Below are 95,421 nucleotides of genomic sequence, written 5' to 3'. Positions count from 1 at the left end.
ACATCGACAGCTCTACTCTTGAAGGTGCTATCTTTAAAATCGTTGATCAAAGCGGCAATGATGTTCGTACTGATTTAACTACTAATAAAGATGGGAAAATTAGCGTTTCTGATTTACGTCCAGGAGACTATCAGTTCGTTGAAACGAAAGCTCCTACTGGCTATGATTTAAGTGCTAAGCCAATTCCTTTCACAATTACGAAGGGACAATCTGGGGTTACCTCTGTTAAAGCTTTAAATAGCTTAACAACAGGTTCAATTGAGTTAACTAAAGTTGATATTGATCACCGTGGAACACTTGAAGGTGCCATTTTCAATATCTTAGACCACGATGGAAAAATAATCCGAGAAGGCCTAAAAACAGACCAACACGGTAAATTAATCGTAAATGATTTGAAACCTGGTAATTATCAATTAGTGGAAACAAAGGCTCCTGAAGGCTATCAATTAGATGCTTCACCGATAAGCTTTACAATTGAAAAAGCTCAAGCTACACCACTACAAATTACAGTTTCAAATAAGAAGATCGAATCTTCACCAGGTGGAGATGATAAACCAATTACTCCTCCAAATAAAGAGGAGAAACCAGGAAAAGAAACTTCCGAGGAACTAGAAAAAGGAAATCCTGAAACACAGACAAACAAACAGCAAGATGATCGAAATATAGATAAAAAACTTCCAAATACAGGTCATAAAGAAGATCATACACAAGCAGCAGGTATCGTTCTTCTACTAGCTGGATTGTTAAGTATTTTAGCCACAAAACGTAAAAAACATTATAAATAATATGTTTTACAGCCAATCAATTTATTAGTTGATTGGCTGTTTTTTTTGTGCAAAAAAGACGATACACAAAGTATCGTCGTTTTAACGGGGTGAGGCTGTCCAAAAGTACGGAAAACTCTTGAACAGCCTCGTATTTTCATATGGATGCCTTACATATATCACTGATGACAATTATGAAATGCGGAAACATAGTTACCATCACGTGATTGAAACAAAACAAAAGAAAAGAAACCCTATAACGGATCCCTTTTCCCTACATAATCTAAAGTTTGGGTACACTAGATTCATGCAATGTAGGAGCCTTCAGAACAGAAAGCGAACCTTCATTTAAAATGATAGCATACATATATCCGCTGAAAATATGCAAATGTGCATATAGCGTTTTTTATTTCTCAACATATATTTATTGAAAATTCAGATATATAAAGGTAAGATAAAGTGAAACTTTAATCAGTGAGGGTTTTGTCCATCCCTCATTGATTATTAGCCCACACCAATCGGGCTTTTACGGGCAGCCCGACTCCCATCTAACTTCTTTGCTTTACAGCTGAATTTTGAGATTGGGGTTTTACTGCCCAAAAATAGCGGGATATAGTCGTTATCCGTCTTCTTTTGTCAGTCAGAGAGAATAGAAGAATGGGAGAGGAAAAAATGAGAAAATCACTGAAACAAAAAATAGTAAGCTCCTTGCTTGCTGTATCACTCGCCGTTAGCTTAGCTCCAATCGGGCGCAAAAGCTGATTCCACGTCAGAAATTACACAGACTCCACCTATTACAAAACAAGTTGATGCAAACCGCGCCATCAAGCATATCCGTTTCTTATCCGAAACAATCGGTCCCCGTCCAGGTGGTACAAAATCAGAAGAATGGGCTTCTCGCTATGTTGGTATGAAGCTTAAATCAATGGGATATGAAGTAGAGTATCAGCCCTTCCAAGTGCCGGATCAATACGTTGGATTTATCGAATCACCATTAGGGACAAAGCGTAATTGGCAAGCTGGTGCTGCTCCAAATGCACTAATTTCTACAGAAGCTGTTACAGCTCCGCTTATCTTTGTTCAAGGTGGTACAAAATTAGACGATATTCCAAATGAGGTAAACGGCAAAATTGTTTTATTCGAAAGAGGTGCAACAGTAGCAGATTATAATAAACAGGTTGAAAATGCTGTTAGTAAAGGGGCAAAAGGTGTTCTGTTATACAGCTTAATTGGCGGACGCGGGAACTATGGACAAACTTTCAATCCTCGCTTAACTAAAAAACAGGCTATCCCTGTCTTCGGTCTTGCTTATGCTCAAGGAAATGCATTTAAAGAAGAAATCGCTAAAAAAGAGACAACAATTCTTTCCCTAAAAGCGAGACATGAATCTAATTTAACATCCTTAAATGTCATCGCTAAAAAGAAACCAAAAAATAGTACAGGTAATGAAAAGGCCGTCGTTGTAAGTTCACACTACGATAGTGTCGTTGGAGCACCTGGGGCAAATGATAATGCTTCTGGTACAGGATTAGTATTAGAACTGGCTCGTGCTTTTCAAAATGTAGAAACTGATAAAGAAATTCGTTTTATTGCTTTTGGTTCTGAGGAAACTGGCTTACTTGGCTCTGATTATTATGTTAATAGTCTGTCCCAAAAGGAACGTGATCGAATTTTAGGTGTCTTTAACGCAGACATGGTTGCAACAAATTATGATAAAGCAAAAAATTTATATGCAATGACTCCTGATGGCTCAACAAACCTTGTAACAGATGCTGCCTTACAAGCAGGTAAACAATTAAATAATAATCTCGTTCTCCAAGGTAAATTTGGCTCTAGTGATCACGTACCATTTGCTGAAGTGGGTATTCCTTCTGCACTATTTATTTGGATGGGCGTCGATAGTTGGAATCCATTAATCTATCATATCGAAAAGGTATATCACACGCCTCAAGATAATGTATTAGAAAACATTTCGCCTGAACGTATGAAAATGGCATTGGAAGTTATCGGAACTGGTGTTTATAACACTCTTCAAAAACCTGTTACTCAAACAGGTCAAAAAGCAGCTTAATACAGATCAAAAAAGGCAACCACATGTTATTGTGATTGCCTTTTTATAAACTTCTGCTTTTCTTTATTGTCCAGCTCCAGCGGCTAGAATATTCGGTGGTTTCGCGCCTTCCTCTGAGGCAAAATACGCCTCTCTGTCAGGAGCTCCATCCACCTCCTATTCTGAACGAGCCGCTTCCGCTTTTCTTTATTACATTTTTTCTGGTGCAGATACTCCTACGATTGCTAATGCATTTTGAAGTGTCGTGCGTACTGCTTTCATTAATTCGTAACGAGCTTTACTTAATTCTAAGTTATCTTGGTTTAATACTTTTTCTGCATTGTAGAAGCTGTGTAATGCTGCTGCTAATTCAAATGCATAGCTTGTAATGCGGTGTGGCAGACGCTTTTGCGCTGCATCCGCAACTACAGCTGGGAATTCACCCAGTTTTTTCAGTAACTCTACTTCTTTCTCAGAAGTAACAAGTTTGTAATTCACGTCTCCGCCTGTAGCTAATCCTAGCTCTTCACCTTGACGAAGGATACTGCATACACGAGCATGTGCATATTGTGCATAGTATACTGGGTTTTCATTAGATTTTGATACAGCTAAGTCCATATCGAAGTCTAAATGAGAATCACCGCTACGCATTGCGAAGAAGTAACGCATTGCGTCCACGCCTACTTCTTCCATAAGCTCACGAAGTGTAACTGCTTTACCTGTACGCTTACTCATTTTCATTTTTTCACCATTTTGGTACAGTTGTACCATTTGGATGATTTCTACTTCAAGTGTTTCTTTATCGTAGCCTAGTGCTTGAATAGCAGCTTTCATACGAGGAATGTAACCGTGGTGGTCAGCACCCCAAATGTTGATTAGCTTATCGAAACCACGCTCTAATTTATCACGGTGATAAGCGATATCTGGCGTTAAGTATGTGTAAGAACCGTCATTTTTAATTAATACACGGTTTTTGTCGTCACCGTAAGTCATCGAACGGAACCAAGTTGCTCCGCCTTCTTCAAAGATTTCGTCACGCTCTTTTAATACAGCAAGAGCCTGATCAATTTTTCCGTTTTTGTATAATGATGTTTCTGAGAACCACACATCGAAGTTAACACGGAAGCTTGCTAAGTCTTTTTGAAGTTTTGCTAACTCATATTTTAAACCATATGAACGATAGAATTCATAGCTTTCTTCTGCATCAGCTTTTGCATAACGATCGCCAAACTCTTCAGCTAAACGTTTACCGATTCCAATGATGTCCGCACCATGGTAACCGTCTTCTGGCATTTCTTTCTCTAAACCTAAAGCTTGCATGTAACGAGCTTCAACAGAAAGAGCTAAGTTATGAATTTGATTACCAGCATCATTAATGTAGTACTCACGAGATACATCATATCCTGCTTTTGCTAATACGTTACATAAAGTGTCACCTACTGCCGCACCACGTGCATGTCCTAAGTGAAGATCGCCTGTTGGATTCGCAGATACGAACTCAATTTGTACTTTTTCACCTTTACCAGTATTCGTTTCACCGTATGCTTCACCAGCGTTGACGATTGTTGGGATTAAGTCTGTTAAGTAGCTATTATCCATGTAGAAGTTAATGAAACCAGGACCAGCGATTTCAATTTTTTCAATAGAAGCTTTTGCTTTATCGAAGTTTGCAACTAATTCTTCTGCAATCATACGAGGTGCTTTTTTCGCAACGCGTGCAAGTTGCATTGCCATATTTGTAGAGAAGTCACCATTTGTTTTATCTTTTGGAGATTCTAATACAACGTTTGGAATTTGTTCTTCTGTCGCTAGTTCTGCCTTTAATACAGCAGCTTGAATTTCTTCTTTAATCAATCCTTTTACTTGTTCTAAAGAATTCATTATTTTGCCTCCTTCAAATTAAGTGTAATTGTATATCTGCCAGCTTCTTGTTCACTTAGAAGCAATGCGTACGTTAAGAAGAGTTGTCCTTTTTTCTTTTCATCCGACCATTTAAAAAGAACGTTATCAGTTTTCGTTTGCAATGCAAACGTACCAAGTTCACTCGTATACGTACCAGTTGTCCATTCACCTTTCACATGCGTCTGACGCATAGAAATAGCACCTGAACGCATAATGAGAACTTGTTCATCTTGAATTTTAATAATTGTTTTCACTTCGCCTTGTTCGTTCGGCTCTTGGAATGTTATATATGTACCTTGACCTTTTACATAGTATTGACCATTTGCTTCAAAAGCAACGGTTTCCTTCCTCGCCCCTTCACGGATTTCTGTTACGAAATGAACGTGTACCGGCAAGCCTGCAAGTTGTTTCTTCACGTCTTGCACACCCTTCAAATGTTATAGATATTAAATACTACTTATAATAAATCACTTTTCCTATCATATCAAAAAAAGACTCTGTCTGTCTGCTGAAAAATCAGGAAAACTCCTTTTCAAAAAATAATTCACCTTCACTTTATTTCATATGTTAAAATATTTTTTAAATCTAAATATTCTTTTATTTTAAGGGGTGAATTTGGTGCTACCAACAAAATTTAAAAAAGGTGATGAAATAAGGGTTATTTCACCATCTTGTAGTTTAAGTATTGTCTCAAATGAAAACAGAGACCTTGCTATAAAAAGATTAACCGACATAGGCTTTCAAGTTACATTCTCAAAATATGCTGATGAGATAGATCGATTCGCTTCCTCTTCTATTTCTTCACGAGTTCAAGACCTCCACGAAGCATTTAGAGATCCTAATGTAAAAGCCATTTTGACGACACTTGGCGGATACAACTCTAACGGTTTATTGAAACATCTCGATTATGATTTAATTCGAGAAAATCCGAAAATTTTCTGCGGTTATTCTGATATTACCGCTTTAACTAACGCGATTTATGCTAAAACAGGCTTAGTTACATATTCAGGTCCTCACTTCTCTTCATTTGGAATGGAGAAAGGGCTCGATTATACGACCGATTACTTTTTAAAGTGCTTAACTTCTCATGAACCTATTGAAATACTACCAGCTGAAACTTGGAGCGATGACTCTTGGTATATGGATCAAGAAAATCGAAAATTTATTAAAAATGAAGGATATGTTTCGATTCAAGAAGGAGAAGCTACAGGGGATATTATCGGCGGCAATATGAGCACATTTAATTTACTGCAAGGTACACCATATATGCCAAGCTTACAGGGCAAAATTTTATTTCTTGAAGAGGATAGTTTAACAGGAAAATCTACCCTAAAAACTTTTGATCGATATTTACATTCTCTTATGCAGCAACCTGACTTTGAACATGTAAAAGGCATTGTTATAGGACGAATGCAAAAAGGAGCAGAATGTACGATAGAAGACATTCAAGAAATGATTGCTTCAAAGCCTGAACTTACACATATACCTATCATTGCAAATACAAGTTTCGGACATACAACTCCTATTTTTACTTTCCCAATTGGCGGAAGGGCAAAAATCATTTCTAATAAAGAAAGTTCAGCTATCACCATTTTAACTCACTAAAAAAGGAGCGAACGATTCGCTCCTTTTATGGTTTTTCTATTTTTTGCAACGCTTTTTGCGGGATTGATTCTTTCGAGATTTCAGCCCATCCTTTTCCCTGCATACCTTTTGCATAAATTTTTATAAAAGCACCCGTATGCAATTCACGGTTCACCATTCTTTTAATAACTTGTAGCTTTCCATCTTCTGTATACCCTTTAAATGTATACAAATATTCATCGTCTTTTTTTTCACTTTTATCTATAACAGCATAATAATCTTGTATTTCTTTATTTGAAAAGAAGTTGTCTACAAAAGCATGCACACCTTCTGTTTTCGTGTTTAAATAATATGCTGTTCCTCCTAAAATAATGGCGAACACAGCTAAAACTTTAATTACCAATTTCATAAATGCGCCTCCTGTTTGCACTTCTTTCTCACTAACTGTCTGTCTATACCTGTATTATACGAAAAAAGGCATACTATACTCTATCGAAATGCCTTACACTTTCCTTACATTATTGTAAGAGTTTTTCACCTTACAGCAATTTCCCAATAAAAATTTTTTCCGTTTAACAAACTTTTATATTATTATTGAATGATACAAATTTTTATTACAAAAATCAAAGGAGACAGTTTTCAAATGGCTATCTTGCAAGGTTTAGCACTATTACTTGTTGTACTTTGTCTATTTACACTTTTCAGTTACCGTGCGCCTTACGGAATGAAAGCAATGGGCGCTTTAGCTAATGCAGCAATCGCAAGTTTTCTTATTGAAGCATTTCACCGTTATATTGGTGGAGAAATGTTTCATAATGACTTTTTACAATCAGTAGGAGAAGCTTCTGGTAGTATGAGCGGTGTCGCAGCGGCAATTTTAGTCGCATTGGCAATCGGTGTCTCACCCGTATACGCTGTTTTAATCGGTATCGCTACTAGCGGATTCGGTATTTTACCAGGATTTTTCGCTGGATACGTTTGTGCTTTCGTCGTAAAATTTCTCGAAAAGAAATTACCAGCTGGTGTAGAATTTTTAGCAATCCTATGTATTGCCGCACCAATTTCACGCGGAATGGCCATGCTTATGGATCCACTCGTTAACGCAACGCTTGGTAAAATCGGTTCTATGATTTCAGTTGCGACTACAGAAAGTCCTATCATTATGGGTATTATGCTTGGTGGATTAATAACAGTTATTTCTACATCTCCATTAAGTTCTATGGCACTAACTGCAATGCTTGGATTAACTGGTTTACCAATGGCAATTGGTAGTCTTGCCGTAGCAGCTTCTGCCCCAATGAACTTCATTTTCTTTAAGCGACTAAAAATCTGTTCAAAGAAAGATACAATCGCCGTGGCAATCGAGCCGTTAACACAGGCCGATGTTGTCTCAGCAAATCCAATTCCTATCTATATGACAAACTTTGTTGGCGGTGCGCTTGCCGGTATTATTACGTCGCTATTCCAGCTCGTTAATAATGCACCAGGGACAGCATCACCAATTCCAGGACTTCTCGTACTGTTCGGATTTAATGATGTAATAAAAGTAACGATTGCTGCCGTATTATGTGGAATCGTTACCACTATTGTTGGATACGTCGGTTCCATTGTGTTCCGCAAATATCCAATCCGTTCTGCTGATGAAATTCGCGGAATTACTTCGGAAGAGAAAGTTGCGTAAAGAAAGGGAGCTATTCTCATCGTTTGAGAATAGCTCTTTTTTATGTCGCATGACGGTAAGTGAAATTATATTGAACACAACTCCGCATATATCGACGTTTCGACAAAGGATATCGACTTAACTACTAAATAAGACAATAATAACCTACCTATTAATAAAAGAAGCCGGCTCAAAACACTTTTTGAGTCGGCTTCACTTTTACTTTATCTAGCTACAGCGGCTAGAATGTTCGGTGGCTTCACTTCTTCCTTCGAGGCAAAAAACGCCTCTACGTCTGAAGCTCCATCCCCCTCACATTCTGAGCAAGCTGCCTCCGCTTTTACTTCACCCAACCGAGCAGCATTTCCCGCACGAATTTGCTTGCTGCGATTGGTGTTTGATCACTATGATCGTAGACTGGAGCTACTTCTACTAAGTCTGCTCCGACTACTTTTATATTTGAATTTGCAATTGCTACGATGGACTCTAATAGTTCTTTAGATGTGATGCCTCCAGCTTCTAATGTTCCTGTTCCAGGAGCGTGAGCTGGGTCTAATACATCTATGTCAATTGTGACATAGACTGGGCGTCCTGCAAGTTTCGGTAATACTTCCTTTAACGGTTCTAATACGTCAAATTTATATAAATTCATACCTACTTCTTTTGCCCATTCGAATTCTTCCTTCATTCCAGAACGAATACCGAAAGAATATACGTTTTCCGGACCAATTAAATCGCACACTTTACGAATTGGTGTAGAGTGAGATAAAGGCTCTCCCTCATATGACTCACGTAAGTCAGTATGAGCATCCATATGGATGATTGCTAAATCCGGATATTTTTTTGCCATTGCCTTAAAAATTGGCCAAGACACTAAGTGCTCTCCGCCGAGACCTAGTGGAAACTTACCGGCACCTAATAGTTTTGTTACATATTCTTCAATCATGTCTATGCTGCGCTGTGGATTCCCAAATGGTAATGGGATATCACCCGCATCAAAATATTTTACCTCTTCTAGTTCACGATCTAAATACGGACTATATTCCTCAAGACCGATTGATACTTCACGAATACGTGCAGGGCCAAAGCGAGATCCTGGACGGAAACTTACTGTCCAATCCATAGGCATCCCGTAAATAACTGCCTCTGACTCTTCAAAACTTGGATGACTTTTAATAAATACTTTACCTGAATAAGCTTCATCAAAACGCATATTCTTTTCCTCCTTATGTGGAACTTAAGGTATCCCAACCTTTCACTATTTCTCAAATTTGGAGCGCATTGCTCCTCTTTCTCGATTTACCTGGGCCTTCTTGTTATCACAAGAAGACTACTTCATTTGTAGCAGTGTAAGTAACTAGCATGTTCAAGCCTTCTAGACAAACACCTTAAATGAGTTACTTACACTTTATTTATTTCAATTTAACGCTCTTACTTAATTAAATCGCCAACAAATTTCGGTAATGCGAATGCTGCATTGTGTAATTCTTTTGTGTAATATTTCGTTTCGATTTCATGGAAACGCTCTTCACTTACTTCTAATGGATCATGTTTTTTAGATCCGATTGTGAACGTCCAAAGTCCACTTGGATACGTCGGAATGTTTGCTGTGTATAGACGAGTAATTGGGAAAATCTCTTTTACGTCTTTAAACACAGTTGTAATTAGTTCTGGTGTAAACCAAGGGTTGTCCGTTTGGGCAACGAAAATACCATCTTCTTTTAACGCTTTTGAAATTCCAGCGTAGAAGCCTTTTGTAAATAAGTTTACTGCTGGACCTACTGGCTCAGTAGAATCTACCATAATTACGTCATATTCGTTTTCGCTTTCTGCGATGTGTAGGAAACCGTCTCCTACTTTTACTTCTACACGCTCATCATCTAATGCACCTGCAATTGATGGTAAGTACTGCTTAGAGTACTCAATTACTTTTCCATCGATTTCAACAAGAGTTGCTTTCTTCACGCTTGGGTGTTTTAACACTTCACGAATAACACCACCATCGCCACCACCAACAACTAATACGTTCTCAGGGTTTGGATGTGTAAATAAAGGTACGTGCGCTACCATTTCATGATAAACGAACTCGTCCTTTTCTGTCGTCATAACCATGCCGTCTAAAATAAGCATGTTTCCGAACTCTTCCGTTTCAACCATATCAAGCTTTTGAAATTCTGTTTGCTCCGTATGTAATGTGCGGTTAATACGCGCCGTAATTCCAAAATGCTTTGTTTGTTTTTCAGTGAACCATAGTTCCATCGTACAATCACGCCTTTCGCTGCAAATTTATAATGGGGACATCATTAATGTCCCCTACCAAAAATAAAACAAAACATCCAAAAAGTATAGTTAAAAGTAAAAAAATACCGAAAATATATTTTAGTCAGAGGGTTCTAACATATATGTAAAAAGGGTTTGCTCTGTAATAGGAAAGAAAACCCTTTCTTAAGAAAGGGCTTCTGTCTCTATTTCTACCGGTTTACGAATCGGAATTAAGATCATTACGCAACCAACTAACACAACAATTCCACCGACTAAAAACGGACTTTGTGGTGAAACTGTATGACCGATGACTCCTGATAAAATTGGAGCAATCGCGCCCCCTAACCAACGAACGAAGTTATAAACACCTGATGTAACAGATCTTTCATAAGGTGAAATATCCATTACATAACTTGTAAATAACGCGTTATTTAAGCCTGATGCTAATCCTGATAGAACGATTAATACGATTTGTAACCACATAATTTTAACGAAGAATAGTGCAATTAAGAAAATCGCAAATACGAGTAAACTACCTTTTAACAATGTTTTCGGTTCATATTTACCTTCTAGCTTATGCGCTAAAATTGCTGATCCGTAAGCTAATGCTAATCCCCATCCGCAAAATACAAATCCTAATTGAATAGCAGATAAATGCATAATAAGTGGTGAATATGCTAACACGACGAAAAATCCGTAGTAATATAACATCCCGGAAATGGCACCTTGCATAAAAGGTTTATACTTCACCAGGTTAAGTAATTCACCTACGCCTGCTGCTTTACGCTTCACTTTTCGCTCCGGTTCTTTTACAAAAAAGAAAACTAAAATAAATGCTAAAAAAATTAAAATACTCGTCGCAAAAAATGGGTAACGCCAAGAATGTCCACCTAATATACCACCTAACAATGGGCCACCTGCCATCCCTAAACCGATAGCTGCTTCATATAATCCTACTGCTTCATGAACTTCTTTACTTAATGCAATTAGTAATGTCATCGCCGTTGCGAAGAACATCGCATTTCCTAATCCCCACCCCGCGCGGAAAAGAGATAATTGAGCAATCGTTTGCGATATACCACATATAAATGCAAATACAGTTACAATCGCAAGACCGATTGTCATCATTCGTTTATCACCAAATCTTGATGCAAATATTCCAGCTGGTAACATCATAATTGCCATCGTTAAAATATAAGCTGTAAATAACATCTCGACTTGCCAATGCGAAGCACCAATTTGTTCAGCAATACTTGGTAAAATTGGGTCGACTACTCCTATACCTGAAAAGGCAAGGAAGGTAGCCACCACTGTAATCAATCTCCCTAATTTTTGTTTGCTCTCCATTTTGATTACTCTCCTTTTGTATTCTCTAAAAATGTAACTGCACGGCTTAAACTATCCTCTAGCTCTGCCTTAACACGCTGCATTTGCTCCATTTTTTCGTCTAACGTTTGCACTTGTTTTTCAAGCATCTCTTTAATTTCTTGAATCACTTCACGGTCACGCGGATTCTCACTATTTCTTCTTTGTTCCATTCTTTCTTTTAACGATAAGAAATGTTGCATTTCTTGAAGCGTAATTCCTAGTACTTCTTTCGCTTCCACAATCCTTTTAATTCTCGCAATGTCCTCGTCTGTATACAGGCGAATGTTCCCCTCACTTCGTTCTGGGGGATGAATTAAACCAATTTCCTCATAATAACGAAGTGTACGCTTTGTTAAACCAACTTGCTTTGTTACTTCATCGATTTTATACATGTTTATTCCTCCCTTCACTTGATTATTACATTTTACGTTAACGTTAACTTTTATGCAACTGTTAGACTTTTGTAAATGTTTGTCCTATTCAATTGTATTTTTTCCAAGGCAGTTTCATAATGAAGAAAAAGAGATGATAAGGAGATTTTCACATGAATAAACCACTTATTTTCGCTCACCGCGGGGTAAAAGGGACACATCCAGAGAATACGATGATTGCCTTTCAAGAAGCCGAACGCATTGGTGCTCATGGAATTGAACTTGATGTCCATTTATCAAAAGATGGTGAACTTGTCGTAATTCACGACGAAACCGTCGATCGTACAACAAATGGCATAGGACTTGTTTCTGAAAAAACTGTAGAGGAATTACAAGCTTTAGATGCTGGTAGCCATAAAGATCCTTCTTTCCATGAGGCGAAAATCCCAACATTACGAGAAGTATTTATTTGGCTCTCTACAACAAATTTACAACTTAACATTGAATTAAAAACAGATGTTCTTCATTATCCAGATATTGAAGAACAAGTTGTTGCTCTTGTTCGTGAATACCATCTATCCAATCAAATTGCATTTTCATCATTTAACCACGATTCCGTTTCATTATTAGCAGAAATTGCTCCAGAAATTCCAAGAGCGATTTTGTACGATACACCACTTGCAGATCCTATTGCTGAAGCAAAAAGGCGCGAGGCGACTGGATTACATCCAAACTTTCAATTATTAACGAAAGAGTTTGTCCAATTAGCACAGGGGCAAGGATACGTTTTTCGTCCTTACACCATTAATGAATATAAAGATTTACAAACTATGATTGACTATGGTGTAGATGTCATCATTACCGATTGGCCAGCACGTGCCTTTGAGCTCCTTTCTTAATTGAAGGGGCTTTTTTGTTTTCAAAATTTCATTGTTTAAAATAAACGAAAACCCTCAATACTAATACAATAATGCTTGTATTAATGAGGGGCTGAAAAAGATGGATCAAACTATGAATCCAAAACTTAAAAAATATAAACGTCTTTTCTTCACCGTAATGTTTTCTTGTGTTCTTTTTTTCGTTTTTTCCTTTTTTATTATCATTATAGCTGCAAAAATTATGGGGCCTCCCCCTGTTGCAGTGCCGCAAACGAGTGTCTTTTACGCTAATGATGACACTGTTATAGGACAAAGTAACGAAACACAAAAGCGCTATAATGTATCTCTTGATGAAATTTCTCCTTATGTAAAAGAGGCAACACTATCTATTGAAGATCAACGATTCTACAAACATCATGGATTTGATATAAAGCGCATTGTTGGTGCCATTGTTGCCGATTTAAAAGCAATGGCAAAAGTACAAGGTGCTAGTACTATTACACAACAGTATGCTCGTAACCTATACTTAGATCATGATAAAACGTGGAAGCGTAAACTATTAGAGGCAATGTATACCGTTCGCCTTGAAGTGAACTATAATAAAAATCATATTTTAGAAGGATATTTAAATACAATTTATTACGGGCATGGTGCTTACGGAATCGAAGCTGCTTCTCGCCTTTATTTCGATAAAACTGCAAAAGAATTAACATTAGCAGAAGCTAGTATGCTCGCAGGCATTCCGAAAGGACCTAGCTTCTACTCTCCCTTTTTAAAAGAAAAGCGTGCTAAAGGGCGTCAATCTCTCATATTAGATGAAATGGTAGAACAAGGTTATATTACAAAACAGCAAGCTACCTCAGCGAAAAAGGAAACACTTACTTTTGCTTCATTGGATACGAAAAAAGTTGCAGAAATTGCACCTTACTTCCAAGATGCTGTACAAGCTTCTCTTCTTCGTGATATCGGATTAGATGAGCAAGCCTTACAGCGAGGTGGCTTACGTATTTATACAACGCTAGACCCTAAATTACAATCTGTAGCAGAGCAAGCTGTAAAAAATCATATACCTGAAACAACAAACATCCAAACTGCCCTCGTCTCTATGAATCCAAAAACGGGTGAAGTGGCTGCCCTTGTTGGTGGAACTGATTATAATACGAGTCAATTTAACAGAGCTACACAAGCCGCTCGTCAGCCCGGCTCTACATTTAAGCCATTCCTATATTACGCAGCCTTAGAACGAGGATTCACCCCTGCTACGCGCTTAAAAAGCGAATACACTGTATTCACTTTAGGTGACGGTGTTTCCAAATATAAACCGAAAAATTATAAAAACTATTATGCAGACGACTTTGTGACAATGGCACAAGCACTCGCTGTTTCTGATAACGTATATGCTGTGAAGACAAATCTATTTTTAGGCGAAGACATTCTTACAAAAACAGCGAAGCAATTCGGTATTACTAGCGCATTAAAAGATGTTCCGTCTCTTGCTCTCGGCACATCTCCTGTAAAACCAATTGAAATGGTCAATGCTTATAGCATGTTTGCAAACGGCGGGAAAGAAGTAAAACCAATCTTTATAAGGCGCATCGTTGATCACGAAGGAAATATGCTATACGACGCTCATTTAGAAAGTAAACAAGTTCTAGATAAAAGCAAAGCCTTTGTGATGGAAGAAATGATGGCAGGTATGTTTAATAAAAAACTAAGCAGTTATGCCGCTGTGACCGGTCAATCGATGTTATCAAAATTATCAAGAACATATGCTGGAAAGTCTGGTTCTACAGAAACTGATAGTTGGATGATTGGATTTACCCCGCAGCTCGTAACAGGGGTTTGGATTGGATACGATCAACCTAAATCCATTTCAAACGTAGCAGAACAAGGATACGCAAAAAAAATATGGACCGATACAATGGAAAAAGGATTAGATGGACAGCCTAAACAAGAATTCAAACAACCAGCAGATGTTGTTGCAGTCGATGTTAATCCTGAAAACGGTAAGATTGCTACAAAAAACTGTCCCATTTCTGTGAAAATGTATTTCGCAAAAGGTACAGAGCCAACAGAGTATTGTATGGATCACGTTGATGATAAGGAAGAGTTCGAAAAGGTTAGTGAAGAGAAGAAAAAGGCGGGTTGGTGGAAAAAATATCTCCCGTGGTAAAAAAATAGCTGACGGAAATCCGTCAGCTATTTTTATTCGCCTAATAATGCGTGGCGCAATTCTTCACTAGATTCGTTCCAAATTGCTTCATTATGCTCTTTTAAGAATGTACCAAGTACTTTTTTAGATGATTCATCCATATGATCAATCATGATGTGACGCTTTAGTGATTTATCCATTTTGTTTACATGCTCTGGAAGTGATTTATATCCGCGGCGAATTTCACGATCAACTGTCATTTCACAGGCTGTTGCACCTGCGTAATAAGCACCGTTTGGTGTTCTTTCAATTGTTACCCAAACGAGCCAAAACGGTTTTCCGTTTGGAACTTCATCTTTATTTGTTAAAAACTTAATTCCTTTTTCTACTGTACTACGCGCATGCATCGCACCGATATCAACGAACGCAGTTTTCTCTAATACATCAACAAATACAGGAGAAATATTTTCTAAACTTAATGCCCCAACGCCAAAACCACCATGTCCATCTGTTGAATCATTTTTCACGATATTAAAACCGATTTTTTTCTTTTTCTCTGTCATATGTAAACTCCTCCTCACTTAATGATTAAAAAAGCCTGAAAATAGGCGCAATGATATTTTGTAAAAATACTAATACATATGGAATAACAACATTGAAAATAGGTTGAATTGTGTAATTGCTAAGCGGTGTAATAACAAGAATTAATAACGCAATTGATCCATACTTTTCATACTGTGTCATTTTCGCACGAATATTTGCTGGTGCTAAATCTTCCACAACGCGATACCCATCAAGTGGCGGGATTGGTAATAAGTTAAATACAAGTAAAACAATATTAAGCATAATAAAAATTTGGAAAAATTGATCCAGCGTATCTGCTACTGCAAGTGGCATCGCATTTAACACACCAAATGTTATTAAGCTATACCAAATAATTAAACCAATTGCACTTAAAATAAGATTACTTATCGGTCCCGCAATAGAAACTAATATTCCTGCAAGACGCGGTCTTTTAAAGTTATATGGGTTAACAGGCACGGGTCTTGCCCAACCGAATCCAAGAATTAATACAGCAATCATCCCGATAGGATCTAAATGAGCCATCGGTGATAACGTTAACCGTCCTTGTTTTTTCGCTGTATCGTCTCCAAATTTATATGCAACATACGCATGTGCAAATTCATGCACAGATAGCGCAATAATAATCGCCATTGCTACCAATGGAATTTGTTGCAACGGGTATCTAAATAACTGATCCATAACTCATCTCCTCTTCAATATGTCAAAAAAAGAAATTATTTGTTTTTCCGATTGTTCTTCTTCATAATCCGCTATAATAAGAGTGTAACTTACATAAAAGGAGCGATTGTACATGCCATACGTAACAGTGAAAATGCTAGAAGGACGCACAGAAGAACAAAAGAAAGCTCTTGCTGAGAAAGTAACCGCAGCAGTAAGCGAAACAACTGGTGCTCCTGAAGAAAACATCGTTGTTTTCATCGAAGAAATGTCTAAAAACCATTATGCAGTTGGCGGAAAACGCTTAAGCGACAAATAATTTCAAGTTTTTTCATAAGAAGCAGCTCTTAGCTGCTTCTTATTTCTTTCCTTCTAACAACTCGATAATTCTCTCTTTATATTTTCCTTTTCTTCCATCTTCATAGATTAAATCATGCGGATAGAATAACTTTTGATCCGTTCTCTTCTTACCCGTAATCGCCTCAACAATATCCGATTCACGCGAAAGCTCTCTAAGTTCCCCATTCGGCATAAGGAGTAAGATTGGCAGACGCTCTTCTTCTTCTCCTGCACGGTAAAAGTCATACGGTAAGTCTGATGTTGAATCAACAACTAAATAATACTCTGGATCTAGTCCAATCTTCTTAAATAAGCTACTTAATTCCATCCAATTATCTAAACCGTGCTTATCTGTAAACTCTACATATTTAAATAGATTTCGATTCATAAAACGACGGCATAAGTCACTTAAAATTGGATCTTCTTCCTCTTGCCATACTTGGAAGTAATAATACATTACGTTCTCGTCTAACTTTAAATAATCCTCTACTGTCACTTCTTCTTCAAATAAAGAATAGAAATGAACAGGATGATATTTAAACGCATAATACTTCTCATGCAACGATTTAGCTCGGTGTAAAATCTTCGTTAAAATAACTTCTGCACTACGTGTTACCGGATGAAAATATACTTGCCAATACATTTGATAACGGCTCATAATATAATGCTCTACAGCATGCATACCACTATTTTTAATGACAACTTGATTACCGTACGGGCGCATGACACGCAGTATACGTTCCATATCAAAATTCCCATACTTTACGCCAGTAAAATATGCATCTCTTAATAAATAATCCATACGATCAGCATCAATTTGGCTTGAAATCATACTAATCGCTAATTTATTAGTAGATGTTTTCGCAATTACATCTGCTACCTTTTGCGGAAACTCCTTATCAACACGGCTTAACACATCGTTAATTTCCGTATTGCCAACGATAATCTTTTGCGTAAATTTCTCATGATCTAACAAAAATACTTTTTCAAACGAGTGAGAAAACGGGCCGTGACCGACATCATGAAGTAATGCCGCACATAAACATAATAATCTATCTTCAGCATTCCAATTTGGTCTGCCATCAAACACATCATCAATCATACGACGAATAATTTCATATACACCTAACGAATGAGTAAAGCGACTATGCTCTGCACCGTGAAATGTAAAAAATGTCGTTCCAAGCTGCTTAATACGGCGCAAGCGTTGAAATTCTTTCGTTCCGATTAAATCCCAAATAACACGATCACGCACGTGCACATATTTATGTACTGGGTCTTTAAACACTTTTGTTTCGCTGAGTTTGTCGTTTAAATATACCACCTTCCGACATCCCCCTTTCTTTACTGCATTCTTACTATATATTATAAACGATATAGGAAACAGAAAGAAATGAAAGACTGTATTAATTCCTTGTATATAAAGAAAAATCACTTTTACCGAAGTAAAAGTGATTTTTCTTTATATATTATTTTCCTAAAACAAACTCAGCAACTTCGTCTAAGATCATTTCTTTACCTAGTGGGAAGTATCCTTTATTTAGGTCTTCATTGCTAATTGTAAATACGTGGTTGTTTTTAACAGCGTTCATGTTTTTCCAAATTGATTCTTCTTGGAATTCTTTTAAGCGCTGAGAACCATCACCCGTTGTAAATACGAATAAGTAATCTGGGTTGTAATCAATTAAAGCTTCTTTTTGTACTTGTACTAGCGGTTTATCAGTTGGTGTACCTTTAACTGCTGGTAATTTTAAGTCATTAAAGATTACGCTACCGTAACCGTAGTCACCGTATACGCGGAATGCGTTTGGATATGCAGCCATTTTCATGAATGTTGCATCACCAGTTTTAGCGATGATTTTGTCATGTAATTTGCTTGCTTTTTCATCATACTGTTTGAACCATTCTTTTGTTTCTTTCTCTTTACCTAAGATTTGACCTACTTCTTCGAATTTTGGACGCCATTGGTCTAATGGAGTCTTTAACATAACTGTTGGTGCAATTTTAGATAATTGATCATAAATTTTTTCTTGACGATTGTTTACAATAATTAAGTCTGGTTTTGCAGCAGCCACTGCTTCGATGTTAATTTTATCGCCCCAAGCAGAACCAACTGGTTTAACGTCTTTTAATTTATTTGCAATATGTGCATCAATTTTTTCTTGAGATGTATTAGCAGTAATAATTGGTTTCATACCAAAGATTAATAATTCTTCTGTTGAACCACTAAGGTCAGCAATTTTCTTTGGATTTGCAGGAATTTTAATTTCCCCTTTTGCGTGTTGTACAGTGCGCTCTTCAGTCTTCGCATCTGCTTTCTTTTCTTCTTCTTTGTTAGAACAAGCTGCAAATAGTACAGAAGTAACAACTAGTACCATTGCTAATAGTGCCATTTTAAAATTCTTCATATTCCGACTCCTTCTAGCTGTATTTCTCTTATAATTTGCATGTAACTATAAGAAACGAAAAAAACATTTAATTAATATATTTTTATTAATTGTTGTTTATAACCCGTTCTAACGGGCGTTCAACTTCCCATCCGTGGGTAAGAAGCTCAACGTCCATTAGAACTCCCCCTCTCACCTCTTTAAGAGGGGGAAATTCTATTAATTATGCTTTTTTACGCAATTGATTATTAATCATCGCTAAATCGTATGTTAAACAAATTGGTTTACAGTTTACTGGACATGGAACGATTTGAGCTTCGATTTCAAATACGTCACGAAGCGTTTCACTTGTCATAACTTCATCTGGCGTTCCTTGTTTCATTAACTTCCCAGCTTTTAATGCAATCATATGATCAGAGAAACGAGAAGCATGATTTAAATCGTGAATAACCATAACAATCGTTCTGCCTTCTTCTTTGTTTAACTTCTTCAGTAAGTTTAATACCTCAAGTTGATGAGCCATATCTAAGTATGTTGTTGGTTCATCTAACACGAGTAAATCTGTTCCTTGTGCAAGAGCCATCGCAATCCATACACGTTGACGTTGACCACCTGATAAAGCTTCTGCTGGACGATTTGCAAATTCTGTCATCCCCGTCACTTCAAGTGCCCAATGAATGTAGCGATAATCCTCTTCTTTCAATGTTCCAAATCCTTTTTGATGAGGAAAACGTCCATATGAAACAAGTTCAAACACAGTAAGGCCTGTTGGCACTTCTGCAGTTTGTGGTAAAATCGCCATTTTCTTTGCGATTTCTTTCGTTGGCTGTTTCTCAATTGCTTTTCCATCAAGATAAACAGTACCTCGTTTTGCTTTCAAAATACGAGAAGCCGTTTTTAATAATGTGGATTTCCCACAACCATTTGGTCCAATAATCGTTGTAATTTGTCCTTCCGGAATTTCAACCGTTAATCCATCTATAATTAACCCTTCATTATACCCAACAGATACCGCATCAACTGCTAAAGTTGCCATACAAAAAGCCTCCCTTTATTTTGTCCTCATAAGTAGATATATGAAATATGGTGCGCCAATTACAGAAATAACAAGACCGACCGGTATTTCTGAAGTTGGTAACACACTTCTGGAAATTACATCTGCAAATAAAAGTAAAAACGTTCCTATTAATGCAGCCGTTGGTAACATAATTTGATGTTTACCACCAACGAGGCTTCTCGCTAAATGCGGAGCCATTAAACCGATAAAACCAATACCGCCCGCAACAGCGACAGATGCACCAGCTAAACAAACTGCAATAAATAATAATTTACGTCTTTCCTTTTCTACGTTTACACCAAGACCAACTGCTGTAGAGTCGCCTAAATTCATTACATTTAATATGTGCGCTTTACTAATGGCCAGTGGTAAGAAAATAACCATCCATGGGAGTACACTTAGTACGAACTTCCAATCTGTTCCCCATAAACTTCCTGCCAACCAAATCGTTGCAAAACGGAAGTCGTTCGATGTCATCTTCATAGAAAAAATTAAACTAACAGCACCAAATCCGGCTGCAACAGCGATACCAACAAGAATTAATCGAGTGGATGAAACACCGTCTTTCCATGCTAGTAAATAAATAATAACCGCTGCTAATATCGCACCAACTAGCGCGAAGAATGGAAGAATAAATACAGATAAAAATGTACCAGTTCCAACTTTTCCAAAGAAAAAGTAGACGAATACTACAACTGTTAATCCCGCTCCGGCGTTAATACCGATAATACCTGGATCAGCAAGTGGATTTCGTGACAGCCCTTGCAAAATTGCACCTGACATAGCTAATGCAGAACCGACTAATATAGCAATAACCATACGTGGCATACGAAATTCAAATAAAATAACAGATTGATCTTCTGCACCTAATCCAACCAATGACTTTAATACATCCATTGGAGGTATTTTAAATGTTCCTGTATTTAAGCTTACTAAAAATACAGCAACGATTAATCCTACTAAAATCGTTAAAATAGAAACGTTCTTTTTTGTTAAGACGCTCGTCCTCACATTTTTCCTCTCCCTTCGTTACGTGCTAAGTAGAGGAAGAATGGAACTCCAATTAGCGCTGTAATTGCTCCAATTGGAGTTTCAAATGGCGGATTAATAACGCGAGATAACATATCTGCACATTCAATTAACAATCCACCTAAGACCGCAGAACATGGAATAACCCATCTATAATCTGAGCCTACAAGGAAACGAGTCATATGTGGAATTACAAGACCAACAAATCCAACTGATCCTGCCATAGAAACCGCAGAACCCGTTAATACAAGAACAAGTACTGTTCCAATGAATTTAATTAATGTCGTATTTTGACCTAGCCCAATCGCGATCTCTTCACCAAAGCTTAAAATGGTAATATATCTCGACATCATAATTGCTATAATGAGACAAACAATACCAATCGGTACTAGCATATTAATACTTTGCCATTTCACTCCGGCAACGCCGCCTGCATTCCACATACTCACCTCTTGGGCAAGATTGAAGTACAATGCGATTCCAGATGAAATTGCTCCTAATAAAGCACTAATTGCAGCTCCAGCTAAAGCTAATTTCACAGGCGTTAATCCACCTGGTGAAGAAGTCCCAATACCATATACAATGCTCGCTCCAAACGCAGCTCCAATAAAAGATGCGATAACAAACATTAAATAAGGTGAATTAGGGAAGAATGCATACATAATTGCAATCCCGAATACAGCACCATCTGTAATCCCCATTAATGATGGTGATGCAAGTGGATTCCGTGTCATCCCTTGCATAATTGCTCCCGACACTGCTAAAAAGGCACCTGCAACTACGCCCCCTATTGCTCTTGGCATGCGAAGTTCTTGAATTACGTTATGATGCGTTATAGACCCATCAAACTGAAATACAGCTTGCCAAACGGTCTTTAAACTAATATCTGCAGCACCAAACGAAATAGAAACTGCCATGCTTAAAGCTAACAAAATTGTGCCTGCTATTAAAATAATAGAGGCAACGAGCGGTCTGCTCTTAATCTCTTTAACATTCACATCTTGCTGTTCTATACTCCTTGCGCTCGCTTCCATCCCTCAACCATCCTAACCAACAACATATATTTAATAAAATGAAATTTATTCTCAAATAGTAATAAAAAAATTAGATGAATTGTTTTTTTCCTGATAATGATTCTCAGAATCAGACACTTTCTATTCTACCTACCACGTCAAAAGACTGTCAACCATTATTTTGAAATACGAATTCATACAAAACGCTATCTTATGGACATAAAAAAAGAAGAGTAATCTGTTCACTCTTCTTTTTCTTACTTATTTAACTTTGCTTCAATTTTTATAATTAATTCGTCTTCTGTTGGAGCCGCAACTGGACGATTATTTACAAACGCGAATGATTTTTTACGACCAGGGCCACAGTAAGACTGACATGCAACCTCGATCGTTGCACATGAATCTACTTTTTTCAACTTCGGAATCAACGTTTTAACGTTCGTTGCCTGACAATCATCACACACACGAAATTCGTTTCCCATTATATATAACACTTCCTCTATTTTAAACTTTTCACAAGTACATTTAAAAATAAACACTAAATGGTATTTTACCGCTCTTTGAAGCTTGTTGCAAGTCTCCGGGCGTAGCTCTATTCCTATATAAAGCTACCTATTTTTTATATTTTCTCCTTCAAAAGCTTTCATCATTCATAGCCACATTTCTTCTCTTCATTGAAATCTACCATATTTTTAAAAGCTTTGTATAAAAGCTCATTTTTTTGCCCATTATAAAAATAGGAAGTTCATAAAAAGAAAGGGAGTTGAATCTATGAAAGTAAGACAAGATGCTTGGACAGACGAGGACGATTTATTACTTGCTGAAACGGTGCTTCGCCATGTTCGAGAAGGAAGTACTCAATTAAATGCTTTTGAAGAAGTAGGAGATCAGTTAAATCGCACATCTGCTGCTTGTGGTTTCCGCTGGAATGCTGTTGTTCGCTATAGCTATGAACAAGCTCTTCAACTAGCAAAAAAACATCGTAAAGATAAAATGCGTGCTGCGGGCGGTGAACAGACAAAAAAACGTTTGCTTTACACACCACCAGCTTCAGCGGCGGCGATAACTGATTATGAAGAATACGTACCGTATGAAACAGCTGTTCAATATACAGAAGCTACTCCATATCAAGAGCCGACTGTCCCTGCTCCAAAAAGCTCAATAACAATGCAAGATGTTATTTACTTTTTACAAACAGTTGGATCTTCAAATATAAAAGTAACAGCTCTTGAAAACGAGAATACGAGATTGAAACAAGAAATTAAAACGCAAATTCTGCGAAATGAAGAGCTAGAAAAGAAACTAGAAAAATTAGAACAACAATCTCATACTGTACAAGAGGATTACGAAACGCTTATGAATATTATGAACCGTGCTCGTAAATTAGCAGTAATGGATGATGAGGAACGCTCGCAAACATCTTTCCGCATGGATCGAAACGGTAATTTAGAAAAAATTGCAGAATAAGAAGGATGCATGCAATGCATCCTTTTTTATTATTTCACTTCAACCATATGTGCTTCTTCTACTTTAGAATCTCTTTTTATATCTGGGAAAATTTTTTCCTTTGGATTCTCTTTAAAAGCTGCTAATCCAATCGTTTTTACCGGTTCATTTATCTTTGTATATTCGGCATCGCTAACAACTGCATACATATCTGCATATTTACGCGCATCACCGATTACTACATTACCCTCATACTTCATTTTCTTTCCATCAATTACTACATCATTTTGTGTATCTTTAGCAAACACTATTCCCACTTCACCTGAAACAGACGGTAATGCTTTAATTGGTTCTACATCTTCTTTCACTACTTTTTTCAGCATTTTTTCTTTCACCATTTTTTCAGCTGTCGTTTTACTCATAATTAAAACTTTTTTCTCATTAACAGCTCCTAGTTTTGCTTCAAATGTATTTTGGGATTCAATTTTATCTTTATATTGATCCATTGTTTTTTGAACTCCCGTCTCATCTCCGTACATAACAACTCCAGTTGCTTGTGGTGCGATTATATCCATAATAGAACAACCGCTAAATACAGCAGCGGACATAATTGCTACGATTCCTAATTTAACTTTTTTCATTTGTATTCCTCCTAAAAGCATAATTGCATCTCCTAGTTTAACCACCGCAGCTAGTTTAACCAATTCACTTTCCTTACAACAACATTACAATTTAGTAAGATTTCTCCCTAAAACTACTTTCTATATTTTTGCTATAATAGAGATTGTCATTTTAAAAATAAGGGGTTAGTTATATGAGCAATTCCCGTTCGATTTTATCTCAGCCAGAGTGGCGTATTGTGGATCAGTCTAGTTTAGGACCAACATTTCATGCACTTCAGTCATTCGCAATGGATGACACGTTATGCACAAGTATCGGAAAAGGCCAATCCGCTGCAACAATGCGTTCTTGGGTTCATCACAATACAATTGTTCTTGGCATTCAAGATTCACGTCTACCACATTTAGAAGAAGGTATTTCCTTTTTAAAAGAAAACGACTTCAATGTTATCGTTCGTAATTCTGGTGGACTTGCTGTTGTACTTGATGAAGGTGTTTTAAACGTATCACTTTTATTCCAAGAAACAGAAAAGGGTATCGATATCGACCTTGGATACGATACGATGTGGCATTTAATTAAGGAAATGTTAAAAGATTACGATGTTACTATCGAGGCAAAAGAAATTGTTGGTTCTTATTGTCCTGGTAGCTACGATTTGAGCATTCGCGATCAAAAATTTGCTGGTATTTCTCAGCGTCGTATTCGCGGAGGCGTTGCTGTACAAATTTACTTATGTGCGACAGGAAGCGGATCTGAGCGTGCCGCACTCGTTCGTGATTTTTACAACGTAGCAATTCAAGGCGAAGAAACAAGATTTACGTATCCTGAAATTGTACCGAGTACGATGGCTTCACTATCTGAATTACTTGGCGAAACAATTACAGTGCGAGATTTAATGATGCGTCTTTTAAAAACGTTGCAAAAATTCACTCCAAAGTTAACACCATCTCAGCTGACAGTAGATGAAGTTCCTTTATATGAGACGAATTTACAACGTATTATTGACCGTAATAATAAGGCACTTGGTTTAGAAAAATAGAAACCAAAAAGACCACCCTCATTTCAAAAGAAATAGGATGGTCTTTTTTCATATTAATTCGTTATAGAATTAAAGTGCTTGAGCTGCTGTAATTAAAGCTAACTTGTACACTTCTTCTTCGTTACATCCACGAGATAGATCATTTACAGGCATATTTAAACCTTGTAAGATTGGTCCTACTGCTTCGAAGTTACCTAAGCGTTGAGCGATTTTGTAGCCGATATTACCAGCTTCTAAGCTTGGGAATACGAATACGTTAGCATCACCTTTAATTGTAGAACCTGGAGCTTTCTTCTCAGCTACAGATGGTACGAATGCAGCATCGAATTGGAATTCTCCATCTAAAGTTAATTCAGGAGCCATTTCTTTTGCAATGCGAGTTGCTTCTACAACTTTTTCTGTTTCTGGAGATTTCGCAGAACCTTTTGTAGAGAAGCTTAACATAGCAATGCGTGGGTCAATGCCGAATAGTTCAGCAGTTTTCGCACTTTCGATACCAATTTCAGCTAAATCTTGGCTGTTTGGTGCAATGTTAATTGCGCAATCAGCGAATACATACTTCTCTTCTTCACGTACCATGATGAATACGCCTGAAGTTTTTGTAACGCCTGGTTTTGTTTTAATAATTTGAAGTGCTGGACGAACTGTATCAGCTGTAGAGTGAGCTGCACCACTTACTAAACCTTGTGCTTTGCCCATGTATACAAGCATTGTACCGAAGTAGTTTTCGTCTTTAAGAATTTTACGAGCATCTTCTTCTGTTGCTTTACCTTTACGGCGTTCAACGAAAGATGCTACCATTGCATCCATTTCTTCGTATGTAGCTGGGTCATAAATATCAACGCCTGCTAATGTTAAATTCATGCTAGCAGCTTTTGCGCTAATTTCTTCTTTATTACCAACTAAAATTGGTTTTACTAACTCTTCTTTTGCTAAACGCTCTGCAGCGCCTAAAATTCTTTCATCAGTTCCTTCAGGAAGTACGATAGAAATGCCTTTTCCTTGAACTTGTTCTTTTACTGTTGTAAATAAGTTGCTCACGAATAAACCCTCCTACATATGTTAAAAAACTCTATCTTTAAGAATACTGCTTTTCCTCTATATTTTAAACTTATAGCTCCCAAAAAATAGATAAAATAAAAATGATTATATTTTCATAAAATTCAGCATAGAAATAAAGCCCCTTTAAGCCTTATCTCCTCCTATTTTCAAGTAAATTTAAATGTGACAATTTTATGCGCTGAAACTTTATGTAGATGTTTTTAATCCTATATATGCTATAGTTAACGTGTAAAATATCATTAACTGAGGTGAATAGAATGAGTGAAGCAACAACAACGTTAGATGGCTGGTATTGTTTACATGATTTACGTTCTATTGATTGGGCAGCATGGAAAACATTATCTAGTGACGAACGCGGACAAGCAGTGTCTGAATTTTTAAATGTCGTTGAAAAATGGAACGAAGTAGCTACTGCAAAAAAAGGCAGTCATGCAATGTATACAGTTGTTGGTCAAAAAGCAGATATTATGCTTATGATCTTACGTCCAACAATGGAAGAGTTAAATGAAATCGAAACAGAATTAAATAAAACAACATTAGCTGAATATTTAGTTCCTGCATATTCTTACGTATCTGTTGTTGAACTAAGCAACTACCTTCCAGCTGATGAAGATCCATACCAAAACCAACAAATCTTAGCTCGCTTATATCCTGAGTTACCAAAAGCAAATCATATTTGCTTCTATCCAATGGACAAGCGTCGCCAAGGTGATGACAACTGGTACATGCTTCCTATGGAAGAACGTAAAAAAATGATGTACAGTCACAGTAAAATCGGTCGCCAATACGCAGGGAAAGTACGCCAAGTAATTTCAGGATCAGTCGGATTCGACGATTTCGAGTGGGGCGTAACATTATTCGCTGACGATGTTCTTCAATTTAAGAAGCTTATATATGAAATGCGCTTCGATGAAGTAAGTGCCCGTTACGGTGAATTCGGTACATTCTTCGTTGGGAACATTTTACCAGACGAAAAAGTAGAGAAATTTTTACACATATAATAATGAAAAAGGAACGAATTTCGTTCCTTTTTTTATTACCCTCTATATTTCTCCTCAAAAAACTTCTTTTCTCTGCAAATTTGAACAAAAATCGACAAATTCTTTTCAATTTCCTTACAAAATTGTAACCTTTCTATATCCAAATTTATGCTAAAATGGTACGAGCTATATGCTAATAACGATGCGAAGGTGATAATGTATATGAAGAAAATCTTGTCTATTTTACTAGTGTCTCTATTGTCATTTTCTTCCTTAGGAGTAACAACATCCCATGTGGAAGAAAAAATACATATAGAGGCAGCTGCTGCACTTCTATTTGATGCGGATACAGGAAAAATACTGCATGAACAAAATCCAGATGAATTACTAGCTATCGCTAGTATGTCAAAATTAATTGTTATTTATGCCGTATTAGAAGCAATTAAAGAAGGAAAAATCACTTGGGATACGAAAGTAACTATTTCTGATTACGCTTATGAAGTTTCACGTAATAATGAATTCTCTAACGTGCCGTTCGAAAAAGGACGTCAATATACTGTAAGAGAATTATACCATTCTATCGTTATCTTCTCTGCAAATGGATCTAGTATTGCTTTAGCAGAATTACTTGCAGGCAGTGAAAAGAACTTCTTAAATCTCGCAAATGAACATGCGAAAAAACTAGGGTTAAAGAAATATAAATTTGTAAACGCTACGGGGTTAAATAACGCTGATTTAAAAGGAAAACATCCTGAAGGAACTGATCCGAATGGAGAAAACTCCATGTCAGCTCGCGATATGGGTATTCTTTCAAAAACAATTATTACAAAGTATCCAGAAATGCTAGAGGATACAAAACAAAGATTTAGAAACTTCCCAGATAATCATCCAAAACCAATTCGTATGGAAAATTGGAACTGGATGTTACCAGGTGCTGCTTTCTCTTATGAAGGAGCAGATGGTTTAAAAACAGGAAGCTCTGATACCGCTGGGTATGGTTTTACCATTACAGCAAAACGCGGTGATTTACGTCTTATTTCTGTTATTATTAAAACGAAATCAATGGACGAACGTTTCACAGAATCTCGCGCATTAATTGAGTATGGATTTAATAACTTCGAAAAACAGAAATTAAAAATAGATAAAAACAACAAAATTTCTGTAGTAAAAGGAAAAGAAGACTACGTAACAGTTGCACCAGAAAAAGAAGTGACAGTAGTTACTGCAAAAGGTAGCAAATCACCTTACAAAATTTCTACTGAAGCAGATAAATCACTTGCTGAAGATGGGCATTTAGTTGCTCCTATTAAGAAAGATGCAAAGGTAGGTTCAATCGTCTTAGAACCATCTGATAAATATGGTTTCTTAGACGGAAATAAAAGTATAAAAGTTACTGCAAAAACGACTGCAGAAGTAGAAAAAGCAAATTGGTTCGTATTAACAATGCGTTCAATTGGCGATTTCTTCTCAAATTTATGGTCTAAAGTATTTTAATGATGAAAAGCTAGCTCACGCTAGCTTTTTTTATTTTCCCCTCTAGATGTAAAACTTCGTTTGGTTGTCATATCTGCGTCCTTTTTCTCATACGTATGAACTAGTAATTGTTCCACACTTCATCTAAGAAAAACCTCTTTCCAAAGGGTATTCCAAAAAGAGAGGTGACACATAATGGGTGTTATCGCACATACAGAAGAAGATGTAAAGTTATTAGCTAGACTCATGCGTGCTGAAGCTGAAGGAGAAGGACAACAAGGCATGCTAATGGTTGGAAATGTCGGTGTAAATCGTGTCCGCGGAAATTGTTTAGATTTTAAAAAAGTACGGAACTTACGTCAGATGGTTTATCAAAATCCTGGTGGTTTTGAAGCTACTCAAAAAGGGTATTTTTATCAACGAGCAAGAGAACAAGATATTGCCTTAGCCCGTCGAACAATTCAAGGGCAACGTTTTTGGCCTGCAAATTTCGCTTTATGGTTTTTTAGACCTGAAGGTCCTTGCCCACCAACTTGGTATAACCAGCAAAACTCTGGACGTTTTAAAAAGCACTGCTTCTTCCAACCATCCGGGGAGGATTGTCCAAGCGTATATTAAGGAATGAAAATGAGGAGGGATTTTTGAATGACACAGCAACAAAACCCGTACTACGGAACAGGTTTTTATCAACCATCTGGAACTTATGTGCAACCGCAACAAATGACCGCGCAGCAACAGCAACAACAGCAAGCGATGCAACAACAAGCTGCTCAGGCTCAACTTGCAGTTTCTCAAGGTATGTTACCACTAGAACAATCTTATATTGAAAATATCCTTCGTTTAAACAAAGGTAAGCAGGCTACAGTTGTAATGACTTATGAACGTGGTAGCTCGCTTGGCACACAATCTTATACAGGGATTATCGAGGCAGCCGGCCGTGATCATATCGTTATTAGTGAGCCGAAATCTGGAAAACGCTTTTTACTACTAATGATTTATTTAGATTATGTAGAATTCCCAGGAGAAATTGCGTATTTACCTGGTCAACAAGCAACTTATGCTCCAAGACCATAAAAAAAAGCTGGCGAATGCCAGCTTTTGTTTTTTATAACCCTTTTACAACTGCAGTTCCGACTAAAATCCACGCCACAATAAACGCTACACCACCAAGGGGTGTAATTGGGCCAAAGAATTTAATACCTGTTGTACTTAATGCATAAAGACTGCCTGAGAACATAATAATCCCAGCTACCATAAGCCAACCTGCAGTGTTTAAAAGTGATGATTGCATTTTGTCCATTAATAGAGCAACTACGAATAAGCCACCTGCATGAAACATTTGATATGTAACGCCCGTCTTCCACACTTCTAACATTTTTGCAGAAATTTTATTTTCTAAACCATGTGCTCCAAAAGCCCCTAATGCAACAGATAGCCCCGCTGCAATACAACCTAGTAAAAAGAAAATTTTCATCTTAATTCCCCTTTTTATTTTTATCATAAGCAATTTTCACATATAATCCAAACGATTTTACTTTTAAAAGTCAAATAAAGATTTACCGTTTGCATCCTTTTCTTTTATATATACTTTTTCTCCAGAAACCGGCATAACTGGTTGAACTGTCGTCATAGGCTGAGACCCGATTACTTGTGTTTGAACTTGTGGTTCTCTATACGTAGAAGGCTCCACTTGTTCATCCAATAATAAATCACATAAAGCACGTACAACTAATAAGTGTTCTTTTGATTGTTGTCCTTCACTACTTTTTGCCTTTGCAATTTCATTCGCCATTTTATTTAAAATCTTATCACTAGATACTTGCATTCCTTGTCACCTCTTACTTTGTAGTTCTTTCTCAAATTGCCCCAGTTTCTCCACTGAACCAAATACTATTATCATATCATGTTCTTGCAGTTTTTCCTGCCCCGTTGGATTATGGATAATATCCCCATCTCTTAAAATCGCCAAAATCGTTACATCAAATTGATTTCTCACATTACTCTCTATTAACGATTTACTGGCTAAGATAGAACCTTTTCCAACTTGAATCTCTTCAATTACAAATGATTGCTCTATTCCATACAACACTGTATCAATATAATGAACTGTCAACGGATTCGCAATACCTTTCGCTATATGAATTCCCGCCATACTAGATGGATTAACAACCTTATTTGCACCAGCGCGTCGTAATTTCTCTTCTGTTTCTGGCTTTTCAGCTCTTGCTAAAATTTTAATTGCATCGTTCAGTCCTCGTGCGGTTAACGTAATAAATACATTTTCAGCATCGTTTGCTACTATAGCCACTAGACCCGCTGCCTTCGAAATTCCAGCATTATGTAATACTTGGTCTTCAGTTGCATCTCCATGTACATATAAAAGTTTTTCCTGCTCCAATATACTTTCATCTTTATCCACAACTACAAATGAAATTTTCTTTTCCTGTAATTCATGTACAACTTGAAGCCCTACTCTACCGCAACCACATACTATAATATGATTTTGTAACTGTGCTATTTGTTTATCCATCTTCTTCCTCCGCACTGCATGAAATAAATTCCCCTCAATGATCATAGCTGCTACTACACCCATTGCATACGTAACGATACCGACGCCAACAGGTATAATAAGGAGCGCAAAAAATTTCCCTGCCTGTGTTACAGGCACTACATCACCATATCCAACCGTTAATACAGTAATCATCGTCATCCAAAATGCTTGAAACAGGCTAATCTCTTCAATTGTCATAAATCCTAGCGTTCCTAGAATTACAACAAAGGTCATACATATAACCGCTATCCATAATTGCTTACGTGCATTCATATCATATTTCAACTCTTTTCTCTATCTACAATCTTTGCCAAAGGAAATGAAATACCTATATACTAGAAACGGAATCTATGAAAGAGGTTGATATAATGAAGCTATTTCTTTCTGCCTTACAATGGGCACTATTTATTTTAGCTGGAAGTCTTATTGTACCAATTAGTGTCGCAACTAGTTACGGCCTTGATGGCACTGAAGCTATCGCGTTTGTACAAAGAACATTATTTGTTCTCGGTTTTGCCGGCCTACTGCAAGCTATATTCGGTCATAAACTTCCTATTCAAGAAGGTCCCGCAGGCCTTTGGTGGGGAATTTTCTCCCTATATGCAAGTTTAGGCGTCGTATTATTTGGATCAAGCAATGAAACACTTAAGGTCCTTCAGTACGCTTTCCTACTAAGCGGAATTATTTGTATTATTCTTAGTGTTTTTGGACTTATCGATAAACTAGTTCGCTACTTTACACCGACAGTAATTGGAACGTATTTATTCCTTTTGGTCGCACAACTTAGTGGCTCCTTCTTAAAAGGCATGTTTGGCCTTGATGGACAACATACAGAAGTACAGCCAAAGGTATTTATTCTTTCACTCATTGTTATTTTACTATCTTTTTTCATTATGAAGCTATCTATTATTGGACAATATTCCGTTCTTTTCAGTATCGTCTGCGGCTGGATATTATTTGCGTGCTTCGGATTATCTAATCCAGTAACACCTGTGACAGATATAATTCGTCTTCCATCTCTGTTTGTTTTCGGAATGCCTCGCATTGAATGGAACATGGCAATTACGGTAGTTTTCGTCACACTACTGCTTCTAACAAATATGTTAGCAAGTATTCGCGTTGTACAAAAGGTTGTTTCTAAGTATGAAGAAAATGCTCCAGATCGCTTCAAACAAGCTGGCATTATAACAGGAATAAATCAATTGCTAGGCGGTCTATTTTCAGCCATTGGCCCTGTTGCCATTTCTGGATCCGCAGGATTTATTGCAACAACAAATATTTATAAGCGCCTTCCATTTATGTTAGGGTCAAGCTTTATCATTCTTGTTAGTATATTCCCAAAGATTACTTCATTCTTTGCAGCCATCCCCATTGCAGTTGGGTATGCTGCAATTTATCCTGTATTTGCAAGCATGATTGGTCTAGCTTTCCGCGAATATGACACTGTACAAAATAAAGAACAATTATTTAAAGTAGCAGGTCTTTCAATCTTTACAGGAGTCGGCGTTATGTTCGTTCCAGCAGGAGCGTTTTCTACGCTGCCACCATTTTTAGCATCATTTTTAAGTAACGGTCTTGTTCTTGGATCTGTAATGGCTATCTTGCTGGAAATATTATTTTCTCGTTCGCACGAAAAACAACCATCGTAAATTGGAAAACTTCCATTATTGCACTCTATCTTTAGAGTTGTTACGATAATGATAAATTATCATGGGCAACACGCTCATGATAATTTATACTAACAATGCAGAACTTCTCCTAGTTTCATGCAAAGAAGTTCGATGTCTTACTATATATTCCCCACTATCTTCATAAAAATTTATTTCTACAAAGAAAGGAATTTTCTATATGACTTATAAAATGATTGTTTTAGATTTAGATGATACTTTATTACGCGACGACCATACAATTTCACCTCGTACGAAAGAGGCTTTAATGACAGCACAAGAGCAAGGAGTTAAAGTTGTACTTGCTTCTGGACGCCCAACGTTTGGTATGCGCAATGTTGCAAAAGAACTTCGTTTAGAGGAATACGGTAGCTTCATTCTATCTTTTAACGGCGCAAAAATTATTAACTGTAAAACAAATGAAGAAATCTTCAGTAGCACGCTATCTCCTGAAATCGTTCACAACCTATTTGAAATTAGTAAAACTGAAGATGTATGGATTCATACTTATATTGGCGATGATATCGTAACAGAAGAAAATAATCCTTATACTAAAATTGAGGGCGAAATTACTGGTATGCCAATTATTGAAGTAGATGATTTTAAAACTGCTGTTAAAGAGCCTGTAGTAAAAGTATTAATGAATAAAGAAGCTGAACGCCTTGTTGAAGTAGAAAAGAAACTACAAAAACAACTAGAAGGTCAATTAAGTGTTATGCGCTCTAAACCATTCTTCTTAGAATTTACTGAACATGGTGTTACGAAAGGAACGAGCTTAAACCAATTAATCCAAAAACTTGGTATTAAACGCGAAGAAGTTATCGCAATGGGCGATAGCTATAACGATCAAGCGATGATTGAATTTGCTGGTCTTGGCGTTGCGATGGGCAATGCACCAGATGATATTAAAGAAATTGCAAACTATGTAACAGATACAAATATGAACGATGGCGTTGCTAAAGTTGTAGAGAAATTTGTACTAAAAAGCAAAGCGCTTGTTTAATATTTTCATTCATAAAACCTATTTGAAGTCAAATACTTCAAATAGGTTTTTATTTAAATTGCAATGCTTTTGTGACTATATTTTGAACTTTGCACTATTCTCGTAGTGTAAACTTTCTTTTTGTATATAATTAAACAAAATAGACTATTTCATTTTGAAAAAGAATACAAATTTACTATATACAAGCATACATTAAAGGAGGCTACTTCATGTTATCTACACCAATCGGAAGATTAAGAGCAATCGGCTTAATTGAGGGGATTTCTTTCCTATTACTATTATTTGTAGCAATGCCATTAAAATATTTTGCAGGGTTTGCAACAGCTGTTAAAATTACAGGTATGGCTCATGGCGTTTTATTTATTCTATTCATCTTTGCGGTAATTCAAGTAACAATCGTACACCGTAAAACAATTTTATGGGCACTTGGTGCACTTGCTGCATCAGTTATCCCATTTGGTACTTTTGTACTAGATGCAAAACTAAAAAATGAACAGTAATAGTAAAAAGGTAGTTAACAATCGTTAGCTACCTTTTTTGCGTTTATATATTCGAAATTTGCCAATCGATTTCTTTTTCATCCATGTTAGATAAAATCTCATTTACTTTAGAGTACGGCTTACTTCCAAAGAAACCACGTCTTGCTGATAATGGACTTGGATGTACGGACTCGATAATATAATGATTCGTATTCGTAATTAACTTTTTCTTCGCCTGAGCATGGCGTCCCCATAATATGAAAACAACTGGCTTTTCACGTTCATTTAATAGCTCAATTACGCGATCTGTGAAATGCTCCCATCCTTTTCCTTTATGAGAATTCGCTTCACCTTGACGAACCGTTAACACAGTATTTAATAGTAAAACCCCTTGCTCCGCCCATTTTACTAAATAACCATTATTCGGAATTTCATAACCGTATTCATCTCGAAGTTCTTTGTACATATTTAGCAATGATGGCGGCGTTTTAATACCAGGTTGTACCGAAAAGCTTAAACCATGTGCTTGATTCGGTCCATGATATGGGTCTTGTCCTAAAATAACAACCTTTGTATTTTCATAACTTGTATACTCTAGAGCGTTAAAAATATCTTCTTTCTTTGGATAAATCACATGCTCCTCATACTCTTCTTTTAAAAGATTAGCTAAAGCTTGATAGTATTCTTTCTCAAATTCTGGCCCAAGTAATGGTCCCCAATCATTCTGCAAAATGTTTTCCATGCCTTCACTTCCTATCCAATTAATTCACCATATCCTGCCTTGTAAATACTACAAATGAAATGATAAGGGAAACTACTGCCCAAACCGTTAAATTCATTAAAGAAAATCCCATCGATAATCCTTGTAATGCAGGCAGTTTTCCTGATAAATAATCCGTTAGCGATAAGTTGACACTAAAAATGTATTTCGCACCTTCCCAAGACGTTGCGAATGAACTTAAAATGCCGCCTGCAATTAACGCAGCTAACATAACGCCCATACCAGCTGGTGTATTACGAATTAAAACAGAGACCATAAATGATATAGTTCCAACAACGATAGCAACAAACCAAGCTAGTCCGTACGCCATTAAAATGTATTGCCACTGCGGAATAAGGTGTACAAAGTTTGTATTTAACGTTTCCTTATCAATGACGAATCCTGTTAGCACAGGTAAATTCCATCCAGAGTATCCAAATACAAGCCCTGATAATGCGTAAGCAAACAAACCGACAAGAAGCAATATGAGCGAAATGAAAAATAACATCGTCACATATTTACTAAGGAGTATTTTCCAGCGTCGAATTGGCCTCGTCAGAAGCATTTTCATCGTACCATCGCTTCGTTCTCCTGAAACAATATCAATGGCGACAATCATAACGAGCAATGGAATAAATAACGTTATTCCTTGTTCAATAAACGCCCTCACAAATGTCGGTGCTCCTGGCGCAGTCGGATTAATATTATGATCTAAATAATATTGTTGTTGTTCCACTCTTACTTTTAACCAATCCCGCCATTCTTCTGGCAATCTAGAATTGTTCAAGCGGTTTTGTGAATCAACAATTTGTTGCTGTAATGATACTTTCCAATCGGTCGTACCAAGCCTTTTTTGCGTCGTTTCTATTTCACGATACTGAGCATACACAAAAAGTGGAATCAAGATTGCTAAAATAAGCATGACAACAACAATCCGTTTCTTACGATAAATCTTTTCTGATTCATTTAAAACTAGATTCGCAAATTCACGCATGTTGCTCACCCCTTGTGAGTTCAATAAATAAATCTTCTAGCGTAAATACAAGCTCTTTGACGCTATGTACATCTATCCCGTTTTCTACAAAATGCTTATTCCAAACATTAATAGACGCAACATCCATACGACATAATAAACGCTCATCTTCTACACTAACTTCCTCTATCTCTTCAGCAGCGTCTAACATGTCTTTCGCTTTGGAAATCGGTGTAACGACCCATTCCACACGATCACTCGCTGTTTTGATCAACTCTTCAATAGGTGCAACTGTTATCATTTTTCCTTTATGAATAATAGCAACACGGTCGCATATCAGTTGCACTTCACTTAATAAGTGACTCGAAATAAATACACTCATATTTTCTTCTTTTACAAGCTTATGTATAAATTCCCTAAGCTCTCTAATCCCAGCTGGATCTAAACCATTCGTCGGTTCATCTAATATGAGCAATTTCGGGTTTCCAAGTAGCGCCTGTGCAATTCCAAGGCGCTGCTTCATACCAAGGGAATATGTTTTTACCTTATCGTGAATACGCTCATCTAAATGAACCATTTTTGCAATTTCAACAATACGTTCATCTGATATATCACCAAGCATGCGCGCAAATTGCTTTAAGTTTTCCCATCCCGTTAAATATGTATAAAGCTCTGGGTTTTCAACGATACTTCCAATTTGACGCATCGCTTCTCTGAAATTTTCCTTAATAGAATAACCACCGATAGAAATAGTACCTTCTGTCGCTTTAATCAGTCCGACTAACATTCGAATTGTTGTCGTTTTCCCGGCTCCGTTCGGTCCTAAAAAGCCAAACACTTCTCCTTGTTTTACATCAAATGAAATGTCCTCCACAAGAGTCTTCTTTCCAATTACCTTCTTCAAGTCTCGTACAGAAAGTATCGTCGTCATTTTACCCCTCCTTGCTCTAGTTTTAATTTACTTACAACATTTTGGACTAAACGCTCCGCCATATATGTGTAACCTACTTCATTCGGATGAAAATGATCTGAGTATAATAAATCTTTCCCACGATTTTGGAATAAATCAAATGTCGGTGTAATATATACGTTTTTATCATTTAATGCTAACTTCTCTAAAGAAGCGTTCCAATCAACAACAATATTTGATGAACCTCTCAAATCTTCTACATCTTCAAAAGGATTGTATAATCCTAGCCAAAAAATAGGGCTATCTGTGTTTAATTTACGAATTTCTTCTATAATTTTCTTCGCTTCATTTTGAAACGTTTCCGTATCAGGACGATACGTCTCTAAATCTATCTTTCCGAGCGATTCCCATCCTGGGAACAAATCATTTCCTCCAATTGTTAAAACAATTACATCTGCTTGCTTAATTGAATATTGAGCTCCGCTGCTTTCGATTTGTTTTAACAAATCGGGCATTTTCGCACCACTAACTGCCAAATTGCTTAGTGCAACTTTTTGTTTATAATCTTTTTGTAAATTCTCTTTCATTCGTCCAATATAGCCAATTCCTTCTTTATCACCAACGCCGCGCGTTAACGAATCACCTAAACTAACTACTTGTAACGTTCCTGTTTTCTTTTTCTCTTTTTCCACTACGTCAGTCTTCGTAATTAATTTTGAAGCTTTCGGATTTAATACATCATTTACACCCGAAACAAAACCATATGCAAATAAACAGAAAGACGCAATTGTAATGAGTAGAATTACTTTTACTAATTTTGATCTCATATCAAAACCCCTTTTAGCCCCTATAGATTGTCCATAATTATACCAAACGAATTTTCGAAAAGCGATTTTCACACCTTCTCTATTATGTCGTTTCCCTATCTACCAAATTTGGTAATAACTCTACATGTTTCACATCTATTTCCTCATCATTAATCTTTTCATATAATAATTCAAATGCCTTTACACCAACATTTTTACTGGAATGCGAAATCGTCGTAATACCTAATATATTTGCCACCTCTTGATCATCACATCCGATAATCGTAATATCCTCTGGGATACGAATCCCTTGTTTTTTCGCCTCCGTTACCATTCCTGCAGCAATATGATTGCAAGATACAAGAAAAGCCGTCGGTTTTACAGACATACGAGCCCATTCCCTGACTACATTGCGCCCATCTTCCACCGTAAAACAGCCCTTAAACTTCCAGGCATCTAACGGTGTTACAACAATCTGTTGAAGTGAATCCTCATACGCTTTTTTTCGCCTCTGGCTATTAATACTATTACTTCTTCCAATGCAATATCCGATACGTGTATGACCAGCATCTATTAAGCTTTTCATCCCGCGCAAAAATACTTTGTAGTAATCAATATGTACACTCGAAATGAATTTCGAATCTATTTCTTCACACATCACAATTGGACCAAACTTCGTATACTCTTCAAGCTTTTCCTTACTATTTGTCCGTGAACATATAATTACTCCATCAAGCTTTTTCATTTTTAACATATGTAAAATTTCAAGCTCTTTTTCTTCGCTATAATTTGTCTGGCAAAGCATCATATTATAATTGTTCTTTGCGGTTTCCTTTGATATCCCCCCAATAATGGCACTGTAATATTGATCATTTACGTGCGGCAATAAAACGCCAATTACATTCGTTTTTCCTTTCACTAAATGAATCGCATTCACATTTTGCGTATAATTTAATTCTTCAATAATCGCTAAAATCTCTTTTCGTTTCTGTTCATTCACATACGGATGATTATTGAGTACACGTGAAACAGTTGAAACAGATACCCCAGCAAGTTCAGCAATCTTTCTTATATTAGTCATCTCATTCTCCCCTTCCCCTCAAAAATTCTCGCTTGACCTGGTAAGCTTTCCACAGTATATCCTTTCTTAGCAAATACATTTTGAAAGGATATACAACTATGCTTCGATTCAAACTAGAATATATATTTTTCATTGGCGGTTTACTCATTCTCGCCATCGGTATTAATATGATGACGACAATTACTTCCTTTGGACTTAGCCCTTATGATTCCTTCTTTATTGCACTATATCAAAATTTTGGGATAAGTATTGGTTTTTGGATTTTCATGATTAACTTTGTTTTTACCCTGATCGTACTCTTTTGGGACAAAAAACAAATTACAATCGGCACAATTGTCACAATGATTCTTATTTCTCTTTTTGTTGATTGGGTTGGTTCTATTACGACCATTATGGACATTATCCGCTCTCTTCCAAAATATATAACACTTATTTGCGGAAATCTATTCGTCGGAGCCGGAATTGGTCTTTACGTCTCTACTAACCTTTGCGCAGCACCTCAAGAGGCTTTCGTTTTAACTGTTGCTGAGAAAAAGAAATGGACATTTAGAAGAACAGAAATTTCATTAGCTTTTTTATTTTTAACATTAAGCTTCTTATTAGATGGGCCAATCTATTTTGGAACAATTATCTTATCCTTTACAACAGGTTGGATTATTCAAGCTTTTATTCAAGTTGGTACGCAGATTTTAAATAGAAAAAAACCTATTAAGCAAGCCGCTTAATAGGTTTTTTCGTTTTATTAGAAGAGATACTACTTAGCATCTCCTTCAATTCGATAATTTGCTTTCACACAATCTACTTCTTCATACGATTGCAATGTATGTAGAATGTACTCATAATCCGCAAGAGAAGCACGATGCGTTACAATTACTATTTCTGCTTTCCCTTTCTCTTCAAGTGGCATTTGAATAATCTTTTCAAAACTAACACCGCGCTCAGAGAACAATGATGTAATTTTTGCAAACACACCAATTTCGTCTTTCACATGAAGTCTTAAAAACTTTTTCACAATAATTTCATCTGGCTCTTTTAGTACCTTTTGATATTGCGGAACTACAGCACTATTTCCTGTTACACCTAACCTAATATTTTGCATTACAGCAACTAGATCAGAAACAACAGCTGTCGCTGTCGGTAAGCTTCCTGCTCCCGGGCCATAAAACATCGTTTCTCCTACCGCTTCACCATACACATACACAGCATTATATTCATTTTGCACTGCCGCAAGAGGGTGTGCATTTGGAAGTAAAGTTGGCTCAACTGTAACCTCTAATTTCTCGCCATCTCGCTTTGCAAGGCCAATTAATTTAATTGTATAGCCTAAGCTCTTACTATATTCAATATCTTCTGCTGTAATAGAAGTAATCCCTTTTACCTTCACATCTCCAAGCTCTACATTTGTAGAGAAACCGAGAGTAGCCAAAATCGTCATCTTTCTTGCTGCATCTAAACCTTCTACGTCTGATGTTGGATCTGCTTCTGCAAATCCAAGCTGCTGAGCTTCTTTTAACACGTCGTTATATGCTCTCCCTTCGTCTGACATTTTCGTCAAAATAAAATTTGTCGTTCCATTTACAATTCCCATTACTTTCGTAATAAGATCTGAAGAAAGTCCTTCTACGATGCTTCGTAAAATCGGAATTCCTCCCGCTACACTTGCTTCATAAAATAGATCAGCCTTATTATCCTTTGCTACCGCTAATAATTCCGCTCCGTGTAATGCCATTAAATCTTTATTTGCAGTCACAACGTGCTTCCCACTTTGTAAAGCTTGTAAAATATATGCTTTTGCATCATCAATGCCACCCATCACTTCGATGACAACATCAATATTTGGATTATCTAAAATTTCATTCACATTTTGTGTTAATAGAGTAGAAGGCACGTCGACCTCTCTCTCTTTCTCAATGTTTTGCACCAATACTTTCGTTACTTTCACTGGACAACCTACTTGGTGTATAAGTCGTTCTTGATGATCTGTAATAATACGAACTACACCACTACCAACTGTCCCAAGACCTAATAACCCCACTTGAATTTCTTTCATAATACTGTCCACCCCTCAAAAATTGTGTTTAGATGAATTATATAGACGAAAAATCTGAAAAACAATGAATTTAGAACATTCGGAAAAATAAAGGTTAATCTTTACAAGGAAAACGCTACCACGTGTTACACAATCATTTACAATACATAAGGGGTTTCTTGATACACGTAATAATTCAACCAATTAGAGAATAATAAATTCCCGTGACTCCTCCACCTAACAAGTGGCTTCTCATTTGGATTATTATGTTTAAAATAATTTTTTGGCACATCAATATTTAACCCTTTTTGGCAGTCCCGTTCGTATTCTTGCTTTAACGTATCACAACTGTATTCACTATGTCCGAGTGCGAAAACTTGCCTTCCATCTTGCCCAATAGCAAGATGAACACCTGCTTCTTCAGAATTGGCTAATAACGTTAATTCTTTCACCTTTTCAATATCACTCTCTCTTACTTCTGTATGACGAGAATGCGGAGCAAAAAACACTTCATCAAACCCTTGTAACAATTTCACATGTTGCTCGCGAACCTCATGTTCAAATACACCAAACATTTTTTCCGCAAGAGGATACTTCGGCACACCATAGTGATAATACAAACCTGCTTGTGCCCCCCAGCAAATATGAAGCGTAGATGTTACATTCGTTTTTGAATACTCCATAATACGTCCAAGCTCTTCCCAATAATCTACCTCTTCAAAAGAAAGAGTTTCAACTGGTGCTCCTGTAATAATGAGTCCATCAAATTTTTCATCCTCAATATCACGAAATGTTTTATAGAAGCTCGTTAAATGGTCCTGCGCTACATTGCGAGACAGATGCGATTCCATATGAAGTAAATGTACATCTAATTGCAACGGCGTATTTCCAATTAAACGAAGTAATTGCGCCTCTGTTTCTTGCTTTGTAGGCATTAAATTTAATATAGCAATTTTCAAAGCACGTATATCTTGTGTTACTGCTCGCTCCTTCGTCATTACAAAAATATTTTCCTTCTGCAATACTTTGCGAGCTGGTAAATCTTTATCAATTATGATCGGCATGTTGTTTGCCTCCGACTAGCGCCGCTTTTAAATCTGCAATAATATCAGAAACATCTTCTATACCGACCGATAAACGGATTAAATCAGATGTAACGCCAGCTAAACGCTGATTTTCTGCGCTTAATTGTCTGTGCGTCGTACTAGCAGGATGTATTACACAAGTTCTTGCGTCAGCTACATGCGTTACAAGAGTTGCAAGTTTTACATTTGCGATAAATTCTTTTGCTGCTTCTAATCCGCCTTTAATACCGAAAGTTAAAACTCCACTAGCACCTTTTTTCAAATATTTTTGTGCTAACGAGTAATTTTCATTACTATCTAACCCCGGATAATTCACCCATTCAATACGCTCATGATTAGCAAGCCACTTAGCAACTTCGAGAGCATTTTCACTATGACGCTCCATTCGTAAATGCAATGTTTCCAGGCCAATGTTGCTAATATATGCATTGAATGGGCTCATACAGTTTCCGTAGTCTCTTAATAATTGAACACGCGCTTTCACAATATACGCTGCTGCTCCAAAATTTTGAACATAGCTTACGCCGTGATAACTCGGATCAGGTTCGACAAGCTCAGGATATTTTCCATTTGTCCAATCGAAGTTCCCTCCGTCTATTACAATGCCGCCTAGAGAACTTGCATGGCCATCAATATATTTCGTTGTAGAATGGACAATGATATTTGCCCCATGTTCAAACGCCTGGCATAAATAAGGCGTCGCTAATGTATTATCAACGATAAAAGGTACTTCTAATTCTTTTGCTGCTGCTGAAAGTTCTTTGAAATTCAAAACGTTCATTGCTGGATTTCCTAACGACTCTGCATAAACGAGTTTTGTCTTATCATTGGCAAGTGCCACAATCTCATCTGCCGTTAAATTAGGATTAAAGAACGTAACATCGATGCCAAGCTTACGCAAACTCACTCCAAATAAATTAAACGTTCCTCCGTAAACAGTTGAAGAACAAAGTAAATGGTCTCCACTACTGCAAATATTTAAAACCGCAAGCATAATAGCTGCCTGCCCAGAAGCTGTTGCAACAGCCCCTACACCGCCTTCTAAATCCGATAACTTCTGCTCGAATGCAGCTAGAGTAGGATTTCCAATACGCGTATATATATATCCTTCTGCCTCTAAATTAAATAGTGCTGCTAAATCATCTGAAGTATCGTATTTATACGTTGTACTTTGATAAAGCGGCAAAACACGCGGCTCACCATTTTTTGGCGTATAGCCGCCTTGCACACAAATCGTTCCTTTCCCCCATGATTCTCCCATCTCTCATTCTCCTTTCTTTTATCCCGCTATTTGCGGTCAGTAAGACTCCCACCTCAAAATTCGGCGAATGCGAGGAAGTTAGGCGGGAGATAACTACCTGATTGGTGTGGGCTAATAATCCGCGGGGAGGGACAAAACCCCCACTGATTAAAGTTTCACTTTATGCAAAATAAAAAAACTGCCCCTTTCCTGAAAACAAGAAAGGAGCAGTTTGAAAACACGCTCTAAAGGATCTTTCTTATCTCTCAGGATTATTACCTGCAGGATTTGGCACAATTCCGTTATACGGCTGTTGCCAAGGTTTCATCGGGCCTGTCCCTCCACCTTTTCTTGATAAGACTATGCAATTACCGTTGATTTTATAGCAATAATTTCCTGATGTCAAATAGTTTTTCTGAATGTTCTAAATTAAATGCAAGGAATTTAATACAAACAATAAAAGAAATATATTCCATATTCATTTGAAAAAGACCTTTTAAAAACTCCAATCCATATATAGAATTAAATAAGTGGTTTAACCGCGTTGGTTTCAAATTTTCATGAGATCCCAATATATTGAATAAGCCACCCCCTCAAAAAGATACTATATATATATTCAATTCACACTAGCATATTTAATCCTTTCTACATGAAAATTTACATAACGGAGGTACAACATGACAAATAAAAAGGACATGCACCATATACTCGTCCTATATGGCATTCTTTTAGGCTCTATAGTCGGAGTCACGGTCTGGTCATTTTTAGTCACAATAAATATCGGAATTCACTTTATTTGGGGATACTTACCTACTCTTTTCTCTTCTCCCCCTTATTACACCATTTGTGTAACAATCATCGGTGGTATCCTCGTTGGTTTATCACAAAAACACTTCGGTACATATCCACGTCTTATGCCAGAAGTGATGGATGAATATAAAAAAACAGGTAGAATTGAATACCGTTTTGTACATAAAGCTACTTTAACTGCAATTATCGTTTTAATATTTGGAGCTAGTTTAGGACCAGAAGCTGCACTTGTTGGAATTATCGGTGGACTTTGTACATGGGTAGGAGATCGCTTTAAATTTGCTTTAAAGGGAATGAATGAACTAACAGAGGTTGGAATTGGTGCCACTTTAAGTGTTATTTTTAATGCACCATTATTCGGTTATTTAGCTCCGAATGAAAATGAGGGTGAACAAATTAATGAATTTTCGAAAGGAAAAAAAGCAATTGTATATTTAGCTACCACTTTTGCCGGTTTTTCCGTTTACTTATTGCTTAGTAAACTCGATAATCGTGGATCCTTTATTGTTGATTTTGGGGAAGGGTCTCTTGCTCTTAATGAATGGATCGCCTTTCTACCACTTGCTAGCATTGGTGCTATAGTTGGTTTCTTTTATTTCAAATTAGAATTCACATTAGAGAAATTAATCCACCCCTTCAAAGAATACAAGGTATCACTTGGAATTATAGGCGGTATTTTATTAGGAATTACAGGAACTTTTCTTCCTTACACGTTGTTCTCAGGGGAACATCAATTAAAAGATTTAGTCGTTGAATGGAGCCATTTATCCTTCTGGGTACTACTTCTTTCAGGAATTTTAAAATTATGTATTACTGCCGTTTGTTTAAATACGGGTTGGCGCGGCGGACATATTTTCCCAATTATATTTACTGGATCAAGTATCGGATATGCTATAGCTTCTATTATCCCTATAGATCCAATAGCTTCTGTAGCCATCGTCACGACAGCTATTTCAAGCTATGCATTAAGAAAACCAATAGCTATAACATTACTATTACTCATGTTTTTCCCGCTCAATTTATTATTACCGATGCTCGGGGCAGCCGCGATTGGGAATGCATTTCCGCTTCCTAAACATAACGAAACTACAAATTAATAAAAATAGGCAGTGGGGACAAAAGTTCCACTGCCTATTCTTATTATACGTGCTGCTTTAATAGCGCGTGTAACTCTTCAAAACTATGCACTTCATATGTTGGCACAATCTCGCTATCATTTGATTTCTTTTCTGGATTAAACCAACAAGTATCAATTCCTGCTACATATCCACCTTTAATATCGGCACTTAACGAATCCCCAATAATGAGTCCTTCTTCAGAAGCGAAGTTAGGAATACGTTCAAAAACATATTCAAAATACTCTTTCATCGGCTTTTGGAATCCCGTATCTTCAGAAACAAAAATATCTTTAAACAATGAATGTAATCCTGCATTACGCAAACGTTTATCTTGCGTCTTAGAAATACCGTTTGTCACTATATATAAATCATACTCACTTTGAATTTGATTTATAAATTCAAACGCACCTTGGATTAGTTGGTTTCCTTCTTCTAAGTAGCTGCGATAATTATTTTCGAATAATATCCCATCTACTTCTTCCTCGTACTCTTTAAACAAAATCGAAAATCGTGTATTTACGACTTCATCACGATTTATTTCACCTTCTTCAAAAGCATCCCAAAGGCTTTTATTAATTTTTTTATACTGCGCTTCAACCTCGCTAGTTAAAGGAATCCCTTTCTCTTCAAAGAGCATACGTAACGCCACTTTCTCTGCCTTCTGAAAATCTAACAATGTATCATCTACATCAAATAGCAATGTTTTATATTTTTTCATAAACCCCTCACACTCTCTTTTCTACAAAAACAAATTTACATAAATCGTATCATTCTTCCTTGTAAAAATAATAGGAGATATCTCATACTAAACATGAGGTGAAAACATGAAAGTCAGTAAAAATAGCGAAGAAATCTCTCATTACATGCAAATTTATAACTTCCATACTCTTTTTTCTTTTGATGTCTTACCGTATGCTGAACTACATTCTTTTCAAAAGAAAGAAAGGATATGTAAGGAGGGAATCGACCTCCCTTATCTCTATTACTTAATTTCCGGGAAAGCCAAAATATATATGAGCCATAAAAATGGGAAAGTTTCTTTAATTAATTTTATTCAAGCACCTTCATTCATTGGGGAATTAGGATTAATTGGCGTAGAATCTGTTACGAAAGCGGTTGAGGTGATTGAAGATTGTATTTGCCTAGCGCTTCCTCTTAAAGATTGTCAGCATCTTTTATTGCAAGATGCTACCTTTCTACAGAAACTATGCAAATTTATCGGCGAAAAAACAATTACCCGAACAGAAAGTTATGCCAAAAACAATAGTTATCCGTTCGAAAATCAATTAGCGGCTTTTATTCTATTAACAGAACAAAATAACAGTTATACAGAAAAACATACTGAGGCTTCGGAATACTTAAATGTCAGCTACCGTCACCTTTTATATGTATTAAACCAGTTTTGCCAGCAAAACTACTTAAAAAAGGAAGGACGAACATATTATATACAAGATCGAAATCAATTAGAAAAACTTGCTGACGAGCTAAAAATATAAAAAACAGCATTAACATAAAAGTTAATGCTGTTTTTTGAGTGGCGATTATAATTTAAATTAAAATTTACTTGCTACTTTAGCCGCTTCTTCAAGACCTGCTGCAATGATCTCTTCTGCTTTATCTGGGAATTGGTTATGTCCTTCAATAACTACCGTTTCCATGTTTGTTGCACCGAAGAAGCCCATCATGCTCGCTACATATTTTACAGCCATTTCCATTTCAGCTGCTGGTCCTTCAGAATATACGCCGCCGCGTGCATTTAATAATGCAATCTTCTTATCTCCAATAAGCCCAACTGGACCTTCTGGTGTATATTTAAACGTTTTACCAGCACGGTTTAAATAATCAATATACGTGTGTAATACGGCCGGAATCGTTAAGTTCCATAATGGGAAACCGAAAACTACTTTATCAGCTTCTAAGAATTGATTTAAATACTTATCAGCAACTGCTACCACTTTTGCTTCTTCTTCTGTTAAATCAAATCCTCTACCTGCTTTGAATGTACCATTAATCATATCTACGCCTACATATGGTAATTCTTCTTTATATAAATCAAGTTCTACCACTGTATCATTTGGATGCGCTTCTTTATAGTTTTCTAAAAATGCCTCGTATAATTTCACACTAACTGCTTGTTCCGCTGGGCGGTTGTTTGCTTTTACAAATAAAACTGTTGCCATTGTTTTTCCTCCTACTACTCACTCTTATGTTGTTATATATTACTTACGAAAAAGGGTACTCCCTTATAATTATTGTTGCTTACAAATACATTTTATCTTTATATCAAGACAATTACGTCCTCACATAGACGTATTTTTCCATAAAAAAAGTCCACCTTCTAAAGGCGAACTAGGTCTTACGACTTTTGTCTTATACGATTCCATTTTTCACTGCATATAATGCTGCTTGTGTGCGATCGGATAAATGTAACTTACTCAAAATACTACTCATATGAGCTTTTACCGTTTTTTCTGTAATAACTAAAACAGAAGCAATTTCTTTATTACTCATCCCTTTCGCCAATAACTGCAATACTTCATTTTCTCTCGCCGTTAATACATCCACTTGAACCGAAGGTTCTTCTTCTTTCTCTTCCTGTGGTAATGTTTGAGAAAGAAGGGCATTTGCTATATCTGGATGTAATTGAATATTACCTTTATACGCGCTTCGAATAGCTTCAACAAGCTGATCTGGTTCAATATCTTTTAAAATATAACCGCTCGCCCCAGCTTTTAGTGCCGGCAATACATGAGCTTGATCAGAAAAACTAGTCAATACAATTACTTTCACGTTTGGATATTCTTTTTTAATACAAGCTGTTGCCTCAATTCCATCCATCTCAGGCATATATAAATCCATTAATACGACATCTGGACTCGTTTCGCCTACTTTCACTAGCGCCTCTTTCCCATTGTTTGCTTCACCAACTAATTCAAAATCTTCCTGTGTGCTTAGAAAAAATGCTAATCCTTTTAAAACAACTGTATGATCATCAACTAACAATACTTTTATTTTCACAAACTTCCCTCATTTTCACATCATAATGGTACATTTACTTTTATACTCGTTCGTTTCTTACTACTTACAATTTTAATTGTTCCACCAACTAATTCTACTCTTTCACGCATCGTAGTCATACCGAGTGATTTCTTCTCTTTTATATCCTTTTCTACAAACCCATTTCCTTGATCGACTATTTCTAATGATACATTTTTCTCCGTCACTTTGAAATAAATCGTCGCTTCTCTTACATTCGCATGCTTACTTACGTTATTTAAAGCTTCTTGTCCAATTCGCCATAGCGCTTCTTCTACTACACGCGGCAAATCACGTACACCTGTAACTTGCTCCCGAATTTTCAATCCTAAACTTTCACCATATTGCTTTAAAGCTGGTAATAACCCTTTCTCTAATCCAGCTGGACGGAGCTGCCAAATTAATGTCCTCATTTCCTTTAAGGCACCTTGTGCTAATTCACGCATCTCATACAAAGACTGATCTACCTTTTCATTTTGACCCTTTAAGACAGCTTCAGCGCCTTTCGTCATAAACGTTAATGAAAACAACTTTTGTGAAACAGAATCATGTAAATCTCTAGCTAAACGATTACGCTCTTCCATTCGTACAAGTTCGCGGCGTTTTTCATTTAATCTTAAGTTCTCTATCATTAATGAAATATGATTTGCTAACGCTTGTACTACATCTATCGTATTTATATCAAATTCTCCATTATTAGAACTTACACTTAATACTCCAAATATATGATCTTGAATATGTATCGGAATAGCGATAACTGCCCTATTGGGATGTTCTATATTACCAACCTGACGCTTCAACAAAACAGATTCTTCTTTTTCCAACGCTTCCTGTGCTGCTGCCCTCAAATCATCTTGTAGTTCACCTTTCTTATAAGAAGCTCTCACAGCTAGTTCATTTTCTTCTCTAATAAAGAATACAACTTGCTCCCATAGAAATAAGCTCCCTATTTGCATTACAATCTCTTCTGGTAATGCATTAAATTTATGAATTGTCCTTAAAGCTTGAATAAAGCGTTCTAACTTTACATAATAATGAGCTCTTCTCTTTTCATTTTCATACAGTTTTGTACGCTTTAATGCCGTTCCAATTTGAAAGGCAACTGATTGTAATAGTACTAATTCTTCTTCCGAAAAATGCGTTTTACCTGGGCTAGCTACATTTAACACGCCAAATTCATCTTCTCCCGCTTTTAGCGGTACTGTCGCATGATGTACAATCCCTTCTGTATCTCCCCAGTTGTATTCAATCGCATTATTAATTCTCTTACATTCAATAATATTAACTGCTCGCTCTAGTTTTCCTTCCACAAAGCGGTGTAAGCACCAGCAATTCCCCTCACACATCGGTCGTTTATTTTCGAATTTCAATCCCTCTGGTAATTGGTAATCAATTAATTTTGTATATCTACCATTTTCATCCGCAAGGAAAATCCATCCTGTCGTTAAACCAGTTACATTCAACAGCTTTTCCAGCACAGCTTGAAGTACGTGATATGTATCATTTGAGGTATTCAACGTTTCTGCAATCTCTTTTAATATAACTAATTCATTTGTACGATTCTCTTGAAACATAATTCGTCTCCTACATACAAGATTTTAAATAGTACTTAACATAAATCATCTACTTTTCACTTTGTACTTATTCGTAACATTGATATAATGGTGAAAACATAGTTTTCATTATATCACTTGAGGGGGCTTTCATAATGACATTAAATAAGGCACTTACTATCGCTGGTTCTGACACAAGTGGCGGTGCTGGTATACAAGCAGATTTAAAAACATTCCAAGAACTTGGTGTATACGGAATGACATCCCTTACGACAATCGTAACGATGGATCCACATAACGGCTGGGCACATAACGTATTCCCAATCCCAGCTTCTACATTAAAACCACAATTAGAAACGACAATTGAAGGCGTTGGCGTAGATGCTTTAAAAACGGGTATGCTTGGATCAGTAGAAATTATCGAAATGGTTGCGGAAACAATTGAAAAGCACAATTTCGAAAATGTAGTAGTTGATCCTGTTATGGTATGTAAAGGAGCGGATGAAGCGTTACATCCTGAAACAAATGACTGCTTACGTGACGTTCTTGTTCCAAAGGCATTAGTCGTAACGCCTAACTTATTTGAAGCATATCAATTAAGTGGTGTGAAAATTAATTCTCTTGAGGACATGAAAGAAGCTGCAAAAAAAATCCATGCTTTAGGCGCTAAATACGTACTGATTAAAGGTGGTAGCAAACTAGGTACAGAAACTGCTATTGATGTGTTATATGACGGCGAAACATTCGATCTTCTAGAATCAGAAAAGATTGATACGACAAATACACACGGTGCAGGTTGTACATATTCTGCTGCAATTACAGCAGAACTTGCAAAAGGAAAAACGGTGAAAGAAGCAGTAAAAACTGCGAAAGAATTCATCACAGCTGCAATTCGTCATTCATTTAAGATTAACGAATATGTAGGACCAACACATCACGGTGCATACCGCAAATTCGTTGCACCGAAAGAACTTGTCTAACATAAAGCTTTTTATTAATAAATTTAAAAATAGATTAAAACCCACAGAACATTTATTGTTCTGTGGGTTTTAATTACTTTACAGAAATGTTTTAAAGTACTCCCCAAATTCCTATGATGCTGAACTAACCTTGTTTCTACCATTTCTTTTTGAATAATATAACGCATCATCCGCTGATTGAATAAATTGCTCAGGTGATTTTTTATATTCTGAAAGCCCAACAGAAACTGTAATTTTAATTTTTTCCCCATTTTGCAGTTGAAATGAATGCTTTTCAACTGCTAGTCGAATTTGTTCCCCTATACAAGTTCCAAATGCTATCATTTTTTTCGGTAACAACAGAGCAAACTCTTCGCCACCCTTTCGAAAGACTAAATTTGGGAATGGTGCATTTTCTAACAAAATACGCCCTAGTTGTTTTAACACTTCATCTCCAGCAGGATGACCGTACGTATCATTTACATACTTAAAGTGATCAATATCTATAAGTAATAAACAAAGTGAATCATTTTTCATATGCTTGCTACCAATATGACGATTCATCTCGAAATCAAACTGTCTTACATTTCCTAGATTCGTTAATGCATCTATCGTTGCATAATGCTTCATCGTTTGAAATAATTCATTGGATTGCAATACGTAACTTGCACTTACAAATGTGATGTATGCTGCTACAATACAACAAATAAAATATAATACCACTACAGATACATCCTTAAATAAAATAGACAGTGGTAATATTAAAATAGACAAGCTATACACATTAAGCCATATCCACTTTGTAAATATAGAAATTTTCATCCGCCAAATGAAGACAATACCAATTCCGGTTACTATGATGGTATAGCAAGCCAACTCAGAGGCTAAAGAGTAATCAGTAAAAAGTAGCCGAGTTATTAAAATGATAGCAACTGTTATACTACTGGCTATCGGCCCCCCAATTATAACTGCCAAAATAACTGCCAAGTAACGTAAATCCAACAGACTATCTTCAATATGTACACCAAAATGCATTAATAATACACCTAATATCCCAGTAAAAATACCTACTACACATTTTTGCCAAACAGCGAATCCCTCTTTTAACGGCTTATCTCTTAAAAGCTGACCACCTACAAAGATAAAGGAAAGAATAATTGTCATATTTACAAATAGATCTCTGAACATAAAATAATCTCCCTACTTTTTCTTTTCCATCTATCCCTTTCCATATGTTATTGTATTACGAAATCCCTATAATTCCCAAACTTTTTTATTTTGTTGTTCCACGTGGAACAACAAAATAAAAAGGGACGAAATTTCGCCCCTTCCATTAACAACATCGTGATATTTTTCCGCCTTTTGCATTAAATCTAGCTTCTTGTGCCTCAGCAAAAAATTGCTTTTGACATAAAATTTTCTCTTCTGGATGATTTATTTTCATGTGATTTACATACGTTTCATAACTTGGAACTCCGACAAGTAAACTAATAAATTGCTTTCTCTTTCCCCATACGTTCCGTAAATTTTTAAGCATAGTTCCTCGACTCACTTTCATCTTTTGGAATATATGGTGCCTCTTTTAACGGCATTGGCTTATTTCTTAATACTTGAATCCAAATTCGAATTGCAGAAATTAATACAGCAATTACAACTATCATAAAAATTCCACAAAGTGCCGCATCAATATAGTCATTAAAAATAATTTGTTTCATTTGCGCAACATTTTTAGCTGGAGCTAATATCTTACCATCATCTAATGCTCCCTGAAACACTTTCGCATGTGATAGAAATCCTATTTTAGGATTTTCATGAAATAACTTTTGATAACCAGCTGTCATCGTTACAATAAGTAATCCTATAGTCGGAATAAGCGTTACCCAAACGTATGCCTTTTTCCCCATTTTGAATAAAATTGTCGTTCCAAGTAATAGTGCAATCCCCGCTAACATTTGATTTGCAATACCGAAAAGTGGCCATAGCGTATTAATTCCACCGAGAGGGTCAACCACCCCTTGATATAAGAAGTACCCCCAGCCTAATACACATAACGTTGTAGCAACCACATTCGCTATTGTGGAATCTGTTTTCGCAAACGGCTTGTACACATGCCCTAAAATATCTTGAATCATAAATCGTCCTACACGTGTTCCAGCATCAATCGTTGTTAAAATAAATAGTGCTTCAAAAAGAATGGCAAAATGGTACCAAAATGCCATCATCGCCGTTCCACCTATTACTTGTGAAAATATATGTGCCATACCAATTGCTAATGTTGGTGCGCCACCTGTACGTGATAAAATGGTCTGTTCTCCAACGTTAACAGCAAGTTCTTTTAGTTCATTCGGTGTAATAGCAAATCCCCACGAAGAAATAACTTGAGCCGCTTGTGATACATCTGTTCCGATCAGTGCTGCTGGACTATTAATTGCAAAATAAGTTCCTGGTGTTAATACACAAGCTGCAATCATAGCCATCGCTGCTACAAATGATTCCATTAACATTGCCCCATAACCAATTGGTTGTGCATGACCTTCTTGCTCAATCATTTTCGGCGTAGTACCTGATGAAACGAGAGCGTGGAATCCAGAGACAGCACCGCAAGCTATTGTAATAAATAAGAACGGAAATAAATTCCCGGAGAAGACGGGGCCTGTTCCATCAATAAACTTAGATACTGCCGGCATCTTCAAATCTGGAGCTACAATTAAAATACCAATTGCTAATCCAAGTATCGTTCCTATTTTTAAAAATGTACTTAAATAATCACGTGGTGCAAGGAGCATCCAAACTGGTAATGCCGATGCAATGAATCCATATACGATAAGCATAATAGCAATTGTTTCACCACTAAAAGTAAACATACTTGCAAGCGTTGGATTTTCTGCTACATACTGTCCACCAATAAGCGATAGGACTAGTAGAACAATACCGATTACTGATCCTTCCCCTACTCGCCCTGGTCTAATGTAACGCATGTAAACTCCCATTAAAATAGCAATTGGAATTGTTGCTGCGATTGTAAACATTCCCCATGGGCTTCCAACAAGTGCCTTCACAACTACTAAAGCTAATACTGCTAATAAAATTATCATAATACCTAAAATACCAATCATCGCAATTAATCCTGTAACAGGACCAATTTCATCTTTAATCATTTCTCCTAATGATTTACCATTACGTCTCATTGAAGCAAATAAAATTACAAAATCTTGTACAGCTCCGGCAATAACTACCCCAACAATAATCCAAATAGTCCCAGGTAAATACCCCATCTGCGCCGCCAAAATTGGTCCTACTAAAGGACCTGCCCCTGCAATCGCAGCGAAGTGATGTCCGAATAAAACCCATTTATTTGTTGGAACATAATCCTTCCCATCATTTAACGTATGAGCAGGCGTTTGCCTATTATTATCTAGGCCAAAAACTTTCCTTGCTATAAATCTACTATAAAAGCGATAAGCAATCGCATACACTGATACAGCAGCAACTAATAGCCATACAGCATTAATTGTCTCACCTTGTGATAAAGCTATTACACCAAAAGCAGATGCTCCTACTGCTGCAATAACTCCCCAAAGTAAAATTGATTTCAATGTTTTCACGTACAATCCCCCCATTACTACTTCTTAGAGGAGATTGTACTAAATTTTCTGAATATTTAATTTGAATCCTCCTTATCATGAAGGATTTCTAGGCTATTATGTTAAAATTCTCTCATTACTTGTCATAGCTCAATTTTATTTCGAAGCCGTTTTACATAATTACGGCTTACTGGAATCGGTTGCTCATCGTACCTGTCTAAATGCAAATTATACGTGCCATTATAATAAGGTTTAAGTTCTTGTACATATGACATATTAATTAAATAGCTTTTATGTACACGTAAAAAATCATATGCATTTAGTTTATTTTCTAATTCCTGGAGTGTGTATGTTGAAATATACTGATTATTCGTTGTATAAATTGAAACTGTTTTGTTTTCCTTATTTTTACTAATATATACAATATCCTCCGGGAGAATATATCTAATCCCCTCATGGCCTTCTATCGGCAGTTTACGCAGATGACTCTTTGCTTTCTCACCTTGTTCTTTTCCCATTTTATATAAAATGAATTGTAAATCTTCTTCACGAAATGGTCGTAATAAATAATAAAACGCTTGGAAACGAAAAGCTGTAATTGCCTCTTCTATATCCTCACCAATAAAAATAAATTTCGTATAACAATTCACTTCTCGTAACAAACTCGAATATTCAAAACCAGTACCATCCATTAATTGCGAATTTAAAAAAACAAAATCAGGTGTATGTTTTTTCATTATTAGCAAAGATTCTGTTCCAGTTTTCGCCTCAAAACATTCTACATTTCGAATGTTTTCAGTAAAGTTCTCAACTAATTTTCTTCGCTCTTCTGTTTCTTCCATGATAAGTAAGATTTTCATTTATCCAGCCACCTAATTCCTTTGTCCATATGTCTTGTTGTATACATTCGCTTTAGTAAGAAACATTCCCTTTTTCTTACTATACCATTATTTATCTAAAAAAACAGAAAAAAGGAAACCACTTTGGTTCCCCTTTTCTTTTATCCCGATTGGTGCGGGCTAATAATCAGTGGTTGATGGACAAAACACCACTGATTAAGGTTTCTCTTTATACTAATTCCCTCTGTTTCGTTTCTTGACCAAGTATAACTACAGCAAGTGCCCCAATTAAAATTGATCCACAGAAAATCGTAAATATTAGCGATAGTGAAGCTTGTGAAGCAACTAAATACCCTACTAATAGTGGTCCAAGAATACCACCAATACGCCCAAATGCAGCTGCCATTCCTGCACCTGTACCGCGAATAGTTGTTGGATACTGTTCCGGTGTATAAGCGTATAATGCACCCCAAGCACCTAAATTAAAGAAGGATAGTAACATACCCGCCACTATTAATGCTGTTAATGAATCCGCAATTCCGAACACATAAGCACTACATGCTGTACCAATTAAATACGTAACCAATACAAATTTACGACCAAGACGTTCAATAAACCATGCAGCTGTGAAATATCCTGGAAGTTGAGCTAAAGTCATAATGAGTACGTACTGAAAACTTTTTATTAAACTAAAGCCTTTCAGTACCATTACACTAGGTAACCAAAGGAACATTCCATAATAGGAAAAGACCACACAAAACCATAGAATCCATAACATAATTGTTGCTTTACGATATTCTCCAGACCAAACCGATTTTATATTTTCAATAACAGATGGCCTTTTTGCAACCTTTTGAAACCTTGGAGAATCGGGTAAATTCCATCTTAAATATAAAGCATATAACGCTGGAACTGCACTTATTACCATAGCAACTTCCCAACCGTATTTAGGAATAACAAAATATGAGATAAGAGCTGCGATTAACCAACCACCAGCCCAAAAGCTTTCTAATAGTACAACTATTTTTCCACGTTCGTGCGCTTCAACACTTTCTGATACAAGAGTAGATGCAACTGGAAGTTCCCCGCCAAGTCCCATACCAATTAAAAAGCGTAAAACGAGGAACATCGCGAATGTCGTCGTTAAAGCAGTTAAACCACTACCGATAGAAAATAGTAATAATGTAATAATAAAGACTGATTTCCGTCCTATTTTATCTGATAGTATCCCAAAAAGGAGCGCTCCTACTGCCATACCAATTGAATTAACGCTGCCTATCCAACCCATTTCTTGAGTACTTAATCCCCAATCTTTTTGGAGTGCTACGATTACAAATGAAAGCATTCCAACATCCATTGCATCAAATAGCCAGCCAAGCCCTGCTATACCCAGTAGCTTTCGCTTCGAAATTTCTTTTACCTTGCTCACAAGAAGTCCTCCTTACACAGGTGTCTTTACACATCATTTTACATGTGTGTATTGCATAAGTAAAATAATTTCTTATAAAAAATTCTCCTTCATCATTCCCAAAAGTAAAATGTTTATCAAAAATAAACAAATAAAAAAAGTAGCGATATTCCGCTACTTTTTTGAACGCATTACTTCTTTTAAAAATTCAGCTAATACTAGCTGACGACGCCAACGTGTTGGATTACTACATAATCTGTAAAACCACTCTAAATGAATAGATTGAATCCATTTTGGCGCACGCTTTACCTCTCCAGCCCACACATCTAAACTACCGCCTACTCCAACAGCCATTTTCGTTTCTAAACGATGCTTATTGTTTTGGATAAAGTTTTCTTGTCTTGGAAAGCCAAGTGCAACAAGTAATAGATCTGGTTTTGCCTCTTGAATACGTGAAACAATATTCTCTTCTTCTTCTTGTTTAAAATATCCATCTTGTATCCCCACGATAGATGCAGCCGAATATGTCTTCGTTAAATGATCAGCCGCGGCTTGTACAACATGTGGTTTTGCACCTAATAAGAAAACAGATACTGGTTTATTCTCTTCTGATAACTTCGCAAATAAATTACACATTAAATCAAAACCTGCTACACGTTCTTTTACAGGTGTACCAAGCATACCACTTGCTTTTACAACCCCAATACCATCAGGTGTAATTAAATCGGTATTTAGTAATGTTTTATGGAATTTTTCATCCTTTTTTGCACACATAACAATTTCAGGGTTTGCTGTTACTACCTGAAAAGTATGAGTTTGCTCCAATTCTAGTTGTTCCTTTAAATATTGGACCGTTTCATCCATTGTCATTGTTGAGAAAGGAACACCTAGAATATCAACCGTTTGTACTGCCATATTTAACTATCCTCTCTATCATTAAAGGTTTTTTGCTATTAATTGCTTATATGTTTCTTTCGTATCTTCATATAATTTTTGAAGTGAGAAGTTCATAGTAGCATGCTCATAAATATGCTTGCCCATTACTGATAACTCTCCAGTTTTCCACTTATCATACGCCTCTTCTAATGCCGATGCCAATGCTTTTCCATCACCAGTTGGTACAATCCACCCATAAGTTTCATCTGCAATTAATGGTTCGATTTCTCCAGCTCTAGTCACAATTGATGGTACACGTTGATTTGCCGCTTCTAATAAAACTAATGGAAATCCTTCGCTATGGGAAGTTAACAAATTGACATGTGATGAAGCAAATAATTGTTTCACATCTTGACGATGCCCTAAAAATTCAACTTTATCATTAATCCCTTTTTCAGTAGCTAACGCCTTTAGTTCTCTTTCTAACGGCCCGTCACCAACTAATAACACTTTAATTTTCTCCAATTTTGTTTGTTGTAACGCATCGAATAAAACTTCATGTCCTTTAACAGGATGCAAACGCGCTACTTGGATTGCCGTAAACACATCTTCATCAATATTAAACATTTCCTTTTTATTATAGCCATCTGCTTTTTCCTGATCATATTCAATCCCGTTATAGATAACATGCATCTTTTCATTTGAAATACCTAATGCGGCTAAGCTTTTTTTCAACCTATTCGTTACAACAAAAAATAAATCTATATTTTTTAAAGCTTTCAAATTTAATTTAGTAAAAATCCAGCCTTTTAAGCCTTGTTTAGTAAAGTCTTGAAATGGATCACTATGAATTGTCGTTACCCATTTTGCCGCGAATTTCTTTTTCATTAAAGAAACAAAGAAATTTGCCCTAGGACCGTGTGTATGAACTACATCAAATTTTTCTTTATTAATGAATTCACTTATGTTTTTTAAAATGGATAAATCATAGCGAGATTTTTGTGAAAACACATGAACTTTTATCCCTAGCTCTCTTGCTTCTTTCGCAACAATTCCATCTTCAAATACTGCTAATTCTACTTCACCATTCGGAAATTGATCGAGCAGTGAAATAATATGTGTTTTTCCTCCACCATCTTCTGCTCCTGCATTCATATGCAATATCCTCATATTTTTTCCTCCTTTAAATCCTCGCTACATTTCCATCTATCTTTATTTTACTGTACTAAAAAATAAAAGCTAACAAAAGTTAGCTTTTATTTTTATCATTCAATTTCTAAATCTACGATTAGATAAGCTAACACCACTACAAAGTAAATCCCTACTCCTGGTGCTGTCAAAATATGTCCTGCAATATATGCAATACCTAATGCTAATACTAAGCTTGCTGTAATCATTCCATATTTCACATTAAATATTTCCTTAAATCTTGTAACAAATGCTAGTAGGATTCTTACGCCGTAATAAATAAATGGAATCATCATTAACGCAAAACCAATAATTCCGAAATCATAAAACCAATCATGGAAGTCCATTTCGATTAGCTTCGGATCTGGCTGCTTTTGTTCATTATATTTATAGTTACCTGCATAACCCATTCCTAATAACTTTTGTGACGTTGGCGCTTCTTTAAAGAACTGCTTATGTCTCTCTTCATATACTTGACGTCCACTGAAAATAAGATTCTCTTGATTTTCTTTCTTTTGCTCTTTCTCAAGCTCTTTCTTAACTTCAGCTTCTACCTTCGCCTTTTCTTCTGGTTTCTCAACTTTATGTTGTTTTTCTTCTTTTTCTTTAATTTCTTGTTCTTTTTTCAGTTTATCTTTAATTTCTTGTTCTTTTTGACCGTGCTGTGCTACATTTTGTTCTGCTAAATAGTTATTATGAATGCCCATATTTTGTGCTAATGGCGTCATTTTAAATGTTCCAACTACACCAGCTAATAGGACAATCGCAATTAATGCATTAAGTGTAAGAGATTTTTTGTTCGGATTTCTTCTATCAAATAATAATTGTAGTACAATAATCCCGATTGCTGCCGCTAATGTAGCACCAATTGAGCCCATTCCTACTTTCGTACCAACTTGAATTAAAGAGTAAATCATTAGAAGCGATGGAATCCAATATAAAACGTGCTTCACGCTCTTTGTTTTTTGAATAGAATATAATACCACAATAGGGAAAATAATAGCTAAGATTGACCCTAGTTCATTACCTGCATAGAACCATCCTCGGGAACCAACCTTCATCCACTCATAACTTCCAAAGTCTGTAGAAGTTGTAATAGAAATAACCATAATAGCATTAATAATTAATGTTGAATACACAATGTTATTTCTAACTTTATCGCTAATATTTACTGTCTTCTTCAGTGATTTTAAAGCTAAAATGTATGAAACAAGCATAATATATATATACAATGCTTTTCCAATGAATTTAACCTCTTCTGCGATTACAATAGGACTCTTGATTAACTTATTATTAATAAATCCTATTCCTAATATAGCTCCTAGTAATACAAGATAAATCAAAAACTTCCTATTTTCTCTTTCTTTTGCCTGAATTAAAATATAAATACCACCCATTGCCATAATGAGGAATCTTACCATAATTCCAACTGTCGCATTTACTTTTAATAACTCAATGCTAAGAGACGTTAATAAATCTAAAACAGGCTGTAAAATAATAAAAATGAGCAAAAAATGCTCAAATCTAACCCTAGCTTGATTTGCTAACATTCCAAGACCTCCATACAAAATCTTCACATTATCTTTTAATCATAGTTTTCTACTGTTTAAACATACCTAGCAATTATAACATAACTCATATTTAAATTGAGAACTATTTTTCATGCCGAAACTAGTCAAATCCAGCATTATTAGTAACCGAAAACATTGTCTTTTAGCTATCCTTCCCTATCCCTATAAAAACTATCTAACACATATACACTTATTTTCGACCGTACAGAAATATTTTTTTATCATTTTATACAAATGTACAAAACGGACTTCTCCTATTGTACCATCCCTCTAACTAAGCTACATCAAAAAAACTATGCAATGAATCTTCCCACACTTTTTCACTTTACTTTATCGCTACTTATCAAGCATTTTCAAACGCTTTCTTTAGCTATTTCATCCATTTTTCTACATGTAGCGAAAAGTAATTGTTATTTCCAAAACTTTAGTGTATATTTTTTCTCTGGAACATCTTTAAGAGGAAGGAATTAAAGCCATGTTATTAATCGATATATTTACGTTTCTTGGCATTATCGCCGCTGCCATTTCTGGTACATTAGTTGGTTTGAAAAAAGATCTAGATTTATTTGGTGTCCTTTGTTTAGCTGTAGCTACTGCGCTCGGCGGCGGTATTATTCGTGATATTATGATTGGTAACCTGCCTCCTGTCGCATTTGTAAAACCCATTTACTTTTTCGTAAGTGTACTATCAGCATTATTCACATGTATGTTTTTTGAGCGCATTAATAAACTTCAAGTCGTTATTATGCTTTCTGATGCTGTTGGTTTAGGTGTATTTACAGCTATTGGTGCAAATGCAGCAATGTCACATCACGTTGACGCCTCGTTTTTAGTCGTTTCAATGGGAGTTATTACAGGTATTGGGGGCGGTATTTTACGCGACATTTGCGCTCAAGATATCCCGTATGTATTCCGAAAAGAAATATATGCAATTGCTTCTATTTTAGGAGCAGTTAGTTTCCTAATTACACATGCAATGGGGGCACACGTCTTAGCTTTCTATGTTTGTTTATTAATAACATTCGTTATTCGTGTAGTCACCGTAATATATAATGTACATTTCCCAGTTTTCTTTAAAACACATGCAAAAATTAATAAAGGCCATTAAGAGAATTCTGCATAGAATTCTCTTAATTTATATACAATTCCATATACTATAGAGTAATTGTATATAAAAATATATAATTACATTAGAATAAAAAAATGAAAACGTTTTATAAACAGGGGGAAGAATGATGCTTGGGGTTTTTAAAAAAAATAAAACAAACACCAGTATAATTGAATTAAGCAAAGGCCAACAAATCATATTTAACGTGCCTGCTAATTCTGAACTAAAAACTCAAATGGATATGCTACATATTTCAAAGGAAGATTTACAAATTGTTAAAGTATTACAGCCATTTATTTATGAGGAAATAGATTGGATAACAGAAAAATTCTACACCAACATCACAAAACAACCTAATTTAATTGCTGTTATTGAACGCTACAGCTCTATTCCAAAATTAAAACAAACTTTAAAGACACATATTAAAGAATTGTTCAGCGGGAATATGAATGAAGATTTTATTGAACAACGTGTTAGAATTGCAAAAAGGCACGTACAAATTGGTTTACATAGAAAATGGTATACCGCTGCTTATCAAGAATTATTTCGCTCCGTCATAAAGATTTTGCAAACGAAAATTTCAACGATAGACGATTTTTCTTATTCTATAAACGTAATAAATAAATTATTAACATTAGAACAAGAACTCGTTATTGCAGCTTATGAATCCGAATATGAAAGAATCCAAAAAGAACATGAAAAAGAAAAAGAACTGACAGCTATGACGATTACACATATTGCAACAGAACTAGCAGCAGTATCTGAAAAAACAAGCTCTTCTATTCAACAGTTAACATCTAAATCAGAAAGTATCGTAGGAATTGCAAAAACAGGTACATCATTAGCTACGACATCAGAAGAAAAGGCCAATAAAGGAAAAGAACAATTAAATCTGCAAAACAAACGAATGGAAAGCATCCAAACGAATATGGAAACTATCATTACTGATACTCATGAGCTTCTTGATATTTCTAACAAAATTAACGAAATCATTGATATTGTAAAATCAATCGCCGAGCAAACAAATTTACTAGCATTAAATGCTGCTATTGAATCTGCACGTGCTGGCGAATTTGGTAAAGGTTTTTCAGTCGTAGCGGGAGAAATCCGAAAGTTATCAGAGCAAACGAAAGAATCAATTTCCAACGTTACAAAACTCGTTGAAAAAACTAATGAACAAATTATACACGTCTCTTCTTCCGTGGAACAAATAAGCTCTCTCGTATCTGAAGGGACAGATAGTATGCATGCGACAGATCAATATTTCCAAGAAATCGTAAAAGATATGTCTAACTCTAAAGAACAAAATAAAAAAATTGAAAATGAATTAGAGACTATCTCACAAGTAATGAAGAGTATTCAAGACGATTCCTCAACAATGGCCTTAACAGCGGATAATTTACAACTAGAACTAAACCGATAAGACGAATCTCCACTTTGCATTCATCCTTATCATCCATCTACAAAAAAAGAATCCAAAATGGATTCTTTTATTTTCTGAAAAATATTTTTTGGCAATAAAAATAACTCATATAAACGCCAAAGCTTTGTAAAATAAACAAAGCTGGCATACTAATATTATAATATGCCATATCTACTCGGAAGAGCCTTAACGACACATATCCGGTAATTAATAATACAAACAACATATATCCTTCATTTTGTTGTTTCTTGATTAGAAAATGTAATAAAGCTATGGCCATAAACAATGTCACCACTATATATATAAGCTTTTCACTTTTAAATAGAATAGAGTTTGTTCCCTCATCTGAAAATTTGTTAATAACCGGTTTTAAGGGTTTAAATCTTTCTTCTTCAATTTCTTTCAACTCTTGATCAATATGCTCTTTTACACTTTGATTTTTGAATATTTTTTCTTCACTTTTTCCAATTAAAACAGTTTGAACATAAGTCTCATTAGAAATTGTATACTGTGACATTCCCATCATCTTGATACCATAACTCACACCAAAATGAGTACTATAAAATACAATAAGGAGTCCTATCATTTTTAATAGTAATTTTTGTTTCGCCCCTGATTGAAACACTTCAATTAACAGCACATATGCAGCTATAAAAATAGGTAAAAATAACCCCATCGGGAAAATCATATTGCTAAGCGCAAATAAAATGGCTGAAATTACCCACATATAAGGATGGTCTAATCCCTTATATAAAAATATGTAACAAGCACAATAAAATAAAAATATTGCGAGCGATTCCGCCGTTAATACAGAACTCATAAATATATTTGGAATATATAAAGCGTAAAACATTGATGCAATACGACCACACTCTTCTCCAAAGACCATTGACGCAATGCGATAAATGAAAAATGCAGTTCCTGTACAAAATAAAATATTAAATAATTGTAAAGCGAATACCGTATCACCAAATATACGAATGATGATCGATTCATAAATAATAAAAGGTAACTGTGCTATATTTTCTATATTATTGCCAATTGCAATCTGCTTTGCAGACTCATACATAGCTTTCATATCGCCTATCATCGGACTGTCTACAAATAGAACTGTAATCAGTCTTGCAACTATAGATATGCTTATAAGAAAAATAAGAAATTGCTTATCTGTAAAACGATATTGCAAAATCGATGCTATTAACAAAATAAGAATAATAAAAATCACTAATACGATTGTAATACTTGTTGTACTTCCTCCAAAAAATTGCTTACTTGTTTCAAAAGCCGACCAACAACTATAAACAAAAAATGCGAGTATCGTACCAATCATTATTTTACTAAAGAAAGAAGAAAAATTTGTTCTTATATGATTCATATGTCCATTGCACCTCTATTTCCATTCATAACAAAACGATTCTATCATGAATAGGCACAAGGTTAACAGGGAATTTCTATGACAAATACATGGTCATTACTTTTCACTTGCAATGTAAGCGAATCCTCTTTTACACTACATTTTAGATAAAATAAATTTTCTTTCAGTTACATGAATACAAATACAGAAGTTTAACTAATCATCTTTTAGAATACACTTTACTTCATTAAGTATCTAATATGAGTATTCCACTTACACATTTCATTCTGATTGAAAACAGACTATAGGGGCTGAATATATGGAAAAGAAATTCATGCGAGAATCAAAAGCAATTAAAACAACACGTGTTTTTCCGAACGATTTAAATAATCACCAAACACTTTTCGGGGGAAAATTATTAGCAGAAATTGATAGTATTGCTTCAATTGCAGCTGCGAGACATAGCCGCAAACATTGCGTAACAGCATCTATCGATTCCGTTGATTTTTTAACTCCAATTCACCAAGCAGATTCTGTTTGTTATGAAGCATTTGTATGTTATACAGGGAAATCTTCAATGGAAGTTTTCGTAAAAGTAATTGCAGAGAATTTATTAGCAGGCGAACGTAGAATTGCTGCTACTTGCTTCATTACATTTGTGGCAATAAAAGATGGAAAGCCTTCGTCCGTACCACAAGTACTCCCTGAAACTAAGGAAGAACATTGGTTACACACAACCGGTTTAGAACGCGCGGAAAATCGAAAAAAGGGACGTTTAAAAAGTAAAGAGATGGCTGAAGTTTTAACTTTAAGTAAACCTTGGAATATTTAACATAATCTTCTCATCATACATGCACGGGCTCTTCCTTGCATGTATTTTTTATTATAAAAAATACTATTTCTTGCCTTTATATTCAGTGGCCCCCTCCTAAAGTCACCCATTAGTTTTTCCTTTATTTCCTTATACTATTAATGGTATATTAAGTAAAGTTGTTTGAAAATAACCATAATGTGGTTAAATATGTAAGGAGTGGTGCGATAATGTCTATCGAGGTACCAATTTCAATACCAAAAACGTTAATTATTATTCCAGCATATAATGAGGAAGAAGCAATTGCAGATACATTAACAAGATTATTAGAATTAAAACAACATTTTACAAGATTAAGCATTTGCGTTATTAATGATGGTTCACAAGATAAAACAGCTCAAATCGTAAAAAATTTCCCTGTTCATCTTATTAATTTACCATATAATCTGGGCATCGGTTCAGCTGTACAAACTGGCTATAAATATGCATATGAGAATGGATATGATATTGCAATTCAGTTCGATGCTGATGGACAACATAATCCGGATGATTTATACAAAATTATACAGCCTATTGCTGAAGGCCAATGCGATATGGTGCTAGGTTCACGCTTTACAGAAAAAACAGCTTATAAAGGTAGTATTTCAAGAAGAATCGGTATTTTTTATTTTACCGCCCTATTGAAAGTGTTAACGAAACAAACATTTATGGATCCAACTTCTGGATATCGTGCTATCAATCGAGAAGTAATTAAGATTTTTGCACACAATTATCCAAAAGATTATCCAGAGCCAGAAGTCCTTATTCATTTAAAAAAGAAAAAACTTCGCATTAATGAGATATCTGTAAATATGCAAGAGCGACAAGGTGGACAATCTTCCATCACACCTCTTAAATCTGCATATTACATGGTTAAAGTAAGCCTTGCTATATTGATGCAAAAAATCGTGAAAGGTTGATAGTGAATGCATATAATTACCTTTTCATTCATCTTTATTTTGTTATTATTCTTCTTAATTATTAATTCTATTCGTCGCGGGACTTTAGAAACAAAATATGCTATTTTGTGGATTTTTGTTTGTGTTGCAATGGCTATTTTAAGTTCTACTGATAAAATTATAAATTGGATTGGAAAACTATTAAAAGTAGAATATCCACCATCCATTTTATTCTTATTTGGATTATTATTCTGTTTCATCTTAATTTTTGACCTAACAAGAAAAATTTCTAAGCTACACCATCAACTTGTAACATTAACGCAAGATTATGCATTATTAAAGCAAAAGTTAAACGTAACGCAAACTGAAACAGATAACGAATAATTTTTTCTATTTAAATACTAACATATACAAAAAGCCCCTTAATTCTTCTAAGAATCAAGGGGCTTTTCGTTTCAAACTATTTGTTTCTAATTAATAGTTTACTAATTTTCATAACCGTTGCCACGGTCCCTACTCCAATTATAATAAATAAGAATGGGATTAATGGTAATGCATATCTTTCATATGCAGCATAAAAGCATGTTAAAGCTGTTTGCAGTAAAAGGATTGACCATAAAAATGTAGTCTCTCTCCACCTTTTTAAAAGGAAGATAAATGAAAGTATTGTACATATTAAGAACATCGTCTTAATAAAATTATGTATTTCATTCATATCCTTTGCAGAAACATTGAATACTTCAATATTATGCTCTATAGAATAATACGGTTTTTTCCACATAATTTCTGGCTTCAAGATTAAATAACTCTCTATCATGGAGGTCTTATCTGTTTTCCACCATTCTTTCATTTTATCTTTCGCTATTTTTTCTTCTAATTCCATAAATTCATGTGCTTCCAGGTTAGGGTATTTTGCGTGTAATTCTATTTCAAGTGTTGCCATATCCTTACCTTCTGGATAGCCTTTCCCTTGATACGTTCCAAGTAATAACGGATTCCCTGCCCCAGCAGTTAGTGGAATAAATTTATCAAATTGAATGTAATTGCGGGCCCACCATGGTCCAAGTACGATAAGTCCTATTCCTATACTTATAATCGCTTGCTTCATCATAACGCGGAATGGATAGCGCTTCATTAAGAGATATATAAATAATGGTATTGGATATAAAGCAACTTGTACGCGTAAGTACAATGCTAAAAAGTAGAAAATTAATACAATTAGAAAATGTTTCGTTTTATGAGTATCAGCTAATTTTAAGCTAAAATATAATAATCCCAATGAAAAGAATAAAAACGGTCCTTCTGTTAAAGTTAAATTTTCCATAACAATCTCTGGAGGATACACAGCTAATAAGAAAGCACCTATTAATCCTGCGGCGGGATTCAATAAATAAGTACCAATCTTATAAGTTAGTAAAATACTAAGTACCCCTAATAGGATAATAATTAATTTAGCTACAAAAAGGCCTTCATTACCATTTCCAAAAAAGTAAAATACAGTAGCTAAAAATGCTGGAAAACCTGGCATAATATGAATAGTTGGTTTATCCGGCTCATGATATGTTAACATTCCTGTTTCCAATAAAATGGTTGCCGTTTTTTGATAACCTATATCATCGCTAGCTATAGTCAAATCTGCACCATGTGTTTGCAAAGTTGCAAAACGAAGCGCGAAACCGACTATCATAATAATCCCTAAAAGGATTACATTAGATTTGCGAGTAAATCGCCTTAACATCTCATCTTCTCCCTTCAAATACATAATTTTCAAATTATGTTTCTATATTTTTACAAGACAATACATTCTATAATAAATACTTTTTATACAAAGTACAATAATAGAAAGTTGATTTACAAAGTTTATATGCGTTAAACTGATACAGATGTTCTTGTAATCTTCTTCCTTTCAAAAGGCTTGTATATATGGTGCAAGACATAAAAAATTTGAGGAGATAAAAATTCTATGATGGAACAAAAACAACTTGTTTCTGTTGTCATACCCCTGTATAACACAGAAAAATATATTGAAGAAACGATGCAGTCAATACTGGATCAAACATATAAAAACATTGAAATTGTAATTGTAGATGATGGAAGTAAAGATCAATCAGCTTCTATCGTAAAAAATCTTGCAGAAAAATATCCGGGTCAAGTAAAATACGTTCACCAAAAAAACCAAGGTGTTTCAGTAGCTCGTAATACAGGGATTGAAAATGCTAGCGGAGAATACGTCGCTTTCCTTGATAGTGACGACTTATGGCATCCAACTAAAATTGAGAAACAAATCGAGAGTATGCATAAAAACAACATGGACGCGTGCTATTGTGGTTATATGAATTTCTACGAAGAAACAGGCGAAAAGGTTGATCATACAACAAACTTTATTAAAGGTGATATGGCAAAAGCATTCTTAACACACCAAGTTGTTGCTCAAACAAGTACTTGGGTTTTCAAACGCTCTATCGCAATGAATCATAATATCCGTTTTACACCAGAATGTAGCTGGGGAGAAGACTTGGAGTTTTTATTTAAATTAATGAGCGTAACAAACGTATGCTATGTAGATGAATATTTGACATATTATCGAATTTTATCAGAAGGAAATCTTTCTTCAAAGTATAAAGATTATGAATTAAAGACAGCAAAAGAATTAGAAGTATTTAATCGAATGAAGGATTGGGTTCATAATAAGTCAAAAGACTTAATCGTGAATGATTCTACAGAACTTCTTGAAATTCTTGAAACTTATCTATTCCCATATACAGTCATTAATAACGCTTGTATATACATTAAGGGCAACTCTAAATTAGATAAATCACAAGTTCAACTAATCAAAAGCGATATCAATAAATATTGTCGCAAAATTTATTCGAAAAATGGAAAACGAAGCAAGAAATTATACGCAATGCTTTGGTTTGTACGAATCAAATTTCTGTTTTCTTAAATAAAAATAAGCTTCTAAACATTCTTTCCGTAAACAAATCAAATTTATAAATAGGACAACGTGCGTCCTAAGGAATAGAAAGGTTTTGTTCCATGAAAAATAATAAAATTCTTAAAAACGCCTCCTACCTCTTTGTAGGAAATATCACCGTTCGATTTGTACTAGCTATCGCAACGATTCTCTTTGCAAGATATGTTTCACCAAGTGACTATGGGATGTTTACGATTGCATTAGCAGTTTCCGCTGTTATTTGTTATTTCACAGATGCAGGTTTGACACATACGTTTATGCGTGAAGGAACAAGAGACAGCGCTAACATTAGCGTATTAATAAGTAGTTATTTACGTATTCGTTTAGTGTTAGCTATCGTAATTTCTGTGCTCTTCGCTATTTTCGCTCAGTTCTTCTATACCGATGCGTACTTACGTGCCATGGTATATTGGGTTGTACTGCCAACCATGTTTGGAGCAACTTTACAAGGGGTTGGAATGGCTTATTTCCAAGTAACAGAACGTATGCAATTTACAGCAATTATTTCTGTACTACAAGGTGTAACAGCAGCAGCTGCGCTTCTACTAGGAATGGCATTTGAATGGTCACTTATGATGGTCGCTGCCATGTACGGAATATCTAGCCTTGTAACAGGAGTCATTGCCTTTATAATGACCATCCGCTATACAACAATTCATAAGGGCTGGGACAAAGGTATTTTAGATCAACTGCTTATTTTCACAATCAATGGCATTATCATTATGCTTTTACCGCAGTTAGGTCCTATTATATTAGAAAAAGTTTCAACGCATGAGCAAGTTGGATTCTTTGGAACTGCCTATAAAATACCTGCCGTACTTTATCAAATACCTGGTGTCATTGCAGCAGCCTTCTATCCAAAATTGTTTGCGTTTGGAAATGAAAAGAATATTGATGAACATAAAAAACTGTCTGAATTCGAATTAAAACTGATGTCCTTCTTAGGAATGGGGATCTCCATTCCATTTATCGCTGATCCAAGCTTTTGGATTGTTACTTTATTAGGGGGAGAATACGCACCAGCTAGTGATGCTCTTGCAATCTTAGCCTTTATGGTTATTTTACAATCTATCAACTATCCACTTGCTGATAATTTAACAACTATTGGTCAACAGTGGAAGCGTGCGACAACGATGGGAATTGGATTAGCTGTCGCTATCGTAAGTTACATCGCATTAGGCAGCCAATTTGGAATGATGGGAGCTGCAGCAGCTGCGATCATTACCGAGATTACATTATTAATCGGATTTACTTTATTCGTTCGTAAAGGTTTTTCATTACTATTCAAAGGAATAATATTTAATAGCCTAGCGTTTATAATCAGTTACGCAATATACCGCACGGCATTAATTAACTTACCACCACTAATAGCTTTAACACTTACTGGTATATTGTACGGTATTATCGGTCTTGCCATTGACCCACAAATACGTGGATTGATTTTAGGATTTATAAATAAAAAGCTGGCTCGAAAATAAATAAAAATAAAAACTTCAAATTTAATTTGAAGTTTTTATTTTACCTTCTTCATTTAGAATGAGCCCTGTTTTCAATCCATATCTTAAATTGACTTGCCTTTCTGGAATGATTATACTTGGAAACGAACAGCCCTAGATGTACAACACCTAGTATTAAAGCAATTCGCAGTTAATCTTCTATACAAACATTAACTCGTTACACCATAAATTACACAACAGAAAACTTTATTACTACCGTTAAAAATCGTCGATTCGTCCATAGTTTTTCTTCATTATAAAACAATATCTAGATATGGAGAATACGGATTAAATCTTAATAATTGTATTGGGGAGGCTTATTCATTTAATGACTTCAGAGGGAAATAAAAGAACATTTTTTACTAAAAGCACACTTATTATCATTCCATTATTAATAATATGTGCATTTGCTTTTCATTACTTTTTCTTAAAATCAGACAATGTATTTTCTAGTACGGGAGATGCATTATCACAATTCAGCTTCTTTACATTCCTTTTACAACATGCATTTAAAGATGGGAATTTATTTTGGTCTTGGGATTATGGCTTAGGTGGAGATTTATTCGGGGAATTTAGTTATTACTATAGTACAGCACCATTTTTCTGGCTTACGCTTCTACTTCCTAAACTAAATTTTGACCAAATCTTTGAGATGAAGCTATATATGAGTATTTTAAAAAGTACATTAGCGATGTTATTCATGTATGGTTCTTTACGTTATCATAATAAAACTATTTTTTCTTCTTTCATTTCTGCCATTATATATGGAGGATGTGTGACTTTTATTCGCCATTCTTTATTATGGGATTTCATGGCAGATGCTATAGTGTTTTTACCTTTAGTAATATGGGGATTAGATAAATATATTTTAGAGCGAAAAAAGGGATTATTCCTGTTTGCAACAGCACTTATGCTTGCATCAAATTTCTATTTCGCTTTCATTACTAGTATTTTCATCTATATTTATGCCTTTTTCCAATATTTTGCTACACAGCAGAATAAAACAATTAAAACATTTATAACTTATTATATTAGAATTGCTTTCCTATATTCTTTATCACTAGGTTTAGCCGCTGTTTGCTTTATACCATCTGTAAATGGAGTATTTAGTTCAGATCGACTAGCTACAAAATTTACTATTCCATTATTTTTTGAAGATACGTTTTATAAAAACTTAATGGAAAGTATCTTTTTCATTAATAATACAGAGGATTATCAGCTCGCATTCCCAGTTTTCATCCTCTTCCTTATTACAAGTGCGCTTCTAATACGCAATAAACTTGTCACAAATAAGTTACTCTTTACTGGGTTTATGTTAGTTCTATATATGCTTCCATATACGTATTCCGTATTTAATGGCTTTTCCGCTATGCAATACAGATGGTTTTACTTATTTGCATTTGTAGTTGCGCAAACTGCCGCCTACGTTTTAGATTGGATGCTACTTAACAAAAAGAAGGTCAACCCTTTAATAGGTCCTTTGCTAGCAACAGCACTATTTATTTACGCATTCTATAGAAAAGTAAATATAAACGGACAACCACTAGAAACAATAGATAAAATTTTAATTGGTACTACTGTTTTATCTATTATTACAATATTACTATGGCGCTATTTATCAAAAGCAGTCTTACAATCTTTCATTATATTGAATGTACTGGTCAATGTAATATGTATTAATTACATCTATTCAGATACAGCTCTTAGTAAACACTTTAATCAAGCAGGCGCAACAAAAGAATCATTACATGGTCCAGGTCTCGATAATAAGGATGAAATTGACGCAATTCGTTATATACAAAATCAAGATAAAGATTTTTATCGAATTATCAATCCAAACAATAATTATAAGAATACGCCGATGCTGCAAGGTTATCATGGTACAAGTACTTATCAAAGCTTAGTCAATCTTGATGTTCATGACTTTATGAAAAATAAGTACAATGTTTTCCAAGGATATGATAGTCCATCTATGTTCTTCCAGTTAGATAAACGACTATTCCTTGAGAACATGCTAGGGGTAAAATATTATGTATTAAGTGAAGGTGCTAATAAAACTGATATTCCGTATGCTTATAAATATTTACAACAAGTAGGTCCTTACAACATTTATAAAAACGAATTTGCACTGCCATTAGGCTATGTATACGAAGCTGGAATAAGTGATGAAGAATTTTCAAAACTTAATTTTGCTGAGAGAGATCAACTTTTATTAGATGCTGTAGTTGTAGATAATGTTGGAAGTCTTCCGTTAAAACAATTTAATACAAAACAGCTAGATTCAAAACAAATTAAGATTAATCCAAATAAAATTAAGTGGGAAAATATAGATAAAGAGAAAGATATACTCACTGTTCATGAAAATGGGCGTATAATAGTACCTGTTGATAATACCGATATGTTAGGTGATCTCCTTGTTGAAATTAAAATTAGAAATATAAATAAGGAATCATTTGGGGTTACTGTGAATGACAAATCTATGATAAAAGGTAATGAAGATGGAGCTTATGCTTACCCGTTAGAAAGATTTGTTTACAATTTAGGAAAAGATGCGAAGCCAACTGAGCTAATCATTTCGATCCCTACTCCTGGTCAATATGAGTTGAAAGACTTACAAGTCAACAGTACCAACTATAAAACTGTCCCGAAAAAAGTGAATACTTTAAAAGAAAATAGCCTACAAAATATTTACTATAAAGGTAACTACTTAAAAGGTAATATTAATTCTACTAAAGATGGATTACTATATTTATCTGTACCGTATAGTAAAGGATGGTCAATACAGGTTGACGGTAAAGAAACTGAGTTTACGAAGGCTAATTCTTCCTTTATTGGTGTTCCTATTTCAAAAGGGCAGCATGTAGTTGAAATGAAATACGTCACACCTTATTTCAAAATGGGTCTCGTTATTTCTATCATTTCATTTATCATTTGTATCTCGCTTCTAGTTCTTGGAGATAAGGATCGATATAAAAAATTTAAAAGTCGCTTTAAAAAAAGTTATTAAAATAAAGTGAAGTAAAAGTTGAAGATAATTGCTTCAATTTTTACTTCATGCCCATTTTAAAATTACACCTAAGGAGGTCCTAACATGACCCTTTCAATAGTAGTACCTTGTTATAATGAGGAGAAGGTACTCAGAGCCTTCTATTCAGAGACTTCTCTTGAAATTCATAAGCTAACTACTGATTATGAATTTGTTTTCGTCAATGATGGAAGTAAAGATAATACACTAGAAATTCTACGTGACCTAGCCGATTCAGACTCAAGTGTGCATTATATATCATTTAGTAGGAATTTTGGAAAAGAAGCTGCTATGCTTGCCGGTCTAAAGTACGCTACAGGCGACGCTGTGGTTATTATGGATGCTGATTTACAACATCCACCCGAACTAATAAAAGATATGTTAGACGGCTATAATAACGGCTATGATCAAGTAATTGCAAAGCGAACTAGAACGGGTGATTCACCAGTACGTTCTTTCGTTTCTAGCTTATATTATAAAGTCATGAATAAATTCGTTGATATTGAGCTAGTAGATGGCATCGGTGATTTTAGACTTTTAAGTAGAAGTGCAGTCGATTCACTACTATCTCTAACTGAATACAATCGTTTTTCAAAAGGTTTATTTTCTTGGATTGGTTTCAAAGAACAAATTATTGAATACGAAAATGTATTACGTTCTGACGGAGAAAGTAAATGGACTTTCTCTAAGTTATTAAATTACGGGATAGATGGTGTAATTTCGTTTAACAATAAACCATTGCGATTATCTATATACCTTGGATTATTAACAACGCTTTTAGCTGTTTTATATGTAATCACTACATTTATTCAAATTACCGTTAGCGGCGTCGATGTACCAGGATACTTTACATTAATTTCTGCCATATTATTTATCGGTGGTATTCAACTCATTTTCCTAGGGGTTATCGGTGAATACATCGGTCGTATTTATTATGAAACAAAGCGTAGACCACATTTCATTGTAGCAGAAAAAAAAGTTAGTAAAGTAAAACAAAAAGCTTAGTAAAAAAGTTACTTCTGTAAATAGAAGTAACTTTTTTACTATTATATTTCCAAAAAAAATTAACGCAAAATAATTCTTGAAAAAAGATACATTTTGAAAGGATAGCATTATACTCAATAATTTAGTATCATGATTCAAGGTACTATTTCAAGTTGGACGGAGGATACTATGAGCTTATTAACAGTAGAAAAACTAGGCCATACATTTGGCGATCGCACATTATTTAAAGATGTATCCATGCGTTTACTAGCAGGAGAACATGTCGGATTAGTCGGTGCAAACGGTGTTGGTAAATCAACATTTATGAATATTATTACTGGTCAACTTATCCATGATGAAGGCCGTGTAGAATGGACACCTGGTACAAATTACAGTTACTTAGACCAGCATACAATTTTAACACCTGGTCGCACAATTCGTGATGTATTAGCTGACGCGTTTTTACCTTTATTTGAAAAAGAAAAAGCTTTAAATGAAGTTGCAGAAAAAATGGGAACGGCAACACCGGAAGAATTAGAGGACCTTCTTGAGCAGATGGCGGAAATACAAGATGCTCTCGAAGCAGGTGGTTTCTATTTACTAGATATGAAAATTGAAGAGGCAGCAAGAGGTCTTGGAATTGATGCAATCGGTTTAGATCGTGATGTTTCAGCACTAAGTGGTGGGCAACGTACAAAAGTATTACTTGCAAAACTATTACTTGAGCAACCAGAAGTGTTATTACTCGATGAGCCTACTAACTATTTAGACGTTGAACATATTCATTGGTTAACGAATTATTTAAAAGAATATCCACATGCATTCTTATTAATTTCTCATGATACGGAATTTATGAATAAATGCGTTGATGTTATTTTCCATCTAGAATTTACAAAAATGACGCGCTATACAGCGACATACGAAAAATTCCTAGAGTTAGCCGAAATTAATAAAAATCAACATATAAATGCTTATGAAAAACAGAAAGAATTTATTAAAAAACAGGAAGACTTTATTGCAAAGAACAAAGCTCGTTATTCAACGACAGGTCGTGCAAAAAGTCGTCAAAAACAACTTGATCGCATGGAGCGTATTGATCGCCCGGAAACAGCAATTAAGCCAGAATTCTCATTTAAAGAGTGTCGTGCAAGTAGCCGTTTCGTCTTTGAAGGCGAAGATGTAGAAATTGGATATACACATCCATTACTACCAAAGCTATCAATGACAATTGAACGTGGTGAAAAAATTGCCATCGTTGGTTGTAATGGTGTTGGTAAATCAACATTACTAAAAACGATTTTAGGAAAAATTAAACCTTTAAGCGGCAAAACAAGTCTTGGTGACTTCTTAGAGCCTGCATACTTCGAGCAAGAAGTAAAAGCTGATAATATAACACCAATTGATGACGTTTGGAACACATTCCCTAGCATGGACCAACATCAGGTTCGTGCAATGTTAGCGAAATGTGGATTGAAAAATGAGCATATCTCTCGTCCGCTAAATCAATTAAGTGGTGGCGAACAAGCAAAAGTTCGTTTATGTAAGCTAATGGGTGAAGAAAGTAACTGGATCCTATTCGATGAGCCAACAAACCATCTTGATGTTACAGCAAAGGAAGAACTTCAAAAAGCTCTGAAAGCATATAAAGGGACAATCCTTCTTGTATGTCACGAACCAGAATTTTATGAAGGCTGGATCACAAAAACTTGGAATGTTGAAGAGTGGGCAGAAAAAAACAACTAAATTATTTAATGTCAGTAAAAAGAGTCGTTCCTAAAAGGTACTTAGGGACGGCCTTTTTTTATAAACAAAGATTCTTTTCTCTCTCACCACTTAAGAGAACTTCTCACAATATAAAGAAATTAAAAATGTAAATAATCTTCTAAATTTTATATTCTTACATTTAGAAGAAATTTTTGGTATTATTTAGATAAAATAGGAAAGGAATTAATTGAAATGGTATTTAGTAACCTTGTCTTTTTATGTTTATTTTTACCCGCCGTACTCTTAATTTATTATGCTGTACGCAAAGAACTACAAAATATAGTTTTATTATTTTTTAGTTTAGTATTTTATGCTTGGGGCGAACCCATCTATGTTTTCCTAATGCTGTTCTCTATCTTTGTTAACTATTGGTTTGGTATCTTGTTAGGGAATAGTCGCTTCACAAATGGGCAAAGAAAACTATTATTAACATTTGCAATTGTAATGAACACAGCTATTTTAGGGTATTTTAAATACGCAAACTTTTTAGTGGATAATATTAATTCTATCTTCCATACCAATATCATTCTTGAAAAAATACCTTTACCAATTGGTATTTCATTTTTCACGTTCCATGCGATGAGTTATATTATCGACATTTATAAGAAAAAAGTCGATGCTCAACGAAATATCTTTGATTTGGCTTTATACTTTACTGTATTTCCACAATTAGTAGCAGGACCAATTGTTCGTTACAATACAATCTCTCACCAATTACACCAGCGAACTGTTGATGCCGAAAAATTCTCTGAAGGAGTTCGCCGTTTTATTATTGGCTTGGGGAAAAAAGTTTTAATTGCTAACCAATTAGGTGCTATAGCCGATGAGATTTTCGCAATGAATCCTTCTGATATGAGTGTATCATTAGCTTGGATGGGAGCCATTGCCTATACACTACAAATTTACTTTGATTTTTCTGGGTATAGCGACATGGCAATTGGATTAGGAAAGATGTTTGGATTTGATTTTCTAGAAAACTTTAATTATCCATATATCTCAAAATCCATTTCTGAATTTTGGCGTCGTTGGCATATTTCGCTCGGTTCTTGGTTCCGCGATTATGTCTATATTCCTCTTGGAGGAAATCGCGTTACAACTTGGAAAGTTTATCGTAACCTCTTCATCGTATGGGGATTAACCGGTTTTTGGCATGGTGCCAGTTGGACCTTTATGATTTGGGGTATTTATTATGGCGTTCTAATTGCACTTGAAAAAGCAGGACTTGAAAACCTACTTCAAAAATTATGGAGTCCTCTCCAACATATTTACGTTATGTTTTTAGTTATTATTGGATGGGTATTTTTCCGCGCAGATAATTTCAGTTATTGCCTTGAATTTTTAAAATCCATGTTCGGATTTAACGGTCCGTTAACAGACATTAATAGTTATTTCTATATAATGAATTATTGGGGCATTTTCCTATTAGCTATTATTACTGCAGCGCCCGTATTTCCATGGTTACAAAAAGTGTTATCAACAAAAAGATTTGCTGTTTTATCGCCAATTTATTATTTAAGTATTTTAGTCATTGTTTTAGTATTCCTAACAAATGCAACTTATAATCCATTTATTTATTTCCGTTTTTAAAGGAGGTTCACTATGAAGAAATTTCAAAACCTCACTTTAATAATGGGGTTTCTTACAGTTATTTTTGGAGTGGGTATTTGGACAGCAAAAGTTATCCTTATAGATAAAAAGACATTTTCTGAATTTGAGAACAGAAACTTAGCAATTAGACCTGCTGTAAGTGCTTCCACTATAAAAACTGGAGAATTATTTAAAGGTATCGAAACACATTTTACAGATCATATTGGACCTAGAGATTTCTTTCTTGAAAGTTATATAAAGTTCCAACTGTCTATGAATCGAACATTCGTAAACAACATTCATGTTACAAACGATCAATTTATTTTTAATAGACCTAATATGGAAAATCATTTAAATGATGTTGATGCTGGGGTTCATGAATTAAATACTTTGAAAAAAGATTTTCCACAAACAGAATTTTATTTTTCTTTAGTTCCTAGTAAGCAAACAGCGTTACAATATAAGCTTCCCTCTTACCTAAATCTTGGGTACGAACAAATACTTAGGGATCACCTTGCTGAGAGATTGGCAGAAACTAAATTCCCTATTATTGATGTATTACCAATGTTTAAAGAAAGATTTACCAACAAAGAACTAGAACGAATGTATTTAACTACAGACCATCATTGGAATATGGAAGGTGCCTTTTATGCATATGAGGATACGATGAATTTTATTAATTCTCATTCAAACAAATATAAAGGACAACCAATAAAGAAAGATGACTACACCATTAACTGGGAAAAACCGAAAGGAAAGTTTGTTGGCAGCTGGAATAATCAATTGTACCGCTTAATTGATACTTCATCTGTACAAATTCCATATTTCCATTATAATTCGGGTGAATCTTGGGACGACTACACAGTTTACTATGGTGCTATTAAAGAGGATACTGCTAAGGAATCTATGACTCAGTTTTACGGAAAAGAAAAAGATATTCCGGCCCCTGGATATGCTAGTGTTTATCAAACGGATTTCCCTGAAATAAACATCATTAATGAAAAGGCAGACAACGATTTACACCTTGTTATCTTAAAAGATTCGTATGCTGATGCTACATATCCTTTATTTGCACGTAATTTTGCTAAAACAACTTTTATTGATCCTCGTTACACGCAAGGAAAAAATGTGAAACAGCAACTAGAAGAACAAAATGCAGATATTGTATTGTTTATATACAATGACACCAACGTTTATGGTGACATGTATAAATTTCAAAATGTAAAATAAAAACTTATTTTCAACTGTAATCAGTGGGATTAGAATCCCACTGATTACAGTCTCAATTTATATAGTAATATCGGGCTAACCTCAATCTAAAATCATTCAAATCATTATACGCTTCCAAATTCGCTAACATCCCTCGAATAACTGGAATCCTCGGATTTTGAACTCTCATTTCAGATTCTAAAACATCTAAAGTGACTAAAACCTCATCATTTTCCAGTTGATCGGCTAATGTTCGTTTAAATACAATAATTTCACTTAAAAAATGTTCCTTCACCTGTTCCTTAATAAGCTCGGAACTGCAAAGAAATTTTCCAAGTCTCTCTTCATGTAGAACAGGTTCCTCCGAAGATTCTAGAAGCCCCTCTACTAAATTGTCTATCCTTTTTAAAATAAAAGCTGAAACATAGGACAAATCAATTTCTGGCGCATTTAAAATAATTAATTCTAAATACCCACGGCATATCCCTTCCACCATAATTACTAGATCTAACAAGTATGGAATAACCTTTTCACCATAAATGGACAGTAAGCTATTCCGATAAAATGCATGAGACTCTAATTTCATCCTCATCATAAACTCTTCTACTTCTTTATTAAACGGAATTGCATTTTCTCTTGCATGCATAATAATAAATTCTTTATGTTTTTGCACATCAGTAAACTGACAATATAATTGTTTTTCAAATTTTTCACGTGGTAATAAAGATTCTTTTTCAATATCCAGCATTTTCTTCTGAATCTTGTCATAATAATATCGAAGTGTGGCCAATAATAACTCGTCTTTTGATTTGAAATATAAATAAAAAGCTCCTTTTGATATACCACATGCGGTTACGATTTCTTGTACTGACGTTGCATTTACACCCTTAGTTGCAAATAACCTCATAGCCATCTCTATAATTAAGCGCTCTTTTTCTTTCATATTCTCTCTCCTAAATTTAATCTCGCATCTTATGTAAATTCAAACTTGATTTTATTCCACATTAACTGAAAATAAAACTCCCCATATAAAATTTAATGGAGTAAATGGTTTATATAGAAGCCTTTCCATCTATAAAATTCGGTTAGTAAAAGCCAATGATCAGAAAAAGAATAGGAAACCGACTACTTACAGTTTGATTTTATTATACCATCTCTTTTCATTGACGACTGACCAATCGGTCAGTTATATTATGTATTAGACTGACCGATTGGTCAATATAATAAAAAGGGAGCGCAAACATGAACAAAATCATCAATTTCACGTTAAAAAATAAGTTCGCAGTTTGGCTACTAACCATTATTGTTACTATTGCGGGTATTTATTCTGGACTCAATATGAAGCTGGAGACAATTCCTGATATTACAACGCCTATTGTAACAGTAACCACGGTTTATCCTGGTGCTACACCAGAAGAAGTAGCCGATAAAATTTCAAAACCAATGGAAGAGCAACTCCAAAATTTAAGCGGTGTAAACGTTGTTAGTTCATCATCTTATCAAAACGCATCTTCTATTCAGGTAGAATATGATTTTGATAAAAATATGGAAAAAGCCGAAACGGAAATTAAAGAATCGCTCGCAAACGTGAAACTGCCAGAAGGTGTGAAAGACCCGAAAGTCTCACGAGTAAACTTTAATGCCTTTCCTGTTATTTCATTAAGCGTAGCGAGTAAAAATGAATCTTTAGCTGCCTTAACAGAAAATGTAGAAAAAAATGTTGTTCCTGGATTAAAAGGACTTGATGGTGTCGCATCTGTTCAAATCGCAGGTCAACAAGTAGATGAAGTACAGCTTGTCTTCAAAAAAGATAAGATGAAAGAATTAGGTTTAAGTGAAGATACTGTAAAAAATATGATTAAAGGTTCGGACGTATCGTTACCACTTGGCTTATATACATTTAAAGATACGGAAAAATCAGTTGTTGTCGATGGTAACATTACAACAATTAAAGCATTAAAAGAATTAAAAATTCCAGCTATCCCTTCATCACCGAATGGTCAAGGTAGTCAAAACGCTGGTGCTGGAACACAAGCACCACAGATGAATCCGGCCGCTATGAATGGCATACCAACGGTTACATTAGAAGAGATTGCTGATATTAAAGAAGTTGGAAAAGCGGAATCCATTTCTCGAACGAATGGAAAAGAAGCAATCGGTATTCAAATTGTGAAGGCTGCTGATGCGAATACAGTTGATGTTGTAAATGCAGTTAAAGATAAAGTAAAAGACCTTGAGAAAAAATATAAAGACTTAGAGATTATTTCAACATTCGATCAAGGTGCGCCTATTGAAAAATCAGTCGAAACAATGCTTAGCAAAGCTATTTTCGGTGCTATCTTTGCGATTGTTATTATTATGTTGTTCCTGCGAAACATTCGAACAACACTAATCTCTGTCGTTTCTATACCACTTTCTTTATTAATTGCAGTTTTAGTAATAAAACAAATGGATATTACCCTTAACATTATGACACTTGGAGCAATGACAGTTGCTATTGGACGCGTTGTTGATGACTCAATTGTTGTTATTGAAAATATTTACCGACGTATGTCTTTATCAGAAGAGAAATTACGTGGGAAAGATTTAATTCGTGAAGCTACGAAAGAAATGTTTATCCCGATTATGTCTTCTACAATTGTGACAATCGCTGTATTCTTACCTCTTGGGCTTGTAAAGGGTATGATTGGTGAAATGTTCTTACCATTTGCTTTAACAATTGTTTTTGCCCTACTTGCTTCCTTACTTGTGGCAGTTACAATTGTGCCGATGCTAGCACATTCCTTATTTAAGAAGGAAAGCATGAGAGAAAAAGAAGTACATCATGAGGAAAAACCAAGCAAATTAGCAAACGGCTATAAACGTATACTTGAATGGGCGTTAAACCATAAAATTATTACATCAAGTATCACAGTCCTCCTATTAGTAGGCAGCCTTGCACTTGTACCAATCATCGGTGTCAGCTTCTTACCATCTGAAGAAGAAAAAATGATTATCGCAACGTACAAACCTGAGCCAGGTCAAACGTTAGACGACGTTGAAAAAATTGCAACGAAAGCTGAAAAGCATTTCCAAGATAAAAAAGACGTCAAAACGATTCAATTCTCATTAGGCGGCGAAAACCCAATGAGCCCTGGTCAAACAAATCAAGCGATGTTCTTCGTTCAATATGATAACGATACGAAAAACTTTGAAAAAGAGAAAGAACAAGTCGTTAAAGATTTACAAAAGATGTCTGGAAAAGGTGAATGGAAAAACCAAGATTTCGGAGCAGGTGGCGGTAGTAACGAAATTAAGCTATACGTTTATGGAGATAGCTCTGAAGAAATTAAGCCTGTCGTGAAAGACATTCAAAATATCATGAAGAAAAATAAAGATTTAAAAGACATAGACTCTAGTGTTGCAAAAACATATGCAGAATATACTTTAGTCGCTGATCAAGAAAAGTTAAGTAAAATGGGGCTAACTGCTGCTCAAATTGGAATGGGACTTTCTAATCAACATGACCGCCCTGTTCTTACAACAATTAAAAAAGATGATAAAGATATAAATGTATATGTAGAAACTGAAAAACAAAACTATGAAACGATCGATGACTTAACAAATCGTAAAATTACAACACCACTTGGTAATGAAGTTGCTGTTAAAGATGTTATGACTGTAAAAGAAGGTGAAACTTCTAACACAGTAACACATCGTGATGGCCGTGTTTATGCGGAAGTTAGTGCAAAACTAACATCTGATGACGTTTCAAAAGCATCTGCCGCTGTTCAAAAAGAAGTAGATAAAATGGATCTTCCTTCTGGTATAGATGTTTCTATGGGTGGTGTTACACAAGATATTCAAGAATCATTCAAGCAACTTGGCTTAGCGATGTTAGCTGCGATTGCCATTGTATACTTCGTTCTTGTTGTTACATTTGGCGGTGCCCTTGCACCATTCGCAATTTTATTCTCGCTACCATTCACAATCATTGGTGCACTCGTTGCCTTATTAATTTCTGGCGAAACGTTAAGCGTATCTGCAATGATTGGGGCTCTTATGCTAATTGGTATCGTTGTAACGAACGCAATCGTGCTCATTGACCGTGTTATTCATAAAGAAAATGACGGCCTATCAACACGTGAAGCATTATTAGAAGCTGGTACAACACGCCTGCGTCCTATCTTAATGACTGCAATTGCAACAATCGGGGCTCTTATCCCGCTTGCATTAGGATTTGAAGGTAGCGGCTTAATTTCTAAAGGACTTGGCGTAACAGTAATTGGTGGATTAACAAGTTCAACATTATTAACACTTCTTATTGTTCCAATCGTTTATGAAGCATTAAGCAAATTTAAAAAGAAAAAAGTAAAATAAAAAAATAACCTCGCTGACTGCGAGGTTATTTTTTATTCCCAAACAAGATTAGGAAATCACCATATCCTTCTTTTTCTAAATCTTCTTTTTGAATAAAGCGTAGCGCTGCCGAATTAATACAATAACGAAGGCCGTTTTGTCCTGGGCCGTCTGGAAATACATGCCCAAGATGTGAATCTCCTTCTTTACTTCTCACTTCCGTACGCGTCATATTATGGCTAACATCCATTTTTTCTTTCACACTAGCTGACATAACTGGTTTCGTAAAACTCGGCCATCCACACCCACTATCAAACTTATCTAAAGAAGTAAATAACGGTTCTCCTGAAACGATATCTACATAAAGACCTTCTTCATTATGATTCCAATACTCATTTCGAAATGGTGGTTCTGTACCATTTTCCTGTGTTACATAAAACTGCATCTCATTGAGTTTTTCTTTTAAATGAGTATTATCTTTTGGCCAATGTTGTTTAATAAACGCATCTCGTCCTGAGCCCTTACGGTATAACTCGTAGCGGAATGTGTTTTTCTTATGATACCCTTGATGATATTCTTCAGCTGAATAAAATGTAGAAGCTGGTAATAGTTTTGTCGCAATTGGCTTTGAAAAGCGCCCACTCTTTGCAAGCACTTCTTTTGAAGCCTCTGCTTTTTTATGTTGTTCTTCATTATGATAAAAAATTACCGTTTCGTAAGACTGTCCACGATCGTGAAATTGTCCTCCTATATCAGTCGGATCAATTTGTCTCCAATATATATTTAATAACTCTTCATATGGCATTTTATTTGCATCAAATGTAATTTGTACTGCTTCATAATGCCCAGTTGTTTCCGAGCACACTTCTTTATACGTTGGATCCTCTTTATGGCCACCTGTATAGCCTGAAACAACCTGTATAATCCCTTCCATCTCTTCAAATGGCGAAACCATACACCAGAAACACCCTCCGGCAAACGTAGCTAACTCTATCTTTTCATTTACAGCCATTATTTCACCCCTATTCTATCTTCTCCTTACAGTATGGCATAAGGAACGTCATGTTATAAAAGAAAAAGCATCGAACATCGATGCTTTTTCTTTACTTCAATTTATTTTTTTCAACGTCCTTCTCCATTTCATCACTTGTCACATCTAAGACATCTAATAAGAAAATGAAGATTGGAATACCGATAATAAGTCCCCACACACCTAAGAAATGCTCAGAGAAAATTAATACCATAAATGTGTAGAAGATTGGTAAGTTTGTTTTTTGAGACATAAACTTCGGATTTAATACATAGCTCTCAAGTGCATGAATTACTGTTACGATAACTACAATATAAACGACATACATAATACCGCCAATATTGTAAGCAATCATACAGAGTGGGAATAACGAGATAATAACACCCGCCACTGGAATTAAACCAAGCAAGAAAATCATTAACGCTAAACCTAGTAATTGCGGGAATCCTAATATCCATAATGCAATAACAGATAAAACACAGTTAACAATTGCAATTAAAAATTGTGCTTCGATTACTTTTCCAAATGAACGTGCAAATTTCTTTCCGAAATACTCTATTTCATTATAGAAAATTGCAAGTCGGCTTTCTTTAAATTTCGAAGTAAAAGCAACGATACGTGCTTTTTCAAGTAAGAAAAATAAACTTAAAATTACAGAAAGTAAAACTTGAAGGCCAAATTTCCCAACATTCGTAATAGATTTATACAAAATGTCTACGCCTTGCCCCACATATTTAGAAAGCTCCATATGATTAACAGCATTAACTGCATACTTAATTAATTCACTATCAGGTGGATTTCTTAAAAATACATTAAATTGATAAATCAATTGTGAAATTTGTATTGTTAATACCGGTAAATATTTAAATAGCGTAATGGCAATTCCCGCCACTAACATTACATATAAAAGCGCTATAATAATTTTTCGATTAATTGGCATGAAATGATCTAATTTACGAGAAATAAACTTTTGGAATCGATCCATTAAATACGTCAACATAAACGTAATTAAAATTAAATTTAACATACTTTGCATCCCATACAATATGAGAGCAAGTAATACTAATACGATTAACCTCTGAAATCCTTTGCTTTGAAACAGGTTTTTTATTTGCATAATCGACGAGTACTCTCTCCTGTCCTATAAAGTAAAACGTTAACAAGTAGATCTCTCTCTATTTTCTACTTATAATTATCCTTTAATATTAAAGCCATTGCGAGCAATTTATATTCAACCCTAACCACCCGTTAATTGTGCTATATATTATGTTATTTCTTATTTTACAATACAATGACCTATTTCAGAACGCATTATACGTAGTATTAATGAAGATTTAAGGAAACTTTTATCCTTCAATAGGTCTTACCACTACTGTAACATAAAAAGCAAGCTATCAGTAGAAATCCGTCCTACAAATAACTTGCTTTTATATTTTTTTTAGTAAGTTTTATCATCCAATAAACGGCATGAACATTGGAATAACCACCACTGTTACGACACCAACCACTGTCACAGCGATACTGGCCATAGCTGCTTCTACTTCACCCATTTCGATACCTACTGCAACCCCTAACGCATGTCCTGCTGTTCCAAGCGCTAAACCTTTAGCAATCGGATGTTTAACTCTAAATGTTTTTAAGAATAAAGCTCCTAATGCGTATACGATAACAGCATTAAAGATAACTGCAAATGATGTAATTGCTGGAATACCACCGATACTTTCAGAGATTGGTAATGCAATTGCTGTTGTTGCTGCCTGCGGTAACATTGAGTTCATTACAGCTGTATCTAGACCAATTGCTTTTGCGACAATGAACACAACAACCACTGAACAAATAGATCCAACCACAATAGCCGATAAAATTTGCCACCAATATTTTTTTAACTTATCAACTTGTTTATATAATGGAATTGCAAAGGCGATTGTTGCTGGCTCTAAGAAGAAGCTAATCATTTTTCCGCCAGTATTATATTCTTCAAAAGTAAAGTTACCTACTTTTAGAAAGACAATCCCTAATACCATCGCTACGAATAATGGTGTGAATAAGAAGAATCCTTTTGAATGCTTAAATAATAATGTTCCGATTCCGTATGCGATTAATGAAACGACGATTCCGAAATATGGAGTCATTGTGCTTGCCATGTTCATTCCCTCCTAACAATATATACTAAATTGGTTACGCAACTTTTCCGTGCTTGCGTCCTTTATTTACTACTTTCAATTCTTTCGTATCTTCTATTTCTTTATCGTCTTTTCCTAAAATAAATTGTGCAAATAATCCTGTTACAGCGAGTAAAATAATTGTTGCGACAACAATTACAGTTAAAATTTGTACAAAATATTGTCCCATTACACCGAGAGAATTAATAACCGAAATACCTGATGGAACGAAAAGGAATCCGATAATACCTGTTAAGGCCGTTCCGAACGATTCAACTTGTTCCAATTTAATAACTTTTAAACATAATAGGCTAAATAAAATAACTAATCCGATCACCGATGAAGGCATCGGAATTGGTAAATGCGTTGCAATAATATTAGAAACTAACATAATAGCTGAAAATATGAATGCTTGTGATAAGAAACTATATACTTTTTTCGTACTCATTTTGGCCACCTCTTTCGATTTGGTACCTTTATTGTATAAGATAAAAACAAAACCGTAAGCGTTTACATAACAGAACGTCAAATATACAAAATTAGTTGCAAAAATAGGCAGACGAAATACAAAAAGCTACTTCTTAAATACGAAGTAGCTTTTTAAGTTCTTTTGCATATGTACGGCTAACCGGGACTTTGGATCCCTCTTTCATAATTAAGTTATAAGTCGAATTAAACCACGGCTGTATCTCAGAAATATGATTAATATTAGCAACGAAACTACGATGAACACGCATAAAACTTGCTTGCGGCAACTTCTTTTCCAAAATTACAAGTGTATCGTGTGTTACATATGTTTCTCTCGTCGTTTTTACTGTCACCTTTCCGTCCACAAGTCCTACATATATAATATCTTCAATATTCACGAGTACAATCGATTCTTCAATTGGTAATGCTAATTTATGCATCTCGGCCGTTACATCTACACTCTTTACATCTTGCTTTGTTTCTAACTTTATTTGCTTTTGTTTTTTATATTTCTTTAATGTCTGTACGATACGTTCTTCATCAAATGGCTTTAAAATGTAATCTAACGCATCTACTTCAAATGCTTGCAATGCATATTGATCATAGGCAGTAGCAAACACAATTGAAGGTGGGTTTTTCATTTTCTTTAATATATTTGCGATTTCAAATCCATTATCATCAGATAACTGAATATCTAGAAAAACAATATCTGGTTTGTTTTTCATTAATTCTTCTAATGCATCCTCTACACAATCCGCCTCACCAATTATCTCTACTTCTTTTGTTTTCTCTAATAAATATTTCAATTCATCCCGTGCTAACATTTCATCATCAACTACTAATACTTTTAACACTCCGTTTTTCCTCCTCTACTTTTTTCGGAATCACAAAGAGGATCTTTGTCCCTTGCTCTAATTCACTTTCAATTTGAAGCATTGTCTCTTTCCCAAATAACCCGATAAGTCGTTCATTAATATTATATAAGGCTGTTCCCGTCCCTTTCTTTGATGGAACTACCATTTTTCCTAATTGCTCTAGACGTTCACTCTCAATCCCTTGTCCATTATCCTTTACTTCAAAGTGAACCATCCCTTCTTTTTCAAACACATGTACCTCGACTTGGCACACTGGCTGCTTTTTCGGAAAAGCATGGCGCAATGCATTTTCAACTAATAGCTGAAGCACAAATGGTGGAACTAAAGTCACCTTTAGTGCCTCTTCAATGTACATCTTCACTTCATACTTATTCGGAAATCTCGCTTGCTCTAACGATAAATATGCATATACATGATTCAACTCTTGTTCTAATGGAATAAGTAATTGTCGTGCCCCTTGCAAATTACAACGAAAATAAACGCTAAGCTGCAATAATAATTTTCTCGCTTTCTCTACATCTGTTCGGCATAAAGCTGATACTGTATTAATTGCATTAAATAAAAAATGCGGATTGATTTGTGCTTGCAACGCTTTTATTTCGGCATCTTGCAATAACTTACTTTGTAACTCAGCTTCACCTAACTCAAGCTGTGTGGAGAATATTTTCGCTAGCCCTTCCGCTAACTCTTCTTCAACACGACTTAATTGATTAGGGTTTTTAAAATAAAGTTTTAATGTTCCTATCGTATTTCCATGTGAAGTTAATGGAATAACAACTGCTGCTTGTAATGGACACCCTTCATGTTGACAATTAATAATCTCACGTGATTTTGCCTTCATTATTTTCCCTGTTTTTAATACTTCTTTTGATAAACCTGTTATTAAACTGTGTGAAGGAATATGATGATCTGATGCTAATCCAACGTGAGCTAAGATTTCCTCTGTATCTGTTAAGGATACCGCATCTGTTCCCGTAAAGCGGTGAATAATTTGTGCCACATGTTTACAAGACTCTTCTGTTAACCCTTGGCGGAAATATGGTAACGTCTTATCAGCAATTCGTAATACTTTATGCGTTTGCAAAGCTTTTGCGTTTTCTTCTTGTCGTAAAATAGCTAGTATCATCGAAAGTAAAATGAAACTGCCAAAACTATTTACAAGAATCATCGGTAGCGCAATTGTTTTCACAACACTAAGTCCATCTTCTATAATTAATAGAATCATAAGCATTTCTAAAGTAACGATAAAAACACTTAAAATCGCAGAAAATTTAGGAGTAATAGTACGGTTATATTTTTTGAAAATGTATCCAATATAACCTGTTATAATCCCAGCCAAAATTGATGAAATTGCACAACTTACTGCCGTCGTCCCGCCAAGCATATAACGATGAATACCCGCAATAGAACCTACTCCAATCCCGACGATAGGACCGCCAAGCAATCCACTAATTCCAACACCCATGATTCGTGTATTCGCAATTGTGCTGGATGATGAAACACCTTGTAACCAATTTTCATTCATAATAGTATTTCCTGCTATTTCAATCCCTGTGTAATTGCTTACAATTGTAAACACTGAAAAAATACAAATAAGCTTAAACTTATCTACATATCCGTCTTGCTTATGAAGAAGACGCCGGAACGTTTTAATATGAGAGAGTAAAAATCCTAAAATAACAATAAGTCCGACGCGTTCAATCATCATAAGTACTAAATTTAGCATCTGTGATTCATTCCTTTTTATATTAGTTAGTTTTATTATGGGAAAATAATGAAGCGTGCGTCAAGGAGAATGAAATGTTTTTTGAAATATTTTACACATAACTATCCCCTCTTTATTTGACAATCTAACAGAAGAGTGCTAAAAATAAAGTAATATAATACAGTCCTTTAACCCAACCCCGTGAGGTTGAGAAGGAAGTCGGAATATACTATACGTATGGTCTTTTTTAGGGATACGTATGCTTTTTTGGCCTTCTCATCATATCAGGTGAGAAGGCCTTTTGTTATTCTTCCATAGTGACTGTAGAAGAAAATAAGGAGGAGTAATGATGAACGTCACTACTAATGTACAATCATCAACAGAGGAGACGAAAGAGAAAAGATATAAAACATTGTTTGGTTCTGCGCTAGGATATGCAGCAGAAGGTTTAGACATGTTGCTCTTATCTTTCGTACTCGTCTACATTTTAAAAGAATTTCATTTAAGCCCTGTTGAAGGTGGAAACTTAACATTAGCTACCACAATAGGAATGCTAATCGGGTCTTATTTATTTGGATTTATTGCTGATTTATTTGGGCGTATCCGTACGATGGCCTTCACAATCTTACTATTCTCACTAGCAACAGCACTTATTTATTTCGCAACAGATTATTGGCAATTATTAATTCTTCGCTTTTTAGTTGGAATGGGAGTTGGTGGTGAATTCGGGATTGGGATGGCCATCGTAACTGAAACATGGTCTAAAGAAATGCGCGCTAAGGCGACATCCGTTGTTGCACTTGGATGGCAATTTGGCGTACTAGTCGCTTCACTTCTTCCGGCATTTATCGTCCCGCATTTCGGATGGAGAGCTGTTTTCTTATTTGGACTCATTCCCGCTCTACTAGCTGTTTACATCCGTAAAAGTTTAAGTGAACCGAAAATATGGGAACAAAAACAACGATACAAAAAAGAATTATTACAAAAAGAAGCTAAAGGTAATTTAACAACTACTGAGGCAGAACAACTAAAGCAAATGAAAAAGTTCCCACTTCGAAGGTTATTTGCCAATAAAAAAGTAACGATAACAACAATTGGTCTTATTATTATGTCATTCATCCAGAACTTCGGATATTATGGAATTTTCACATGGATGCCAACTATTTTAGCGAATAAATATAACTACACATTAGCAAAAGCGAGCGGCTGGATGTTCATCTCTACGATCGGCATGCTAATTGGAATTGCGACTTTTGGTATTCTAGCCGATAAAATTGGTCGCCGTAAAACTTTTACAATCTATTATGTCGGTGGTACTATATACTGTCTCATTTACTTCTTCTTATTCACAGACTCAACATCATTGTTATGGGGAAGTGCATTGCTTGGATTCTTTGCCAATGGCATGATGGGGGGATTCGGAGCAATTTTAGCTGAAAACTATCCTGCTGAAGCTCGCTCGACAGCAGAGAACTTTATTTTCGGTACAGGACGTGGGTTAGCTGGATTTGGACCTGTTATTATCGGCTTACTTGCTGCAGGTGGTAATTTAATGGGAGCATTATCTCTCATCTTCATTATCTATCCAATCGGTTTAGTTACAATGCTATTATGTGTCCCAGAGACGAAAGATAAAGTATTAGAATAGATTGAAACTGTACGAAATGTTTATCCAAATACTGTCCCCTCAGGAAAAGTATTTGGATAAATGGCAAAGAGGAAGCATCTCAAATGAAATGCTTCCTCTTCTTATATAAATACAATTATTTATTTTGATTTACTAGCTTTTTGGAACAAGAAGCTAGTTTTATCTTCTTCTTTTACAATACCTTGTTTTAACGCTAATTCCCCTGCGACTTTAGGCGCTAGCCATAGCATTGGGAATAACAGAATAGATACCGGAACAGCCGTCACTACAATGAAGGATTGTAAGGCGTTAATACTTCCCTCACCCATATATAAAAGAATCGCCGCAACTGCGCCCATAATAAGCGACCAAAAAACTCGCAAACTAATTCTAGGATCTCCATCTCCAGTCACTGCCATTGAAATCGAATAAGCCATTGAATCTCCTGTTGTCACTACAAATAAAATTGTTAATAAAAGAAATGCAGGTCCAATAATATTAGATAGTGGCAACTGCTGCGTAATTGCAATCATAGCCGCTGGCATACCAGATTCACTTAATGCGGTCGAGATAGAACCAGGATTCATTAACTCATAAAACACACCTGATCCCCCTAGTATAGTAAACCAAAACGTTGTAATAATAGGTGCAATAATTCCAATTGCAACGATGATTTCTCGGATTGTTCTTCCTCTTGAAATTCGGCTCACTAAAATTGCCATCATCGGTCCATATCCAATAAACCATCCCCAGAAAAAGATTGTCCACGATCCTAACCAAGCTGTATCACCACGATATGTGCTCATTGGAATAAATTCATTTATATAAAATCCAAACGAAGAAACAAATGAATCGATAATAAATCCACCTGGTCCAAATAGTAATACAAATACCATTAATAGAACTGCTAACCTAACATTTAAATTACTTATAATTTGAATCCCTTTATCAATTCCTGTTACCGCAGATATAGTAGAAACAGCTACCACACAAACAATAATGGCTAATTGAGTAGTAAACACATCAGGAATGTTAAACAATGCTTGTAACCCATAACTTGCTTGCAAGCCTAAAAATCCGATTGGACCAATCGTCCCTGCAGCTACCGCAATAATGGCAAATACATCGATCATTGTTCCAAGCCAACTCTTTCGTAATTTCTCTCCAAAAATAGGATATAAAAGCGTTCGAGGTTTTAAAGGCATATCTTTATGATAATGCCCGTACATCATAACTACCGCACTAATTGTACCTAAAATCGTCCAAGCCAGGAAACCCCAGTGCATATAACTTTGTGCTAAAGCCGGCATTACCGCTTCTTTCGTTCCAGCAGTTATGCCTTCATGTATTGGTGGCACCGTCATCAAATGGTACATCGGCTCTGCGGCTGCCCAAAAAACGCCACCTCCGGCAAGTAATGTAGACATAATAATAGCGAGCCATTTTGTCGTACTAATCTCAGGTTTTTCTAGTCCCCCAAGTTTAACTCTCCCATATTTCGAAAACGCCATACACATTGCAACAACAAATGTACCAATTAATAAAACCTGCCAAAAGGCACCAAAATATTTAATTGAAGCTGCAAAACTGCTATTAATGGCTCCCTCTACGTAACTTTTATTTAAAATAACTGCAATTACAAATAATAAAAGTGAGCCACCACTAATAAGAAATACAGGCCAATCCGTTTTTCGACTCTTCTTCCTCATTTACACTTCCTCCTTCCTCAGCAATCTAAAAAAACAACTTTATTATGTTTTCTTGTTTACACCCAAAACACAATGATTATATAAGCATAATAATCCATCAATTTTCTACACACTTATGTTGTCCCTAAAAATATGCTAAATCCCTTATTTAAAAGAAAATTTCTATTCCTATTACATAAAAAAGCAAAACAAAAGACCTTATATTTCTATAAGGTCTTCGAAACAGAAATTTGATTATAACATAAGGAACTCCTTGGTTCAAAAAGCCCTTTCCAAAAATAGCCGATAGTAAAGGCTTCCATTTGCTACGTAACAGTAATTAAAAAAAATTATATTTTGCAGAAAAAAAACTATACTAGCTATTATTTATGAAAGAAATTTGGCTTCAAAATTTCATTCGGATACGGTTTGTGATAAATATGAGTGGTAGCTGGCGACAGTGGTGGAATGAGCCACACCCAATTGCCCGTTACAACCCGTCCACATGCCGCTTCTTGCTTCTCAAATTGTTGAAATTGTTGTGCAGCTGTATGATGATCCACAATACTAACTCCTTGTTTTTTGAAGGAATGTAATACAGCAATATTTAACTCAATTAGTGCCTTGTCTTTCCATAACGTACCGTTTCTAGATGTATCGAGATTCATCATCTCTGCAACCGCTGGCAGTAAATTATAACGATCATGATCCGCTAAGTTACGGGCCCCAATTTCCGTACCCATATACCAACCATTGAACGGAGCAGCTGTATAGGAAATACCGCCAATTTCTAAGCGCATATCTGAAATCATTGGAACCCCATACCATTTTGCTCCTAAAGATAAGATTGGGTACTCTGGATGTTCAATTGGTACCTCTTTCACTTCTTTTTTAGGAATTTCTTTATATACGGGTTCTTTCCCATCGACAGAAAAAACAAGTGGCAATACATCGAAATTCGTACCTTCTCCTTGCCAGCCAAGTTCCTGACAAAAATCTGTAAACGCAGTGGAATGAGAGTCACCAATCACTCCCATTTCTGTTTTGTATCCTGCATACCGAATCAATTGGTGATTATAAATTCGTATATTATTTTCTTCACCTTGATATTGCTTAAAAATTGTAATTGTCGGTTTAACTTTCCCATCGTTCGTTGCATATTTAATATGATGAATTAATGCATTGTATACACCTTCCTCATCATTTACCTCACGTGCATCTAATATGTGCATCTTACTCCAAAATAGTCTTCCGATACATCGATTACTATTGCGCCATGCCATTCGTGATCCATGAACAAGTTCTTCAAATGTATGCTCATACGTCCCCGTCTTCTCTATCTCAACTTGAATTTCTTTTATTCTCTCTTCTATGAATTGTTCTTTATTAAGCTCTTTATAGCAAACCGTAATAAAATGACTCGCTTCCTCTATTAATTGTTTCGTTTTACTCATAAACGATCTCCTTCTATTTCAACAAAACGTTACTACTTTACAGTATAAGCAAAAAGAATAAGAGTCACAAATGAAAGTCGAAGTGTTACTTTTATTGTAATATTTTTCAGAAAATTAAAGAGATTACTATTGACTTGTATAAAAAATAGGTGTATTTTTGACTCAGGTAAATTATTTTTACCTAGACCAACTTTTTTAATAAGAAAGGAGGGAATGTTATGTCTTCATTTCAATTGCCAAAGCTTTCATATGACTATGATGAACTAGAGCCATATATCGATAGCAACACGCTTTCTATTCATCATGGAAAGCACCATGCGACATACGTAAATAACTTGAATGCCGCTTTAGAAAACTATACGGAATTACATAATAAATCTTTAGAAGAGTTACTATGTAATTTAGAAACTTTACCAAAAGAAATTGTTACAGCTGTCAGAAATAACGGTGGTGGACATTATTGTCATAGTCTTTTTTGGGAATTAATGAGCCCGCGAGGTGGCGGTGAGCCTAATGGAGACGTTGCAAAAGTAATTGATTATTATTTCAATACCTTTGACAACTTAAAAGATCAACTTTCCAAAGCAGCTATTAGTCGTTTTGGAAGTGGCTATGGATGGCTTGTTCTGGACGGTGAGGAACTTTCCGTTATGAGTACACCCAATCAAGATACACCTTTGCAAGAAGGTAAAATTCCATTACTCGTCATCGATGTATGGGAACACGCCTATTATTTAAAGTATCAAAATCGGCGTCCAGAATTTGTTACCAACTGGTGGCATACGGTGGACTGGGACCGGGTAAATGAAAAGTATTTACAAGCAATTCAATCACAAACACATTAGTCGTGCGTATAAGGTAAATTTGGTAATGTAAAATTAGTATTGTCGAAATCCTCCAGAATCCCCCGGATTGCCACCGGGGGATTTATGATTATTTCATTGTATTTATGTAATAACGTAAAACTTTTTCCGTCTCTAATTTCAACTCTCGGAACGGGAATCCTAATTCACGAGCCTTTCCATTATGTAACGTACAATTAATCACTCCATTATAAGGAGCTATATTATCTCCTACTTCTTGAATGAGCGCTTTTCTCCCGGTATTCTCTTCTATGAAACGAATAACTTCTCTGGTAGAAACCACCCCGTTACTACAAGCATTAATTGGCCCTTCTATGTTTTCCATCCCGCACC

Annotated in this window: 86 protein-coding genes, 2 pseudogenes and 1 riboswitch (1 of these 89 cut by a window edge); of the genes and pseudogenes, 36 read left to right on the top strand and 52 right to left on the bottom strand. The window is 35.4% G+C overall.

Annotated features, from left to right (window positions below):
• Nucleotides 1-785: MSCRAMM family protein (locus DET63_RS30545; RefSeq protein ID WP_258550628.1), on the top strand; the 785-nt coding region annotated here is incomplete at its 5' end.
• 651 nt (nucleotides 786-1,436) lie between these two features.
• Nucleotides 1,437-2,835, top strand: a pseudogene (locus DET63_RS06265) (M28 family metallopeptidase).
• Nucleotides 2,836-3,024: 189 nt separating this feature from the next.
• On the opposite strand, the gene argS reads toward DET63_RS06265, so the two are convergent.
• Both argS and DET63_RS06255 read right to left on the bottom strand, forming a co-directional pair.
• Nucleotides 3,025-4,695, bottom strand: a complete 1,671-nt coding sequence (argS, locus tag DET63_RS06260) for an arginine--tRNA ligase (protein ID WP_002016342.1) — start codon at nucleotides 4,693-4,695, stop codon at nucleotides 3,025-3,027.
• Nucleotides 4,695-5,132, bottom strand: coding sequence for a YwiB family protein (locus tag DET63_RS06255; protein WP_002089794.1), 438 nt, complete (start codon nucleotides 5,130-5,132; stop codon nucleotides 4,695-4,697). Before DET63_RS06255 ends, argS begins: the two co-directional genes overlap by 1 nt.
• A gap of 202 nt (nucleotides 5,133-5,334) precedes the next feature.
• On the opposite strand from DET63_RS06255, the gene DET63_RS06250 reads away from it, so the two are divergent.
• Complete coding sequence (locus DET63_RS06250) at nucleotides 5,335-6,321, top strand: S66 family peptidase (RefSeq protein WP_113936174.1); 987 nt, start codon at nucleotides 5,335-5,337, stop codon at nucleotides 6,319-6,321.
• Between the two features lie 25 nt (nucleotides 6,322-6,346).
• Here the strand turns inward: DET63_RS06250 and DET63_RS06245 are convergent, their stop codons facing one another.
• Nucleotides 6,347-6,709 (bottom strand): YxeA family protein, encoded by a 363-nt coding sequence (locus tag DET63_RS06245; RefSeq protein WP_002130097.1) that lies wholly within the window; start codon nucleotides 6,707-6,709, stop codon nucleotides 6,347-6,349.
• A 234-nt stretch (nucleotides 6,710-6,943) separates the two neighbouring features.
• Here DET63_RS06245 and DET63_RS06240 point away from each other — a divergent pair, with 234 nt between their 5' ends.
• A complete protein-coding gene (locus DET63_RS06240) occupies nucleotides 6,944-7,981 on the top strand; it encodes a PTS sugar transporter subunit IIC (RefSeq protein ID WP_002068536.1) in 1,038 nt (345 codons plus the stop codon).
• A gap of 319 nt (nucleotides 7,982-8,300) precedes the next feature.
• Here DET63_RS06240 and speB read toward each other — a convergent pair whose 3' ends face one another.
• The 4 genes from speB to DET63_RS06220 form a co-directional block, all read right to left on the bottom strand.
• Nucleotides 8,301-9,173: an agmatinase gene (speB, locus tag DET63_RS06235; protein WP_113936173.1), complete on the bottom strand. Its 873-nt coding sequence runs from the start codon at nucleotides 9,171-9,173 to the stop codon at nucleotides 8,301-8,303.
• Nucleotides 9,174-9,391: 218 nt separating this feature from the next.
• A complete protein-coding gene (gene speE, locus DET63_RS06230) occupies nucleotides 9,392-10,219 on the bottom strand; it encodes a polyamine aminopropyltransferase (protein WP_000424693.1) in 828 nt (275 codons plus the stop codon).
• A 186-nt stretch (nucleotides 10,220-10,405) separates the two neighbouring features.
• Nucleotides 10,406-11,569, bottom strand: coding sequence for an MFS transporter (locus DET63_RS06225; protein WP_113936172.1), 1,164 nt, complete (start codon nucleotides 11,567-11,569; stop codon nucleotides 10,406-10,408).
• Between the two features lie 5 nt (nucleotides 11,570-11,574).
• Entirely contained in the window at nucleotides 11,575-11,982 is a 408-nt protein-coding gene (locus DET63_RS06220; protein WP_002016353.1) for a MerR family transcriptional regulator, read from the bottom strand.
• 152 nt (nucleotides 11,983-12,134) lie between these two features.
• On the opposite strand from DET63_RS06220, the gene DET63_RS06215 reads away from it, so the two are divergent.
• Both DET63_RS06215 and DET63_RS06210 read left to right on the top strand, forming a co-directional pair.
• Nucleotides 12,135-12,860 (top strand): glycerophosphodiester phosphodiesterase, encoded by a 726-nt coding sequence (locus DET63_RS06215; protein ID WP_113936171.1) that lies wholly within the window; start codon nucleotides 12,135-12,137, stop codon nucleotides 12,858-12,860.
• 100 nt (nucleotides 12,861-12,960) lie between these two features.
• Entirely contained in the window at nucleotides 12,961-15,012 is a 2,052-nt protein-coding gene (locus DET63_RS06210) for a transglycosylase domain-containing protein (RefSeq protein ID WP_113936170.1), read from the top strand.
• Between the two features lie 32 nt (nucleotides 15,013-15,044).
• On the opposite strand, the gene DET63_RS06205 is transcribed toward DET63_RS06210, so the two are convergent.
• Together DET63_RS06205 and DET63_RS06200 are read right to left on the bottom strand one after the other, a co-directional pair.
• A complete protein-coding gene (locus DET63_RS06205; RefSeq protein ID WP_002016357.1) occupies nucleotides 15,045-15,554 on the bottom strand; it encodes a YwhD family protein in 510 nt (169 codons plus the stop codon).
• Between the two features lie 25 nt (nucleotides 15,555-15,579).
• The gene (locus tag DET63_RS06200; protein WP_113936169.1) at nucleotides 15,580-16,254 is read right to left on the bottom strand and encodes a site-2 protease family protein; all 675 of its coding nucleotides are present in this window, start codon (nucleotides 16,252-16,254) and stop codon (nucleotides 15,580-15,582) included.
• Nucleotides 16,255-16,366: 112 nt separating this feature from the next.
• Between DET63_RS06200 and DET63_RS06195 the strand changes: the two genes are divergently transcribed.
• Nucleotides 16,367-16,552: a 2-hydroxymuconate tautomerase gene (locus tag DET63_RS06195; protein ID WP_001147171.1), complete on the top strand. Its 186-nt coding sequence runs from the start codon at nucleotides 16,367-16,369 to the stop codon at nucleotides 16,550-16,552.
• Nucleotides 16,553-16,591: 39 nt separating this feature from the next.
• On the opposite strand, the gene DET63_RS06190 is transcribed toward DET63_RS06195, so the two are convergent.
• The 6 genes from DET63_RS06190 to DET63_RS06165 form a co-directional block, all read right to left on the bottom strand.
• Nucleotides 16,592-17,896, bottom strand: a complete 1,305-nt coding sequence (locus DET63_RS06190; RefSeq protein WP_113936168.1) for an HD domain-containing protein — start codon at nucleotides 17,894-17,896, stop codon at nucleotides 16,592-16,594.
• Nucleotides 17,897-18,041: 145 nt separating this feature from the next.
• Nucleotides 18,042-18,980, bottom strand: a complete 939-nt coding sequence (locus DET63_RS06185) for an ABC transporter substrate-binding protein (RefSeq protein ID WP_113936167.1) — start codon at nucleotides 18,978-18,980, stop codon at nucleotides 18,042-18,044.
• Between the two features lie 202 nt (nucleotides 18,981-19,182).
• Nucleotides 19,183-19,995 (bottom strand): ABC transporter ATP-binding protein, encoded by an 813-nt coding sequence (locus DET63_RS06180; RefSeq protein WP_113936166.1) that lies wholly within the window; start codon nucleotides 19,993-19,995, stop codon nucleotides 19,183-19,185.
• A gap of 15 nt (nucleotides 19,996-20,010) precedes the next feature.
• Nucleotides 20,011-21,027 carry a FecCD family ABC transporter permease gene (locus DET63_RS06175; protein WP_002089808.1) on the bottom strand — a complete coding sequence of 339 codons (1,017 nt, stop codon included), beginning with the start codon at nucleotides 21,025-21,027 and terminating at the stop codon, nucleotides 20,011-20,013.
• Nucleotides 21,024-22,079 carry a FecCD family ABC transporter permease gene (locus DET63_RS06170; RefSeq protein ID WP_113936165.1) on the bottom strand — a complete coding sequence of 352 codons (1,056 nt, stop codon included), beginning with the start codon at nucleotides 22,077-22,079 and terminating at the stop codon, nucleotides 21,024-21,026. The genes DET63_RS06175 and DET63_RS06170 overlap by 4 nt, the downstream gene beginning before the upstream one ends.
• Nucleotides 22,080-22,315: 236 nt before the next feature.
• Nucleotides 22,316-22,540, bottom strand: coding sequence for a YuzB family protein (locus DET63_RS06165; protein ID WP_002089811.1), 225 nt, complete (start codon nucleotides 22,538-22,540; stop codon nucleotides 22,316-22,318).
• A gap of 289 nt (nucleotides 22,541-22,829) precedes the next feature.
• On the opposite strand from DET63_RS06165, the gene DET63_RS06160 reads away from it, so the two are divergent.
• The gene (locus DET63_RS06160; RefSeq protein ID WP_002089813.1) at nucleotides 22,830-23,525 is read left to right on the top strand and encodes an RsfA family transcriptional regulator; all 696 of its coding nucleotides are present in this window, start codon (nucleotides 22,830-22,832) and stop codon (nucleotides 23,523-23,525) included.
• 29 nt (nucleotides 23,526-23,554) lie between these two features.
• Here DET63_RS06160 and DET63_RS06155 read toward each other — a convergent pair whose 3' ends face one another.
• Nucleotides 23,555-24,145, bottom strand: a complete 591-nt coding sequence (locus DET63_RS06155) for a lipoprotein BA_5634 family protein (RefSeq protein WP_113936314.1) — start codon at nucleotides 24,143-24,145, stop codon at nucleotides 23,555-23,557.
• Between the two features lie 173 nt (nucleotides 24,146-24,318).
• Between DET63_RS06155 and lipL the strand changes: the two genes are divergently transcribed.
• Entirely contained in the window at nucleotides 24,319-25,164 is an 846-nt protein-coding gene (gene lipL, locus DET63_RS06150; RefSeq protein ID WP_113936164.1) for an octanoyl-[GcvH]:protein N-octanoyltransferase, read from the top strand.
• A gap of 69 nt (nucleotides 25,165-25,233) precedes the next feature.
• Here lipL and pta read toward each other — a convergent pair whose 3' ends face one another.
• Nucleotides 25,234-26,205: a phosphate acetyltransferase gene (gene pta, locus DET63_RS06145; protein WP_113936163.1), complete on the bottom strand. Its 972-nt coding sequence runs from the start codon at nucleotides 26,203-26,205 to the stop codon at nucleotides 25,234-25,236.
• A gap of 278 nt (nucleotides 26,206-26,483) precedes the next feature.
• On the opposite strand from pta, the gene hemQ reads away from it, so the two are divergent.
• The 4 genes from hemQ (at nucleotide 26,484) to gerQ (ending at nucleotide 29,753) form a co-directional block, all read left to right on the top strand.
• Nucleotides 26,484-27,227, top strand: coding sequence for a hydrogen peroxide-dependent heme synthase (gene hemQ / locus DET63_RS06140; protein WP_113936162.1), 744 nt, complete (start codon nucleotides 26,484-26,486; stop codon nucleotides 27,225-27,227).
• A 195-nt stretch (nucleotides 27,228-27,422) separates the two neighbouring features.
• On the top strand, nucleotides 27,423-28,700 hold the full coding sequence (locus DET63_RS06135; RefSeq protein WP_113936161.1) for a serine hydrolase: 1,278 nt from the start codon (nucleotides 27,423-27,425) through the stop codon (nucleotides 28,698-28,700).
• Nucleotides 28,701-28,874: 174 nt separating this feature from the next.
• Nucleotides 28,875-29,297: a cell wall hydrolase CwlJ gene (gene cwlJ, locus DET63_RS06130; protein ID WP_002089824.1), complete on the top strand. Its 423-nt coding sequence runs from the start codon at nucleotides 28,875-28,877 to the stop codon at nucleotides 29,295-29,297.
• Between the two features lie 27 nt (nucleotides 29,298-29,324).
• Nucleotides 29,325-29,753, top strand: a complete 429-nt coding sequence (gerQ, locus tag DET63_RS06125; protein WP_002089825.1) for a spore coat protein GerQ — start codon at nucleotides 29,325-29,327, stop codon at nucleotides 29,751-29,753.
• A 31-nt stretch (nucleotides 29,754-29,784) separates the two neighbouring features.
• Here the strand turns inward: gerQ and DET63_RS06120 are convergent, their stop codons facing one another.
• The 3 genes from DET63_RS06120 to DET63_RS06110 form a co-directional block, all read right to left on the bottom strand.
• A complete protein-coding gene (locus DET63_RS06120) occupies nucleotides 29,785-30,153 on the bottom strand; it encodes a DUF423 domain-containing protein (protein ID WP_002089827.1) in 369 nt (122 codons plus the stop codon).
• 63 nt (nucleotides 30,154-30,216) lie between these two features.
• A complete protein-coding gene (locus DET63_RS06115) occupies nucleotides 30,217-30,504 on the bottom strand; it encodes a YwdI family protein (RefSeq protein WP_002089830.1) in 288 nt (95 codons plus the stop codon).
• A 6-nt stretch (nucleotides 30,505-30,510) separates the two neighbouring features.
• Nucleotides 30,511-31,503: a potassium channel family protein gene (locus tag DET63_RS06110; RefSeq protein ID WP_113936160.1), complete on the bottom strand. Its 993-nt coding sequence runs from the start codon at nucleotides 31,501-31,503 to the stop codon at nucleotides 30,511-30,513.
• Between the two features lie 95 nt (nucleotides 31,504-31,598).
• On the opposite strand from DET63_RS06110, the gene DET63_RS06105 reads away from it, so the two are divergent.
• From DET63_RS06105 to DET63_RS06095, 3 genes are all read left to right on the top strand, one after another.
• Nucleotides 31,599-32,879 carry a purine/pyrimidine permease gene (locus DET63_RS06105; RefSeq protein ID WP_113936159.1) on the top strand — a complete coding sequence of 427 codons (1,281 nt, stop codon included), beginning with the start codon at nucleotides 31,599-31,601 and terminating at the stop codon, nucleotides 32,877-32,879.
• 199 nt (nucleotides 32,880-33,078) lie between these two features.
• Nucleotides 33,079-33,900: a Cof-type HAD-IIB family hydrolase gene (locus DET63_RS06100; protein WP_002068608.1), complete on the top strand. Its 822-nt coding sequence runs from the start codon at nucleotides 33,079-33,081 to the stop codon at nucleotides 33,898-33,900.
• A gap of 209 nt (nucleotides 33,901-34,109) precedes the next feature.
• Nucleotides 34,110-34,400 (top strand): DUF3817 domain-containing protein, encoded by a 291-nt coding sequence (locus DET63_RS06095; RefSeq protein WP_113936158.1) that lies wholly within the window; start codon nucleotides 34,110-34,112, stop codon nucleotides 34,398-34,400.
• A gap of 43 nt (nucleotides 34,401-34,443) precedes the next feature.
• Here the strand turns inward: DET63_RS06095 and DET63_RS06090 are convergent, their stop codons facing one another.
• Genes DET63_RS06090 through DET63_RS06070 form a run of 5 tightly spaced genes read right to left on the bottom strand, consistent with a single transcriptional unit; the run spans nucleotide 34,444 to nucleotide 38,909 of the window.
• Entirely contained in the window at nucleotides 34,444-35,121 is a 678-nt protein-coding gene (locus DET63_RS06090; protein WP_113936157.1) for a uracil-DNA glycosylase, read from the bottom strand.
• Nucleotides 35,122-35,140: 19 nt separating this feature from the next.
• Nucleotides 35,141-36,133 carry an ABC transporter permease gene (locus DET63_RS06085; protein WP_002138969.1) on the bottom strand — a complete coding sequence of 331 codons (993 nt, stop codon included), beginning with the start codon at nucleotides 36,131-36,133 and terminating at the stop codon, nucleotides 35,141-35,143.
• On the bottom strand, nucleotides 36,126-37,043 hold the full coding sequence (locus DET63_RS06080) for an ABC transporter ATP-binding protein (protein WP_113936156.1): 918 nt from the start codon (nucleotides 37,041-37,043) through the stop codon (nucleotides 36,126-36,128). The genes DET63_RS06085 and DET63_RS06080 overlap by 8 nt, the downstream gene beginning before the upstream one ends.
• Nucleotides 37,040-37,921, bottom strand: a complete 882-nt coding sequence (locus tag DET63_RS06075; protein WP_113936155.1) for an SGNH/GDSL hydrolase family protein — start codon at nucleotides 37,919-37,921, stop codon at nucleotides 37,040-37,042. The genes DET63_RS06080 and DET63_RS06075 overlap by 4 nt, the downstream gene beginning before the upstream one ends.
• A 10-nt stretch (nucleotides 37,922-37,931) precedes the next feature.
• Nucleotides 37,932-38,909 (bottom strand): LacI family DNA-binding transcriptional regulator, encoded by a 978-nt coding sequence (locus tag DET63_RS06070; RefSeq protein WP_002068605.1) that lies wholly within the window; start codon nucleotides 38,907-38,909, stop codon nucleotides 37,932-37,934.
• A 98-nt stretch (nucleotides 38,910-39,007) separates the two neighbouring features.
• Here DET63_RS06070 and DET63_RS06065 point away from each other — a divergent pair, with 98 nt between their 5' ends.
• Nucleotides 39,008-39,634 carry a YczE/YyaS/YitT family protein gene (locus DET63_RS06065; RefSeq protein ID WP_002089845.1) on the top strand — a complete coding sequence of 209 codons (627 nt, stop codon included), beginning with the start codon at nucleotides 39,008-39,010 and terminating at the stop codon, nucleotides 39,632-39,634.
• A 29-nt stretch (nucleotides 39,635-39,663) separates the two neighbouring features.
• Here DET63_RS06065 and DET63_RS06060 read toward each other — a convergent pair whose 3' ends face one another.
• From DET63_RS06060 to DET63_RS06050, 3 genes are all read right to left on the bottom strand, one after another.
• Entirely contained in the window at nucleotides 39,664-40,959 is a 1,296-nt protein-coding gene (locus DET63_RS06060) for a homoserine dehydrogenase (RefSeq protein WP_113936154.1), read from the bottom strand.
• Nucleotides 40,960-41,096: 137 nt separating this feature from the next.
• The gene (gene metA / locus DET63_RS06055; protein WP_113936153.1) at nucleotides 41,097-42,002 is read right to left on the bottom strand and encodes a homoserine O-acetyltransferase MetA; all 906 of its coding nucleotides are present in this window, start codon (nucleotides 42,000-42,002) and stop codon (nucleotides 41,097-41,099) included.
• Nucleotides 41,986-43,284, bottom strand: coding sequence for a bifunctional O-acetylhomoserine aminocarboxypropyltransferase/cysteine synthase (locus tag DET63_RS06050; RefSeq protein WP_113936152.1), 1,299 nt, complete (start codon nucleotides 43,282-43,284; stop codon nucleotides 41,986-41,988). The genes metA and DET63_RS06050 overlap by 17 nt, the downstream gene beginning before the upstream one ends.
• A gap of 235 nt (nucleotides 43,285-43,519) precedes the next feature.
• Nucleotides 43,520-43,624, bottom strand: a riboswitch (SAM riboswitch).
• Nucleotides 43,625-43,940: 316 nt separating this feature from the next.
• On the opposite strand from DET63_RS06050, the gene DET63_RS06040 reads away from it, so the two are divergent.
• On the top strand, nucleotides 43,941-45,170 hold the full coding sequence (locus DET63_RS06040) for a chloride channel protein (RefSeq protein WP_113936151.1): 1,230 nt from the start codon (nucleotides 43,941-43,943) through the stop codon (nucleotides 45,168-45,170).
• A 43-nt stretch (nucleotides 45,171-45,213) separates the two neighbouring features.
• Here the strand turns inward: DET63_RS06040 and DET63_RS06035 are convergent, their stop codons facing one another.
• Nucleotides 45,214-45,909, bottom strand: a complete 696-nt coding sequence (locus DET63_RS06035; RefSeq protein ID WP_113936150.1) for a YjjG family noncanonical pyrimidine nucleotidase — start codon at nucleotides 45,907-45,909, stop codon at nucleotides 45,214-45,216.
• A gap of 106 nt (nucleotides 45,910-46,015) precedes the next feature.
• On the opposite strand from DET63_RS06035, the gene DET63_RS06030 reads away from it, so the two are divergent.
• Nucleotides 46,016-46,687, top strand: coding sequence for a transcriptional regulator YeiL (locus DET63_RS06030; RefSeq protein WP_113936149.1), 672 nt, complete (start codon nucleotides 46,016-46,018; stop codon nucleotides 46,685-46,687).
• A gap of 57 nt (nucleotides 46,688-46,744) precedes the next feature.
• Here DET63_RS06030 and DET63_RS06025 read toward each other — a convergent pair whose 3' ends face one another.
• The 3 genes from DET63_RS06025 to DET63_RS06015 form a co-directional block, all read right to left on the bottom strand.
• The gene (locus DET63_RS06025; protein ID WP_113936148.1) at nucleotides 46,745-47,371 is read right to left on the bottom strand and encodes an FMN-dependent NADH-azoreductase; all 627 of its coding nucleotides are present in this window, start codon (nucleotides 47,369-47,371) and stop codon (nucleotides 46,745-46,747) included.
• 190 nt (nucleotides 47,372-47,561) lie between these two features.
• A complete protein-coding gene (locus DET63_RS06020) occupies nucleotides 47,562-48,209 on the bottom strand; it encodes a response regulator (RefSeq protein WP_002016393.1) in 648 nt (215 codons plus the stop codon).
• 20 nt (nucleotides 48,210-48,229) lie between these two features.
• On the bottom strand, nucleotides 48,230-49,801 hold the full coding sequence (locus DET63_RS06015) for a GAF domain-containing sensor histidine kinase (protein ID WP_113936147.1): 1,572 nt from the start codon (nucleotides 49,799-49,801) through the stop codon (nucleotides 48,230-48,232).
• A 134-nt stretch (nucleotides 49,802-49,935) separates the two neighbouring features.
• On the opposite strand from DET63_RS06015, the gene pdxK reads away from it, so the two are divergent.
• Entirely contained in the window at nucleotides 49,936-50,760 is an 825-nt protein-coding gene (gene pdxK / locus DET63_RS06010) for a pyridoxine/pyridoxal/pyridoxamine kinase (RefSeq protein WP_002016397.1), read from the top strand.
• A 111-nt stretch (nucleotides 50,761-50,871) separates the two neighbouring features.
• Here the strand turns inward: pdxK and DET63_RS06005 are convergent, their stop codons facing one another.
• From DET63_RS06005 to DET63_RS05965, 8 genes are all read right to left on the bottom strand, one after another.
• Nucleotides 50,872-51,927, bottom strand: a complete 1,056-nt coding sequence (locus DET63_RS06005) for a diguanylate cyclase (RefSeq protein ID WP_113936146.1) — start codon at nucleotides 51,925-51,927, stop codon at nucleotides 50,872-50,874.
• A gap of 145 nt (nucleotides 51,928-52,072) precedes the next feature.
• Nucleotides 52,073-52,276, bottom strand: a complete 204-nt coding sequence (locus tag DET63_RS06000; RefSeq protein WP_002130134.1) for a YbdD/YjiX family protein — start codon at nucleotides 52,274-52,276, stop codon at nucleotides 52,073-52,075.
• Complete coding sequence (cstA, locus tag DET63_RS05995) at nucleotides 52,269-54,344, bottom strand: carbon starvation protein CstA (protein ID WP_113936145.1); 2,076 nt, start codon at nucleotides 54,342-54,344, stop codon at nucleotides 52,269-52,271. The genes DET63_RS06000 and cstA overlap by 8 nt, the downstream gene beginning before the upstream one ends.
• Nucleotides 54,345-54,466: 122 nt before the next feature.
• Nucleotides 54,467-55,183: a LytR/AlgR family response regulator transcription factor gene (locus DET63_RS05990; protein ID WP_002089871.1), complete on the bottom strand. Its 717-nt coding sequence runs from the start codon at nucleotides 55,181-55,183 to the stop codon at nucleotides 54,467-54,469.
• A 208-nt stretch (nucleotides 55,184-55,391) separates the two neighbouring features.
• Nucleotides 55,392-56,591 carry an MFS transporter gene (locus DET63_RS05985; protein WP_002138953.1) on the bottom strand — a complete coding sequence of 400 codons (1,200 nt, stop codon included), beginning with the start codon at nucleotides 56,589-56,591 and terminating at the stop codon, nucleotides 55,392-55,394.
• 153 nt (nucleotides 56,592-56,744) lie between these two features.
• Nucleotides 56,745-57,485, bottom strand: a complete 741-nt coding sequence (locus tag DET63_RS05975; RefSeq protein ID WP_088033866.1) for a WecB/TagA/CpsF family glycosyltransferase — start codon at nucleotides 57,483-57,485, stop codon at nucleotides 56,745-56,747.
• 21 nt (nucleotides 57,486-57,506) lie between these two features.
• Nucleotides 57,507-58,616, bottom strand: a complete 1,110-nt coding sequence (locus tag DET63_RS05970; protein WP_088033868.1) for a glycosyltransferase family 4 protein — start codon at nucleotides 58,614-58,616, stop codon at nucleotides 57,507-57,509.
• 95 nt (nucleotides 58,617-58,711) lie between these two features.
• Nucleotides 58,712-60,184, bottom strand: a complete 1,473-nt coding sequence (locus DET63_RS05965; protein ID WP_113936144.1) for an O-antigen ligase family protein — start codon at nucleotides 60,182-60,184, stop codon at nucleotides 58,712-58,714.
• A gap of 496 nt (nucleotides 60,185-60,680) precedes the next feature.
• Between DET63_RS05965 and DET63_RS05960 the strand changes: the two genes are divergently transcribed.
• The 3 genes and pseudogenes from DET63_RS05960 (at nucleotide 60,681) to DET63_RS31010 (ending at nucleotide 62,736) form a co-directional block, all read left to right on the top strand.
• Nucleotides 60,681-61,313 carry a trimeric intracellular cation channel family protein gene (locus DET63_RS05960; protein ID WP_000924380.1) on the top strand — a complete coding sequence of 211 codons (633 nt, stop codon included), beginning with the start codon at nucleotides 60,681-60,683 and terminating at the stop codon, nucleotides 61,311-61,313.
• Nucleotides 61,314-61,437: 124 nt separating this feature from the next.
• Nucleotides 61,438-61,935, top strand: a pseudogene (locus DET63_RS31015) (protoglobin family protein); the annotation flags it as partial.
• Nucleotides 61,936-62,034: 99 nt separating this feature from the next.
• Nucleotides 62,035-62,736, top strand: a complete 702-nt coding sequence (locus DET63_RS31010) for a methyl-accepting chemotaxis protein (protein ID WP_002184479.1) — start codon at nucleotides 62,035-62,037, stop codon at nucleotides 62,734-62,736.
• A gap of 67 nt (nucleotides 62,737-62,803) precedes the next feature.
• On the opposite strand, the gene DET63_RS05950 is transcribed toward DET63_RS31010, so the two are convergent.
• A complete protein-coding gene (locus tag DET63_RS05950; protein ID WP_113936142.1) occupies nucleotides 62,804-64,111 on the bottom strand; it encodes an ArnT family glycosyltransferase in 1,308 nt (435 codons plus the stop codon).
• 298 nt (nucleotides 64,112-64,409) lie between these two features.
• On the opposite strand from DET63_RS05950, the gene DET63_RS05945 reads away from it, so the two are divergent.
• The 3 genes from DET63_RS05945 to DET63_RS05935 all read left to right on the top strand — a co-directional run bounded on the left by DET63_RS05945 (nucleotide 64,410) and on the right by DET63_RS05935 (nucleotide 66,223).
• On the top strand, nucleotides 64,410-64,922 hold the full coding sequence (locus DET63_RS05945) for an acyl-CoA thioesterase (protein ID WP_002144630.1): 513 nt from the start codon (nucleotides 64,410-64,412) through the stop codon (nucleotides 64,920-64,922).
• A 209-nt stretch (nucleotides 64,923-65,131) separates the two neighbouring features.
• Nucleotides 65,132-65,860, top strand: a complete 729-nt coding sequence (locus DET63_RS05940) for a glycosyltransferase family 2 protein (protein ID WP_113936141.1) — start codon at nucleotides 65,132-65,134, stop codon at nucleotides 65,858-65,860.
• A 6-nt stretch (nucleotides 65,861-65,866) separates the two neighbouring features.
• The gene (locus DET63_RS05935) at nucleotides 65,867-66,223 is read left to right on the top strand and encodes a DUF2304 domain-containing protein (RefSeq protein WP_070145695.1); all 357 of its coding nucleotides are present in this window, start codon (nucleotides 65,867-65,869) and stop codon (nucleotides 66,221-66,223) included.
• 76 nt (nucleotides 66,224-66,299) lie between these two features.
• Here the strand turns inward: DET63_RS05935 and DET63_RS05930 are convergent, their stop codons facing one another.
• Nucleotides 66,300-67,577, bottom strand: coding sequence for a glycosyltransferase family 39 protein (locus DET63_RS05930; RefSeq protein ID WP_113936140.1), 1,278 nt, complete (start codon nucleotides 67,575-67,577; stop codon nucleotides 66,300-66,302).
• Nucleotides 67,578-67,802: 225 nt separating this feature from the next.
• Between DET63_RS05930 and DET63_RS05925 the strand changes: the two genes are divergently transcribed.
• The 7 genes from DET63_RS05925 to DET63_RS05895 all read left to right on the top strand — a co-directional run bounded on the left by DET63_RS05925 (nucleotide 67,803) and on the right by DET63_RS05895 (nucleotide 78,899).
• Nucleotides 67,803-68,783, top strand: a complete 981-nt coding sequence (locus DET63_RS05925) for a glycosyltransferase family 2 protein (protein ID WP_113936139.1) — start codon at nucleotides 67,803-67,805, stop codon at nucleotides 68,781-68,783.
• Between the two features lie 92 nt (nucleotides 68,784-68,875).
• Nucleotides 68,876-70,291 (top strand): oligosaccharide flippase family protein, encoded by a 1,416-nt coding sequence (locus DET63_RS05920; RefSeq protein WP_113936138.1) that lies wholly within the window; start codon nucleotides 68,876-68,878, stop codon nucleotides 70,289-70,291.
• A gap of 346 nt (nucleotides 70,292-70,637) precedes the next feature.
• Nucleotides 70,638-73,316, top strand: coding sequence for a YfhO family protein (locus DET63_RS05915; RefSeq protein ID WP_113936137.1), 2,679 nt, complete (start codon nucleotides 70,638-70,640; stop codon nucleotides 73,314-73,316).
• Nucleotides 73,317-73,400: 84 nt separating this feature from the next.
• Entirely contained in the window at nucleotides 73,401-74,339 is a 939-nt protein-coding gene (locus DET63_RS05910) for a glycosyltransferase family 2 protein (protein WP_000175832.1), read from the top strand.
• A gap of 168 nt (nucleotides 74,340-74,507) precedes the next feature.
• Entirely contained in the window at nucleotides 74,508-76,061 is a 1,554-nt protein-coding gene (locus DET63_RS05905; protein ID WP_113936136.1) for an ABC-F family ATP-binding cassette domain-containing protein, read from the top strand.
• 213 nt (nucleotides 76,062-76,274) lie between these two features.
• Nucleotides 76,275-77,669: an MBOAT family O-acyltransferase gene (locus DET63_RS05900; protein WP_113936135.1), complete on the top strand. Its 1,395-nt coding sequence runs from the start codon at nucleotides 76,275-76,277 to the stop codon at nucleotides 77,667-77,669.
• Nucleotides 77,670-77,681: 12 nt separating this feature from the next.
• Nucleotides 77,682-78,899, top strand: a complete 1,218-nt coding sequence (locus DET63_RS05895) for an alginate O-acetyltransferase AlgX-related protein (RefSeq protein WP_113936134.1) — start codon at nucleotides 77,682-77,684, stop codon at nucleotides 78,897-78,899.
• A gap of 52 nt (nucleotides 78,900-78,951) precedes the next feature.
• Here the strand turns inward: DET63_RS05895 and DET63_RS05890 are convergent, their stop codons facing one another.
• A complete protein-coding gene (locus tag DET63_RS05890) occupies nucleotides 78,952-79,821 on the bottom strand; it encodes a TetR/AcrR family transcriptional regulator (RefSeq protein ID WP_113936133.1) in 870 nt (289 codons plus the stop codon).
• A 299-nt stretch (nucleotides 79,822-80,120) separates the two neighbouring features.
• Here DET63_RS05890 and DET63_RS05885 point away from each other — a divergent pair, with 299 nt between their 5' ends.
• The gene (locus DET63_RS05885; RefSeq protein ID WP_002034974.1) at nucleotides 80,121-83,237 is read left to right on the top strand and encodes an efflux RND transporter permease subunit; all 3,117 of its coding nucleotides are present in this window, start codon (nucleotides 80,121-80,123) and stop codon (nucleotides 83,235-83,237) included.
• A gap of 25 nt (nucleotides 83,238-83,262) precedes the next feature.
• On the opposite strand, the gene msrB is transcribed toward DET63_RS05885, so the two are convergent.
• The 6 genes from msrB to lytS all read right to left on the bottom strand — a co-directional run bounded on the left by msrB (nucleotide 83,263) and on the right by lytS (nucleotide 89,477).
• Nucleotides 83,263-84,228, bottom strand: a complete 966-nt coding sequence (msrB, locus tag DET63_RS05880) for a peptide-methionine (R)-S-oxide reductase MsrB (protein WP_113936132.1) — start codon at nucleotides 84,226-84,228, stop codon at nucleotides 83,263-83,265.
• A gap of 91 nt (nucleotides 84,229-84,319) precedes the next feature.
• Nucleotides 84,320-85,363, bottom strand: coding sequence for an AI-2E family transporter (locus tag DET63_RS05875; RefSeq protein ID WP_113936131.1), 1,044 nt, complete (start codon nucleotides 85,361-85,363; stop codon nucleotides 84,320-84,322).
• 334 nt (nucleotides 85,364-85,697) lie between these two features.
• The gene (gene lrgB / locus DET63_RS05870; protein WP_000168872.1) at nucleotides 85,698-86,390 is read right to left on the bottom strand and encodes an antiholin-like protein LrgB; all 693 of its coding nucleotides are present in this window, start codon (nucleotides 86,388-86,390) and stop codon (nucleotides 85,698-85,700) included.
• 34 nt (nucleotides 86,391-86,424) lie between these two features.
• Nucleotides 86,425-86,856 carry an antiholin-like murein hydrolase modulator LrgA gene (lrgA, locus tag DET63_RS05865; RefSeq protein WP_002068680.1) on the bottom strand — a complete coding sequence of 144 codons (432 nt, stop codon included), beginning with the start codon at nucleotides 86,854-86,856 and terminating at the stop codon, nucleotides 86,425-86,427.
• 133 nt (nucleotides 86,857-86,989) lie between these two features.
• Nucleotides 86,990-87,730, bottom strand: coding sequence for a LytR/AlgR family response regulator transcription factor (locus tag DET63_RS05860; protein ID WP_113936130.1), 741 nt, complete (start codon nucleotides 87,728-87,730; stop codon nucleotides 86,990-86,992).
• Nucleotides 87,708-89,477 (bottom strand): two-component system sensor histidine kinase LytS, encoded by a 1,770-nt coding sequence (gene lytS, locus DET63_RS05855; RefSeq protein WP_113936129.1) that lies wholly within the window; start codon nucleotides 89,475-89,477, stop codon nucleotides 87,708-87,710. Before lytS ends, DET63_RS05860 begins: the two co-directional genes overlap by 23 nt.
• Nucleotides 89,478-89,805: 328 nt before the next feature.
• Here lytS and DET63_RS05850 point away from each other — a divergent pair, with 328 nt between their 5' ends.
• A complete protein-coding gene (locus tag DET63_RS05850) occupies nucleotides 89,806-91,104 on the top strand; it encodes an MFS transporter (RefSeq protein ID WP_113936128.1) in 1,299 nt (432 codons plus the stop codon).
• Between the two features lie 119 nt (nucleotides 91,105-91,223).
• Here the strand turns inward: DET63_RS05850 and DET63_RS05845 are convergent, their stop codons facing one another.
• Nucleotides 91,224-92,792 (bottom strand): BCCT family transporter, encoded by a 1,569-nt coding sequence (locus DET63_RS05845; RefSeq protein ID WP_113936127.1) that lies wholly within the window; start codon nucleotides 92,790-92,792, stop codon nucleotides 91,224-91,226.
• A gap of 362 nt (nucleotides 92,793-93,154) precedes the next feature.
• Entirely contained in the window at nucleotides 93,155-94,225 is a 1,071-nt protein-coding gene (locus tag DET63_RS05840) for a nitric oxide synthase oxygenase (RefSeq protein ID WP_113936126.1), read from the bottom strand.
• Between the two features lie 218 nt (nucleotides 94,226-94,443).
• On the opposite strand from DET63_RS05840, the gene sodA reads away from it, so the two are divergent.
• Nucleotides 94,444-95,070 (top strand): superoxide dismutase [Mn], encoded by a 627-nt coding sequence (sodA, locus tag DET63_RS05830; protein ID WP_113936125.1) that lies wholly within the window; start codon nucleotides 94,444-94,446, stop codon nucleotides 95,068-95,070.
• An 88-nt stretch (nucleotides 95,071-95,158) separates the two neighbouring features.
• Here the strand turns inward: sodA and DET63_RS05825 are convergent, their stop codons facing one another.
• Nucleotides 95,159-95,421, bottom strand: partial view of an NAD-dependent epimerase/dehydratase family protein gene (locus tag DET63_RS05825; protein ID WP_181777897.1) — the 3' portion only. Its footprint extends 682 nt past the window's final position; the window shows 263 of its 945 coding nt (coding positions 683-945); its start codon lies beyond the right edge, outside the window; its stop codon occupies nucleotides 95,159-95,161.

The sequence above is a fragment of the Bacillus sp. DB-2 genome (genome assembly GCF_003315125.1).
In the GTDB taxonomy this organism is placed as follows: Bacteria; Bacillota; Bacilli; order Bacillales; family Bacillaceae_G; genus Bacillus_A; species Bacillus_A mycoides.
The sequence above is the reverse complement of the archived record's forward strand: the minus strand, read 5'-3'. Positions and strand labels throughout refer to the sequence as shown.

Bases quoted from the DNA above. Each gene is read 5' to 3' on its own strand.
- DET63_RS06195 (WP_001147171.1), top strand. From the start codon at position 16,367: ATGCCATACGTAACAGTGAAAATGCTAGAAGGACGCACAGAAGAACAA.
- DET63_RS06215 (WP_113936171.1), top strand. From the start codon at position 12,135: ATGAATAAACCACTTATTTTCGCTCACCGCGGGGTAAAAGGGACACAT.
- DET63_RS06050 (WP_113936152.1), bottom strand. From the start codon at position 43,284: ATGGGAGAATCATGGGGGAAAGGAACGATTTGTGTGCAAGGCGGCTAT.
- DET63_RS05940 (WP_113936141.1), top strand. From the start codon at position 65,132: ATGTCTATCGAGGTACCAATTTCAATACCAAAAACGTTAATTATTATT.
- DET63_RS05910 (WP_000175832.1), top strand. From the start codon at position 73,401: ATGACCCTTTCAATAGTAGTACCTTGTTATAATGAGGAGAAGGTACTC.
- metA (WP_113936153.1), bottom strand. From the start codon at position 42,002: ATGCCGATCATAATTGATAAAGATTTACCAGCTCGCAAAGTATTGCAG.
- DET63_RS06065 (WP_002089845.1), top strand. From the start codon at position 39,008: ATGCTTCGATTCAAACTAGAATATATATTTTTCATTGGCGGTTTACTC.
- DET63_RS06025 (WP_113936148.1), bottom strand. From the start codon at position 47,371: ATGGCAACAGTTTTATTTGTAAAAGCAAACAACCGCCCAGCGGAACAA.
- DET63_RS06120 (WP_002089827.1), bottom strand. From the start codon at position 30,153: ATGAAAATTTTCTTTTTACTAGGTTGTATTGCAGCGGGGCTATCTGTT.
- DET63_RS05895 (WP_113936134.1), top strand. From the start codon at position 77,682: ATGAAGAAATTTCAAAACCTCACTTTAATAATGGGGTTTCTTACAGTT.
- DET63_RS06095 (WP_113936158.1), top strand. From the start codon at position 34,110: ATGTTATCTACACCAATCGGAAGATTAAGAGCAATCGGCTTAATTGAG.
- DET63_RS06155 (WP_113936314.1), bottom strand. From the start codon at position 24,145: ATGAAAAAAGTTAAATTAGGAATCGTAGCAATTATGTCCGCTGCTGTA.
- DET63_RS06080 (WP_113936156.1), bottom strand. From the start codon at position 37,043: ATGACGACGATACTTTCTGTACGAGACTTGAAGAAGGTAATTGGAAAG.
- msrB (WP_113936132.1), bottom strand. From the start codon at position 84,228: ATGGCTGTAAATGAAAAGATAGAGTTAGCTACGTTTGCCGGAGGGTGT.
- DET63_RS06040 (WP_113936151.1), top strand. From the start codon at position 43,941: ATGACAAATAAAAAGGACATGCACCATATACTCGTCCTATATGGCATT.
- DET63_RS05935 (WP_070145695.1), top strand. From the start codon at position 65,867: ATGCATATAATTACCTTTTCATTCATCTTTATTTTGTTATTATTCTTC.
- DET63_RS05900 (WP_113936135.1), top strand. From the start codon at position 76,275: ATGGTATTTAGTAACCTTGTCTTTTTATGTTTATTTTTACCCGCCGTA.
- DET63_RS05965 (WP_113936144.1), bottom strand. From the start codon at position 60,184: ATGTTAGCAAATCAAGCTAGGGTTAGATTTGAGCATTTTTTGCTCATT.
- DET63_RS06240 (WP_002068536.1), top strand. From the start codon at position 6,944: ATGGCTATCTTGCAAGGTTTAGCACTATTACTTGTTGTACTTTGTCTA.
- DET63_RS06200 (WP_113936169.1), bottom strand. From the start codon at position 16,254: ATGGATCAGTTATTTAGATACCCGTTGCAACAAATTCCATTGGTAGCA.
- DET63_RS05845 (WP_113936127.1), bottom strand. From the start codon at position 92,792: ATGAGGAAGAAGAGTCGAAAAACGGATTGGCCTGTATTTCTTATTAGT.
- DET63_RS06185 (WP_113936167.1), bottom strand. From the start codon at position 18,980: ATGAAGAATTTTAAAATGGCACTATTAGCAATGGTACTAGTTGTTACT.
- DET63_RS05920 (WP_113936138.1), top strand. From the start codon at position 68,876: ATGAAAAATAATAAAATTCTTAAAAACGCCTCCTACCTCTTTGTAGGA.
- sodA (WP_113936125.1), top strand. From the start codon at position 94,444: ATGTCTTCATTTCAATTGCCAAAGCTTTCATATGACTATGATGAACTA.
- lrgA (WP_002068680.1), bottom strand. From the start codon at position 86,856: ATGAGTACGAAAAAAGTATATAGTTTCTTATCACAAGCATTCATATTT.
- DET63_RS05925 (WP_113936139.1), top strand. From the start codon at position 67,803: ATGATGGAACAAAAACAACTTGTTTCTGTTGTCATACCCCTGTATAAC.
- hemQ (WP_113936162.1), top strand. From the start codon at position 26,484: ATGAGTGAAGCAACAACAACGTTAGATGGCTGGTATTGTTTACATGAT.
- DET63_RS06170 (WP_113936165.1), bottom strand. From the start codon at position 22,079: ATGGAAGCGAGCGCAAGGAGTATAGAACAGCAAGATGTGAATGTTAAA.
- DET63_RS05990 (WP_002089871.1), bottom strand. From the start codon at position 55,183: ATGAAAATCTTACTTATCATGGAAGAAACAGAAGAGCGAAGAAAATTA.
- DET63_RS05915 (WP_113936137.1), top strand. From the start codon at position 70,638: ATGACTTCAGAGGGAAATAAAAGAACATTTTTTACTAAAAGCACACTT.
- DET63_RS06135 (WP_113936161.1), top strand. From the start codon at position 27,423: ATGTATATGAAGAAAATCTTGTCTATTTTACTAGTGTCTCTATTGTCA.
- cwlJ (WP_002089824.1), top strand. From the start codon at position 28,875: ATGGGTGTTATCGCACATACAGAAGAAGATGTAAAGTTATTAGCTAGA.
- DET63_RS06165 (WP_002089811.1), bottom strand. From the start codon at position 22,540: ATGGGAAACGAATTTCGTGTGTGTGATGATTGTCAGGCAACGAACGTT.
- DET63_RS05890 (WP_113936133.1), bottom strand. From the start codon at position 79,821: ATGAAAGAAAAAGAGCGCTTAATTATAGAGATGGCTATGAGGTTATTT.
- lipL (WP_113936164.1), top strand. From the start codon at position 24,319: ATGAGCAATTCCCGTTCGATTTTATCTCAGCCAGAGTGGCGTATTGTG.
- DET63_RS31010 (WP_002184479.1), top strand. From the start codon at position 62,035: ATGACGATTACACATATTGCAACAGAACTAGCAGCAGTATCTGAAAAA.
- DET63_RS06245 (WP_002130097.1), bottom strand. From the start codon at position 6,709: ATGAAATTGGTAATTAAAGTTTTAGCTGTGTTCGCCATTATTTTAGGA.
- DET63_RS06220 (WP_002016353.1), bottom strand. From the start codon at position 11,982: ATGTATAAAATCGATGAAGTAACAAAGCAAGTTGGTTTAACAAAGCGT.
- DET63_RS05970 (WP_088033868.1), bottom strand. From the start codon at position 58,616: ATGAGGATATTGCATATGAATGCAGGAGCAGAAGATGGTGGAGGAAAA.
- DET63_RS05945 (WP_002144630.1), top strand. From the start codon at position 64,410: ATGGAAAAGAAATTCATGCGAGAATCAAAAGCAATTAAAACAACACGT.
- DET63_RS06060 (WP_113936154.1), bottom strand. From the start codon at position 40,959: ATGAAAGAAATTCAAGTGGGGTTATTAGGTCTTGGGACAGTTGGTAGT.
- DET63_RS06160 (WP_002089813.1), top strand. From the start codon at position 22,830: ATGAAAGTAAGACAAGATGCTTGGACAGACGAGGACGATTTATTACTT.
- DET63_RS05840 (WP_113936126.1), bottom strand. From the start codon at position 94,225: ATGAGTAAAACGAAACAATTAATAGAGGAAGCGAGTCATTTTATTACG.
- DET63_RS05885 (WP_002034974.1), top strand. From the start codon at position 80,121: ATGAACAAAATCATCAATTTCACGTTAAAAAATAAGTTCGCAGTTTGG.
- DET63_RS06205 (WP_002016357.1), bottom strand. From the start codon at position 15,554: ATGACAGAGAAAAAGAAAAAAATCGGTTTTAATATCGTGAAAAATGAT.
- DET63_RS05975 (WP_088033866.1), bottom strand. From the start codon at position 57,485: ATGGCAGTACAAACGGTTGATATTCTAGGTGTTCCTTTCTCAACAATG.
- DET63_RS06085 (WP_002138969.1), bottom strand. From the start codon at position 36,133: ATGCGTGAATTTGCGAATCTAGTTTTAAATGAATCAGAAAAGATTTAT.
- DET63_RS06030 (WP_113936149.1), top strand. From the start codon at position 46,016: ATGAAAGTCAGTAAAAATAGCGAAGAAATCTCTCATTACATGCAAATT.
- DET63_RS06225 (WP_113936172.1), bottom strand. From the start codon at position 11,569: ATGGAGAGCAAACAAAAATTAGGGAGATTGATTACAGTGGTGGCTACC.
- DET63_RS06210 (WP_113936170.1), top strand. From the start codon at position 12,961: ATGGATCAAACTATGAATCCAAAACTTAAAAAATATAAACGTCTTTTC.
- gerQ (WP_002089825.1), top strand. From the start codon at position 29,325: ATGACACAGCAACAAAACCCGTACTACGGAACAGGTTTTTATCAACCA.
- DET63_RS06090 (WP_113936157.1), bottom strand. From the start codon at position 35,121: ATGGAAAACATTTTGCAGAATGATTGGGGACCATTACTTGGGCCAGAA.
- DET63_RS06115 (WP_002089830.1), bottom strand. From the start codon at position 30,504: ATGCAAGTATCTAGTGATAAGATTTTAAATAAAATGGCGAATGAAATT.
- lrgB (WP_000168872.1), bottom strand. From the start codon at position 86,390: ATGGCAAGCACAATGACTCCATATTTCGGAATCGTCGTTTCATTAATC.
- DET63_RS06110 (WP_113936160.1), bottom strand. From the start codon at position 31,503: ATGAATGCACGTAAGCAATTATGGATAGCGGTTATATGTATGACCTTT.
- argS (WP_002016342.1), bottom strand. From the start codon at position 4,695: ATGAATTCTTTAGAACAAGTAAAAGGATTGATTAAAGAAGAAATTCAA.
- DET63_RS06005 (WP_113936146.1), bottom strand. From the start codon at position 51,927: ATGTTCAGAGATCTATTTGTAAATATGACAATTATTCTTTCCTTTATC.
- DET63_RS06100 (WP_002068608.1), top strand. From the start codon at position 33,079: ATGACTTATAAAATGATTGTTTTAGATTTAGATGATACTTTATTACGC.
- DET63_RS06035 (WP_113936150.1), bottom strand. From the start codon at position 45,909: ATGAAAAAATATAAAACATTGCTATTTGATGTAGATGATACATTGTTA.
- DET63_RS06015 (WP_113936147.1), bottom strand. From the start codon at position 49,801: ATGTTTCAAGAGAATCGTACAAATGAATTAGTTATATTAAAAGAGATT.
- DET63_RS05875 (WP_113936131.1), bottom strand. From the start codon at position 85,363: ATGCAAATAAAAAACCTGTTTCAAAGCAAAGGATTTCAGAGGTTAATC.
- DET63_RS05850 (WP_113936128.1), top strand. From the start codon at position 89,806: ATGAACGTCACTACTAATGTACAATCATCAACAGAGGAGACGAAAGAG.
- DET63_RS05930 (WP_113936140.1), bottom strand. From the start codon at position 67,577: ATGTTAAGGCGATTTACTCGCAAATCTAATGTAATCCTTTTAGGGATT.
- DET63_RS06070 (WP_002068605.1), bottom strand. From the start codon at position 38,909: ATGACTAATATAAGAAAGATTGCTGAACTTGCTGGGGTATCTGTTTCA.
- DET63_RS05905 (WP_113936136.1), top strand. From the start codon at position 74,508: ATGAGCTTATTAACAGTAGAAAAACTAGGCCATACATTTGGCGATCGC.
- DET63_RS06180 (WP_113936166.1), bottom strand. From the start codon at position 19,995: ATGGCAACTTTAGCAGTTGATGCGGTATCTGTTGGGTATAATGAAGGG.
- DET63_RS05950 (WP_113936142.1), bottom strand. From the start codon at position 64,111: ATGAATCATATAAGAACAAATTTTTCTTCTTTCTTTAGTAAAATAATG.
- pdxK (WP_002016397.1), top strand. From the start codon at position 49,936: ATGACATTAAATAAGGCACTTACTATCGCTGGTTCTGACACAAGTGGC.
- lytS (WP_113936129.1), bottom strand. From the start codon at position 89,477: ATGCTAAATTTAGTACTTATGATGATTGAACGCGTCGGACTTATTGTT.
- DET63_RS06105 (WP_113936159.1), top strand. From the start codon at position 31,599: ATGAAGCTATTTCTTTCTGCCTTACAATGGGCACTATTTATTTTAGCT.
- speE (WP_000424693.1), bottom strand. From the start codon at position 10,219: ATGGAACTATGGTTCACTGAAAAACAAACAAAGCATTTTGGAATTACG.
- DET63_RS05960 (WP_000924380.1), top strand. From the start codon at position 60,681: ATGTTATTAATCGATATATTTACGTTTCTTGGCATTATCGCCGCTGCC.
- speB (WP_113936173.1), bottom strand. From the start codon at position 9,173: ATGCGTTTTGATGAAGCTTATTCAGGTAAAGTATTTATTAAAAGTCAT.
- DET63_RS06000 (WP_002130134.1), bottom strand. From the start codon at position 52,276: ATGCTTAAAAATTTACGGAACGTATGGGGAAAGAGAAAGCAATTTATT.